Here is a 115,343-nt window from a genome sequence, read left to right on the forward strand (position 1 = left end):
GATTTCGCGCCGATCCAGCCATTTGAGATCATTTTCTTTAAAATAGGCGATTCTTCAAATACTGCCTGTTCTTCACCCGTTGTCTGGTCATATACATTTGTTGCAACATGTGCGAAAGTATCTAGACCAACAACATCCAATGTGCGGAATGTCGCAGATTTCGGACGACCGATTAGTGGTCCTGTTACCGAATCAACTTCACCTACTGTATAGTTACGTGCAATCATTTCGTTCATTGTCACGATTAAACCGTATGTTCCGATTCGATTTGCGATAAAGTTCGGTGTGTCTTTCGCGATCACAACACCTTTACCTAACACATCCTCACCGAATGTTTGCATAAAGCTTACAACTTCCGGTTTTGTCGTATTAGCCGGAATGATTTCCAGTAACTTTAAATAGCGTGGCGGGTTGAAGAAATGTGTCCCAAGGAAATGCGCCTGGAAATCTTCTGAACGACCTTCCGCCATTGCGTTAATGCTAACCCCTGATGTATTTGATGAAATGATTGTGCCTGGTTTACGTACCGCATCAATCTTTTCAAATAAACCTTTTTTAATATCTAATCTTTCTACAATTACTTCAATAATCCAGTCCACATCTTTCAGCTTTTCTAAATCATCGTCAAAGTTACCTGGTGTAATTAATGCTAGATTTTTTTTCGATGAAAGTGGTGCTGGTTTTTGCTTTAGTAATTTTTGCATTGCCGAAACTGCAAAACGATTTTTTACAGGTTTTGAATCAAGTGCTAACCCCTTAGCTTCTTCTTCCTTTGTTAATTCGCCCGGAGCGATGTCCAATAACAATGTAGGAATCCCGATATTCGCCAAATGTGCTGCAATCCCTGAACCCATTACCCCTGAACCTAAAACCGCTACTTTTTCAATTTTGTAAGACACGAGCACTTCCCCCTTCTCCCTTGAATGAACAGTCATTCATTTTGAAATCAAAAAAAAACTTCAAACAGCTTTTCTGTTCTTAGTGTAGATTATTTTGACAATTTACGCAATAATTTTCTCGCAATTTTAAATAAATTTATTATTCTTATATTTTTATTGCCAGAAGGTACATAGATTAAGCTAAATTACTTTTCGTAAGCTGCTCTAATCGTGTACAATGGGCATAAGGAGCGTGATTAATATGCAAGAAATTACAACAATTGAACAATTCACAGAACTAACAAGCACTGAAAAACCAGTAATCGTAAAATTCTTCGCTGGCTGGTGCCCGGACTGCACACGTATGGATATGTTTATCGATCCAATTATTGAAGAGTACAATCAATATGACTGGTACTCCATTAACCGTGATAACTTCCCGGATTTAGCGGAAAAATATCAAGTAATGGGTATTCCATCATTACTAATCTTCAAAAATGGTGAGAAATTAGCACACTTACATAGTGCTAATGCAAAATCACCTGCACAAGTGGAAGAATTTTTAAACGCACAAGCATAATATGTAGTTACGACTAAATCCAAAAGTTTACCGCTTTTGGATTTATTTTGTTTATTTTTCTAAGTTAAAGCGCTAGTCATAATGGGGTTTTTTAATTACAATGGATTACGTGAAATTTTATTGTAAGAAAGGAAAATTTATGACTTCAGATCAACGAAAAAAGCTCGCTTTACTTATGCTTAACATGTTTATTGCTGTTGGGAGTTTCGGGATTATCATTCCAATTATCCCTGCCTATTTAAAAGAAATTGGGCAAGGTGGAACAGCTGCTGGATTAATCATTGCGATTTTTGCATTCGCACAATTTTTAGTATCACCTATCGGAGGGAAATGGACGGATAAGTATGGTCGTCGCCCGCTCATTAATATCGGACTGCTTACGCTGGCTATTTCGATGTTTCTTTTCTACTTTGCTGATTCCATATGGCTGCTTTACTTATCACGTGCTATCGGCGGAATCGGCTGTGCATTCCTGATTCCTGCGATTTTCGCATATGTAGCAGATATTACAACAATGGAACAGCGTGCAAAAGGAAATAGTTTTATTTCAGCCTCGATGTCACTTGGTATTGTAATCGGACCAGGTATCGGAGGTTTTTTAGCGGATTTCGGACTTAAAACACCGCTTCTTGTTTCGGCGGTAGTCGGGCTTCTTGCGTTTATCGTTTCATACTTTACATTGGCGGAGAGCCAGGAAGAGAAAGTAGAAATTCCACAAGACGCAAATTCATCAATGGTGAAAGATATTATTTTATCTGTTAAAAAGCCATTCTTTATTCCATTGATAATTACACTGATCATGAGTTTCGGTTTAATGGCTTATGAAACTGTTCTTGGACTTTATGTAGATGATAAATTTGGTGCAACACCACAGGAAATTGCCTTTATGGTAACATCAACAGGATTAGTCGGTGTTATTATGCAATTGTTTGTAGTTGACCGTCTCGTAAAAGCCATCGGAGAAGTAAATGTATTAAAATTATTTTTAGTCGTTACCGCTTCCGGCTTCTTCCTGTCGATTATCGCAGGAAGCTATACGATGTTCTTTGCGATTTCGTTATTAATATTCCTTGCAACTTCCATTTTGCGTCCTGTACTAACAACATTAATTTCAAAAATGGCCGGGAATGAACAAGGATTTGCAATGGGCATGAACAATGCCTATATGAGCATCGGCAATATTATGGGCCCTCTTCTTGCAGGCGCATTATATGACATCGATATCCTATACCCGTTTATCGCAGGTTTAATCATATTAATTTTTACAATCATGCTTACTTTTATGTGGAAAGGTATTAAGATTCAAAAAGCTGCATTAAAAGGAGGCCATTAATCGTGAAAATGATTGTATTCCGGGCCACTGGTGGCGTGGGACAGCATTTTGTTGAAATGGCTGTTAAGGCTGGTCATACAGTTACCGCTTTGTACGTATACCTGAAAAATTAAAAACCGATTATAAAGAAGCAGTCGATACAGTTCCAAAAGGTTCAAGCTCGATTCCAAGAGCAAGCGTGGCTCATTTTATGGTAAAAGCATTGGATGATGCCCAATATGAAAACAAATCAGTTGGCTTATGCAGCTAAACTTAACAGACGAAAACTATCCCAAAAGCTTGAGGTAGTTTTCGTTTTTTATTTGGCATTGTTATGACTTACTATTCCGTATAATCATCTAAATTAACAGGAACGGTATATTCGATTCCTTTTTCATCTTTCAAAATGCGCGGTGCAGTTCGGGTTAATGTCCAGCTAAAGCCATTATCACCCGTGATGAAATATTGATTGTCTTTAGTTTCTATTTGAATATTTGTGTATGTTTCCTCGATCAACTCCCCAGAAAGCGATTTACCTCGATAATGGATCGTATTATCATTAAAAATATAAATTAGCTGGTCATTATAGCGATGGGCAATTGACATATCATTAAAATGTTCTGGCCTCGCTTCAAGTAAGCCAATTTTACGCTGATCTGTATAAATCCTCTTCTCAGTAAATGAATAGTATGTCGATAATTGTTTCAAGTCATCGCTATATTCGACAAGTAGGTATGGTCCTATATCTTCTGTATGATAAAATTCCGAGGGATGTACAAGGTTAGCCTGTTCAAAAATATTTGCATACATCAGTTGCCCTTCTTCAATTGTTATTACTTTCGGCTCTTCTCCACCAAATATTAAAATCGGTTCTTCATGGAAATCTGTCGCATACGTTGTCACACCTTGATATCTAATCTGACCTGTGACAATTTGATAATCCCCAGCTTTATTTCTGTAAATATACGTTGTGTCATTTGCCTCAGTATCTAAAATGAAAAACTGATCACTAGTACCCGTAATTACCACTGTCGGTTGATCACTTGCAACATTTAAGTCGAGACGTTTTCCTTCCGGTGTTTCAAATACTCGCCAATTCCCCTCATCCGTTGGGATTTGATACAATATATGGTCATTCACCGGTTGAATTTCTGCTCCATTTATATCCAACTCTAAATTCTCTAAAACCGGAGCATATGGTGCTTCTTTATATTCCAGCAAGAACTCTTTTGGCAGTTCTATATTTTCAGTGTAAAGCACCATCGATTGCGTAATGTCCAATTTAATCATTTCGGATTCCTTATTAATGACGAGCTTATCTAAATATTCGATATCATTCGCTTGTAGCTTTAAAAAAAGGGTAATTGATTTTTCAGTATCAATTGTTTTAATCACTTCAACAGGTTTATTGAATTCAATTATAGAATAACGTGCATAAGCCTGTTCACTGTCAACCGAGGATAACTTTGCTAATGCTTTTTTATCTTCCTGAATAATCGCTTCGTAAAAATCAGCAACTAACTGTTGATGATTCTCCTCCAAGTATGAAGATTCTATTTCAACAGCCTGTAAAGTTTGATTCGGAGTAAAATACAACACGACACCAACCGCAAGCATTAACAGAACAACTATGGCCGGCTGCAAAAATGGCAGCGGTTTTTTACGTTGCTTTTTTTGCATTACTTTTTGTACAAATGCCTCCTCCATAAGCGGTTGTCTGCCGATTGTTTCATCAATTGCTTGCTTCACTTGAGAATTTGTCATGCCATTCACCACCTTTTAATTGTTCTCTTAACTTTTCACGTCCACGCCTAAGCCTGGTTTTCACGGTATTATCAGAAATCGATAGCAAGTGTGCAATATCATCGATTTTCAGTTCTTTATAATAATAGAGAATTATAATTTCACGGTATTTAACCGGTAGCTCAAGTACCATATTTCCCAGTAATTGATTTTCGCTTCGTTCAAGCACACGCTGTTCTGCAGATTTGGTGCCTTTAAAAATTTTCTGAATTTTATTTGTTAAAATGGTATTTTTGTAGCTCCAGCTGCGTAAATAATCATAACTACGATTGATCGTCATTCGATATAAATACGTTCGGTAACTCGCATCGCCACGAAATTGCCCTCGCTGCTCATAAGCTTTTAACAGCACGTCCTGTACAATATCTTCTGCCATTTCTTTGTTTTTCACATATGTATAGGAAAGTCGAAGCAATTCTTCGCCATGTGTTCTTATAAACACTTCAAGCTCCATTTTCTTCCCCCCTTTGTTTTCATTGCTAACCGTTAGACGGAGCTGTTTTATTTTTAGTTTCAACTTTTAATGATTAAATTTTATAAATTTGGGTATTAAACTACTTTATAACACTTTGGAGGTTTTGAGTATGCGAGTATTATTAAATGTAAATGGCAGGTCACAATATAGTTCGGACATTCGGCCTGAATATCAAAACTCGGCATGCGGCCCTACGACTGCACATGTTATTTTGAATTACTTATGCGAAGATGAAACAATCCGCACAAAAGATGTAAATGAACTTTATCAATTTTTAGGCGGCACAAAAATCGGACTTTTTAAATGGCGGATGATCAGAAACTTGCGTCGATTACTCGGAGAAGACTGGTGTATCGAGGAATGTACATTAACTCAGGCGATTGAGCAATTACGCTTAGGAAATCCGGTTGCGATGAAGTTTGATGTGTATTTTACCGGGCAGTTTCTGAAAAGTTATACCCCTCTCTATAAATACCACTGGGTACCACTGATTGGTTATGAAATAATAGACGATGAACTATACTTAACGATTCACGATAATGGCGGCCGCAATCGTGACAGTCAAATCCGAACTTTTAAATATGATGACAACCGAAAAATATTAAGCTTTGTTAAAATTGAAAAGGAACAGCATTAGCTTTTGGCTATTGTTTTTGAGCAATCAAAAAGAAGAGGCGGTAGTCAGATACCTGCCTCTTCCTTAACTTATTTATAAATCGAGCGTGCGTGTTTTGCGATTAAGCGATAGCCATGCTGTTCAATATGATCAAACAGCTCCGGTGCATATGGAGATAAAGCTAATTGATCCAGTTCCACGTCAATCGGTACATCACAATGGATTGTTGCCAGTTGATGCGATAAGCGTAACATCGCTTCGTTTTCACTAATTTTAATACGCTGACCCGGTTTTAATGTTGGCAACGCTTCTAAAACGCCATCGATGGAACCATGATTTTGAATTAGCTGTAACGCTGTTTTCGGTCCAATTCCTTTTACCCCCGGGTACCCGTCGCTCGTGTCTCCCATAAACGCTTTAACTTCCGCGAATTGTTTTGGCGCAATGCCATATTCCTCTACAAATCGGCTTTCCGTATACATATCGTATTCTGTATAGCCTTTTTTCGTTAAGGCAATTGTTGTGGAAGGGTTTAGTAATTGCAGTAAATCTTTATCACCGCTAATGACAGTAATTTGTGCTTCGTCTTTCCACTTCTCGACCATTGAGCCGATCAAGTCATCCGCTTCTAGACCTTGTGTACCAAAATTCTGCCACCCGATCATTTCCGATACTCTTTTCGCCATATCAAATTGCGGCAGCATCTCTTCCGGTGGTGCAGGTCGATTCGCTTTATAGCCATCGTACAGGTCATTACGGAATGTCACTGCGCCCATATCCCAGCATACCGCCAAATGTGTCGGCCGCATCAGATTCTGTGCTGTCAATACATGACGGGCAAAGCCTTGAACACCATTTGATGGTGTCCCGTCATCTAAACGTATAAATTGATTCATTGCAGCAGACGCAAAAAATGAACGAAATAATAGCGCCATACCATCAACTATTAATAAATGTGGTTTTGTCATAATAAATCTCCTCTTTCTACTAAACACTTATTATAACAAAAGCACCGGTAGAATGTAGCTGTAAATACTTACCCATTCGGTTTCAAGTAGTCGATAATACGATTCACGTCTTTGCTGAAAATACGATCTTCCGTCACTGCAGGTGCTATGTTGCGAATGTCTTTCCACTTCTCATAAAGTTTTGGCGACATGTTCTCTACACCCCGGTATTCTACTGCCTGTGCTGCACAAAATGCCTCGATTGCCAGTACATTTCTTACATTTTCAATAATCATGCGCGCATGGCGAGATCCCGTAGTACCCATCGATACATGGTCTTCTTGATTTGCAGAAGATGGAATGGAGTCAACCGATGCAGGATGTGCCAATGTTTTATTTTCCGATACTAAACTTGCTGCGCTATACTGCAAAATCATCGCGCCTGATTCAAGTCCTGGATTCGCACTTAAAAATGCTGGCAATCCCTCATTTAACTGCGGATTTACTAATCGTTCAATCCGGCGCTCTGATACATTGGCCAACTCCGCCATGCCGATTTTCAGAAAGTCCATCGCAAATGCAATCGGCTGCCCATGGAAGTTTCCTCCTGAAATGACTAAACCGCCATCATCAAAAATAAGCGGATTATCTGTTGCTGCATTTATTTCGATTTCGAGCTTTTCTTTAACGTAATTCAATACTTGCCAGCTCGCCCCGTGGATTTGCGGGATGCAGCGAAGCGAATACGGATCCTGCACACGCTTTTCCCCTTGATGAGTAATAAGTTTGCTGTCCTTTAACCAATCACGCATACGCTCTGCCACAGCCATTTGTTCTTGCATGCCGCGCGCTTCATGAACAGCTGGATGGAAAGCATCGATTATCCCGTATAAACTTTCCATCGTCATTGAAGCAATCCATTCACTTGCATAAGCCAGTTTCTCGGCTTCCAAATAATTGACTACGCCTTGTGCAGTCATTGCCTGGGTTCCATTGATTAACGCAAGACCTTCTTTTGCCTGCAGTTCAATTTTCGGCAGTCCCAGCTGTTCAAATATTTCATGTGACGGATGTTTACCACCATTTACAAATACTTCCCCGTCCCCAATGACCGCTAAAACTAAATGAGAAAGTGGTGCTAAATCTCCGGATGCTCCGAGTGAACCTTGCTGTGGAATTACAGGAATTATGTCTTCATTAATCATCCATAACAGCCGCTCCAGCACTTCCAAGCGGATACCTGATAACCCTTTTAATAATGCATTTAATCTAAGCACCATCATCGCTTTTGCAACGTGTTCCGAAAAAGGCTCCCCAAAACCGCATGCATGCGAACGAATTAAATTAACTTGCAGCTTGCTTACTTCATGCTCTGCAATTTTCACATCGCTGAACTTTCCAAACCCTGTATTAATCCCGTATACGGTTTTATCCTGCTGAACAATCCTTTCCACTGCGTCACGGCTTTTAACAACACGTACTTTAGCTTCTTCCGCTATCTCTATTTTTTCCCCATTATATAAAATACGCCCCAATTGTTCGATCGATAAATTTTGACCGTTTAACTGAATCATTTACAGCACCCCTTTTAACTATTCTTATCTCTCAAATTTATTATTGTTTAAATAGCAGTTAATTGCTACTAAAATTTCACGATTAAAATCATACTTGAGTTGAAAAAGCTTATTTTAAAGGCTTTGTACGTTTTATTTCTAAAAAGTTGTTCACCTGCTAATACATTAATCTTCTAGCGATTTAGTATTTTATTATAGTAAAGTGCTAAAGCGAAAAAGGACAAAAAAATAGAGATCCCGTAATAGGATCTCTATTTTGTACGCTTCATATCTCGGATTGCTTGAATCGATAATCGTACGAGCAAGATCGCACATAAAAACAAACCTAAATAAGCAGCCGTATTTAAATAAATTGCATAAGCATTATGAATAAATTGAGAGATTGCTAGTAATGCAACCGATATAATTCCAAATGTAATTCCAACCATCAGCAAAACTAACCTTGAAAACAGCTGTGTTACAAACATGGAATTCGCTTTATCCGAAAAAATATCATGATGCAAAATGATTTTACCGCTCTCCACTTTTCTGAATAACTGATCTAGACGTCGCGGTATTTTCCGTAGATTCGGCAACATCAGTGCCAGTTCTTCTTCGATTAAGTCTTTCGTCTCTACCGGATGTTTGAACGGTTTCAGGAAGCTTGATTTCAAATAATCATTGGAGAAGTCTTTTACTTCACTGAAAATCCTGAATCTTGGGCAAATAATAGACAATGTACCGTCTAATGTTACAATGGCACGTAATGCCACGTTGACGGACGGATAGAAATGAAGTCCAAATTCACGCACAACAGAGAAAATGGAGTACATTAGCTCATCAGTCGGAATCGTAGACACATAGTTGATTTTCAGCAGAATCTGGCTAATTGCCTGCTCCATTTCGTGCCGATTGATCTGCTCGGCATTTTCTACAAGCTGGGCAATCCCATCAACAACAAGCGCTGCATCGTTTTGATGAATTCCGACAAGGAAGTACTTTAACCCTTCCTGCTGCAATTCAGCTAAACGGCCGACAGCTCCATAATCGAGAATCGCGACACGTCCGGTTGTTTCCTCAATATAAATATTCCCCGGATGCGGGTCAGCATGGAAAATCCCAGAAACAAGCGTTTGTTCCAAAAACGAATACAATAATGTTTTTGCAAACTGATGACGGTCAATGCCTAAATCTGTAAATAGTTCATTCGCTACTGTAACGGACTTCCCTTTTATATATTCCATTACCACAACATTGGAATTACTGCATTCTCGGTATACTTTCGGTACTTTTACATCAATACTGCCACGTTCTACAATTTTGGCAACCTGCTCCATATTACGAGCCTCGATATTAAAATCAATCTCTTCCTTCAATGCCATACTGAAGCCTTTCGCCAAATCGTAAAAACCTAAGTTTTCAGCCCATTGCGATTTACTCGTAATCCATCTAGCAAACTCCATTAAAATCGATAGATCATCCTGCATTATATTTTTCACGTCAGGTCGTAAAAACTTCACAACGACAGGTTCGTCTGTTTCCTTTAACACCGCTTTATGTACTTGACCGATTGAAGCGGAAGCTAATGGTGTTTTACTTATATAGGAAAAGATTTGATCCGCACCCGCATTAAAGTTTTCAGCAATTATTTGGTCAACTTGCTGTTCGGAAAGGGGCTTTACATGTTGCTGAAGCTTTTCAAGTTCATCAATAAAAATCGGGGACAAGAGCTCTTTACGTGTTGATAGTACTTGTCCAAATTTAATAAATACCCCGCCGCACTGCTCAAGTGTATCCCTTAATGCTTTTGCGAGTTCACGTTCATCATCGCGGGCACGGGCATATTTCATCGTTCGTGTGACTCCGTTTGTTACAGCAATTCCCACTACTTCACGTAAACGTTTTTGACGCTTCCAATACGTAATAAGTGTTTTAAAATAAGAACGCCTGCCGACAGGTGTGCCGTTTTCATTCAATTCTATCGAATCAAACAGCTCAAAAAACAGATAAAGCAGCATCGAAATGAGAAGCATACAACCAAGCCAGATAATAGTTGTAATGTTGACGACATTTGAAACAATTCCTTGGTCATAATAGTCTGATCCACGCAAATATGTATACCAGAAAACAAAGGTCGTTAAGGAAACACTAATTAGCACGGATAATAATCTTTTCATCAGACTTATTTGTGATCCGATTAAACGGCCGCTAATAAAGAATATTAGCGCGGATGCAATGAGCAGTTGAATTATCGCTGAAATGAAATCCATTCAAATCGCCCCTTTAGGTCAAAGTTAAATGTGTATGCACTTCTACATTCCCTTTTAACGCTTTACTAATCATACAAGTTTCCTCTGCCTTATATGCATAGCGCTCCGCTATACGACGGGCACGTTCATCTTCTTTATTCTGCAGGTCAATGTCGACATAATGGTGGATCGCTTTGTATGTAAAAACACCGTTTGTAACATCAACAAGGCCTTCTGACTTCAAATTCAGCTTTGCGTCAATTTGACTTCGCTCAAGCATTGCCGCTAGTGTAATTAAATAACAGGTAGCCGCGGCACCGAGAAGCATTTCATCCGGATTTGTCCCAATACCAGGTCCATCCATTTCAGGCGGAATCGAAATTTGTGTGTGCAATCGTTCGGTTTTCAAATCTCCAACCGCATTTCGCCCCCCTGGCCAGTCAATCTTTAACGTAAATGTATGTATCGTCATAAATATCACTCTTTTCAATTTTCTTTAACTATAACATTTTGGTCTAAGATTTTCAGAATATGAAAACAGCCGACTAACAGAAAGTTTCTGTTAATCGGCTGATGTTTACCATATGTTTTGTTTATATTTTTTATAGTAGTTGACCTGACGAATAAACATGTAGATTTTGCGTTTCAAGTGCTTGTCCTGTTTGTAGAACAACGGATTTACAAGTTTCTTTTCCTTGATCAGACGTCGAATATCCTTTTTCACCGTTTCATCGTAAACGAATTTTTTCAATACAATTTTCGGAACGACTGAAAACAGGACATCTCCTTTTAAATACGAGCAAGGTTTTGGAATATCGTAAATCAGATCTTCCACAAAGTTGCGCGCCAAATTATGACCCATAGCGTTAATATAATAACTTGAACGACCTTGACGGATATTTACTTCGAATACTTTAAACTTCCCGTCACGCTCATCGTATTTCAAATCAAAGTTACCGTAGCCGCGATAGCCGACCGCTTCTAAAAAGCCGCGCATTTTCGTCATCACTTCTTCGTTGTAGCGAGTTATAAGCGCTGTGTAATTGCCGATCGCCGTTTTCGTATGTTCCTGAAGGACAACTTGTGCAAACGATACAAGCTGTGTTTCTCCTTTTGAATTGACATAGACAACCGAATCCCACATTGCTGTATCATCACCGGGAATATAATCCTGAATAATGAGCTCTTCCTGATAGCCGCTATTTTTAATCATATCGATTACTTTTTGAACTTCTTCTTTGCTTTCCACTTTGAAAACTTTCGCCTGGCCTTCAAATGGATGACGGCTATATTCGATCCCGTTACTCGGTTTAATAATAACCGGATACATCATCTCAGTTTCAAATGCACCATCTGTTTTGCAATCATAAAATACAGTCGTTGGAATATCGATTCCGTATTGTTCGCACAGCTTATAGAAATTGGATTTAATCTGCAAGTCATTCATTAAATTCTCATCGATATAGTTGAACACGAAATAATCTCTTAGGATCGCGCGGTTTTCAATAATTAAACGGACGTATAAATCGTTTGTGCCGATTAAAATCAGCTTTTCCGCTTCATTTTCATATTTCTTCGCTACGCTAATTAATATTTTGGCGAACTGATCCGGTTCACCAAGTTTTTTGTCATACTCAATCGCACGTGGAATATTGCTTAAGTTCGTAAAAGGCAAAACACCTTTTCCTACTAGAATCGGACGGATTTTATATTCTTCATGGAAAGAAATCGCCATGTTATATGCATTAATATCAGTACCGACAATAATCGGTAAAAATGGTTGTCGAGTCATTACTATACTTCCTCTCAATCTGTTCAACGGTCTTTATATTTGATTTATCACTTATTTATCATACAATACTCTATCGATTTATGCTGTATTTTGTAAACGGTTTTTATTATTTCCCGAATATTTTAATGAAACTTCTCCTCGTTTAAAACGTACGTATTAAGTAAGAGGTGATCGGGATGAATGCTCAATTACAATTATTTTTTACAAACATTGATAAAATCGTTTTATATTTTGGGGCAGATGCAAAATATTTTTATATTGACCTCGCATTGAAGCTGACTGTCCGCAATATTGTATTCAACTATGAAGATTATGAAAAAGTTCGTCAGCAAATCAAAAACAATACAAAATGGTATAACTTTGCTCGGGTTAATACTCAAATTATTAATACATACTTTGTTCATTATGCAAAGGAACCTGAAAAAATCGGTGAGACTTTAAATCTCCACAAATTGCTGACAAAGCAGTTTACCCGCCATGATGACAGCTATATTGCAGCTGCCTATTTAAAATCGGAAGACCATATCGAACGAATCAATCTGTTAATTAAGGATTTAATGAACAAACAAAGCGTAAAATATGCGCCATTAAAACTTTCCACTAGTGCGATGCTTGCCGGACGGGCGGAAGACACAAAAGTACTGGCAAATAGTGTGGAACAGTATTATCAGGCACTTGTGTCAATCGGCTATGCAAGAACAAAAGACACGACAAATACAGCTGTCATTTTAACAATCGGAACAGGGAACTTTCATAACGAAACCTTTGCCCGGTTAAAAGAGCTGACAACGTTTATTAAAAAGACAGAAAAAAAGCTGAAGCCGCATCATTACAATACGATTGCCCTGCTCTCGCTCGCCAAATTTGAAGTTCACCAGTTCCCGGCACTCCATGATATGCATGAAGAAATTTGCCGCTTTTTAAAGTTAGATCGTAAGCAGTTTAACTCGCTGCTTGTCGCCACTCAAATTTACACATCGACTGAAGCAATCGGTGACTTACCCTCATATGATGTAGATTTCTCCACAATTATTTTCTCTGCTGCAGAGCATTCAAATACAGGACATTTTGATAGCGACATTACTGCAGGCGGTGCTGATTGAATCATAAAAAAACTGTGCTGAACCGGAATCGATTCCGTTCAGCACAGTTTTTAGTTTTGATTACGTTCTTTTGCATATTCAGCTGCTGCTGTAAATACGATATCTGTCGAAGAATTCAATGCTGTTTCACAAGAATCCTGAATTACACCGATGATGAAACCAATTGCCACGACTTGCATCGCAATATCATCTGAAATTCCGAATAAACTACACGCTAACGGAATCAGTAACAGTGAGCCGCCTGCAACCCCAGATGCACCTGCAGCTGATACTGCAGCCAACACCATTAAAATTACCGCAGTAAGGAAATCAACTTCAACTCCCACTGTATGAGCAGTAGCCATCGTCAGCACAGAAATTGTAATTGCTGCCCCTCCCATATTAATATTGGCACCAAGTGGAATTGAAACAGCATATGTATCCTTATCCAACTTCAATTTTTCCGCCAACGCCATATTTACCGGGATGTTCGCCGCAGAACTACGTGTGAAGAATGCTGTAATTCCACTTTCTTTGATCGATGTAAAGATAAGCGGATACGGATTTCTGCGTGCTACTGCAAATACAATAAGCGGATTGACAACAAGTGCCACAAAAAACATTGTTCCTACTAGAATCAGGATTAATCGTAAATACTCACCTAACGCAGAAATACCTGTTGTGGAAACCGTCTCGAATACAATCCCTAAAATACCGAATGGCGCTAAGCTAATGATCCATTGCACTACTTTTGTAATGGCATCCGACAAGTTGGCAATAACGCTTTTAGTCGTATTATTAGCAGCCTTTAGAGCAACCCCCAAAACGACTGCCCAAGCTAAAATACCAAGATAATTTGCATTCATAATTGCACTTACCGGGTTTGTCACAATATTGAATAATAATGTTTCAAACACTTCAAAAATTCCACTTGGCGGCGTCAAATCCTCCGCACCGGTTTTTAATGTTAAAGTTGTCGGGAAAATATAGCTGACCATAACAGCTACAAATCCTGCCGCTAATGTCGCAACACCATATAAAGCAAGAATCATCTTCATATTTGTTGCTTTGCCGCCAACATGTGAAGCAATCGCATTAATAACAAGTACAAACACTAAAACAGGTGCAACTGCTTTTAAAGCTGAAACGAATAGAGCCCCTAGAATGGTAATACCACTTACTGTGTCAGGAACCGTTAGTGCTAAAATAACGCCAATAATTATACCAACAATAATACGGTTTACTAAGTTGATGCTGTTCCATTTTTCGAACAATCTTTTCATAATTTCCCCCGCTATTCTAAGATGTTACATTGCTTCTGGATGTTTGAGACGAGTAAGTGAATGAAATTTTATACACTACAATCTTTCTCCTGCTGAAGCTTCATTTTTATATAACACTTCTAGATTTAATTATTTACTATAGAATAATCATACAATGTGCGACTAAACAATACAACTGTATTTTTCCACAGTACAATTTTACCAAGCCGCTTTATTCTACTGCCGAATTTTTTCGGATTATTTTATAAAATATCGAAGCTAATACTTGCTGGAATAACATCCCGAAAACGACCGGCATTGCTACTTTTGACGGGAAATATGTAGTAGCGATAACGACCCCTACCGCAATATTCCGCATTCCCCCATTAAAGACAAATGTCGCCTGATCGGCCTCTGATTTCCAAAACAGTCGGCCAAGCACAAGGGATAGTATATAGCCGGAAACTGCTAAAAATAAGACAACCGCAATTACTTTTGCAAGCTCCCAGTCTATCGTTTTTACATAGGGTGCAATTGCACTACTATTAATCATAATAATTGCGAACAAACAGAGCTTCGAGATTAAAGACATTGGTTTTCCATATTGTTCGAACAACTTTCCTTTTGTCCATTCATTGACAAGGATACCTAATATCGAAGGTAAGACAATCATCCAAATAAGATCAAAAATAAGGGCTGGTGTATTTAGGGATATAGACTCCCCGACAACTAAATGCAAGATTAACGGCATGAGAATCGGAGCAAGCAATGTATCAATCAAAATGATGGCGAGTGACAAAGGCAGGTTGCCTTTACTGATTGTCACCCAAATGACGCTCGTAACCCCTGTTGGCACGGCAACGGAAATGAGAAAACCTATTGTTAATAGGCGGTCATCGAATATGAGCTCTGCCAGAAAGAACGCCCATAAAGGCATGAGAATATGTAGAAAAGCAATCATAAATAAAATCGTTTTAGGATGTTGTTTAAACACTTTTATATCGCGAAATTTCAGATTCAAACTGCTGATGAAAGTCATTACCGCAAATAATAACGGCACTAGAAAAAGAAAATGGGTACCGATTTTTTCGAGCAGAACACCGATGACTAAACTGAGCGGTGTTAATACTGGCATCCACCTTTGAATAAATTGGTTTAGCGATTGAACCATGTACTGCGCCTCTTTTCATGAATTAGTATTCCTTACCGAATTGTAACATAAGCACAATGCTTCCGGACGGGATGGAAATCAGCCTTCTATCAAGTAATGGAACCATTTAAATAGATTAGTCAGCCAACATTATGTTATTTTTATGATATGTATTTAAGGAGGTTTTACAGTGTCATTATCTAAAAAAGGCTATCTTGTCTTATTTATCGGGATGCTTTTATTAATCAGTTCCATCTTCTTCACAACTAATTGGAGCATTACATCATGGTTGATATTATTTATCGTCAGTCTTCTATTCTGTACAGTCGGAATCATTATGTTAATTGTACATTTAGTTAAACAAATAAAGTTGGAAAAGCAAAATAAGTAAAACAAATGAAAAAATGAGCAACCTTATTATTGGTTGCTCGTTGTTATTTTTCTTCTTTTACTGACAGGATGTTAACGGCTTCTTCATATTGAATGCGTACTGTTTTTCTGGCGCGTACTGACGACCTTGCTTTTACTTGAACTTGCTTTTTTTCGCCATTATGCTCAATTTCCACTAAAAAGCATTTTGCCCCACATTGCATATTCTTCAGCTCCTTATTACTTCAATTATAACGACAATTATCCTTATAATCTATTTACTCAACTTTCGGTACTACTGCAAAAAAAGCCGCAAATAATGGACAATCTGACCATCATTTACGACCTTTTTTTATGTTGAGGGAATAATTTCTCCATCATCTTCATCTTCAATTTCTCCCACAATTTCAGAAAGGATATCTTCCATCGTAACAAGGCCGATTGTGATACCTTTTTCGTCGGTTACAATCGCCATATGATTGCGGGTTTGCTGCATTTTTAAAAACACATCTTTTATCGCTACTGTTTCTTTATAGCGAGGAATCTCACGAATGTGCGTAGTAAAAGAATTCGTACGTCCTGCAGCAATATCAGTCAGCATTTCCTTAGAGTTAATGAAACCAGTAAAGGCTGCTGTATTTTTAGTACGATCAATGACCGGATAACGCGTAAATTCGTATTCATCAATTACAGCAAGAATTTGCTGTAATGTATATGTTTTTTCGATTGTGATAATTTCACTGCGCGGAATCATTACTTCCCTCAATTTTCGCGTATCAAAAGCGAAAATATTTTCTAAATAGGCAAGCTCCGTCTGGTTGATTTCCCCTCCCTCATAACTTTGTGTCACAATCATTTTAAGCTCTTCTTCCGAGTAAACTGTATCGTGGCCAGCCGGTTTGACACCAAAGATTTTGAGCAGCCCGCGAGCAGAACCATTTAATACGGAAATAATCGGTCCTGTAATTTTACCGAACCAATAAAGTGGCGGTGCCAATAATAGTGTCATTTTTTCAGCATACTGGATGGCTAATGTTTTTGGCATCAACTCGCCAAGTACTACGTGTAAAAAAGTAACAACCGATAGGGCAATCACATAAGAAAGGGCTGTTGCAACCGCGGCTGGAATGCTGAAATAGTCAAAAACAGGCTCAAGCATTTTTTCTACGGTCGGTTCACCTAGTGCACCAAGAATTAACGCTGTAATCGTAATCCCAAGCTGACAGGCCGATAAATAATAATCCAAATCCTGTGTTACCTTTTTTGCAGTGACGGCTTTTTTATTGCCCTCTGCGATAAGCTGATCGATTCTTGACATACGCACTTTTAAAATCGAGAATTCTGCCCCAACGAAAAAGGCTGTTAACAAAATAAATACCGCAACTAAAATTAAATTTATAATTATAATACTGTCCAATTAATTCCCCCGGAATATGAGGGATTCACCTCCAAGACATAAAGTATTGATCATTTACTGCTGAAGTTTATATTGCCTTAATACAACTTCTTTAATTTGATAATTATCCATATCTGAAATGACCCATATATGGTCGTCGAATTTTATTTCATCACCGATTTGAAGCTCTTCTCCGTTTTTGATTGAGTCGATATTCGTATGCTGAATCCATCCGCCAATTGTATCAATCTCTTCACTGTCCTCAAACTCAAATCCGAAACGATCTTCCAGTTCATCAAGCAGTACACGGCCATTAATCGTATACTCGTTTTCTCCTGATTTACGGATATCATCTACTTCATCCTCGTCAAATTCGTCCCGAATTTCTCCAACCAGCTCTTCCAAAACGTCTTCCATCGTTAATACACCAGCAGTACCGCCATATTCATCGATAATAACCGTCATATGCACTTTCGCCTTTTGCATTTTTAAGAGTGCATCCTGGATACTCGTCACTCCTAAAACAAAAGGTACTTTTGTTAAAAACTGCTCGAGCTGTACCGTGCGATTTGAAACGATATGGCTAAGAAGCTTGTTAGCGTTGACAACACCAATTATGCGGTCTTTATCATTATTTTCAACAATCGGATAACGTGTATAGTTATGTTCATCTAAAATTTGGATAATCTCTTCGGCGCTCATATCTTTGTCGATTGTAACTAAGTCTGTTCGCGGCACCATAATATCTTTTGCAGCACGTTCATCAAAAGCGAATACATTTTCTAAATATTTCAGTTCTTGCTGGTCTATCTGGCCACCCTGGAAACTTTGAGCCATAATTATTTTCAGTTCCTCTTCCGAATAGGCCTGTTCTTCACTTGCTGATTTAACACCGATTGCGCGTAATAGTAAACGAGATGTTCCATTTAATGCCTGGATAAACGGATACATAATTTTACCGAACCAATAAAGCGGTCCTGCAAGCATTAATGTTACTTTCTCGGAAAACTGAATCGCTAACGTTTTTGGCGCCATTTCGCCGATTACTACGTGCAAATAACTTACAATGGCAAGTGCTATTACATAAGAAGCAGCCGAAGCTACTACATCTGAAACATTTAACCAGTCAAATACAGGATACATCAGTTCTTTTACATACGGCTTTGTAAACGCTCCCAAACCGATTGCTGTAATTGTAATTCCAAGCTGACAGGCAGATAAATAATAATCAAGGTCCCCTGCTACTTTTTTTGCAATGACTGCTTTTTTATTACCTTCTGAAATCAATTGATCAATACGGGATTTACGGATTTTTACGACAGCAAATTCTGCTGCTACGAAAAATGCGGTTAAACCTAAAAAGATAATTAATAAAATGATGTTTAATATGGTGTTTACGTCCAATTACTTCCCTCGGTGTGAGGGATTCACCTCCAAAAATAAAATTTATGATTAATTGGCCTTTCTCTTATGTACCCAACTATCCTATTGAACATGCTAACAATAATGGAGAAGTTACTAATTCCTTTAAGAGAATTCTCCCTTCAAAACCATCACGTTATAGTTTAAGAAGATTATATAGTTTTTATTTTCAAATCACAATTAATTGTGCCCAAAAAATAAAAAATTACAAAAAAAAGTTTTCAACTTTGAATAATCAAAGCTGAAAACTTTTAATAAATTTATTCCACGTCGACTGAAGATTTTATAATTTCGCCATTATATAATTGAACTTTTTCATACTCATCCTTCTCTACTTGGAGAACGAATGTATGAGGCATACCTTCGTCTTCACATTTTTGTCCGACATTGTCGATCAACTGAACTGCTAGGTAATTCCCGTGTTTGTAAACATTATCGACTGAAGTACCACAGCTGCCAGAGTAAGTGACAATAAATACTGCCATATATTTATCCATATCAATTGTGAAATTGTCTACATCAAACCGGCCTTGCAGTGATTCAAACTGTCCTTGTGTATTAGCATAGGCAATATGCGGAACGAGCGACTCATAAATCGGTGCAATTTTTTCATCATACTTAACAATTTCGAATGGTACTGCCTGTTTCTCGGTAAATGTAACTTTTGTACTTTCTCCATTACTACAACCTGCCAACACCAATAAAATAATGGCCAATAAAAATTTTTTCATTATATAATCCCTTCTCTTTTACATCTTCTTAGTGATTTTAGTTCACTTATAAACATTTTTCAATTCATCTATCTTTTAAACCGTTTTTCCTGACTCCATGCAGAATAAAACATCTATACACGTTGGGCGAAAAAAGGATCTGACTGGTATTTTAGCCGTTAATAGGCGAATTCCTATTGGCGTTTATCCGCATTTACATACATTACAAAGAATACTTAAGAAAGAAGGTATGCTTGTTGTATCAGAATCCGTTTGAACGCTTTGATGAGAGCCCTGAAGGACAACCATTTCAACAACAGTTTTTCCCGGGACCACCAGGATCAGGTCCGGGAGGTTTCCCTGGAGGTTTCCCTGGTAGCCCAGGTGGTTTCCCGGGACCTGGACCGGGATTCCCGGGAGGTGGCCCTGGAGGTTTCCCAGGCGGTGGTCCTGGCGGCTTCCCTGGAAGTCCCGGAGGTGGACCGGGCGGTGGTCCTGGCGGCAATACCCCAATGCCAGCGGGACCGCCCCCTTCCTTTACTCCCCAAATGACACAACTAACCGCTAGCCAGTCACAACAAGGTTCCAGTGGAATAAGACGCTGTATATATCGTAATACGTTTATATGGCAACGAAATGGCAACAGTTTTTGGTTCTTCCCGACGTTTGTTACAAGCAATATGATTTTAGGTTTTAGATGGGGTCGATTCGGCTGGGTATTTAGTTCAGTAAACCGTAACTCTATCCTGACTTTCCAATGTTTCTAGGCTCAATATAAAAGCTCTTATGCGGTAGTATTCAATACTACGCCATAAGAGCTTTTTCTTTTTGGTGCTTTTTTGCATTCTGACAGTTATTTTAGCGAAGTGCTCAAATGGCATATTTTACAACTTCAGTTCCTGCGGTTCACCATTGTTCATCAATTTAATCGATACCGGGTCAAATTGAAGCGTAATCATGTCACCGTCTTCTGATGTAAAGATGTCTTTAAAGAAGTTCGTAATTTTCAGCTTTAAAGTGTCATCTTTCACTTCGCTTAGTTTTGCTGTAATTTCTAAATACGGAGCATCTAGATCTTCCTTTGTATAGCCCAGTAAAATATGAGTGTAAGGATTTTCATTTAAATCATACACTTTTTGTGAGTCTTCAGTAGTTGTTGCATACAGCGTGAAGTCTTCATTTGTAAATGTCATGTAACGAACATAAGGGTGACGTCCGTTTAATGTAGCCATTGTCCCGATTTTATGGTCTTTAATAATTGAAAGTACTTTTTCTTTTAATGTTTCCATTACACTGCCTCCCTTAGTATAGTTGAATCTCTTCCTGGTTTTTTCCGTTTTTATTCATAATTCTCATTCGTGTTGGCGTAACTTGAATTAGCACAAAGTTTCCTTCCGCATGCTCCGGATATTTTTCAAGTAGCTGCTGCTTCACAACATCATTTAATGTTGTCGCTGCATTGCCTTCGATTTCTAAAAACGTTTCAAGTATTCCATCGCTTTCATACCCTAATAAAATGTGGGTACCGCCATATTCCGTAATTTCACGTACGACATCCGAATCTTCCAGTGCTACCGTATACAATTTTGACTGTACGTAGTTAAATGTCATATAACGCGAATTCGGCAAACCGTTATTATTTGTGGCCATAACGCCAATACTATTTTCATTTAAAATTTGCAATGCAATTTCTTTATTACTGTTAGCCATATTTTCACTCCTCCGGTAAATTAAGTTCCATCATTCGTGAGATGAGAAGCACGTCCAACTGTATGTAATTCCAAATCAATGGGAAAAACCGCTGTTGTGCTGATGCTTTTATAATTCCCTTAATAAATTTAAATAAAACAATTTTCTCATATTTTTAACTTGGTTTATGCCCCTCTTACCTTTCCCCATTCCGGAATTTCCTGAGTAAAACTTTGCCTTTTTCAATTCAGTAAACTGTAAAAATTTAAAAGTTATAGGGATATTTGTTTGAATATTAAAAAATTTGTAGATAAAATGAAATTGGAATAGATATCCTTTTATTCTGCATGAAAAAGAAAAACTATATGTAAGGAGGACATTGAATGAAAAGATTTACTTGGCTTTCTCTTATTCTCACAACTCTTTTATTAGTTTTGGCTGCGTGCGGCGACTCCGAAGAGACGACAAATGATTCAACTCAAGGCGATAGCGGCACGACAGAAGGTACTACAGACGAAAATGCTTCCGGCAAGCTCGTAATTTACACGGGGCGTGACGAAAACATGGTACAGGGTGTTATCGAAAAGTTTAATGAGCGTTACCCGAATATCGAAGTGGAATATATGACAATGGGTGCACAGCAGATTTTAGAGCGTGTGCGTGGTGAAAAAGCCAACCCACAAGGCGATTTTTGGTGGGGCGGTACACAGTCAGCGATGATGGTTGCTGCAAATGAAGATTTACTTTTACAGTGGGATCCTTCATTTATCGATTCCATTGACCCTCTTCATAAAGATGAACAAAATCGCTGGGTCGGTGAAATGCTGTTACCTGAAGTCATTATGATTAACAGTGAAGTAATGTCACCAGAAGAAGGACCACAGGATTGGGACGATTTACTTGATCCGAAATGGAAAGATGAAATTTTAATTCGCGGTGTTCTTGCTTCAGGAACGATGCGTACAATTTATTCTTCTATGATTTTCCGCCAAGGTGCTGATGATCCTTCAAAAGGCTATGATTGGTTGATGAAACTTGATGCTAATACAAAAGAATATACACAAGATCCTAACGCATTGTATTTAAAACTGGCACGCCAGGAAGGTTCAATTTCGTTATGGAACTTGCAGGATATTTTACTGAAAAAACATACAACGGATTACACGTTTGACTTTATTTATCCGGAAAGTGGCGCACCGATTTTAGTTGATGCAGTCGGTATTGTAAACAATGCTAAAAACGAAGAGAACGCTAAATTATTTATGGAATTCCTGTTCGACCAAGAGACAATGGTTGAGCTTTCGAAAGAGTATTATCAAATTCCAACACGTACGGATATTGCGGCGGATGCAATGCCGGATTGGTATAAAGAGTTGGATTTAAAACCATTGGATATTGATTGGCAAGTAATGGCCGATAAAGAAGCGGAATGGATGGAACATTGGGATACAAATATTAAAGGAAAAGGCAAATAGTAGTTATATGACTGACCTCTGAATTAAGAGGTCTTTCTTTTCCTAATTTGTCGGTGTGAAGGGAGTTGGATTGGATGAAAGCTGTTCATATTAACGACGTTTCAAAAAAATTCGGTGATGTCGTAAGCGTCAAAGATTTAGAGCTGGATATAAAATCAGGTGAATTTTTTACATTTTTAGGTCCGAGTGGCTGTGGCAAAACAACAACATTACGGATGATTGCCGGATTTTACTATCCCTCTCAAGGAAAGATTTACTTTGATAATCAGGATGTCACAACATTGCAGCCTAATAAACGTAATATCGGAATGGTGTTTCAAAACTATGCACTCTTCCCGCATATGACAGTCAACGAAAATATCGCATTTGGTCTGGAAATCCGGAAATATGATAAAAAAACGATTAAAGAAAAGGTTGACCGGATACGCGGGCTCGTTCATTTAGGACCATATGGGTCACGCAAGATTAATGAATTATCAGGTGGACAGCAGCAGCGCGTTGCCTTGGCCCGAGCGCTTGTCATTGAACCTGATATCTTGCTGCTGGATGAGCCATTATCCAATTTGGATGCAAAGTTGCGTGAGGAAACACGAATTGAGATTAAACGGATTCAGTCAGAGCTGGGGGTGACAACAATTTACGTTACCCATGACCAGACTGAAGCAATGGCAATGTCGGATCGTATTATGGTAATGGAGCATGGTGTCGTCAAACAAATCGGTACACCACAGGAAATTTATCACCGTCCAAACAACCGCTTTGTCGCTACTTTTATCGGCGAGACAAACTTGCTTACGATGAAAGTAAAATCGATTGAAGACAATATTATTACTGTTACGAATGACAAAGGACTCGAACTGCAAGGCCTGACAGAAAACTTGGCAGCGGGGCTTCAAGTATCAGTTGGGGACGAAATTTATGTATCTGTCCGTCCTGAAGCATTTGAAAGCGGTCCTGGTGAAAACTCTGTTACAGGTATCGTTGAACTGATCGAATTTACCGGACTCAGCGTAAATTACTTTATTAAATGGAATGATACAACATTAAAAGCAATGATTATTAGTCGGGGTACTGCAATACTGCAAGCTGGCGATATGATTGAATTACATATCCCGAAACAAAATATTTATTTCCTAGGAGAATAAGAGAGGAGGCACACAATGAGCAAAAAATCCGTTGACACATACGAAGCGAGTTGGTGGTCTCGTCTTACACAATCACGCTATTTTGTCTATATTCTTATCTCCCCGCTGTTTTTAATATTGTTTGCCTATGTTATTTATCCATTTTACTCAACGTTTATTCAGAGTTTTGCCGGTGATAATCAGCTAGCAAACTATCAGAAGTTTTTCAGTTTAGAAAGTACAGCCAATTTAGAGGCACTTTGGAACAGCTTTTATATATCGATTATTAGTGTCATCTGTTGTGCTGTTGTCGGGGTTATGATGGCCTTTTTACTGGAACGCTATGATTTTCCTGGTCGCCGTCTACTCTCTATTTTAGTACTTGTCCCAATGGCGTTACCCCCATTAGTCGGGGTTTTGTCCTTTACCTTTTTATATGGTGAAAGTGGCATATTTCCGCGCTTATTTCAGCAGATGTTTCAATTGGAAGATGTTCCATTTGCATTAAAAGGGATTTGGGGTGTCATTGTTGTTCATACATTTACGATGTATACGTACTTCTATTTGACTGCTTCTGCAGCTATTAAAGGGCTTGACCCTTCTTTGGAGGAAGCCGCAACCAGTCTCGGGGCAAGCCGGATACGGGTTTGGCGGAAAATTATTTTGCCGATGCTTACCCCATCTTTAATCGCATCTTCCCTTCTCGTTTTCATGGTGTCGATGGCATCCTATACCGCGCCACTCATGTTCGGGGTTGAACGTACAATGACAATGCAAATTTATCTATCACGGACAAACGGCAATTTGGATATGGCGGCAACACAGTCAACCATTTTATCGTTCGTATCCATCACCTTTTTACTTATTATGCGCTGGTATCAAAACCGACGTAACTATCAGAATTTAAGTAAAGGTGTAAGTGTTCACCGTTCGGAAGTGAGCTCGAAGCCTTTGAAGTATTTAGCGGTTGCACTGTCCTTCATTGGAACGTTAATTTTGATCCTGCCGATTTTAGTGCTGATCTTAATTTCATTTTCAAAAGACGGTGCCTGGACAATTCAGATTTTGCCGACCGAATATACGCTCGACCATTACAAAGCGCTATTTACGGATGAGCGGACATGGCGGCCAATTTGGAACTCGCTGCAGATGGGCTTCATCGCAACAGTCGGCAATATTATATTCGGTGTTGCTGCTGCTTATGCGATGGTTAGACTGAGCTTCAAAGGGAAAACTGCACTTGATATTTTAATTACGATCCCGTGGGCATTGCCGGGTACGGTTGTTGCTGTTAACTTAATCGCGGCGTTCTCTACGGAAAGCGTATTTACATTCAATCAAGTATTGATCGGTTCATTCTGGATTTTACCGCTTGCGTATTTTATCCGGCATTTGCCGCTAGTCTTCAGGTCAACTTCCGCTTCCCTCATGCAGCTGGACCAGTCTGTGGAAGAGGCTTCCCGCAGTTTAGGGGCAACATGGTGGTATACATTCAGAAGAATTGTCATCCCGCTTACTTTATCAGGGGTTCTTGCCGGTACATTGCTCGCATTTGTCCAAAGTATCGGGGAGTTCGTTGCATCGATTTTGATTTATAATACGTCGACGATTCCATTGTCGGTTGCAATTTTCCAAAAGCTGTACGCCTTCAAGTTCGGTACAGCGTGCGCATATGGTGTGCTGCAGATTATTTTAATTCTGATTGTCCTGATCATTTCAGAGCGCTTATCAAAAGGTTCTGCTGGAAGCGCTATATAACGTAAAAAAAGTAAAAGCAGAAAAACTGCTTTTACTTTTTTTATTAGCTATAACTCTTTTACCATCCACACTTGATCATAATAGTTTCCGTCAACCTTTAGTGCACGCTCTTCCTTTGCAAATTGCTTAAACCCTAGTGATTCGTAAAGAGAGATTGCTTGTTCATTTGTTGACTCGACAGTTAAATGCAGCTGTTCAAGACCATCGTTTTCTCTTAATAGGCGCAACAGTTCTTCAATCATATCCCGTGCTACACCTTTTCCTCTTGATTCAGGCATAACATAGAGTCCGACAAGAACGCCTTTATGATTTAGTTTTGCGCCCGCTTCTCTTATAAATGTCGCAATTCCGATCAGCTCGTTCTCTTCAAATGCCCCAAGCGTAAATTTATCCGCTTGCGGGCGAAGACGTTGTTCAATTTCCGGGACTGTATAATTGTTTTCATGTTCAAAAGACGAGCTAAATAATGTTGGAGAATTTAAAAGCCCGTGTAATCTAACTTGTTTATATTGTTCTGCATCTTTATAACCTAATATTCGAATGTTCATCTTTTCACCTCATAACATTGCGTTCTATAATCTATACCCGGTTTCTTAATCTTTTACACTATTTCTCTATTATCACTAACTCTATTTCGCTACGTAATTGCGCTGGCGTATCTGCATAAACCCCAATATACTTTGCCTTTTTTTCAAATCCGCCTACTATTTGAATTGTCTGCAATTCTTTCAACTCAAGAATAAAATCGGGCTGTTCCTCTGTATTGCCTAACACTTTAAAATGATAAATCTTTTCATCTTGTAGGGACGTATGCAGTTGCGAAATATTTTTCAGCTCAATTTTTGTTTGTTTCAATAAGCCGTTGGAAAGATATAAATTTCCGTTTTCGATCCGGACTGGATTTAGTACAAGTGCGCGGGAATCTGCCAGCAAGAATAAGAGTCCATAAAGTGATAAAACTGTATGGCCCCAAGCTAAAATCGGCATACGGTCATGGAAAAACCAATGAAATGCGACTGCTTCAAATAAAGCTGCATGGAAAATCATCACTAAAACACCTACGTACATTGTATTTTTGTGAACGGTATATCCGCCTGGCTGTTTTTTCTTCCAACTGCAAAACGCATAATAAAAAACGAGTATCTCCTGGCAAAGTACTCTCATTAATACGTTATCTTTCACTTTCTCTGCTACAATTCGAGGAAATGCAAATATAAGTTGCTCCTGCTCTAATTTGACCGTCCGCATGATGCTCGGTAAATATTTTATGAAAACAAATAAAATGATCAATTCTACAAAAACCAATCCCGCTTCTACAGCGATTGCAGAAAAAGTTATATAACGGAAAGGTTCCATCAATCCATTAGGGATGACTAATCGAGCAAATAAAATACCCGCAGCAACAAAGACAACAAAATTTTTGACAGTCCATTTCCGCTTTTGCAGCAAGAGAAGCGCCGGTGCCACAATTGCACAGTCAATTAGCGAACCGATTACCATTCCTTGTACTTGCTCATCTGAAAGTGCGGAAACAAACGACAACTGATAAACAACCATATTACTAAGTAAAATGACACAAGCAATCAAGAGCCATTTATAATCAATTACTCTTTGGAAAACCATAGCACTCCCCTTCCTTTAATGCATTGCATATATTCCCATAATACTTCCATTATAATTGATTATTCCCCTTCCAACATCAATAAAAAAACGCAGAATTTCATGTAAACTTCTGCGTTGTACTTATTCTAATTTATTCGTTCATCATACTAGCCATTCACTAGCATGTCCTTCATCAGTTCACGGTTACGTTTTTCGAATACTTCATTATGCGAAGAAACTTTTGCATACTGATCTGCTGTTGGTTCAAGGCTAATTTTGATGGCATTGATCGCATTAACAGCATCCTGGAATGTACCGGTAATTAAATATACTTTATTGTCATATTTGGAAATATCGCCAACAGCGTAAATACCGTCAACCGATGTCAGCCCTTTACCGTCCGTCAAATAATAATAATCATAGTCTTTATCTTTTTCCGGAGAAAGTGCCGTATCAAAAGTAAATGAAGAATCCCGGTCATAGCCGTGGTTTACAAGGACATCATCCACTACGATTTTCGATGTTTCCTTTGTTACGACATTTTCCAAAATAACTTCTTCTATTTTTGTCTTCGTTTCATTCGCTACAAGTGTTTTAATCTGTGTATTTGTAATGATAGGAACGCCATTATCCTGTAAATGACGGATTTGTGCTTCGTGCGCAGATAGCTTTTCGCCTCTGTAAATGACGGTAATCTGCTTGGCAATACCGATCAGGTCCTTTGCCCAGTCAATCGCCGAGTTGCCTCCGCCTGAAATCAGCAGTGACTTGTCCTTAAAGCTTTGAATGCCTCGAATTGTATAATGCAAGTTCGATACTTCATACTTTTCCGCGCCTTCAATATGCAATTTAATCGGGCTAATAATGCCCCCGCCTACTGCAACAATCACTTTTTTCGAATAGTGTTTTTCGCCTGAACTTGTCTCAATCACAAATATATCTTCTTTTTTTGTGATGAAATCGACTTTCGTATTTAGACATACGGTTGGCTTAAATGTCAGTCCCTGTTTAATGAGATTTTCAATGACTTGCTGTGCTGGTGTTGGAGGCATACCGCCGATATCCCAAATGATCTTTTCAGGATAAACGTGAAGCTTCCCGCCGAGCGTCGGCTGAAATTCAATAATTTTCGTTTTTAAATCTCTCAACCCTGCATAGAACGCACTGTATAATCCGCTAGGACCACCGCCAATTATCGTTACATCATAAATATCGTTCATTCGAAACACTCCATTCTTTTCATTTGTCGGACAATAACACTTTTCGCGAAATCGCCTCCGGATTCCATTGACTAAGTTGCAGCTAAACGAGCATTCCGGATTTCGAATGGTGTCTTCCGATTGGTACAACAGAAGGCGAATCCGAAACAGGATCTTGTGTGACAACACAGTTTAAATTAAATATATCTTTGATCAATTCACTCGTAATTACGTTTGCTGGTGTACCCTCTGAAACAAGTCGACCTTTATGTAAAGCAAAAATATAGTCGGCATAGCGGGCGGATAAATTAATATCATGGAGTACCATTACAATTGTCGTTCCGTATTTACTATTTAAATCCGTCAATAAGTCCAAAATCTCAACTTGGTACGTAATATCCAAGTATGTAGTCGGTTCGTCCAAAAACAAAATGTCGGTTTGCTGTGCAAGTGCCATTGCAATCCATACACGTTGTCTTTGCCCTCCTGAAAGCTCATCGATATGACTGTCGGCAAGTTCGGTAATGTTCATCATTTCCATCGCTTCCGCAACTGCATCATAATCCTCAGTTGACCAGCCCTTTAAAAAGCTCTGATGCGGAAACCGGCCCCGGCCAACTAAGTCAGCAACCGTGATGCCTTCAGGTACGATCGGTGATTGCGGAAGAAGTCCTAAAACACGTGCAAGTTGCTTCGGCGGGATTTTGTTAATTGATTTATCATCCAACAATACTTGGCCGGAGATTGGCTTGATTAATCGTGCCATCGTTTTTAAAAGTGTCGATTTCCCACAGCCATTCGAACCGATAATAATGCTGATTTTATTGCTTGGAATCGCTAGACTAACACCTTGTAAAATCGCTTTGTTGTCATAGCCTGCAACAAGATTTTCCGTTTGGAATGTATGTGTCGATTTCATCATAAATCTCCTTTCCGATTAATACGGATTAATAAATAAATTAAGTATGGTGCACCGATTATCCCTGTAATGACCCCTACCGGATAGCGTGTCTCAAAAGCAAACTGTCCGATAAGATCTGCCGCCAGTACTAAAATAACACCGATTAAACCTGCAGGAATAAGACCTGAAAATCCGACACCTACTAATTTCTTTGCAATCGGACCTGCCAAAAATGATATAAAGGCAATCGGACCCGTTGCAGCAGTCGCCAATGCAATCATGAGCACCGACGTAATAATAAGAATGACTCTCGTTTGATTTGTATTGACGCCTAGAGACGTCGCCGCCTGTTCACCAAGCTCCAGCATTTCCAGACGCTTCGCAAAATACATTAAAATCGGTGTGCAAATACACACGATAAGAATTAGTGGATATAAGTTCGTTAATTTTGCACCATTTAAACTTCCGCTCAGCCATCTCATTGCAGCCGGTATATCATGTGTATCCCCGATAAGCATTAAATAGTTGATAAAGGCAGTCAGCATCGCCTGAATGCCGATACCGATTAAAATAAGTCGACCAATCGAAAAGGAAGTGCCTTTTGCCAGCAGATAAATAAAGATAGCTGTTGCAAGGCCTCCGATTACCGCTGCGATGGATACGGCCGTATTGCTTGCATTTAATACAATGATACAAAATACAGCTGCAGCACTTGAACCTGTTGTAATTCCGATTACATTTGGATTTGCCAGCGGGTTGCGCAGCATGGTCTGGAAAATATAACCCCCGACTCCAAATGCAAAGCCCGCAAACAAACCGGCTACCATTCTCGGGAAACGAATTGTATTTACCGCAAAGGTTGCTCCCTTCACTTGTTCACCTAGTAAAACCTTTATGACATCCTGTACCGGATAAATCGTGTTGCCGAGCATAAGCATCAAACCGCAAAGTACTAGCGAAATGATTGCCATCAAGGAAGTCATCAATATAAACCGGCGTTTTCTTTTTAATCTTGACGTCTTAATCGTCTTCATCGTTTCATTCATCATATTGCACGCATTTTCGCTTTCATCGTAATTAAAATTAGAATCGGCGCACCTATAAAGGCCGTCACAATTCCAACTTCGAGCTCACTTGGACTGCCAAGAAGCCTTCCGATTACATCGGAAAAGGTTAAAATAATTGCCCCCGACAATGCTGACATCGGAATAATATAACGTAGATCAGGGCCCACTACGAGACGTACGATATGTGTAGCTAATAAACCAATAAAGCCGATTGGACCTGCCAATGCCGTTGCAGCACCACATAATAATACGCCACCTAATGCCGCTACAATTCTTACAGTACCTGTGCGTACACCCAGCCCTGTCGCAACATCGTCACCTAATGCCATCGCATTTAATGCCGGAGCTGTAATTAAGGCAATAAATAGTCCTACTACTATAAATGGAATAAATAACGTGATTGTATCCCAGCTGCCGGAACCGACACTTCCGACTTGCCAAAATCTGAACTGATCCATTACATTCGTTCTTGGTATCATGACTGCAACGACCAGTGATGATAAAATTGCACTCGTAGCTGCACCTGCCAACACGAGTTTTAATGGTGTTGCGCCACCTTTCCCCATTGAACCAATTCCAAATACAAAAATAGCGGTAATAAAAGCTCCCGCTATCGCAAGCCAAATATACTGATTTGCTGAACTGATATTCAAGAAGGCAATGCCGCAAACGACAAAAAGGGATGCCCCTGTGTTTACACCTAAAATACTTGGATCTGCAATAGGGTTACGTGTTACCGATTGCATAAGCGCACCGGAAACTCCTAATGCTGCACCACATAGTAAGCAGAAAATAGTTCTTACCACACGCTGCCTTACGACGTTCGCTTCATGAGACTGAGCTTCTGAATGGAATAGCCCATTCAGAAGATCTGTCCAGCTAATCATCCGCGAACCAAATACAAGTGATGCTAGTATACATAGTCCGAGTAAAATAATTAAAAGCAATAATACTTTTATAAAATTACGCGGCACCATAATTTGCTTCTTATCTAAAACGGATGTACTTTTCATATTACTTTAACTTTTTTGCAACTTCCGAAATTAAAGTTACATACTCGTCGATTGTATATTGAATTGACAGTGGGTTCGGATTTCCTGCAGCAGCAAGTGGTGTGTTGTCAGGAATAATTAAAACCGTACCATTTTTGATTGCAGGAACTTTACCTAAAATCGGATCTGCCTGAAGTGCTTTTAATGTGTTGTCATCGCCATATGCAATCAGAATTTCAGCATCATTTAAAGCATCTGCATTTTCTGCACTTAACTCAATATAGAAGCTGCTTTCATCCTGAACTTGCGCTTTAATGCTTTCCGGATATTCCATGCCTAGCTCTTCCAGTAATTCACCGCGTGGATCAGCTGGTGTATAAATATAGAACTTCGATAAATCTGTAGCGTTAAACATACCGAATGCCGCTTTTTTACCTTTGATTTCCGGGAATTCGTTTGCTTTATCTTGAATTAACTTTTCTGTATCAGCGATTAATTGTTTACCTTCTTCTTCCATACCCATACCTTTAGCATTGTATAGGATTTGGTCACGCCATGTAATAACCCATGGAGTTTCCGGATATGCAACGACCGGTGCAATCTCGCTTAATGTATCGTACTCTTCTTGTGTAAGACCTGAATATGCTGCTAAAATAACATCCGGATTTGAATCTGAAATCGCTTCAAAATCTATACCATCTGTATCTTGGTAAATATTCGGATTTTCTTCACCAAGCTCTTTTAATTTTTCTGCTGTCCATGGAAGCATTCCGCTTTCATCTTGTACACCGTAGTTTGCTGCTGAGAAACCTACTGGTACTACTCCTAGAGCAAGTGCCACATCATGGTTTGCCCATGCAACTGATGCTACACGTTCCGGCTTTTCTTCAATTACTGTTTCACCTAATGCATGTTTAATTACGATTGGATATTGCGTTGCCGAATCTTCTGAATTCGAAGAACCTGTTGTTTCATTTGAATTCTTCTCATCTGTACTTGTTTCTTTATCTGAGCAACCCGCAACAACTAGTAAGCCCATTGCTACGAAAAGCATTGCCATTAAAGAATAGAACTTTTTCGTTTTCATCTCATTAACGCCCCTTAAAATTAATTGATAACAATTATCATTATCGCTAATTAGAATAATAATGCTATTTGATAACGATTGTCAATGGGATTATTACTTAATGCGTACTATTTTTTTATATAGTAAGAATTTTATAAGAATATAAATAAAAAAGCGGCTTCTCCATTGAGAAACACGCTGTATTTAATATGGACTATACTTATTTTCCTATTCATGTTCCGCTCGCGATTAACCACCCAACCCTTACTTCCCCTTATTCTCGCCTTCAATAAATATTTTTTCTTTTTTATTCTTTATTTCTCTTTAAATTGACGTTAACGTAAATGTTATACTTTCGCCAATGGGGGTGTCTCATGTGAAATCCATTAAAACAATCGCTAAAGAATATGCACTCACACCGAGAACATTGCGCTACTATGAAGAACTCGGGATTTTGAAACCGACACGACCTCATAATGGAATGCGCCATTATTCCAAACGGGAGGAGGCAAAGATCAAGCTAATTATCCGCGGAAAAAAGTATGGCTTTTCTATGGAAGAAATTAAGGAAATGATTTTGCTTTTTGACCTTGATCGTACAGGTATTAAACAGCTGGAGCGGACAATCGAATACGGTCAGCAAAAATTAAAGGAAATTGACCAGAAGATTCAAGAGTTGTATGAAATCCGTCATGAAATCGAAAAGACGGAAGCTATTTTTCAGGAAAAACTAATTCTATTATTGGAGGACCAATCATGAATATTTCTAATCTGTTAGCTCGTCATGCAAGAAAGTATCCGAATCAAGTTGCTGTCATTAGTCTCGGTCAGGAAACGACATATCAACAATTGGATGATCAAGTAAATAAAATTGCCGGCTCCTTGCGTGCAAGCGGAATCGTTAAAGACGATAAGGTCGGGATTTTTATGCCAAACGTGCAGGAGTTCGTCGCGCTTTACTTTGCCATTCAGCGTATTGGTGCTGTCGTTGTACCGATTAATGCCAAGTTTGTCACACGTGAAATTGAGTATGTGCTCAATCATAGCGATGCGAAGGCGATTTTTGTCCATGAGCTGATTTTCGAACAGGCCGCTACGATTATGTTCAATGGTCTAAAAGTAAAAACAGGTCCTGCTGTCCATGACTGGCTAAGCTTCAATCAATTCCAGGAAGCTGCCCCTAATGAAGTTGTATGCTGTGACTTAGTGGAGGATGATAATTCAACTTTACTTTATACATCCGGTACAACCGGCAATCCTAAAGGAGTTTTACTGACAAACCGCAATGTACTTGCTGTATCGCATATGATTGCAATTGAAATGGAAGTAAAACCTGAAAGCCGAATGCTGATTATGATGCCGTTAACTCATTCTGCTCCATTGAATTTATTTTTAGTTACCGCCATTTTAGTCGGGGCAACAGCTGTACTCACACCGACGTTTACGCCTGACTTGTTAATAGATACGGTAGAAAAATACAAAACGACGCACTTCTTCGGCGCACCTGTTGCCTACCTTCTAACGGCCGGTTCACCGCGTATCGCAAGTGCGGATCTATCTTCAATGAAATGGTGGGTGTACGGAGGCGCACCACTGTCTGAAAAAGAAGTCGTATATATTCAACAGCAGTTTAATACGGACAACTTAGTATGTGTGTACGGTCTAACGGAAGCAGGTCCGAGCGGTTCGATTTTACATGCTGCCGACCACCCTCACAAAGCAGGTAGTATCGGTAAGCGAGCACCATTTGGAACAGAGCTGCGTGTTATTAACGCATTAAATGAAGATGTAGCTCCAGGAGAAATTGGCGAAATCGTTTTATACGGTGAAGGTAATATGAAAGAATACTATAAAAATCCGGAAGAAACGAAAAACATTTTTGTTGATGGCTGGGTACGTTCAGGTGATTTAGCCCGTATTGATGAAGACGGCTATATTTACATTGTTGACCGTAAGAAAGATGTGATTATTTCCGGCGGCGTTAATATTTATCCGAAAGAAATTGAAGATCAGCTACTTCTGCATGACGCTATTTTTGAAGTAGCGGTGTTCGGCGTACCGCATCCTGAATGGGGTGAAACAGTAAAAGCGGTTTACTGTGCGAAAGTCCCTGTTTCCGAGCAGGAAATTCGCGAGCACTTAGAAGGTAAAATTGCCGCATTCAAAATCCCGAAAATTTTTGAACAAACTGAAGCACTTCCGCGCAATGCTTCCGGGAAAATATTAAAACAGCAGCTAAGAGGTGAAGCAAATGCAAGTGTTAGCCAATAAACGTGAAAAGAGCCAGAACTTTTATAAATTTGATCAAACATTGCATCAGCTATTACAGCAAAAGCTTTCGCCATTTTTTTACCGTTATGCAGATGAACGGCTTACTGCATTCGGTGCGCTTTGTGCCGGACCAATTGATGCCCGTGCCAAAGTGACGGACCGGGAAGGTGAACCGAGATTACGCCGCTATAATGCATACGGTGATGAAGTAAGTGAAGTCATTGTGAATGAGGGCTACAAACAAACGGTTGCCGAGACTTATGCAACAGGGATTGTCGGCTATGTGCATAAAGACATTCCTGAATTAGGTCACAAAGGCAATTATGTATACAGCTTTGCGCAAGGCTATTTATTGTCGCAAACTGAACCCGGCTTTTACTGTCCTGTTACATTGACGATGGCCACTGCGTATTTATTCGAGCACTATGCATCTGAAGAGCTGAAACAGAAGTTTATGCCGCATATTTGTGCAACAGGCGATACGGAATTATTTGAGGGGGCTACGTTTTTAACGGAGCGTCAAGGGGGCTCAGATGTCGGTGCGAACGTCGTGGAAGCGCGATTTGAACAAGGTGAATGGCGTTTATACGGTGAAAAGTACTTTGCATCGAATGCCGGGATGTGCGGCGTTGCGATGGTGCTTGCTCGCCAGACGAACAATTCCAAACAGGGCTCACGCGGCTTAACGTTGTTTGCTGTTCCATGGCGTGACGACGATGGAGAGCTAAACCACATTACGATCCGCCGTTTGAAAGATAAGCTTGGCGTAAAAGCAGTACCATCTGGAGAAGTCGAGTTTAATGGTGCAAAAGCATATGTTGTGGGCGATCCGTCCAAAGGAATCTACTATATGCTCGAGGCGCTCAACCTATCCCGTATTTGCAATGCCGCAGCATCTGTCGGCATTATGAAACGCGCACTGGATGAAGCGGTCCACTATACAAACGGGCGTATCGCTTTTGGCCAGACTGTTGCCGAGTTCCCTATGGTGAAGCATACGTTAGGCGCACTGCACGCAAAATGGCATGCATCACTTGTCGCGTTGTTTGATTTAGTGTCGCGCTATGATGAAGTTGTCAGCGGGAATGCTTCAGAGGAAGAACAGCAGCTTGTCCGCCTATTGATTGCGTTAGTGAAAAAGGAAACCGCAGAATGGGCAATTGAGTTCACGCATGAAGCGATCGAACTTCATGGCGGTAACGGCTATATTGAGGATTTCGTGCTCCCTCGCCTGCTTCGCGATGCTCAAGTATTGACTGTTTGGGAAGGAACAGCGAACATTTTGGCACATGAACTTATTCGCCTCGTGCAAAAGAATGCGCATATTACGCTTCTTCATGAATTACAGCAAACGAACCATCCGTATTTGCAGCAGCTTGCCTCTGTCGTGGAGCAGCGTTTTGCAGTGTTTGTCACACTGGATCCGGCAATGCAAACACTTGAGGCAAAACCGCTTATGCAGGAGCTTGCCCGTTTATACGAAGCGGTTGTCTCGGTGAAGCATGGTGAAACTGCCGGTGAACGTGAACAGATGTTGGCGGAAATTTATATCGAAGAACAGTTTGATCAGAAGCCTTTTGGTGAAGTGCCGTTAACGGTGAAAGGGTTTGAGATATTGAATAGTTGATTGTTTAAGTGTGGAGCCCGGGTTAGTTACCGGGCGTTTTTTTGTTGGGGGTCTGCCGAGGCGGCCGCGTTGAATTATGATACAGCAGCGGACACTGGCCGGATTTTCTAATATAACCGCAGAAGTTCTAATATAATTTTATTTGTTCTAATATATTGCCGATTTTCTAATATAAGTGCGGTTTGTTCTAATAAGTGTCCCGGATGTTCGAATAAAGTATGTACTTCTTCTAATATCCTGCTTCGATTTTCTAATAACCCGCTCAAATATTCTAATAAAATCCAGACACGGCTTCTTTTCACCCATTTTACCGTCAATAAAGATTCTCCTACTCCTCAAATTTACGGATCTTCTAATATCAAACCCAGTTCTTCTAATATCACTTGAATTTCTTCTAATAAATCACTCTATTGTTCTAATAAAATCCACACACGTTTTCTTTCAGCCATTTTCACCCGGAATATAAGCTCTCCACCGCCTCAAATTCACGATTCTTCTAATATCGGCTACAATTGTTCTAATAACCCCCACCTCTAAAGCCCGCAAAACAAAATAACGGATGCAAACGATTCTAAACCGCCCACATCCGTTACATTATTAAACCTTACTTCGCTTCTTCAATCGCTTCCATCAATGCCGAGAATAGTTTTGCATCGTCCGCATCTTCGTCTGTTACTTCATTTAAAATTTCAAAATCATCTGCGTCGATGACAAACAAGCTCATGCCTTCTTTTAAAAATTCATCGGCTTCTACTTCGCCTTCATAATATTGATACGTTGCTAAAACGATGTTTGAACCTTCTTCTTCATCAAAGAAGTAAAAAAGCTTTTCCGTGTTGCCGTATACTTCTTCCAACACTTCTTCCAATGCTTCCGTACCTTTACTCCATTTCACTTCATTATTTACTGTCGCTGCCACTAGCGATTCTAATAGTTCGTCTACTGTATTTGTCATCATAATCCTCCAACTCCGCTCTTTATGGCGGTTAGTATTCCCACTGTAACATAAATCTAACGATAAAACGTTAAGGAGTATTATTTGCTCACGATTTGTTCATTCACCTCATAATGCGCAGCGAATAATTTTTCAATCGTCAATTGCAGTAGATCGACTAATGTTACAAATGCAAAGTCCGCGTCGAGCCGCTCTGTCCACTTATGCGGATCTCTACCAACCGGACCGATGTTCAGTACCGGAACATTCAGCTTTTTCATATCCCCGATCGGCAGCGAGTAACCTTTATCCCAAACCGGCATATTGTTTATAAGCGATGCAATTGAACTGTTTTCATAGTTCAACCCTACATAGCTTAAATCCGATATCCCGGCAAAGTAGTTTTGAATAGTAAACTCCATATTAAATGTTTTATGCGTGTATTGCTTCAACTCATTTACAAGATTGCTGATGAGTCCATTTTTCCCTGAACTGATTGCAGGATAAAATGGCGGCGCAAAGAAGATAACAATCATCGGTGCCAGTTCATTACATAACGCAGCTAGTTGATCAACGAGGTCAATCGTTCGTTCCCGATCGTCTTTTTCGCTGTCACGATTTGATAGGAGTTCTTCAACTTTCTCTTCACCGTATTTCTCCCTCGCATATTCATAAATTTCCTCATACGTCATGACCTTCACTTTTAATTGCTGCGGTGTAAATTCCGTATGCTTTGAATATTTCGTAGCTTTGTTCATATAAGACTGTTCGATTTCATTTGCCGCTTTGATCGCTTTTTGCTGGAGCAATGAAACAACGTCTGTCATGCTTCTTTCAAATAACAATAAATTAAACAGTGTCACAGCCCGGTGTGAAATTTGTGTAGAATACTCCGTTTTCAAGTCGCGATAAATTAAATTCGTTGGTGGCGGCGTCATTTCTTCGCCCACCTTTTCACAGAAATCCGTATTTAATTCCATTTCAGCTGTAAGCACGGATGCCATATAATTCGCATTCAATCCACCAAAAGGTTCCCCAACATGCGTTTCCTTTCCGTAGCATAAAAAGCCCGGCAATGCTTTTCCGATAGATCCGGTATAGAAGTAATTATTTTTATCCCCCGGAAAATTGCTGAACATCGGCTCTGAATTTAAAATTGTAGTATATTTAAGATTATGCTCTTCCGAAAGTTGCACTAGTTTTGGAACCGCTGCCCGCATTCCTTCAGAGTTTACTTCTTCATCCGGTACAGTCAATAACAAGATGTTGCCGTCATAATCTCCGAATGTCGCTCGTTCAACAATGGACATATGCAAGGCAAGCCCGCACTTCATATCCATAGTTCCTCTTCCGAATAGCCAGTTTCCGCTTTCCATATCAACCCGCACTGCTTCAGGCAAATCGTCTTTTATCGAGTAAAATTGTTCCGTTAGCTTCTCAGGATCAAAAGCAAACTGTTTCCATTTTCCGTAGTCCTGCACATCCACTACATCAAAGTGACTAATTAATACGACTGTTTTTTTAGTATCCGGAGATTTTTTGACCAATGCGCTAATGAAACTGCGCCCATCATTCAAATATGTTCGATTTAAATGGCCAGGTTTTTCTTTGAAATACGTCAGCTCCGACAGTTTTTTCATTACAATATCAGGGAATTCCTTTTCTGCCTTTGAACCTGATACACTTTGCACTTGTACAAGTTCAAATAATAATTGCCTCAACTGCTCTTTGCTCTTCCATTTAAACACAACATACCCTCTCCTTTGTCTAATTCTAGCTGTCTCTCTATGTCGCCTATTTTCCTCAGTGTAAATAAATGCGAATATTCAGTCAATCATTTGTTTAAGACTATAATATTCTTCGAGAGTTGAAGCGATCCGAAGATAAAAAAATCCCGCTACCATTAAAGATAGCAGGATTTGTTATGTGCATTTAAGCTTATTTCTTTTCTTTACCCATTGTATGGAATAATTGAATTGAAGATAATACATTAATTAATAACGGTTTGCCGGAATATCTTAAAAATTTTCCGCACATGCCTCGATTAAGCGTCTTTCTATTATATACTCCAAAAATCTGTTGGTAGCCAAATTTATTGAGTTTTAAGTCTTTTAAAGTTACTTTTCTAATTCATAAACATCAGTTATGTGAATATAATATTTTTGTTTCATATTATGATTAATAAGTTTTCCTTCATATAATAATGTACCTTGTTCAATATCAAAAATCTTGAGTACAAAATCGTTATTCACTTCTGTCATGACGTAAAACTTTCCTTTTAGTGAAGTCGTGCTATTAAGTTCAGGAATTAACACTTTTTCAGAATACGGTACAGTAATCGGTTCAAGCCATCTCTGCTGTCCGATATTATATCTGTAAATGACTATTTCCTCTTTTGTTTGCCCTTTTTCTGCAGTAAAGCTCATATCTTTCAATACTTGCTTTCTTTTATATTTTTTAGAGACATTTTTTACTTCAATCACGCTGCTCCGCCTCCTCATACTGTTTCTGTACGAGCTCCATTATTTCGGGAAATGGCGCATTGATTGATTTTATCGAACTGATAAATACTTGCACCGCTTCACTAATTAATTCTTCACGTACACTTTTTAATACCGCTTCATCTTTCGTAATGCAACTTGGCATATTTCCTTCTGTATAAATCAATTTCTGCTCCTCCATTTCCTTATAGGCACGCTGCACTGTATTCGGGTTGATTTTGAGCTGATTGGCCAACTCCCGTCTAGATGGGATGACATGCCCTGGCGCAAACGAACCTTTTGCAATTTGTTCCTTAAAATGACGGATAACCTGCACATATACAGGATCCCGGTTATTGAATTTCACATCCACCTTGTTCAGCTCCTTTCGTGTATTATCCACTTAATACACTATCCGCAAAAAAATTCGTCGAACCGTACTCTGTACTAACTACTTAATACAGTATGCACAAAAAAATGTATTAAGCACTTCATACACCTAATAAGTGTATTATGTGGTTAATACATCCTTTTGTCAATATTTTTTTACAGGTAATCATTAACAGATGTTTTCGGATAATCCGATTTAATCCATTCATGGTCATTCGAAAGTTTTTCATCGCTTATAAGGAAATATTGATAATGGACTCGATCTCCCTGATCCGGAACCGGGTCATTCCATGTAATATCGAGGTGATACCACTGTCCATCCACTTTCACCAAATTCCAGGCATGTGGTCCGCCTGCATTACCGACAACATATTTCGCCTCGATACCGAGCGCTTCAAACATTAATAACGCGGCCAGTGCATATCCTTCACAGACACCTTCCCCATTCATTAAAACAGAATACGGTGTATGCGGATTCGCTTTACTGTCCACATTGTACGCTGTATGCACGACTAAATAATCGTTCACAAATTTCACTTTCTCCGATGTCGTTGCGTTCTCCGGAATTGTACTTATAATTTGGTCGATTTTCCCTAGCACAATGGCATTTTCTTCTGCTGTTAAATCATAGTTTACCGTTGCATGCCATTCGACTTTATTGCCATAGTATTTGGCGCGTGTTGAAAACTCGCCCATAACCGCCCATAAATACGGTTCATTTATTTCCAGCCATGCAAATACTTCATCAATAGTCGTTTCAAAATCAGAGACATCCCCCTCATAGTAAACCGTAAACTGATGTTCAAACTGCGACATATGGTGGGCGATTGCCTGACCTAACTGCTCCACATTTGTCACTGCCTGCGGTAAATCTTTTACATCGTAAACCGGAACAACCTTCTTATTCGCCAAATCCTGAAATTTAAAGCTTTGCAGTTTATTTTCACCTTGCATAAAGCTTGTCACGATCTGATCGATTTTATCTTCCAAGTTAACATTCAGTTTTAGTTGAATGTTTTCGTCAACTGTCGGCAATGTCAATGAAGAGGCTTTTACTTCATCCTTCAAAATTCCTCCTGAAAGAATTGTCGCAATAAGAAAAAGACACGTAAATAACCCTTTTGAATACGTTAATGCGCTTGCATACAGTTTTGTAAAAGGATTTCTCGTCATACGATTTAATTCTGTATTTGCTTTCAGTTCGAACTTATCTCTGTCTCTGGAGGCAAATAATCGATTTGGTTTAGATGTCACGTTATTATAAACACTTTTATATACGTCATAAAGCTGTTGCTTATTGCCTTTTGCCAATTTAATTTGTTTAAAATTCTGCCTGATTCCTTTTCTTATACGGCTCCGAATATATAATTGAGCGGTAAAGGAACGAAACAGCTTTATAAAAATTACTAGGACGATTAGAAAAATGATTGAAAAAATAATTAAATTACTCATATTACCCCCTACTAATTTTACTTATTTCTATATTACTTAATTATAGTTTCAAATGATAAATAATATGCATGACATTCTCATAAATAGTCCTTGTGCTATTTTTCTTACCTCTTATTTATAGATTAGCTTTATAGTAAATGAATTTTCCGAAAACGATTTACTTCCACAGTATAAAAGTGTAAAATTACACTAATAGGGTATCATTACTTTTATTGAAAGAGGTGATTGTGTGGAAAGAGATCCAGAGATGCTGGAGCGGATTGCGGCTTTGGAACAGGAAGTACGCTCATTAAAAACAGAAGTACAGCATTTAAAGAAGCATGTAAAAATTGAGCAGATTGTACCCATAAAAAATGAACCGGTAAAACCTTTTGTACGGAAAAATCTCCCTTTACCAAGTACGGTTGCGGTTCCTAAGGAAGACCCTATTCCGGAAAAGGAAAAGCGGTCACTCGAAGAATTGTTTACTCGCGCATTACCGCGAATCTTTACGGTCATTTTAGTGCTCGGTGTCCTTTGGGGCTTGAAACTTGTTAGTGATTATGGTTTCTTATCTGATAGCGTCAAAATTATTGCCGGCTTTGTATTATCGATCGGTCTTGGCGCATGTGCCTATTATATGGAGAAAAAGGAAAAAGGGTCGCGGGTTGTCGCGTTATCGCTTTACGGTGGTGCCTTCATTGTCGGGATATTAACAACTGCTGCGGGGGCCATTTTATATGACGTGCTTAGTTTATATGTAGCACTGATTTTTGCACTAATTTACATTGTATACGGAGTTTTCATCAGCTATGTTAAAGGAAATGAAGCATTGACAGCACTCGTTGTCTTTACGTCATTATTACTGCCGTATTTACTGGAATACATGCAGTTTAGCGGAATCATTATCGGCATTTTCGTCGTGTTGCTGTTCGCCGTTGTGCAAGTCGTTATTTTAAAGCATACACAGCGTAGAGCACTTTATATCGGGACCGCTTTTTCAGTTTTAGCACTGGCGGTGGTTTCAATATTCCATGATGAACGACTCGTCTTTTTTGCATTTGCGATCATTGCGGTTTTCAGTCTGTTTCTCTTAAGTTTCTTAAGGTTATATTCTAGTAATAGTAAATTGCATGCTAGTTTACTATTCACCTTTACTGTCATCATCTTGTCATTAATAAACGGTATTCTTTCTCAAGAAGAGACTCCGTTACTCATCGCTCTTGTTTTGTTCTTTGCGATATTAGCTAGTGCTTTATATATCGTATTCAAGCGTACGGACCGACTGATGATCGATATGTTCGGGACATTATCGGCGATTGTACTGCTGAATATTATTACCCAGCTCAATATTTCAAGTGAATTGTCATTGCTTCTGATGATTGTTGTGGCATTTGGCGGACTGGTCGTTGCGGTGAAGCATGCGATTTTATTCATGAAATGGGTTAAGGGCATTACATTTTCTGTACTCGCCTTTTTCGTTCTAATGTTTTATGAAGTGGAGCCATTCTTCTCGTTGAGGCATTTGAACATTGTTCTTGTTATTGCAATGCTTGCCGTTCTTTATAAGGTTCTGCTTCAGTATAAGGCTGCACCGGTTGAAGAGAAAAAGAGGCTTTTCAAATTGGAAGATATTTATCCGTGCCTATTATATTTAATTGCCTTGCTTTATGTTTGGAAACTGGATTGGGCGTATATGCCGCAGCATTATACAACGTTTTTAGCATATGGTGTAATTGCGTTTGCCTTTGCCGCTGTTTTAGTCGTCAAACGCGAAATCGTCGGCAAATTTTTACCTTGGCTTGCTTTTGGCGTTTACGTGTTTGCGGGACTTGTTTTACTTTCGACTGTGTGGGTTGACGATCAGGCAGTTCTTGTCGCCCTTATCGTCCGCATTTTATACTTTGCTATACTGTGGGCAATTGTTGCAGATGCTTGGGAACAAGGTTGGATTTATAAAAATTACACAACGTTTTTCAGCCAAAATACAGAGAAACTCACGATCTCCAGTATGATAATTTCAATTATATGGATTTTCAGTATAACGAATTTCATGAATTTCCATGATCTTCTCAATTGGAGCTCAGCGGTTATTCTAAATACTGTATTCATTTTCATCTTCGCCTGCTTATCGCTGTTCCTTGCAGCGAAACGAAGCTACTCAAATTTGAAAATGGTCGGTATAGGCTTACTGTTCTTCGGGATTATTAAGATGATTTTCTTTGATTTATCCGAGCTCGATATTCTGATTCGTTCGATTTCGTTCATTATTATCGGTGCGATCGGGCTGGTCATTTCAAACAAGCTGCTTGGAAAAGGAAAAGACGAATAATTGTTATATAAAAATAGTCTGAGCGATTTTACTCAGGCTATTTTTTATTACAATTCGTCGAAATAGAAATAGTATTATGTTATATTTAGTGTATTATTACACGAGGTGATTCGATGGATCGAGATTTTATCATACAAATAACATCGGAAAGTTTGAAACTTATCCGCACTGAAAATAATTATACGCAAGATAAAATGGCTGAAATTTTGGGCATTTCGAAAAAGACACTCGTACAAATCGAGAAAGAGCGCACTTATGCAAACTGGACAACGACGATTGCGATTTGTGCCCTATTCCGCCATAGTGAAACATTGCAAAACCGTATTGGCGGTGATCCGATGGAAGTCATTGAACTTACTGCGCATAATGTCATCATTACCCCGCGCGAAAAAACGATGGGCGGGTATGTATGGTGGAAAAACATCGACGAACATAAAAAACACCGTCTTCAGCAAAATCTTTTAAGCAAGCATTACCGCATTTTAGACGACGAAAACTATCGAATCATTAGTACGTTTGAAGAAGAGGTCGTAATGGAAAAGTGGCAAGCGATAAAATCTATTATTTAACTAAAATATTCTGTGACCTCCTGCTGATTGGATTTTCCCCTGTCAGCAGGATTTTTTGATGCCGGGAAGTGATTTATTTCGGTTGAAAATTTCTTATAGTTAATACTCGTAAATAAACTTCCCCTCCCTGAAAATAAACCTCGAATTTCGGGTATGATTTATTAAACAACTTTTTTAAGGATGTGTGTACGATGTGGAAGGAAATTTATGCGGATTTACATATACATATTGGACGTACTTATAAAGGACGGGCAGTCAAAATAACAGGAAGCAAAAACCTGACGCTGACAAATATTTTGGAAACCGCTACATCGAGAAAAGGATTAGATTTAATCGGCATTATCGATTGTCATTCACCAGAAGTAATCGAAGAAGTAGAACAGCTGCTTCATGAACAAAAAGCAACAGAATTAGATGAAGGCGGAATTCGTTATAAAAAGACGACGCTCATTTTAGGAACTGAAATTGAGATTTACGATGCAAATTGTCATGGACCGATCCATGTCCTTTGCTATATACCAACACTTACGAAGATGAAGCAGTTTTCCAATTGGCTACAGCTTCATCAGAAGAACATCCATTTGAGCACACAGCGGACACGATGTGATGGCCGTACACTGCAGGAAAAAGTTCGTGAACTTGACGGTCTGTTTATTCCGGCACATGTATTTACCCCGTTTAAAAGTCTTTTTGGTAAAGGCGTTAAAAGCAGCTTAACGGAAGTTTTCGATCCATCACTCATTGATGGAATTGAACTTGGTTTAAGTTCGGACACAATGATGGTCAAAGGGATCAGTGAGTTGGCCCAATATAGTTTTGTAACTAATTCGGATGCGCATTCTTTAGGAAAGCTTGCCCGTGAATATCAGAAAATCCGGCTAAAGGATGCTAATTTTGAGGAGCTGAGAAAAGCGCTCCATCAAATTGAAGGAAGACAAATCATAGCCAATTACGGACTCAATCCCCTTCTTGGCAAATATCACGAAACGGTATGTGCCAACTGCGGCGAACAATTAATAGAAGAAGGTCATAGCCGTTGTCCTCATTGCGGAAAGGAACAACTGATCAAAGGCGTTGCAAAAAGAATTGTAGAATTAACGGATAACCCGCTACTGGAAATCAGCAGGCCTCCATACATTCATCAAGTTCCGCTCGATTTTATTCCAGGTATTGGTTCTAAAACAATCGAAAAGATGCTGGATGCTTTTGGTACCGAGATGAATATATTGCATGAGGCTTCATTGGATGAACTGAAAAACGTCATTCCCGAAAAACTCGCAGTGATAATCGACCTATCGAGAAAAGGAGAAATTGCCATAACGGGAGGCGGTGGCGGAATTTACGGGAAAATTGATACGAATTAAATCATTTATACCGATTAAACATCGTAATTCTTTCCACTTTTTAAATCATCATATTCGTACACTTTACTAAGTTATAGTATACTTAGTTGATAGAAATTTTATATAAAGGCAGGGTAGGAGCATAATGAAGAAAAAACGTAAATTGGGCATTGGCTTCAAAATTACGAGTGGATATATTATTCTCATAGTATGTTTAATCGTTGCGGCGCTTGTCTTGAATAATCAAATAACAAGTTTACAAAAAGAACGAAACGACATTATTAAATATGATTCTCAAATGCGTATGATGTCAAACAATCTGGAACGACAAATTCTTAATATGGAATCCTCCTTACATCGTTATCTAATTACAGACGATGAAAAGCATTTAGATAAGTTTAATGAAGAAATGGCAACATGGAAAGCTTCCTATGATGAATTAAGCACCATTGTTTATGACTTTTCAAGCGGTCAGGAACAGCTGGAAGTAGTACATAGCGGTATCGATGATTGGATTAACAATATTGGACAGCCTCTAATGAAAGCGATACTTGCTAACGATAATGAAGAAATACTTGCAACGTTCAACGGTGTTGAAAGCAGCTTAGCCATTAGTGAGCTGCAACAAAAATTCACTGCTTTCCGTACTTTTGAAACAGAAGCGATTCAAGAAAAAGTTTCGGAGCTTAATAATCAAAATACAGCATTAACGTATAGTCTTTTTGCGATCTTAACATTAATTGCGACTGTGACAATCGTTATTTTCACAATTATTTCACGTAATATTGCCGGTTCGATCAACGAAGTTACTGAAGCGATTCAGGATATGAATGCTTCAGACGGTAAAGTACGTAAACGTATTACTGCCAAAACGAACGATGAAGTAAAAGATCTCGTACTGGCAACGAATTCACTTCTTACAACATTGGAAAACCGTCAATGGTACCAAACGAACTTGGCCGAAGTTGTAACAGCCTACCAAGGTGTCGATACACTTGATGAATTAGGTGAAGTATTGCTGAAATCATTAACGACTCGTACACATTCGGTGTATGGTGCATTTTACATTCAGGATATTCGCAACCATAACAAATTCAATAAAATTTCTGCTTTTGCGGAAACAGGCGATGATGTTGGTCGTGACAGCTTTGAAGTTGGACAAGGCTTCATCGGTCAAAGTGTAAAAGAGAAACGTGTGTTAAGTTATGACAACAAAGATAATAGCTTCCACTACTTAGAAACATCACTTGGAAATATTCCGATCTCGAACGGTATTATCGTTCCTGTACTTTTCGGTAGAGAAGTCGTAGCTGTTTTTGAATTAGCTTCACTTAAGCCTTATAGCGAACAGCATCGCGAGCTTATTAAAGAGGTTGTTGTACATCTAGGTGTAACGATCAACAGTATTATTGGTCGTATGGAAGTTATTCGTCTATTAAATGAATCACAGGCAATGACAGAAGAATTGCAAGTTCAGTCAGAAGAGCTTCAAACACAATCTGAAGAACTGAAAATGCAAACTGAAGAACTGACAACAATTAATGAACGTTTAGAAGAGCGTACACGTGATGCGGAACAAAAAACACATGAACTGGAAAAAGTACAGGTAGAGTTAAGACAAAGTGCTGAACAGCTGCGTCAAAGCTCGAACTACAAATCAGAGTTCCTTGCGAATATGTCTCACGAATTGCGTACACCGCTTAACAGTATTTTAATCTTGTCTGAAATGCTTGCCGAAAACCATGAACAACATCTATCTGAAGATGAGCTGGAATATGCAAAAGTTATCCATGATTCGGGTGAAGATTTACTGAACCTGATTAATGACATTCTGGATTTATCGAAAGTAGAAGCCGGAAAAATGGATTTATGGTTCAGAGAAATGGATGTATATGAAATTCCACAGCATATTCAAAATCTATTCCTGCCGGTAGCAAATCAAAAAGGCTTGGAATTATCTGTTGATGTTGCAAATGATCTTGCGGAAATATTCCATACGGATGTGAAGCGATTCCATCAAATCCTAAATAACCTGCTTTCCAACGCATTGAAGTTTACGGAGGAAGGTTCGGTAACAGTGAAGGTGGATAAAGCACATATAACACCTGCCATGAGACAGCTAAGCGATACATGGATTACAGTTAGTGTGACAGATACCGGTATTGGTATTCCGAAAAATAAACAAAATATTGTATTTGAATCGTTCCAGCAAGCTGACGGTGCCACTGTTCGTAAATATGGCGGTACAGGCTTAGGTTTATCGATTTGCCGTGAAGTTACTAAACTTCTTGGTGGTTGGATTACTTTAACAAGTACTGAAGGCCAAGGTAGTACGTTTACAGTGTACTTGCCAAGCTTACCAGACGGAAATGCAGTTCAATCGAGCATCTCTGAACAGGAAGCAGTTTATACAGATGCCACTCCAGCACTTCCAATGGGTGTATCTAAATCGATATTTGATGAGAAGCATATTTTGATTGTTGATGATGATTACCGTAATATTTATGCGCTTCGTCAGGCATTGGAGCATAAAGGTGTTCACATTATAGAAGCGACTAACGGTGTAGAATGCTTGAATATTTTACAGACGGCAACACGCGTTGATGCTGTTCTGATGGATATTATGATGCCTGAAATGGACGGATATGAAACGATGGAGCGTATCCGCAAAGATTTACAATTACATGAGCTGCCGATTATTGCATTAACAGCAAAAGCGATGAAGCAAGACCAAGACAGAGCATTTGAAGCAGGGGCTTCCGATTATATTAGTAAGCCTTTAAACTTGGAACAACTATTCTCCGTACTAACGGTATGGCTCACAAGTGGGGAAAGTTTACGAAATGTATAGAAAGAAGTTAGAAGTACGATTATTATTGGAAGCAGTTTACACATTATCGGGATATGATTTTCGAAAGTATAATCAACAATCTATATTGCGACGCATTGAACATCGCATGAGACTCAATAATTTTTCATCAATATCACAATTAACCGAATCGATTATATATGATAAAGAGTTGTTAAAAGTATTGCTGAACGATTTTTCAATTAATGTAACTGAAATGTTTCGGGACCCCTCATTCTTTAGGGCGTTCCGGGAAGAGATCATTCCACAGTTGAAACAGCTTGATAAAATACGGATATGGCATGCAGGCTGTGCAACAGGCGAAGAAGTTTATTCAATGGCCATCCTGCTGCAGGAAGAAGGTCTGTTGGATCGTACGATGATGTATGCGACAGATATGAACGAAGATGTGCTGAAAAAAGCAGAGCAAGGTGCCTTCCCTCTTCATAAAATGCAAGCCTATACGAAAAACTATATTTTAGCCGGCGGTACAGAAAGCTTTTCCCAATACTATAAAACGGATGACAGCTTCGCCACGTTTCAACCTTATTTAAGCGAAAACATCATGTTTGCCCAGCATAATCTGGCAACGGATAAATCGTTCCAGGAATTTGATATTATCATTTGCCGCAATGTGCTCATTTATTTTACACCTGAGCTGCAGCATGAAGTGCATCACCTCTTTTATGATAGCTTAGCAAGAAACGGATATCTTGGCTTAGGAGATAAAGAAACATTGCAGTTTACTCCACTCGTATCCAAATACCGCACCGTTAATGGAACGGAGCGTATCTATCAAAAGAGATTTTAACAACTATATTTGAATATGTAAGAAATGAAAAATGGTACATCTATTATGGATGTGCCATTTTTTATTTTGGATAAACAGCAAAAAACTCAATTTTTCTACGAGAGAAAAATTGAGTTCTTATATTTAAATTCAGCTTATTAACTGTTGGCACGTAATAATAATACACACATATCATCCGGTTGATTATGCTGCTGTTCATTCTTCAATAAGTAGTCAATTGGTGAAGTTTCCGTCGACCAGTGGTTACTCGCAATTTTACATAACTCTTTATCAGATTCCAGCTCACATGGACCCATTGCTTCCAAAACACCGTCTGTAAAGAGGACAATTTGGATCGACGAATTATATGGAATAATCGCCTTTTCAATTTTAATATCTTCAACAAAACCTACCGCATAGCTCGTCGGCGTAATCGGTACAGTCTTTTCACCATCAACCAAAGCATAGCCTTTTGGATGACCTGCATTGACGTATTCCACTGTCTTTTTCTTCGTATCAATAATAAAATACACACCTGTGAAATAATACAATATATTTTCTTTTTCATTTTGCAGTAAATTCATATAACGATTCAACTCTGCAATAACTCGTTCAGGGTCGGTCAGCTTTTTAATAGCCTCACGCAAAACAGATGAAATATACATACAAACAAGCGATGCCGACACACCATGCCCCATCATATCCAATAACATGACAGCATAGCGATCTTCATCAAGCTTGTCCCAATAATATAAATCTCCTGCTAAATTTGATGATGGTAAATAAGAAGCGGTAATCGAAATATTCGGTTCATGAACTGGTGGGCTTAAAAGACTTTGTTGGACACGGGCTGCCAGATCCAACTCTCTTTGAATAATCTTTTCCTGATTTGTATGCCAGTCCAGTTCTTTTTTCAACCTTTTCCCAACACGTATACGGGCTAATAATTCTATTCGATTAATAGGTTTCGTTATGTAATCAATGCCGCCAACATCTAAAGCTTCCGACAACTTCACCTTATCTTCCAGTGCCGTGACGAAAATTACCTGGATATCTTTCCATTGAGGATTTTGTTTTAAAATACGACAAGCTTCAATTCCATCCATCTCTGGCATCATAACATCCAATAAAATAACATTAATATCATAGCACTTAGGAGCATTGGATGCATCTAGGTAGTCAAACATTTCTTTTGCAGATTGTACGGAAACAAACTTCTCATAACCATCACTTTTCAATATTTTTTCAATAACAAAGAGGTTAACTTGGTTATCGTCTACAACAAGAATGGTCATTACATCAACTTCTCTCTATTTTTTTAGATAAAGCATAATTCATTGCCCGTTCCACATAATTATACAGAAAACAACAGGTAAAAGAAATGCGGAGGCTTTCTTGTCGCATTTTCAGTCTATAAGTCTTATTAGCTATGTACTATGTATAATATAAGTAACTGATAGACTTGTTACGAAAGCTCCTACCTGTCTCTTTTTCTAAAATAAAAGTAATACGTTTTAACGAAAAATTTGCTATGGATTATCCTCATATATGTTTCCCACAAATAAAGGACGGGTAAACATATAAGTTATGTTTTTTTTTGAGAAATTTTGTATAGAATATTCTTTATTGGGGAAAGCGCTATTAGTCAGGGTAAATAATACGTTAAATCATACTTCTCTATATAATCTTATCTATTGCAATTGTAAGAGTGTACATATTATGATGAGCATAATTATTTAAAGAAAAGGATTCGATTTGATGAAAGAAATTTTGCTAATTCTATTATTACAACTACTTTACGTTCCTTTATTTACACTGCGTACAATTTTTTTAGTAAAAAATATTACAACGCTCGCTTCAATGATCGGAATCGTTGAAATGCTCATCTATGTGTTTGGTCTGTCTCTTGTTTTCAGCGGCGACCAAGGTTTTCTTGCAATGGTCGTTTATGCGGTCGGTTTTGGTCTAGGGATCATTATCGGAACGCGCATTGAGCAAAAACTGGCGATTGGCTATATTTATGTAACGATCAATACGCAAAAACGCAATGAAGAGCTGATCCAAGTTATGAGAAATGAAGGGTTTGCGGTAACGACATACGTTGGAGAAGGCCGTGACAGCCAGCGTTATAAATATGAAATTTTAACGAAACGGAATCGTGAAAAAGAATTATTTATGCTTGTTCAGCATCATGAGCCATCTGCGTTTATCATTTCATATGAACCGAAATCGTTTAAAGGCGGTTTCTTAGTAAAACGAATGAAGCAGCATAAGAAACATAAATAAAAAAGTCCAATGAAGAAAGTGGCAGTATTGCGCTCCCCCCTTCATTGGACTTTTTATATTAGTTCACTTTTTGAGCTGTTACTTTTTCCAGTTCCTGTCCTAAAAACTTCGCAAGCTGCAGCATTGCATACTTCTCTTCTTTTGACTCTGCGTCCGGGTTGTAGTTCGTATTTGTGTTAACATCATACGTAAATACTTCGCCTTTTGCATTGCGGATAAATTCAATGCCCGCTACATCAATTCCACTGTCTTTCAGGAAATTTGCATAGTTTTCAAGCAGCTTTGTTTCGTTGTTTTCGACGATTTCAAATTTTGCACGCTGTTCTTTCGGCTCTTCCCCTACCGGACAGAACAAATCGCCAATTTGGCATACGTCTGCAGGACATAGCTCAAATCCTTCTGATGTATCGACTTGAACTGAGTAGAAATACTCGCCGCCGATAAATTCAACACGTGTGATGTACGATTCAGGTGATTCGATATATTCCTGGATTAGCACAATTCCATCAACAGGCTCTTCGTAGTCCGGTTTAGCCAAATGCTCTTCAAGTGCAGCGATTGAATAGAACAGCTGAACACCCAATCCTTTTCCTGCACGATTATGCTTCGTAATAAACGGTACGATATTCAATGCTTTTGCTGCTTCAACAATTTGCTGTTTTCCAACAGCAGCAATTGTTTTCGGTGTTTTAATTCCGTGCTTTTCCAGTGCCGTATACTGTTTTACTTTACTTAACTCCAAGCGTAATGCATTACTGCCGTTCAATACTTTTCTTCCGTGGAATTCAAGCCAGTCCAGTACTGCTCCTGTCAGTTCAGGTGCGTAACGGTGATCACGCGTATGTGATGAGGCACTCATTCGGTTGTAGAATACGCCTTCTGGTGGGGCTTCAGTTAAGTTGACGATTCCCTCGTCTAAATGCCAAGTTTCATATGGTAAGTTTAATTCTTCTAAACGATTTACTAAGTGACGTGTCCAATCATCATTTTCATGGATTACGTAGATTTTTGCCATCTGTCATTCCTCCGATGTGTTACAAAGCTTTTACACAGAATTTTTCAACTTTAAAGATTATACTTCCATCATACATTAATTCATATGAAATTAGTATGATTTGCTACTTGGTAATTAATAAAATTTCTTTGGAAAATAATAAAAGAACTCCATAGCGTTAACTAAGGAGTTCTTTTAACGTGAATACTCTGCTACTTTGTTGCGTCCTGCCTGTTTGGCTCCGATATAAAGGGCACGGTCGGCGTTGCGTAAAAGTCCTTTCGTTTCATCCGTGTCATCCGGTACATTCGAAACGCCGATGCTCACTGTAATAAATACCAGCTCTTTCTGACCCTCTTCGGCTAAATCGGATTCAATTAAAAATGGTGTTACTTCTACACATTGACGAATTTCTTCACCTAATTGGACTGCTTCTTCCTTCGTCATATGCGGTAGGAGCATGACAAACTCTTCTCCCCCATACCTTGCCAAAACCGCTTCTTCCGGAACAAAGTTTTCCAGCAGCTTCGCAAAATTTTGAAGGATGAGATTCCCTGCATGATGGCCATACGTGTCATTAATTCGTTTGAAATAATCGATATCCATCATTAACAATGAAAACTGCAAATGCGGGTTCGCTTTAATCCGCTCCTGTTCCATCACTAGCCTTTTATCTAAATAATGATAATTATATAAACCTGTTAATGCACATGTCTCACTTTTCTCAACTGCCGCGCTGAAATATTTCGCTTTTTCCAGAGACACCGCAAAATACGTCGACAGTAAGTGAACGATATCCATCTGGTACTTTTCGAAAGCGTTCTTTTTACGTGCCGTTAAAATCAGCGTTCCTTCCGTCTTTTGATTACGGTGTATAGGAACTATCATGACACTATTCATATCGAAAGGAATAAAATCCGGAGCATCTTTTTCCCATTCTTTCGCACTAGAGAACACTTTTTTGTCTTCTGTCTGGAAGCAAATATGAATAAAGGAATCTCGTATTGAATCTGAATCAGCCTGAATTTCGATATCTTTTCCGTCTACTCTTGCACGCAAAATCACATATTTTCCTTGAATATGGTCCACAAGATACATGGCATCATGTGCAAAGAGCTGGCCCACCCGATTCATAAACAGTTCAATAATTTGCTGTGCGCTTAATCGGTCTGCAAGCTCATGACCAAACTCGCTTGCTTTACTGAGCGAATGGTTGACCCGTTCCGAAATATTGTACATTTTTGCAATAAACGTTATCGCAAAAAACGGAATGCCGAGCAGGAAAATCGCCGGTGCTCCTATTTCATTTATCAGAATAACTAATGTGACTGCAAACGGGATCGTAATAGTCGCACTGCCATAATCCCATAATATATGTTCACTGAAATACTTTTCGTTTTCTCCTGTAAAACGGTCACGCACATACAAAATCGTATGATTGATAAACAAATGCAATCCGACAAATACTGTTCCGTAAAGCAGTAAATGCGTTAAATTCGAATTCCCTACTTCAAACCCTGCTAAATGCACAATGCCAGCAGCGAAAAACGATGTATAGGCAAACATCCACGAAGTAAAAATAATGCGGTAAAACGCATCTTTATGATTTCTCATCTGGTAAATAATCGGCAAAATACTTAACTGGACGATCAGCATTTCTGCCCCGACACCATACAGCAAGAAGGCCGCCAATGTCACCCATTGCGAAAGAATAATCGTCGTATTCCCGATTTGGAATGGTATCGCTGTTGTGATAAGCGCGAAAATAGATAAATAGACGAAAATTTCCCAGTCAATCGGCTGACTTGGAAACAGAAAATATAATCCGTACATAAGGGGTAGCCCAGTAGCTAACCAAAGCAATAATACATTCTGTTTCGTTCTTCGATTAAATTCCATACCGGGCCCCCTTTTCCACTTTAACTGAAATGTCTGACAACTATTAGTATAACATGTCTACTAAGGATTGTAGCATGTTTTAGTTCCTAATTTTTTATTTCTATTATCCTAATAATTAGAGAAATAATAGGTTTTTTGCTATATCGTACTGTAAAATAATAACATAATATTACAATTATTCAATAATATTATTTGAAATAAGACAAAAAATGTAAATCTTTTATTTAGACTGTTGAATTACTTTTTCTAGATTGTTCCATACATAAATCTCTTCATCTAATGTCTTACCTCCTATATTTAATTGAACGGTTTTAACGTACTTAGCACCATAATATTGATAAAACTGTCTTGTTTTATTCGCTGCTAATACATCCACATAGATTTTTTGATAACCCTGCTCTAAAAAGTCAATCATAATTTGATTCAGTAGTTTTTTCCCGACACTTTTGCCTTGCCATTCTTCAAGTAAATAAATCGATGTTAAATCGCTTGCTCCTGCCTCTTCATTTGTATTACGTGTGCCCCCTGTGACAAAACCAATAATTTCTCCCTCATTTTCTGCAACAAAGATCGTACTTGTTTTATCTGAAATATTATTATCCCAAAGTTTTGTGCGTTCTTCATAGCTTAGCCCATCCAGAAAGCTCTGGGGAATAATGCCTTTATATGTAGTTCGCCAACTCTCAACATGGACTTTGGCAATCCCCGATGCATCACTTATATTTGCTTTGCGAATAATCATCCTGTCTCTCCCCTTCTGAATTACCGTATTTCGAATTGCTCAACGTCACCTGTTTGCATATCTTTCAACTCATATCGTCCGCTCTGAATTTCATTTTCTCCTAAAATAATTACTTTCCGGATATTTTCACGATTTGCTTTTTCCATTGCTTTTCGCAGTTTCTTTCCGCTTAATTCGACTTCTACACGATTTCCTTGCTGACGTAATTGCCATGCTAAACGCATTGCTTCTTTTTCCGTATTTAATGGAATAATAAAAATATCCACAAACGCCACGTTGGCATGAATTTCTCTTTGCTCCATCGCTGTATAGATAACATCCAAACCAAATGAAATGCCGACAGTTGAAATTTTTTCTTCTGAACCGATCAAGCCTCCAATGGCATTATCATACCGACCGCCGCCTCCAATACTTGATTTAATGGCACCATCTTTTAGAAACAGCTCATAAATCGTTCCTGTATAGATTTCCAGACCACGGGCTAAAAATGGATTAAACACACAACTTTCCCCGACATTTAAAACTTGTAAATAATCTAGCAGCTCGCCTAATTCTTCATAGCCTTGCTTAATTAATTCATTCTTCATTCGGTACTGTTCAAAATATGCGAGTGTCGGATTAGCATTCAAAAATTGTTTGATCAATTCAATTGTGGAAGGTAAAAGGTTCTGTTCTTCCAGTTCTTTCAGTAAAGTGACTTGATCGATTTTCTCCATCTTGTCGATTATGAGAATGACGCTATTTATTTTTGATTGAGGGACTTCAAAAAATTGCAGTAACCCTGCCAAAAGCTTGCGGTTATTGAATTGGATCACCATTTCAATATTCAACTTGTTAAATGCATCGATTGTCATCATCATTAGTTCTGCTTCTGCGGATTGGGATTCTATGCCGACAACATCCACATCGCATTGAGTAAACTCTCTAAACCTTCCTGCTTTAATCGGCCCATCTCGGAAGACTTTCCCGATTTCGTAACGCTTAAATGGCAATGATAATTGTGGGTTCATCGCAATCACCTTTGCAAAAGGTATCGTTAAGTCATAACGTAGTGCTAAATCACGTTCCCCTCGATCTGTTAATGTGTACATTTCCTTTAAAATTTCCGCCCCACCTGCATATTTGGAAGCCATTAACTTTGTATAGTTTAATATCGGTGTCTCCAATGGCTTGCATCCATACAATATAAACGTATCTTCTAAAGTGCGCCGTATGTTGCGTCTTATCACTTCCTGATTTGGCAAGTAATCCTGTGTTCCTCTTACGTTTTGATAGTCCATTTTTTTCATATAAATCGAATCCTCCTAATTTTGAGAAATAAAAAAATCGTATAATGATAAAGCTCCAAAACGGCTTTATTATACGATTCAATGCGAAAAAGTCTTCCTATTCATTATTAAAAATTTAATAAAGATAGCAAGACTACTTAATATGAAGATGTAATTGTGTAAACTGCTGAGAATATATGATGCCTTTCATAATGTTCTCCCCCTTTTTTAATTACTACACTATACCGGATGCTTCCATAATGTGTCAACTTTAGTTTCAGAATTTTCTATTTATATTTGTCGGACGTTCTAATATATTTTGATAAGTTCTAATATAATTTTATTTCTTCCAATAAAGTTCTAAAATATTCGACTAATGTTCTAATAAGGGGGTGCGTTGTTCTAATATGACCGTCTGATTAGCTAATATCACTCGCACTTCTTCTAATATCCTGCAGATTTATTCTAATAAAATCCATCTCTTAGATGACTTCCCAATAATTGTTAATTATCTGCATAATTTTTTTATTTTATTTATTAAATGACATGTATACGTTAAAATTGAAAATGTTGGAGGTCGAACTTCTACATAATGTATTTAGTGTAAAGGACTGATGGAATGAAAAGAAGATGGTTGTTTTTAATGAGTCTTCTCGTTGTAGTCGTGCTCTCTGCCTGCTCACAGAAGTCGGAGGAAGAGACAAAGGAACGGGTGAAAATTGGTGTCATGCTGTCTGATGCAGGACTTGGTGATCAGTCGTTTTCAGATCTTGCTTTTGAAGGTCTTGAGAAAGCACGCGATGAACTTGATATTACGTTTGATTACCGTGAACTTGAATTTACCGGTACATATAAACAAGGATTGGAAGAACTCGTTGCTGAAGGACAGGATTTGATTATTGGGATCGGGTTTACAGTCCAGGAGGATATGGAAGCAGTGGCTGCTGCTAATCCGGACGAGCAATTTATATTAATCGACGCAGTGTCTGACCTGCCGAATGTTCATAATATAACTTTTAAAGAAGATGAAGGTTCCTATCTGCTCGGGGCACTCGCTGCGATGAAAACAGATAGTGATACAATCGGATTTATCGGTGGTGTTAAAAATGAAGTAATCGAGCGTTTTGAAACCGGGTTTGAAGCAGGTGCCAAACAAGTAAACCCTGACATAGAAGTGTTATCCGAATATGCGGGTGATTTCGGCGATGATCAGCTAGGTGCTTCGATTGCACGCGATATGATTGAGCAAGGTGCGGATTATATTTATCCCGCTGCCGGCTTTACAGGGGTCGGCTCTATTTTGGCGGCACAGGAAGCCGGTGTACATGCATTCGGTGTGGACAGCGATCAGTTTTTCCTTGCTGAGGATACGATTGTTTCTTCGATGCTAAAACAAGTTGATACTGCTGTTTATGAGGCAATTAAAGAAATTGCAGAAACAGGGACACTTTCGGAAAAAGATAAAGTGCTTGGCATTAAAGAAAATGGTGTAAGTCTTGCACCAATCCGTGTTGTGAATTTAACTGCGCAGGAACAAAAGCAAATTGAACAGTTACAGCAGGAGCTTGCGGACGGTCAAGTGACGATTAAGTAGAAGAAAGGATCGTACAACAGTGAAATTGAAACAGAAAATATTAATGTTGGCATTGGTACCGCTGCTACTGGCTGTCTGTATTATCGGCTATAATATTAGCCAGCTTATGAGCCTGAATGCCTCAACGGAAGAAGTCGTGGAATCCTTAGTTGCCGTTGAGGAATTAAACAGCTCGGTTCAAAGCCTGCAAAAATCATTGAGCGTCTATTCAATCAATGTATCCGAGAACAACAAATATAATATTGAAACGGATTTAGCGCGAACTGAAGAAGTTTATAACGATCTGAAAGGCAGTTTTTCAACAGAACGCCAACGTCAGATTAGTGGACAGTTTGAAGAAAAGTTCGCAAAAATTGCCGAATCGACTGCCGCTTCCCTACAGGAAACAAATGTCGCGGAAATTAAGCGTCAATCCCAGCGTACGCGAGGAATCGTCAATGATGTAATCGAGCTGAAACGCGATGTGAGTGCAAACTATACGGCGATGCAGCAAGAGCTTGGCAATAAAATAAATGCGATTACATGGATTTCCATTATTTCTGCTATCGTGCTTATTATCGTAAGTGTCGTGTCGGCACTGTATTTCACAAACAGAATTGTTGGCCGCATCGGTCGATTAACGACAGGCGCCAAAGAAATTGCTGCTGGGAATTTAAATGTGCAGTTTGAAGATCAGGAGGCTGATGATGAAGTTGGTGAACTGCAAACTTCATTCCGCCAAATGACAGGTAACTTAAAGGAAATCATTACGCATGTATCGGACAGTTCAGATCAGGTTGCAGCATCTGCCGAGGAGCTGATGGCCAGTGCCGATGAAACAATGCTTGGTACAGAACTGATTTCCACTTCCATTCAAAATGTATCGGACGCAGCGGACAAGCAAAAGGAAATGTCGAGTTCCTCTGCTGCCTTTGCGCAAAAAGTACTGGAAGAAGCTGAAGAAATTGCGAATCAGGCAAATCAGGCGACAGCACTTTCTATTTCAACAAATGAAAAAATTGAAAAGGGTTCGGTGTATGTAGAAAACACCGTGTCTCAAATGAACCTCATTCAGTCGACAGTAGAAGAAACAGCGGATTCGTTAACACTTCTTGCTAGCCGTACGACTGAGATCGTCAATATATTAAAGCTTGTACAGGATATATCCGATCAGACAAACCTGCTTGCACTGAATGCTGCAATCGAAGCAGCACGTGCGGGTGAAGCTGGTAAAGGCTTTGCCGTTGTCGCGGATGAAGTGAAGAAATTATCCGAACAGACGAAGCAGTCCGTATCCGATATTTCGCGCATTGCCGCTGAAATTGAAAACGATACGACGACAACCGTTTCATCGATTCAGCAAGTGAAGGACCGCGTCAAAGCCGGGATTACAATTTCGCATGATACGAAGGCAACGTTTGATGAAATTCTTGCTATTATTGGGCAAGTACAAAATCAGGTAAACGAGATTACCGCTGTATCTGACAGCATCCATTCGAAAATGGAATCGGTGTCCGAACAATCACTTGAGATGGCGACGATTTCCGAAACTACGGCAGACAATACCGTGTCGGTCGCATCTGCTTCTGAAGAGCAGCTTGCTTCGATGTCAGAAGTAAATACCGCAGCTGGTTCCCTTGCCCACCTTGCCGAAGAGCTGCAAGGTATTGTGGCGAAGTTTAGAACATGACTATATTCCGAAATCCTATTATAGGGTTTCGGTTTTTTTATTGGCTTTGGATGGGTTGGTTTTATTAGAAGAATTGATGCCGATATTGGAAGTCCGCGGTGGGTTATTAGAACATCTGTTAAGTTTATTAGAAGTTATCTTTAAACGGGCTTCAAGTGTGGCAAAGTTTCTTTATTTTGCTGTATGCGGAATGCGGCTTCATGTTTTATTAGAAGAGTTGCGCCTGATATTAGAAGATCGCGGTTCGTTATTAGAACATTCACCGCCTTTATTAGCACATCCCGGATACTTATTAGTACAACCGGCGCTTATATTAGAACATCGGACTTTTATTAGAAAACTTTTCGATATATTAGAACATCCCCACAATTTATTAGAAAATCCTACCTCAGCAATTCGATTCCATACACAGAAATGTTATATGACAAAATATCCTGCTTAAAACATAATAAATTTTACTTAACTCCAATACTTCACTTCTAGTCTAAATAACTACCTACCTCCCTCATAAATTAGCCTTAAGTACTTTAAATTTAAACCGAAGTTATAGATATATTTTAACTATGACATTCGGAGGAAAATAAAATTATGAATATTGGAAAGAAACTACTCGGGAGCTTTGGTATCGTTATTGCGATTCTTATTTTTCTCTCAGCATTTTCTGTCATTAAGATGACTGAAATTGATGAGGATTATTCGTTCGTAATTCAAGATCGAGTTTATAAAGTAACGGAACTCTCAGCAATTCAAAATGCTACATCATTACAAGGGCTGTATATCCGCTCTTATGTTTTACGTCAGGACCCGGCTGATTTAGAAAGCCTTACTACTCAAAGAGAGACGATTGAAAATACAATCAGCGACATTGAAGGATTATTCAGAACAGCTGAAATGCAGGAACAAATCAAGACTCTAAAAGAAAACCAAGCACTATACAATGACTATGTAACCCAAGTTATTGACTATATGGATAACGATGAACTTGATAAAGCCAATAATATGCTATTTGAGTTCGCTGTACCTGCTAACCGCACAATTCAGCAAACAATCAACAGCATTGTTGATTTTCAAAAGGAGCAAATGCATACGACAAGCGATGAAACAACAGCAAGTGCAAGTATTAGTAAAACGCTGATGATTACGGTTTCCGTAATAGGGATTTTACTTGCTGCATGCTTAGGTTTTTTAATTACAATCAGCATTACCCGTCCGTTACACAGATTAATAAATGCAGCAAATGTTATTGCGAATGGCGATTTACGTGAGGAAGACATTCAGGTTAAATCCAAAGATGAGATTAAAGAACTTGCGACTGCCTTTAATGCAATGAAAGCCAGTCTTTCGAACTTAATCAGCAATGTATCGCTAAATGTTTCAAGTACAACGGCAGCTTCTGAACAGCTGGCGAGCAGTACCGATGAAGTGTCGGCCGCTTCCGCTGATATTGCAAAGCGTGTGGAAACTGTTGCTGAAGGCGGTAGTAACGCTGCGGCAATCGGAAATGACTGCGCTATCGCAATGGACGAGACAGCTCAAGGTGTGAGCCGAATTGCTGAAGCCGCGCAAGTATTGAACTCACATGCGATGGATATGCAAACAATTGCTGGAGAAGGCGAGCATACATTACAGACAGCTGAACAGCAAATGTCGGTTATTCAGCATTCTTCATATGAAACAAAAGAAAAAATTAAGCAGCTGAGCAGACAATCTGCCGAAATCGAAAACATAACAAAAGTGATTACGGATATTACAGATCAGACAAACCTGCTTGCTCTTAATGCGGCGATTGAAGCAGCCCGTGCAGGTGAACATGGTAAAGGATTTGCCGTTGTTGCTGATGAAGTGCGCAAACTTGCTGAGCAATCGAAAAACTCGGCATCACAAATTGCCGGCCTAACTTCGACGATTCAACAAGATACGAGAGAAGTTGAAGAAAGCGTTAATACAACAGTTCACAATGTTGATCAAGGTGTAATTTACTTACAAAATGCGCAAGTTTCATTTAATCATATTGTCGGTTCGATCACAGAGATGACTGCTCAAATTCAGGAAGTGTCTGCATCGTCCGAACAAATTTCCGCAAGTACTGAGGAAGTTGCGGCATCTATTGCTGAGATGGCCCATGCTGCTAACGGGGCTGCCGGTGAGATTGGCATAGTCCTATCAGCGGTTGAAGAACAGACAGCTACTATGCAGGAAATTAACGCTGTCGCCCAATCATTGAGCGAAGGCGCTGTCGGAGTTCAAGAACAAATTAATGAGTTTAAAGTGTAGAAAATATAAAAAACGCAAAAGCTGTAAATTCAGCTTTTGCGTTTATTTATATTGGACTCTACTAAACTCTAATCCAACGAATTAATCTGCTTGTACCATTTTCACTAGCACACTTGCCAATGCTTTCTTTTCGCTTTCATCTGCTACTTTCCATAATTCCTGTAGCACTTTTTCTTCACTGTTTCGAGGTTCTTCGTTTTTAGCTAAATGATCCGCTACAAACTTGGCGCCTTTTGCCAACATGTCATCGCTCAAACCTAGTCGTTCACCTTTAGCAAGCTGGTCGTTCAAATAGCTTTTGAACGTTGAAAAGCTTTCTAAAATCTGATCTTTTTTTTCTGGAGATAATTCATCAAGTTTTTTGTTAATGTTATTCATTTCACTCATTTTGTAATTCCTCCTAGATTGTGTTTTGGCGTTCCCCTAACAATTACCCGCCTCATTTGTAATTAAACTTTATTTCAAAAAAATCTTCTAAATAAAAATTATTATGCATAATATAACTATGATTGCTAAAAAACGGGTACCGCTTCTCCTGTGAGTGAGCAGTACCCGTTTTTACTATCTATTTTTTTCAGTTTTTTCAATATGCTCCATAATTCGTTTATGACGACGAACATCCCGCTTCGTAATTGGAATAACTTCATGTCGGATCATTTTGAAGAAGGAGACGATGAGTAAGAGCATGACGACTGTAAATGGAAGGGCTGATATGAGTGAAGCTGTTTGCAACGCTTCGAGCCCGCCTGAAAACAATAGTACACTTGCAATCGCAGCAATTAAAACACCCCAGATGACTTTTAATCGATTGTGAGGATTCATTGTTCCTTTATCAGTCATACTTGCCATAATAAATGTCGCTGTATCCCCTGATGTAATAAGAAATATGACAATTAAAACAATCCCTAATATCGAGGCGATCGTTGTTAACGGAAGCTGCTCCAACATAAGGAATAATGCGACAGTCAAATCAGTATCAACTGCTTCGGCGATTGTTGTGCCTTTGTTCAAATCAAAGTAAAGTGCCGAACCGCCAAATACCGCAATCCAGAAACAAGAAATAACCGGCGGAATGATTAAAACGCCGACGATAAATTCACGAATTGTACGCCCTCTCGATACGCGCGCTACGAAAGACCCGACAAAAGGTGACCAGGCAATTGCCCACGCCCAGTAGAAAATTGTCCAATCCTTCACCCACGTTCCTCCTGCATATGGCTGCAAACGTAAGCTATATTGTACAAAATTCGTAATATAATCACTGATCGCTAAAACGAAACTTTCCATTATGAAAACTGTAGGGCCTGTAACAAAAACAAATACTAGTAAAATCAAGGCCAAGTACATGTTTACATTACTTAATATACGAATCCCCTTTTGCAGGCCGCTAATAGAAGATGCCATATATCCAATGAAAACTACAACTATAATGGCTAGCTGTACCCAAATAGACATCGGTGTGTTAAAGACGGCATTTAAGCCACCGTTCGTTTGCAAAACACCTAAGCCGATTGATGTGGCAACACCCATTACAGTAGCAATAACAGCCAAAATATCTACCGTATTTTTAATGCCGCGATTTGTTCCTGTGACAGGCTCTAACGCCGTAGATATTAATAAATCCCTTTTTTTGTTGAACTGCATATAGGCCATAACTAAACCTATGATCGCAAATACTGACCATTGGCTAATTCCCCAGTGGAAAAAAGCATAACCCATTGCGAGACGGGCAGCATCCGTCGTTTGTGCCTGGACATCGTTAAACGGTGTTTTAAAGTAATGACTCATTGGCTCTGCAACACCCCAGAACACTAGCCCAATACCAAGACCCCCCGCAAATAATAGCGCAATCCAAGTATGGAACTTAAATTCCGGTTGTGCATCTTTTCCGCCCAATCGGATTTTCCCGTATTTTGAAATAGCCAGCACTAAAAGAAATACGATAATGATAAAAACAGAGAGCAAGTAGAACCAGCCAAAATAATCGGTTGTTAAACCAAATAAATATGTAGCAACATTACTGAAGGCATCTGGTGCCACACTACCAAAAATAACACAAAGTAAAATAAATACTGCTGATACTGTAAAAACAGTATTCGAAAAATATTTCCCTTTCATATGTTCACCTCTTTAAATACATTGAAGAGAAAATACCCATATTATGCTATTTTTAAACATCCTTACTATGAATGTTACTATCTTTCTATAATTATTTTGGCAATGCTCATTGGATTTACCACTAATTTTTATTATTTCCCAAAATACCATGCAGACGCATTCGAATATAAAATCTTATCGCTAGCATGTTTATCGAAAAGTTGCTGGATGAGCGTAATATCGGCCACTTCAAACGGTCTTTTTGCCCGGGTTGACGGCAAGTCTGTTCCGAACATCAAAGCATCCGGATTAATGCTGTAAATTTCCTGCAGGGCTTTTTGTATATCCAATTCGACACGGCCAAAACCGGTCGCTTTCACACGAACCCCTTTATCGACCAGCTTCAGTAAATGCGGCAGCCCTTCTTCGGATAACCCTAAATGATCAATCGAGATTGCCGGTAATTTCTCGATCGTTGCAGCAATTTCATGAAGTTCTTTTGCATCAATATACAGCTCGCTATGCCAGCCGACTAAATCGTGAACACGTCTTGCAAAATAATCGAGCTTCGATAAATCTTCCGAGCCCCCGCGTTTAATGTTAAAGCGCAATGCTCTGACGCCATTTTTGTGCAGTGCTTCAATTTCTTCGTCGGACACTGTATACGGCAATTGGGTTACGCCACAAAATGCCGGGCCTAGCTGCTTCAGTGAATGCAGTAAATACGTCTGATCAAATCCTTGAAATGAGCCCGAAACAATTGCCCCGCCTTTAATTGCTAGATCTTTAGTTTGTTCGCTATATGCGGCAACGTCATAGCTTGGCGGCATATACCCCTGACTTTCGATAATCGGAAACTGATAATCGATAATATGAAAATGTGCATCAAAAATTCTCATTTTCGCTTCCCCCTTTGTTTTTACTATATATTTTTTGTTAAAATATGTCTCTTAAAGAAGCGGGGGTTTTTATTAGAACAGTTGGTGCGGATATTAGAAAGAATCGGCTACTTATTAGAAGTTTCGAGTCGTTTATTTGAACTTCTGTTGTGGTTATTAGAACTTCAGGTTTTATTAGAACATGTGGGAGGTTTTAGGAACAGAATTTACTCTCCCTTTAATACTGTTTTAAAGTGTACGGTTTATATTAGAACATTTAACGCGGATATTAGAAAGAAGCGGCTGCTTATTAGAAGATCCGAGTCGTTTATTTGAACTTCTGCCGTGGTTATTAGAACAGTTGGCCAGTATATTAGAACTTCCGGATTTTATTAGAAGATTTTTCATGATATTAGAACTTTTTCAGTTTTATTAGAAAATCTCCTCTATAAAAAAGACTGTAAGGAATTTCCCCTACAGTCTCTTTCAGCTTAATTGTACACAAGTTCTTTTGGAACGCTTTGTTCTGCCGGGGTACGCTCCCCTAATACTGATCGTTCTACTAGCTCGGCGATATCGTAAGTGCCGACAGTATCTTCCACTTCTTTTGCTTTCGTACCGTCTGTCAGCATCGTTAAACAGTATGGACAGCCGGATGAAATGGCTGAAGCATTCGTTTCCAGGGCCTGTTCTGTGCGCGTAACATTGATGCGGGAGCCTTCTTTTTCTTCCATCCACATTAACCCGCCGCCTGCACCGCAGCACATGCTGTTTTCGCGGTTTCTTTCCATCTCCACCAATTTAACTCCCGGTATGGATTTCAGAATTTCCCTCGGTGCATCATATACATCGTTGTATCGCCCTAAATAACAGGAATCGTGGAAAACAATCGTTTCCTTTACTTCATGTTCCATAGTTAAGCGGGATGAACTGATCAGGTCGTACAGCATTTCCGTATGATGCAGTACTTCCCCTTGCCAGCCAAAATCCTGGTATTCGTTTTTGAAAATGTTATAGGCATGCGGATCAATCGTAACAATTTTTTTCACATTATATTTTTCAAACGTTTCAATGTTTGCTGTCGCAAGCTCCTGGAATAAAAATTCATTACCTAACCGGCGCGGGGTATCTCCTGAATTTTTTTCCAGGTTCCCTAATATCGCAAACTTTATGCCGGCCTCATTTAACAAACGTGCAAACGAAAGTGCTATCTTCTGTGAACGATTATCAAATGACCCCATCGATCCTACCCAAAATAAATACTCAAATTCTTCCTCACGTTTTTTCAATTCTTTTACTGTAGGAATGTTAATCGATGGATCCAAATCACGCCAATTTTCTTTTTCTTTGCGGTTTAGTCCCCAAGGATTTCCTTGTCGTTCTATATTGTTCATCGCCCGCTGCGCATCAGAATGCACGCGACCTTCCGTCATTGTTAAGTAACGGCGTAAATCAATAATTTTATCGACATGTTCGTTCATTACCGGGCATTGATCTTCACAGTTACGGCAAGTAGTACATGCCCAAATTTCTTCTTCCGTAATGACATCGCCGATTAAACTTGGCATTTCTACCTGGATATTCGAAGCCCCTTGCATTGCAAGCTGATTGCCATGCGAATTACTGAATGCAAAAGCCGGTACCCATGGTTTTATTGATGTAGCAACTGCCCCTTTTTCTGTTAAATGGTCTCGCATTTTTACGATTAGATTCATCGGAGAAAGGGTTTTGCCCGTATTTGATGCTGGACACATATTCGTACAGCGCCCGCATTCTGCACAAGCATACAGATCAATTAGCTGTGCCTGAGTAAATTCTTCAATTTTTCCGACCCCGAATGATTCTGCCTCTTCATCTTCAAAATCAATCTTCTTCGGTTTTCCTTTAGGACCAACTTTCTTGAAAAAGACATTGATGGCCGCAAAAATTTCATGTGCCTGTTTAGACTGTGGCACAAACACCATAAAGGCAAATACCGATAAAATGTGAACCCACCAGAAGCTATAAAACAGTACCGTACTCACCGTTTCACTTAACGAGCTAAAAGCAATGGCCAATATGCTGGAAAATGGCGCATAAGCAAAATCAGGTTCTTTGCCAATCATGACCGCTTCAAAAGCAAGCATGAGGAAAATGGAAAGCGTCAGTGCGCTTAAGCCAATATAAACAAACAATGCTTTTCCGTCACGTTTCCATTGCAGCCTCGCCAGCTTTTCAAAGTATCTTCTATAAAAACCATAAAGCACTGCAGCTAGCATGAAAAATACTGTCCACTCCTGCAAAAAGCTGAAGTACTTATGAAAATTTCCAAATGGAAGTTCATATCCTTCAATAAAGCCTTTAAGGATAATCTCGATTAGACCAACTTGAATAATGATAAATCCGTAAAATAGGATAAAGTGCATGATGCCGCTTTTCTTATCTTTAAATAGTTTCTTTTGCCCCACTACATTAACTAATACTGTATTCAAACGCTCTTTTAACTGTAAATCGAATTCCTCTTTTTTCCCTAATTTAATATAAGAATAGCGACTGTATAAAAGGTGTCCTAATAAATACAGTGCATAACCGGCAACGAGCAAGAACAAAATTAAATTTATTGTTGTAAGCATGTATCCACCCCGCATTAATTTAGTTAAAGGTATGTTCACTCGTGTTTGGAAAAATTGTGAGAAGCGAAATGAATAATTGAGTAGGTTAAACTAAATTGTTCTTTTTACCGTTGTCTTTCGTTTCATTCATATCAACTTCTGTATAATCGAAGCGGAGCGCCCTATTATGCAGCCCCGCCTTGATTGAGTAAAAATTATTTATAATTGGATCTGGTGGGAAACCGTTTTAATATCGATATAGTCCTCGATTCCTTGTCTGCCGCCTTCTCTGCCGGAACCGCTTTCTTTAATGCCTCCGAACGGTGCCTGGGCTGTAAATGGTGCCGCATCATTAATGCCGACCATTCCGTATTCCAGTTTTTCTGCTACACGGTGCACACGGGAGCCATCATTTGTATAGAAGTAAGCCACTAGTCCGTATTCAATATCATTCGCTTTTTGGATCACTTCATCTTCGTCGCTGAATTTAATAAGCGGTGCAACAGGTCCGAATGTTTCCTCATAAGTGATGACCATTTCTTCAGTTACATTACCAAGTACGGTCGGTGCATAGAAACTTCCTTTCGAAAGTGTTCCCTCATTGTAGTTATTGCCGCCGCACAGCACTAATGCGCCTTTAGCAACTGCATCCTGTACTTGGCTATCTACTTTTTCAACTGCCGCGTCGTTTACTAAAGGACCGATATTCGTTGATTCATCAATGCCGTCACCGACAACAAGTGCTTCTGAACGCTCCGTAAATTTACGGGCAAACTCATCATAGATCGTTTCATGGACATAAATGCGGTTCGAACAAACACATTGCTGTCCTGCAGATGAGAATTTACTTTTAATAGCTCCTTCAACCGCGAGATCAAGATCGGCATCTTCAAACACAATAAAAGGTGCATGTCCGCCAAGCTCCATCGAAACTCTCTTTAACGTATCAGCCGCCTGCTTTACAAGGATTTTGCCGACATCCGTTGAGCCGGTAAACGTGATCTTTCTTACCGTTTTGCTTTCCATAATCGGATTTACAATATCGTTAGTTCCGCCGATCAGTAAATTGACGACACCTTTCGGAAAACCAATCTCATCCATTAATCTGATAAGTTCCAGTGAAGATAATGGTGCTTCCCTTGAAGGTCTAAGTACGACTGTGCAACCTACTGCCAATGCCGGCCCCAGTTTCCGTGCAACCATCGATAGTGGGAAGTTCCACGGAGTAATTGCCGCAACTACGCCTAATGGTTGTTTAATGACAGAAATTCGTTTGTTCGGTACAGGACTCGGGATAATTTCTCCATATACACGACGCGCTTCTTCAGCAAACCATTTGAAGTAAGATACCGCGCTATCCACTTCGTAGCGTGCATTGACAATCGGTTTACCCATTTCCTTCGTAATGATTTGGGCAAAGTGTTCTTTTCGTTCAACAAGTTGGTCCGCCAGTTTATGCAAGTAATTGGCGCGCGTGTCTGCCGTTAGCTTCGACCATTGTTTGAACGCTTCGCTAGCTGCATCGATCGCTTCTTTTGTTTCTTCGCTTCCAACTTGAAAAACTTCTCCTACCTTTTGACCATCTACAGGATTAAGCACTTCCAAAATAGAATCCGTTTGAATCCATTCACCGTTAACATACATACCTTTTCCACCTTTCCATTCGTAGCAGATTATTAAATTACTTTGTTTTCAATGAGCTCTCTGATTTTTTCATCACTGTATCCGAGACTGCGCAATACTTCTTCCGAATGCTCTCCCAATAATGGAGGGGCATATCTGACTTGTGGCTTCGTTTCCGAAAATTTCACCGGAAATGCAGGTACTTTTAAGTTCGGCACATTCGGATGCTCAATATCGATCATCATTTCACGTGCAATGACTTGCGGGTGCTTTAATACTTGATCAATTGTTTGAATTGGACCACACGGCACCCCTGCACGATCGAGTTTTCCTGTAATTTCTTCACTGGACATTTGAAGGAAACGTTCCTGAATCAATGTTTCCAGTTCATCACGGTATTTCACACGATCAGCATTCAGCTTGAATTTCTCCTCGTTTTCCATATCTATCCATCCCAATGCTGTGCACATTTTATTCCATAGACCATCATTTGCAACCGCGATGACGACATCATTATCGCCTGTCTTGAATGCCCGATACGGTACGAGTGAACCATGTGCAGTGCCCATTCGTTTCGGGTACGTACCTTCCGCCATGTAGCCGACTGCCATATGATTTAATAGCGCCACTTGGCTATCGAGTAAACTGATATCCAAGTACTGACCGATCCCTGTATTTTTTGATGCATGCAGCGCACTGACAATACCAAATGCCGCAAACATGCCTGTCGTTAAATCCGCAATGGACATCCCTGCTTTAGCCGGTCTGTCCTCCTCACCTGTAATACTCATCAGACCCGCGAATGCCTGCAACAGAACATCGTAGCCGGCGCGGTCTTTTTCTGGCCCTGTACGTCCGAATCCCGAAATGGAACAAAATACAAGCTTCGGGTTAATTTCTTTTAAAGTTTCATAACCTAAGCCGAGTTTTTCCATCGTCCCAGTCCGGAAATTTTCAACTAGAACGTCTGCGTCCTTTACGAGCTCTTTAATGATCTCAATGCCTTCCGGAGATTTTAAATTGACCGTTATCCCTCTTTTATTGCGATTAGCCGCTAAGTAGTAGCAGCTTTCATCATTCCACTTTGGTGGTATAAATCTTCTTGATTCGTCGCCAGAAGACGGTTCTTCCACTTTGATGACATCCGCTCCCATATCGGCCAGCATCATCGTGGCATAAGGTCCTGCCAGTGTCCGGGACAAATCCAGTACTTTAAATCCTTCCAATGGTAGTCTCACGTGATCTCTCCTGTTCTTTGCTGCATAATCAATTATCTTACAGCTAACTTACTGCCTTTAAATGCTCTGCGCAGTTCGCCGCTAATAATATTTTTCTGGATTTCCGATGTACCTTCATAAATTTTCGTAATTCGTGCATCGCGGTAATAGCGTTCGATCGGATAATCTCTTACATAACCCATTCCACCGTGAATTTGTACAGCAAGATCCGCTACTTTGTTGTAAACTTCCGAAGCGAACAGTTTGACCATTGCCGACTCTTTTACATTTCGAACTCCTTGGTCTGTCTGCCATGCGACTTTATATGTTAATGCACGTAATGCTTCTGTTTGCATACTCATTTCAGCTAGCATATGCTGAACTGCCTGGAACTCGATGATCGGCTGACCGAATTGTTCACGCTCATGGGCATAGCTGATTGAATGTTCCAATAATTTCTCGCATGATCCTAAGTTACGGGCAGCTAATCCTGCACGGCCGTTTGCTAAAATTTTCAGTGCATTGACATAGCCCATGCCTTCTTCACCTAGCACGTTTTCCGCCGGCACTTCCAAGTTATCGAAGAACAGCTCGGCCGAATGGGAACCACGCAAGCCCATTTTGTTTTCTACTGCACCGAGGACAAACCCTGGCATATCCTTTTCCACGATGAATGATGTAATACCCTTTGCACCTTTTTCACGGTCCGTTACCGCCATTACGGTAAAAACATGTCCATCGACTGCATTCGTAATATAATGTTTTGAACCATTTAAAATATATTTATCGCCTTTTCTGACAGCTGTCGTTTTCATGCTTAATGCATTCGATCCGGCTGTCGGTTCTGTTAAAGCAAATGCTCCAATCCATTCACCAGTCGCCATTTTAGGAAGATACTTCTGCTTTTGCTGCTCGTTTCCGAGTTCGATAATTCCTACACTGCCGATGCCGTTATGGGCCCCGATTAACGTTGTATAGCCGTTATGCGTTTTTCCGATTTCTTCAAAAATGGCACACTTTCCGACCATATCGAGTTCAAGTCCGCCATACTGCTCCGGAATGCTTAAACCGAACAGCCCCATATCCTTTGACATTTCAACAATATGTTCCGGAATCTGGTCGTTTTCTTCAATTTCCATTGCAACCGGCTCTACTTCTTCATATATAAATTTACGAACCCCTTCGCGTAATAGCTCGATATCTTCACTTAATTTAAAATCCATCCTAATCTCTCCTCTAACGTTTAATTTTTTGCATCTATTATTAAATCCGTAAATTTGTACTTACCTTTTTTTGAGAATAAACGGTACATCAAGCACAATTTATGTATAATAATAAAAAGAATTGTACTTTTCATTCATCCCAAAAGAGGTGTAGTAAATGATTAAACAACTTACGAATACTATTTCCAAAATAACATTACCGTGTATATACAATTCGGAAGTGAACTGTTATTTAATCGAACAGGAACACTCCTACCTGCTTATCGATACAGGGGAAAATAATGAAGAAACCCTGCTTTTCTGGAAACAATTAATCAATCAATTAGAAAAGCCCATATCCCATATTCTGCTCTCCCACACACATACCGACCATATCGGTTGCTGCCACTATTTACAGCAATTAACCGATGTAAAAATCATTGCATCACAACATAGTAAAGAAAAACTAGTAGCTTTAAAAAATAGCCCGAAAAATACTGGTTTAATAGATGCTGCTGCCCAATATGGCTATGTTTATCCGTACTCACCTAAACATTTGATTGATGAGCAACAGGCTCATGATTTTGAAATCGATGAAACATTTGAAGACGGCGATACTATCCGCATCGGTTCTTCCATCTTCCAAGCGATCGCAACCCCTGGACATTCGAACGATCTGTACTGTTTTTACGATAAAGCTTCGTCTGTACTTTTCGCGAGCGACCATTTAATCGGGGATTTCAATCCTGTCCTAATTATTGAAAAAGATCATTTCAATCCTTTAAAAAGTTATTTTCATTCTTTGGATAAAATTAAAGATTTCTCATGTAATCTTGTTTTATCGGGACACGGCGACAATATTGAAAACTTTAACGCCTTGATCGAGACAAACCGCAATAAGCATTTAAAAAGGCTGCAGCAATTATCGGCCCTTTTATCCGAGAAACCGAAAACTTTCCCATCCATTATTCAGGACATTTACAATAAGGACATTGCAAAAGCTAAAACACAAGTGATGCAAACATTAAGTTATTTAAACTATTTACTGGAACAAAATGAGCTGAAGATCATTAGCAATCAAGACAGCATTGAAATAACAACAGCAGATCATGTAAAATCCTCATCGTAAACAGCCATTCTTTTAAATAAACTCCCTATCTATTGTTAGTTGATAGATAGGGAGTTTTTATTAAAAAGTAAGGTGTATGATAATCCGTGTTCACTTAACTAGGGGATTGATTAAGTGAATCCGCTTACCACTTCACGTCACTTTTTAATAAGTACGTCACACTTTGATTTCACACGTTTTGCCGAGTCATTTTGCTTTTCATTTTATATTTTCAAGGGGAATCCAATATAAATCTTTTGCCTGTCATTCGGGGAAAATGAATAGGCAAATTTAAAGCCAATTATTTTTTGCTAAGCGCCGATTCTTTTACTTCCTCTTCAAGAATCGGTAATGTGTCCAGCAATGTATGAAAACCAATAGCTGACGTTAATTGAAATACTTCAAGCAGTTCACCTTGTGTTGCACCGTACTTGATGGCATTTTTCAAGTGCACTTCAATGCCTTTTTCAAACAGATGGGTTGTCGATGAATCAATCGCAATGTAAATGAATTCGATTAATTTCGGTTGCAAAATCCCTCTTCTCGTTGGGATTGTTAGAAACTCGTAATACGCATCGAAATATTCAGTATCCATACGGATCAGATCATCCCTGAAATCATTCCAGTAACCCATTGTGGCGATAAATTTATCTTTAAGCGCCTGCTGTTCTTTTGTATAACCAGACTTTTCTTCTTCTGATTTCGTATAGTGTTTCATCATTAACGGTATGCCTACAGCACATGTATGAACACCTAAAATGCTGACAACTTTCAATACTTCGGTAATTTCTTCTTTAGAGGCACCTAATAGCAGCGCTTTGCGAATATGGTGTTGGGCTGCTGCCATATTCAAATGGGTCGGTGATGCACTGAGCGCGATATTAATCAGTTCTCTTGTGACATCATCCAGATGGCCGTTCCTCCATGGTGCTTCGGTAAAGCTTTTGTAAATGTTCAGAAATTCTGGATCTTCAGCCAAATAGTGAGCGATTTTTTCATTCCAGTATGAGTAATTTGGGTTCATCAGCTCACTCCTTTTATTTGCCAAATGATTCGGGAACTGCACCAAGATTTCGTTTGTAATAGAGCATTGCTTCTTTATCCGTTTTATGAATATCTACTACTTGACCGATTAAAATATAATGATCGCCAGCATCGACGACATTGTACTTTTTACACTCTAAATTAGCGAAAGCATCTTTAATGACCGGCACTTTATTTTCGGATAATTCCCAGGAACACTTACTGAAGCGATCCGGCTCCTTTTTGCTGGCAAATGCCCAACAAGCATCTCCCTGGTCAGCCGCTAAAATATTTACCGTGAAATAGTCGGAGTGTTCGAATGCTGCATAACTTGTTGATTTTTTATCGATACACCATAAAATCAGTAATGGATCGATTGAAACCGATACAAAGGAATTGGCAGTTAACCCGACCGGTTGATTATTGGCATCTACCGTCGTGACAACAGTTACACCAGAAGGATAGCTGCCCATCACCTCTTTAAAAAGTTGTTCTGTATTTGTCTGTACCTCATTCATATTTATTCCTCCTCTTCTTCATTTCATTAATTTGCTTATATACATCGCATACTTTTCCAGGATACCGTTCATTTCCTGTTGAACTTGGTCCGTCAGTTCGTTTTTCTCATTGAAGTCCGAAGATGTCGCAAAAATATATTCCGGTAATACAAACATTTTTAAGTAATTGGCAACCGGCTTCACCGAACTTTCAATAGCAAGATAATGCAGTGAGTTTCCGCCTGTAGCTGCAAATAACACACATTTATCGGCAAAATGTTCAACCGGCACGAGCTCAAACAGATTTTTTAGAACGCCCGGCATCGAGCCATGCAAGATCGTCGTTCCAATAATATACGCATCTGCCTCCGCGATTTTTCCGATTACTTTTTGCGTATCCTCATTGTATTGATCGATTGGTTTACCTGCGCAAAATTCTAGCTGAACATCTCTTAAATCGAGAAATTCCATTTCGGCATTCTGTATTTTATGCTGCAAATCTTCAGAGAGCTTTTTTGTTAATAAGCTCGTTTTTGAACCGACTAAAGTGCCGCTAATGCTTAAGATTTTCATCTGATTCACCTCTTTTATGGAGCACCTGTTACATAAATCGTCTGGCCTGTAATGTAGCTCGCTTCATCGGAACTTAAAAACAATATTGTGTAGGCGATATCTTCCGGTTTACCGGTACGTCGAATCGGGTTTTGACTGATCATCGCCTGCTTCATTTTTTGGAAATCTTCAATTCCCCGATTTTTCGCAAGACTTTCGGATACGGCACTCATCTCAGTGTCGATAAATCCGGGTGCTACGCCGTTTACATTAATATTGTTTGGCCCTAATTCAATTGCCAATGTGCGTATCATTCCTTGTATGCCTGCTTTTGCTGCTGCATAGTTCACTCGTCCTTTAGCTCCCAGTGCAGCCTGAGAAGAAATGAGGACAACTTTACCGCTGTTTTGTTCCACCATATAAGGAGCTACAGCCTGTGTAATGAGGAAAGCCCCTTTTAAATTAATGTCAATGACAGCATCCCATTCTTCTTCTTTCAAATTCGGCAGCAGATTGTCTTGTAAAATACCGACACAGTTAATTAAAATATCGATTTTCTTAAAATGGGCGATCGCTTTTGATACGGCTTCGTTTACGAGCGTTTTGTTAGTAATGTCAACTTTGAATGTCAGCACTTCCACATCCGCATTGCGCAACTGCCCGGCTGTTTCTTCAAGCTTCGTTTCATTCCAGTCGAGCAGTACAAGCTGTGCCCCTTCCTGTGCCAACAAAGAGGCCGTTTTGGCACCGATTCCATTCGCCCCGCCCGTTATCAGGACTACCTTTTGCTGAAAGCGCATAAAATTCTCCTTTGCAAAGAAAGTGAGGAAATTTGAAAATGCTTAAACTTCCTGCTCATTAAACCACTGGATGGCTCCTTTTAAGCCAAGTTCCGAAATCTTTTGCTGAACAAGCTTGATGCCGTCTGCTGTATGGATAATTGCATCTTGCTCAGGACCGAACATGACCCCTGTACGGAACCCTTGTAGATCCATAATGCGGTTGTGCGCCTGCTTTTTCAGTTTCAAAATATCGAGCGGTGTTTTCGCGATGCCTTTAGCGATTTTTAATGTTTCCTCTTCCAGTTCACCTGAGTTCACACATTTCGCCGCAATTCCGTACTGCTCCGCTTCACGGCCTGAAATACGGCTGCCTGCTGTTAAGTCGAGCATTTTAGCGCGCTGATGACCGATATGCCAGCCCCAGTAAATTCCTACGAAACCTCCGCCAAGCGGAAGTGACGGGAACCCGAATTGTGTATCTTCATCGGTAATAACAATATCGCAGCTTGCAAGAAGCTGTGTACCTCCAGCAAGGGCATAACCATGTACTTGGGCAATGATCGGCTTCGGATATTCCCAAATACGCAGCCATCTGCGTGTATATTGCTCCAGATTATTTTTGTCTTCAATGACAGATGGCGATTTGTATTTTTCCACGTCATAACCAACACTAAATGCACGGCCGCTTCCTTTAATAATGAGTACGCTTACACTGTCGTCATGTTCCAGATCATCAAGCGCATAATCCAAATCTCTGAATAAATCTGCGTTCAATGCATTTAATTTCTCTGGACGATTTAAAATGACGTAGGCAATTCTCCCTTTCTTTTCTACTAATACAGCCTTTTCTTTTACGATTTCGTTTGACATGTATAAGCCTCCCTTTTCCTATGTTTTTTAGCTGAAATTCAAGTCACCTTTTAACAGACTTTTCGCTACTGTACGACGGTGGATTTCCGAAGTCCCGTCAGGAATTCTAAGTGTTCTTGCTAAACGGAAGCCTTCTTCAAGCTCCAGTTCATTGGAAATACCAACGCCACCGTGAATTTGGATCGCTTTGTCATAAACACGGCCCATCATTTCCGTACAATATGCTTTCACCATTGAAATTTCTTTCGCCGGAGTTTTTTCCGAATTTTCAATCTTCCATGCACAGTGTAATGCCATATTGCGAGCTGCGTAAATATCCATTGCACAATCTGCCAACATTACTTGAATCATTTGGTGTTCGCCAATTTTTTTACCGAATGTTTGACGAATGTTTGCGTATTCTACTGCTTTCTTTAATGCCCATTGTGCTGAACCGATACATTTACCGCTCATACCTAATCGGCCGTTATTAATACCGTGAATTGCTTTTGTGAATCCATTGTCTACTTCGCCGATCACATGTTCATGAGGAACGCGTAGATTATCGAAACTTAAAATCGTTGCATCGCCGCCAAGTGAACCCATTGTCGGAATAACTGAATCGACATTGAATCCTTCCCAGCCTGTTTCAACGAAGAAACAAGAGATACCGCCTTTTCGCTGTGCGACAAGTTCAGGATTTGTCACTGCAAATAACATACAGTAATCGGAGTGCGCAGCATGTGAAATCCATTGTTTCGCACCATTGATCACCCATGTGTCGCCGTCTTTTACAGCACGTGTTTTAATTCCCCAAACGTCCGACCCGGCATCTGGTTCTGTTAAACCAAAGCAAAGTGTTTTTTCACCGCTCGCAATACCCGGCAAATATTTTTCCTTCAGCGCAGGCTGCAGTCCTGTCAATACAGGCGTCAATCCGTTTGTGAAAGGTGAAGGGATAATGACATGCTCGATTAATTTTCGGTTTGGATACAATTTGTTCAGTGCTTCCGCTACAAGTAAAGATGTAACCGGTCCTAATTGTTCACCGCCAAGCTCTTTATCGCCGAACATTGTATAAAACCCGGCTCTTGCCGATTCCATTCGTACAGTTTTTCGCAGTTCCTCCACCTTCGGGGAACGGCGGCCATCTTCTAAGTAATAGTTTCGCGAGTTATATAAAACATCACGATTTGCTTCCTCTAAAGGGATAACTACTTTCTCCACAAATTGCTTTAATGCACCGATAATTTCTTGTGTGTCTTCCGGTATACGAAAATCCATAACTGTTCTCTCCTCTATTAACGTAATTTATTAGTTTACTAGTTTTTAAGCGTAATTAAGCCGTCCGCAATTTTAACTCCGTGACCTTCATCGAAAACCATAACGGGATTTAAATCCGCTTCCAGAATATCATCTTCAACTGTTGCAATTACTTTACTGAAGTCGGAAATCAACTTGCTTAATGCATCGATATCACGTGCTTTTTTCCCGCGGTATGCTTGCAGTACCTGACTTGCACTGAGCTCTTCAATCATTTCTTTCGCCTGTTCAATGGAAACAGGTGCCTTTCGCATTGAAATGTCTTTTAATACTTCGATATAAATACCGCCAAGACCGACAATGACCATCTGACCGAAAATCGGATCACGCTTTGAGCCGACAAACATTTCGGTAAAGTCGCCTTTAATCATTTCCTGGATCAATATCCCTTCGAAAGTTGCGTTTGGCGTTTCTTCGATAATGGCTTTTAATTTATTAAATTCTTCGATTACCTGTTCTTCTGATGTAATGTTCAGACTGACAAGCCCTTTGTCCGTTTTGTGCAATATTTGCGGGGACATCCCTTTTAGCACAAGCGGGTATTGGAAATCCTTTATTATTTCGATCGCTTCCTGCTCGGTTTTGACAAGCTGTTCTTTCGTAATCGGCAAATCAAACTGCTGTAGGAACTTTTTGCTCGTATATTCTGTTAAATCACCGCTAAGCCCTGTTAAATCGGCATTCATATTCGGGACTACTTCTTCAAAATTTCCACTGTTAAATTCACCAAAATCCTTCATTGCCCTTAACGCAATGACAGCTCTCGTCGGATCCTGAATTACCGGTACTTCTGCTTCCCTGAATGCCAGGCTCGATTGCGGACTATTGATTGTGACCGTTATTTGAGGGATATGCGGGAATTTATCCTTCATCCTTCTCAATGTTTCAATTCGTTCTTTAATCGAATCATGCTTTAATCCTGCAAACCCTAAGAAAATAATGGCCGTATCATAGGAGCCGCTCGATAGTACAGCATCAATAAAATCCTCAAGCAATGTCGGGATATACGAAATTTGGGCTGTCGTATCAATCGGATTTTGCGTGCCTGCAATCGGCAATATCACCTTTAATTTTTCTTTAACATCATCCGGTGTTTCAGGCAATGTAAAGCCGCGTTCTGCCAGCTGATCTGCCAGCATAATTCCTACACCTCCGGAAATCGTAAACACTGCTGCCCGGTTTCCTTTTGGTGGTGGCAGTTGGGAAGCGACATATGTAACATCCAAAAATTCATCGATTGTCGTTGCACGGTAAACACCGCTTTGACTGAATACTGTATCGAAAACAGCATCCGAACCAACGATTGAACCGGTATGCGACATGGCCGCTTTCATTCCAACTTCCGTCGTGCCAACCTTCAGTGCGATAACAGGCTTATTATTTTCTTTTGCAAGCTTGAACGCATTGATCAGTTTATTTCCGTCTTTTACGCCTTCAATATAGCAGGCAATGACATTTGTGTTTGGATCTGTCGCCAAATATTCAATACAATCGGCTACATCCACATCTGCCTCATTTCCTGTTGCGATAAAATAGCTGAATCCGATATTTTGCTGTCTTGCCAGTGTAAAAACGTGGGAACCGAATGCACCGCTTTGACTGACAAACCCGATTTTACTGTCCAGCGGTTTTTCATCTTCAATAATTGTTGAAAATGTGCCGTAAAATCCTAATTGAACGTTGAACAATCCGAGACAGTTTGGACCGAGTACTCGGATGCCGTATTGCTTGGCGATTTGTACAATTTTTTGCTGTTCCAGTTCACCTTCATGACCGATTTCTCCAAAGCCTGCACTGAAAATGACAACGGATTTTACCCCTTGCTTTGCACACTTTTCCAGGTTTTCAATAACGGCAGAACTCGGTAATGCGATGATGGCAACATCCACTGAGTTTTCTACACTTAAAATGTCGTGATAGCATGTTAAACCATTAATCTCGTCATACTTCGGGTTGATTGGATAAACGTCGCCTTTATATCCGTAGTTTTGTAGATAGCTTAAAGGTCTGCCTCCAATTTTTTTCAAATCAGGAGATGCCCCGATAATCGCAATACTTTTTGGATTAAATAATGCATCTAAATTATTTAACGTCAACACTTCATTTGTCACGATGGCTAACACACCTTTCATCTGCATCATATATTTATTGGTTACACTTTCTATAAAGCAAAACGCGTGCCAAACATCATTTTTTCTGCAAAAACCTGTTTTTTCTTTTGTTTTTTTCGTTCTCCCCCTTTATAGACCGCTTATAAATAAAGAACTTATGCATCCTCATTTCATTGTGTTTCATAATTGAAACGAATTAGTTTCAACAAAAAAACTCTCCAGTGTCATTCCACTAGAGAGTCTTCTATATTATTTCAAATTGAATTCATTCATTTTTCTCCACAGCGTACTTCTACTAATTCCGAGTATATCGGCTGCTTCTTTTTTATTCCCGTTTGTCTGTTCGAGAATTTCTTTGATTTTCAGCACTTCAATTTCTTTCATTGTTTGCTGAAACGTTTCATTAATCGATTGTGTTTCATATAGTAAGTATTCATTTTCTTTTATTGATTCTTCTAAGTATTCGATGATGAGATTTTCTTCAATTTCATTGTCCGAACCAATATATGCAAACAGCCTTTCAATTGTATTTTCGAATTCCCTTACGTTTCCTTCCCAACTATGGCTTTCCAATATAGAAACTAATGAATCGAAATATTTATCAATTATAGGGCTTAGTCCCTTATAGTTTTTATTCGTGTAATTACGTAACAGTAATCCGATATCCTCTTTGCGCTTGTTTAAATCCGGTAAAAATAAATTAAGAACCGCAATCCGGTAATATAAATCCATTCTAAATTCTTTGGATCTTACACCTTCGATTAAGTTAACATTCGTTGCGGAAATAATACGTACATCGACAGGTACAGATGTTGAAGCTCCGACACGGCGTACATTTTTTTCCTGCAATACGCGCAACAGTTTAGCTTGCATACTTAAAGGCAGTTCACCGATTTCATCTAAAAACAATGTTCCATTATGGGCGATTTCGAACAGACCGGGTTTCCCGCCTTTAATCGCTCCTGTGAATGCTCCCTCGCTATAGCCAAAAAACTCGCTTTCCAATAAATTTTCCGGAATGGCTGCGCAGTTTACTGCAATAAATGGCTGGTTATATCGATTGCTGGCATTATGAATACTTTGCGCAAATAATTCTTTTCCGGTTCCTGATTCCCCTAAAATAAGTACATTCGCATCTGCTCTGGCAAATTTCTGAGCCTTCATTTTGGCTTTGATCGTTTGGTTACTCTGGCCAATAATATCGTCGAATGTATAGATTGCGCCTTCGTATTTTTTATTAAGCTTTCTTCTTACTTTATTTTCTTTTTGCTGCAGCGCTTCAATATCGGATAAGATTATAATATTTCCGTCAACTGTTTTATCGACGTGAATTATATGCTTATCCATCATAAGCGATTTGTTTTTATATTTTAAAATACTGTCCTTTGCTTCTTTCGGGGATAAAATCTCTTCCAGCAGTTCACCTTTATCTAAAATTTCTGAAATATAATTCGACTCGTAGTTCTTGTCCTGTTCCAATTCCAGAATTTTAATTGCCGCCTGATTGATATTAATGATGCGGTTCATTTGATTCAAGCTGATGATCCCGTCATGGAAATTTTCCATTACAATGCTTTGGCGCTTCTGATTACTTCTCTCCAGCACTTTTGCTCTTAAAATATCAAAAGCAATCCCGACCGCCAATTGGATCGTTTCCTGGTCATACCATAAGATTCCCTTCATGCCATGCTTCTTTGCCAAATTAACAATTAGCCCTGAACCAATAATGACGTTTTGTGTATCTTTACTTAATTCTTTTACGACTTCTTCCGCATTTTCAGCCGAAGTGTAAACATGCTGCTCGATATTTAATCCGAGTATTTCTTTTAACTTCACTTCATTATAATTTTTATCTTCGTTTATAAATTCTTTATAATAATTGACGACACATACTTTTTTCGAATACTTCGAAGCTTCCATTAATGCTTTTATAAAGTCTTGTGTCTGAACACGTAACGGAACGATATAGCCGCGTACATTCAATTTTTTTAAACGTTCCGCCAGCACTACTCCGCAAATTAAAATATCGTCATTATTAATATAATTCGGGTGATTTAAAATATGTAATGAGCTCACTTCTTGTACAACCAAATTTTGTACACTGTCCCGGCGTTTTTGAATTTCATCTTTTACATAATCAACTAACGGATAAGAACCTGAAACCAATAATTTTAACAATAGTTTTCTCCCCCGTTTCACTAGGTGTTATAACATTTCTTTCGGATCCCCTCTCTATAGTATAACAAGAAATTTCTATCTTTCATTTATAATTATCGGGACATATTGCAATTAATCTATCATTATACTAGAAATAAAAAATGCCTAAACGCTGTAAAATCAACGTTTAGGCTGTTCTAATTAAATCTATTTTACTAATTTTATTACATAAAAGTGAATAACTAAATAGCTTTGAACCATCTTTTTACATTGTCCACCATAATTGTCTCGAGCTGTTTATCTGTCACCCCATGCTCTTTTAACATCGGAATCACTGTTTCGAGTAAATAGGTCATGGACCAGTCTGGATGAACAGGCTTTTTCAAATCATTCGGTTTGTACATATCCGTTGTACAGCAATAATCCTGTGACAGGAAAATGCGATTTTCATACCCTTTATCCAACAGCTGGAGTACTGTTTCATTCCTCTTTTGTGTTGAAAGCACTCTTGAAATACCATAGCGGTCCATCCCGATAAACACGCCATAATCTAGTACTCTTTGAATATAGTCAATATTATCCGTATCGCCACAATGTCCGATGAGTACTTTTGATAAATCGACGCCTTCTTGTTCAAAGATCTCAATTTGTCTCAATCCCGTTTCCGTTGCCGGGTGCGAATGCGTCATAATTGGCTTTCCTGTTTGCAGATGTGCTCTAGCTACTGCTCGGATAACCTTTTCTACACCAGGCGTAATTCCTTGTACATCGGTTGCGCATTTCAGGAAACCCGCTTTAATCGGTGTATTTTGGATGCCTACTTCAATATCTCTGATAAATTGCTCTGCCAGAAAATCAACATCATTCACGGCAAACCGGGTAGGCAAAGTATCAAATGTATAAACTCCAGTTGCAGCAATAATTTGAACACCTGTTTCTTTTGAGATTTTCTCCATTAGTTTTACATCACGGTCAAGCCCCATAACAGTCGGATCGAAAATTGTTTTCACGCCGTAAGCTTTCGCTCCAAGCACTTGCTTTTTCGCTAATTCAAATTCCTCCTGCTCATCATACAGGTGTGGAAATTGTACAGCCACCGCTTCTGACCTTGTCCGCATATGCTCATGTACTAAAGTGTAGCCCAGGTCATCAATATGAAGCTCTCCCAAAACCGAATTGACCTTCAAATCATTCCCCCCTATCCTTTAACTAAATCAGGTAAAAATGTAGCAATTTCCGGGAATGCATAAAGGACGAAAATTAACGTAACAATCGGAATTACGAAAATAAAAGCTCCTTTAAATATGCTTCCTAAATCCAGTTCCTTCACAACACCTCTCAGTACGAAACAGTTCATGCCGACAGGTGGTGAAATCAATGCTACTTCTACTAGTAATACAATAATAACCCCAAACCAGATTAAGTTGAAATCATAGGCAATTAATGTCGGAAGAAGTATTGGAATCGTTACTACAATCATCGCTAATGTGTCCATAATAGCTCCTAGAATCAGATACATTAAAATCATGAGCAGGAAGAATACAAAAGGCGATAGATTAGCAGAGAACAGGAAGTCTGCCAATAAGTTCGGAACCCGTGTAATCGTCAATACATAGTTCAGCAGGAATGCACCGATAACAATTGCGAAAATGAAACCAGTCGTTTTTAATGTACCGAAAATTGCATCCGAGAATTTTGCAAGTGTCAGTTTTTTACGGAGTAAAGCGATAATAAAGGATCCGAAAGCCCCAATACCTGCTGCTTCCGTTGCTGTAAAGAATCCAGCGTAAATTCCGCCCATTACTACGATGAATAATAATATAATCCATATATTCACTTTTAAAGCGAGTAGTTTTTCTCTAAGTGGAACAGGTTCGTCTAACTTGTCCCCACCCATTTCCGGTCGAATTTTTGTCATAAGTAGAATTGTCAATCCGAAAAATAACGTGAGTAAAATACCTGGAATGATTCCGGCAATTAATAGTTTCCCGATGGACTGCTCTGTAATCACACCATAAATAATGAACATCGTACTTGGCGGAATAAGAATCCCGAGCGTACCACCAGCAACGATGGACCCACCCGACAATACTTTTGAATAATTGGCTTTTTCCATCTCTTTTGCTGCAGCTAGTCCAATCGTACTCGTTGTCGCTAAACTAGATCCAGAAGAAGAAGCGAAAACAGCTGATGCAGCAATTGTTGCTAAACCTAATCCGCCTCGTATACGTCCGAAAAACTTGCGGAATGTCGCAAATAATTCATCGGTAAATCCTGCTTGGAATAAAAATTGTCCCATTAATACAAATAGCGGGATAGTACTTAATGTATAGTTGTAACTGCGGTCCCATGCAATACTTTCAATAGCTGTGAACAATACCTTTTCATTTTTTAAATACATAATGGCAAAAAAGGCGGGCATAGCCATCGACAATACAATTGGAACACGCAAAAACATTAATATAAATACTGAAATGATAACCAATACACCGACAGTTTCCGGACTCATCGAATACCCCCTTCTATTCCTCCCATTTTTCGTAACCTTTCATCCTCAACAGTACTGTAATCTTTTGAAGAGCCATTAAAGCCCAGGCGATAAAACCGATAATCAGCAATATTTTCAACGGATAAAATTTATATCCAAGCAATACTGATGAGTGCTGCGCATCAAATTTTGTGTAGAACGCATACGCAACCGTAAGACTAAAGATTACTGTAAGAATAAGAGAGAAGATATTTAATATTTTCTGTATTGTAGAAGGAAAATGGTCTACTATAATTCCAACTTCCACATGCCCATTTTTATACTCTGTGTAGGCCAGTGCACCGGCAATTAAAATAACCATCCCTAACTGTACAATTTCGATATCCCCAATGATCGGTTTATGAAGTGCACGCGCAACTGCAGCTACTCCAACGAAAAGCATCATCAACGTCAGCGATATGTAAGCAATGTAAGCAACAGCCATGGAAAAGCCTTTCGCAAATTTATCAAAAAATGCCATGATTACCCCTCCTTTTTAGTAAGAAGGGTAAAAGCAAATTCAAAGCTTTTACCCCTATTAGGATTACTTAGGAACGTCTACCCCTGCAGTCTCCAGCAATTCCGTATAGTAATCGACCATTGCTTGACCATCATATCCACGTTTTGTCGCTTCAGCTGCCCAATCTTCCATTTGTTTTTTGATCGGAGCTTTCCATTCAGCAAACTCCTGTTCAGTAGGCTCGTAAACACCGCCGCCATTTTTAGCAACTAATTCTTCGTACTTCGCGATATTTTTCACAGCTGTATTAATATACATTTCTGTGCAAAGCTCATTGAATTTTGGTCCAAGGTCATTAATCATTAATTCCTGTAAATCTTCAGGAAGAGAATTTAAAAAGTCTGTATTAATATAGAACGGCATTACACTTACAGCTACGTCCGCTTTCGTCATCCATTTCGTAACTTCATCGAATTTGTAACCGATTGCACCAACACCCGTGTAAACAGCATAATCCGTAATTCCACGTTCCAATGCTTCGTAAAGATCCGCATTCGACATTGAAACCGGCACTGCGCCTAATGTTTTCAGTAATTCAATACGTCCTGCAACACTATCCGAAACTTTCTTGTTTTTTAAATCGGCTACAGATTTAAGAGGCTCTTCACCGAAAATCTGGTAGGCATCTGTTGATGTAACACCTAAATACGTTACATCATCCGAAATATCCATACCGTACTTTTCAATAAATGGTCCCATTACTTCAGGAACTAAATCCGGAGATTGCAGTAAGAACGGAATATCTCCAATTGTTGTCGGGAATACATCCGTATCCGCGTGTAACCCCGGAATAATGAATCCTGCATCATATACACCTGCTTCAATATCCGCATAACCAGAACTTAGAGAGCCTAGTGCTGCACCAGAATAAACATTCGCTTTTAAACGCCCATCCGTTTTTTCTTCTATATATTCCGCCCAAGGTTCTGCTACTTGCTTAATGAAATCGCTTGATGCCGAAGCCGAGAAGTTTGTATCGAATTCATATACATCTGAATCAGATCCAGCGTCTGCACTGCTGCAGCCTACTAATAAAATTGATAACATTGCCCCCGAAAGATACATTCCTAACTTACGTGTTTTCATCCCTTTTCCCCCTTGTTATTAAATATTTACGAATTCAATTGTTCCACCTTTGCTCCGTTAAAATGAGGCATTACTTTTTCCGCGAATAGATTCATAGATTTCAGCACTTGTTCTTGAGGCTGACCGCCAATATTCATCCATAAAATAATATTGTTTAGTCCAGTTTCTTTTCTGAAACGCTCAATATCTTCAACTACTTTTTCAGGTGAACCGACTAACGTATTTTCTGATTGCAGGAAACGATCATAATCAACGTTACGTTCACGGTCAATAACACCGAACGTCGGACGGTTATCACGTTCGCTCATATACCACTCAAGTCCAGCACGGTACTCTTTTTGTGCCTGTTCTGTCGTTTCAGCAACATAACAGAATAATAGCTTTCCAGAACGCGAGATAGCGCTTTCAACATATTCTTCAGAAAGCCCCGAATTCAGTGCCGATTCACGGTACAGCTTAATTTTATGTTTTGTATCTTCATTCGTGATACCGCCAAGCATGAAAGAATGCCCTTGTTCAGCTGCATTGATCATCGATGCATCATTTCCCGATACCATTACAAAAATAGGCGGACCATCTTTTTGAATCGGACGCGGATATACCGGAATGTTGTTAATATTGTAGAACTGACCAGAGTAAGTTACGCGCTCAGACTGGATTGCCGCTTTTAAAATATCCAAAGATTCCAAATATTTAGCATGTCTTTCATCAAAGTCGATATTGTATGCATCAAACTCCAGCTTATCGTAGCCCTTACCTACACCTAAATAAAGTCGGCCATTACTGATAACATCTACTAAGTTCATATCTTCAGCTACTTGTAATGGATGGTGCAGCGGTAAACGTGTTACCCCTGTAGCAAGCTTAATGTTTTTAGTGATTGCAGCTGCCGCTGATAAATAAACAGCCGTATTACTTACAACACCATAAGCACGTGCATTATGTTCAGCAATCCAAGCCGCTTCATAGCCTAATTCATCTGCCATTTTAATTTGTTCCAACCCGTCATTCAGCTCTTCAGCGTCAGTTTTCGTCGGTGGAATTGAGTTCAGGAAAAATAAACCAAACTTCATTTCTTTACTTGTGTTAGTCATTTAAGTTCACTCCTAAGTTTTTTATTTGGTAGTTTTATAAAACGCCCTTGTCACATCGAGCTTATTTTTAATAAAGCAATTTTTGTACCAAACTAGCAAATATTATTCTTTTTATAATATTTTTTGTATTTTCTTCATTAAATAATGAAAAAGTCATACAAAACGATCAGAACATCCTCTTTAATATTTTTTGGAGGCAAATTAAAAAGAAATGGATGTTTCAAACTTAAAACATCCATTTCGCTTTTGAAACGTAATTATTATTTGAATTTCTTCCTTATTATACTGCTTTCAACGACTGCTTTAATTCCTCAATTAATAGAGGAATCACTTCGAATAAATCACCGACAATACCATAGTCTGCAATCGAGAATATATTCGCTTCCGGATCTTTATTGATTGCAACAATAATTTTCGAATTGGACATACCCGCCACATGTTGAATGGCTCCGGAAATTCCGCATGCAATATATAAATCCGGTGTAACCACTTTCCCTGTTTGGCCGATTTGCAGTGCATAATCGCAGTACCCTGCATCACATGCACCGCGTGAAGCTCCGACTGTTCCGTCTAATAATTCCGCCAGTTCACGCAGCATTTCAAATGTATCTGCACTTTTTATCCCGCGACCGCCTGAAACAATGACTTTCGCTTCGGATAAATCAACACCTGAAGAAACTTTGCGGACAACTTCTTTTACTACTGTCTTCAAGTCTACCAATTCAACTTCCTTCACTGTAATGTCACCTTGGCGAGAAGAATCAGTCTGTAATACTTCAATATTGTTCGGACGTACTGTCACAAGAACTGTTTCTGTTTTCCCATGTGTTTTTTCAAATGCTTTCCCGGCATAAATCGGTCTTGTAAATACGGCATCCTGCTTTTGCCCTTCAATACTTACTACGTCAGATAACAAAGCCGCATTTAATCGTCCGGCGATACGTGGAGCGACGTCTTTTCCAATCGATGTATGACCAAATACGATACCTGTTGGCTGTTCTTCATTAATAACTTGCATCAATGCTTGTGTGAAATTTTCGGCAGTCGGTGTATGTAGCTGCTCATTGCTTACTAAAATAGCGCGATCTGCTCCGGCATGAATCATCGCCTGTCCATGCTTGCTGTCAGCTGTACCAAGTACAACCGCCACAACTTCACTTTCATCATCCCACTGCTTTGCCAGACTGATCGTTTCAAAAGATACGTTACGCAATCCATTATCTCTTAATTCTGCAACCGCTATAAATTTACTCATATTATTTCATCCTCCTTAAATAACTTTTACGTCCGTACGTAAAATCTGAATTAGTTCCTGTACTTGCTTCGCAGGCTCGCCTTGTAAAATAACGCCCGATGATTTCGGTTTCGGTAAATAAATCTCTTTCGTTTCCGTTAATCCTTCGAGATCTTCTAAATCAAGGTCATCCAATTCCAATGTTTCAAGCGATTTTTTCTTCGCCTTCATAATTCCCGGCAGTGAAGGATAACGCGGTTCGTTTAATCCTTGCTGACAAGTTACTAATATCGGTAAAGGGATTTCAATGATTTCACTGTTTCCTTCCACATCACGTGTAATTTTTGCTTTACCGCCTTCAATAGCCAGCTCGGTAATAGTCGTTACAGCATTGATGCCTAATAACTCGGCAACTAGTGGGCCAACTTGTCCTGAACCGCCGTCAATTGCCATATTTCCTGCTAAAATCAGATCCGGCTCTTTGTCTTTTAAGTATTCGGCTAAAATACCTGAAGTCGTAGATGCGTCACCATTTCCAACATCTTCATCTTCAATAAGCACTGCTTCATCTGCACCCATTGCCAATGCTGTACGCAACTGTTTTTCCGCGTCTTCTCCGCCTACCGAAACAACGACAACTTTCCCGCCATGTGCATCGCGTTGTAGAATCGCTTCTTCAACCGCATATTCGTCGTAAGGATTTATAATAAATTCGGCCTCATTGTCTTTGATTTTCCCATTCTCGATCACGATTTTTTCTTCCGTATGAAACGTTGTTTTTAATAGAACATAAATATTCATCTTTGTTATCCTCCTATACTTGTAAATTCTCAACAATTGTAGAGATACCTAAACCGCCTGCAATACATAATGTAACAAGTCCGTACCGTTCTCCTCGGCGCTCCATCTCATGAAGCAGTTTTGTCATTAAAATTGCACCTGTTGCTCCAATCGGGTGACCAAATGCAATGGCTCCACCATTTACGTTAATTCGGTCAACTGGGATGTCCCACTCTTTAATAACGGCCAGTGATTGCGCGGCGAAAGCTTCATTTAACTCGATTAACCCGATGTCCTGTAAAGTAAGCCCGGCTTGTTTCAATGCTTTTTGTGTCGCCGGCACTGGACCAATACCCATAATTTCCGGTGATACACCGGCTGCTGCCTGGGCAATAATACGAGCTTTCGGTTTAAAACCGTGTTTTTGGGCTGCTTCTTCCGATGCGATTAATAAGGCAGAAGCACCATCATTTCTTCCGCTACTATTACCGGCAGTTACAGTCCCGTCTTTTTTAAATACCGCTTTAAGTTTTGCCAAATCTTCTACACTCGATAAACGCGGGTGTTCATCCGTATCAAAAGTGATGGTCGATTTTCTTTGTTTAATTTCATATGGCACGATTTCGGATTTGAAAATGCCTTTATTTATTGCATCATGTGCCAGTTGCTGGCTGCGGTATGCGAATTCATCTTGCTCCTTACGTGAAATACTGTACTTAACGGCTAAGTTTTCAGCAGTTTCTCCCATCGTAAAAGAACCGTATTGATCTATCGGCTGTGAACGTGGCTGACTTTCTGTGTTCGGATCCAAAATCTGACCGTTGCCTGCTCCATAACCGTAGCGGCCGTTGCGGATATAATATGGTGCCGTGCTCATGCTTTCTACACCACCCGCGATAATAAAGTCCGCCAAACCTCCGCCGATTTGCAGTGCGGCATTATTGATTGCCTGTAAACCGGATCCGCATTGGCGGTGCACAGTGTACCCCGGTATTTCTATTGGCAGTTGTGCTCTTAGTGAAGCTACACGTGCTAAATTCGGTGTATCGGTACTTTGTTTTCCCTGTCCTAAAATGATTTCATCGATTAGCTGTGCATCAATATTTGTGCGGCGTGTAATTTCATTTAGTACAGTTCCGCCCAAATAATCGGCCTCTACATCTTTCAGGCTCCCGCCCAGCTTTCCGATCGCTGTTCTGACCGAATCGATAATGACAATGTTTGACATAGCAAATTCCCCTTTAATCGTATTTATAAAAACCTTCTCCAGATTTACGTCCAAGCTTTCCTGCCTTCACATACTTTGTGAGCAGTGGACATGGTCTGTATTTTTCACCAAGTGTTTCATACAAATATTGCATATTGCGCAACCTTGAATCCAAGCCGACCAGATCCGCTAATTCCAATGGACCCATCGGATGGTTTAATCCTAATTTCAAAGCTTTGTCGATATCTTCAGCAGATGCAACCCCTTCCATGAGCATGTTCATCGCTTCATTGCCGATCAGACAATTCATGCGGCTTGTTACAAACCCCGGGAATTCATTCACTTCAACGACTTCCTTATTCATTTGAAGTGCTGCCTGTTTCACTTTTTCATATGTTTCATCAGATGTATCCAAACCACGAACGACTTCCACCAGCTTCATGCGCGGTACTGGATTGAAGAAATGCATCGCAATCGTTTGATTCGCCCGTTTCGTCTGGGCACCGATTTCAGTCGGACTCATCGTCGAAGTATTCGTCGCCAAAATTGTATGCGGCGGACAAAGCTGATCGAGTTTCTGGAATACTTCGATTTTCAAAGCCATATCTTCAAGGACTGCTTCGATGACTAAATCTGCTTCCCGTCCTGCCTCTTCTAAACTCGTTGTATAGTGAATGTTGGCGATCAGTTGGCGATCCTCTTCTTTTGCATAGCCTCTATCAATCGATTTATTCAAGTCTTTCTCAATTTGCTGCTTTGCATTTTGAAGACTTTGTTCTGAAATATCATGCAATGTTACGTTAAAATTTGCTAATGCAGCAGAATAGGCGATACCTCTTCCCATTACACCTGCTCCAATTACAGAAATCGTTTTCATTTTCAAACCTCGTTTCTTGTTTCAATTCTTCATTTTGTTTCATAAATGGAATATTCAGTTTACTTTTGAAACACTTTACTTTCCTACGAAATGGGATTCTCTTTTTTCCAGGAAAGCTGTTGTACCTTCCAACTTATCTTCGCTTTCAAACACAATTGCCTGTGTAAGCTTTTCCAGTTTTAATGCGGCTTCCAAATTCAGATCGAAGCCTTGATGAACGACAGCTTTAACCAGTTTCAATGCAAGCGGCCCTTTTGAAACAATCGACTTTGTATAGTCCATCGTTTCTTCCAACAGTAATTCTGAAGGAACTACCTTTGACACTAAGCCAATATGTTCCGCTCTGTCAGCATTGATGATGGCTCCTGTCAAAATCATATCCAAAGCTCTGCCTTTCCCGATAATTCTTGATAAGCGTTGTGTGCCGCCCCCGCCTGGTATAATCCCCAAGTTCAATTCCGGTAGGCCAAACTTTGCTGTATTTGAAGCGATTCGAATATCGCACGCAAGCGCCAATTCACATCCACCGCCTAATGCGTAGCCATTCACAGCAGCGATGACGATTTTTCCGCTTTCTTCAATTGTTTTGCATAATCCTTGCAGGCCCGGTTCTAATGCATCCGCAAAGCGTCTTTGTTGAAGTTGGCCGATATCTGCACCGGAAGCAAATGCTTTTTCTCCGCTCCCTGTCAAAATAACAACGATGACTTGTTCATCTTTTTCAAACTTTTTCAATGCCTGTTCAATTTCTTCATACGTATATGAGTCCAATGCATTTCGTACTTCAGGTCGATTGATTGTGATAAACCCTATATGCTGCTCTTTAGCGACAATAATATTTTGAAAATCCATATGAACCTCCTATTTCATCATTCATAATCTACTAAGCAATTATTATGCCAACCTATAAAATTCCGGCTGCTACTTTTCCCCTTTTACGTGATTCATATAGTAAAAGCTTAGCTGCTCCGTTAATCCTTTAGGTCCGAACTCCAATTTACACTCCTGTGGAATATATACAGTGACCCAGTACAGGAAACGTAAAATGGTCATTCTTCTTCTGATGATGTTCACAACTTGATGTTCGGCAAACCATTTATCCAACGTGTTGTACACCCCTCTGTTTACACTGAATTTCTCCTCGCAGAACCGGACAAAATCCAAGTCCGGCAAATGAATGACCGTTGTTTCAATATCGCGGTTGAACTCTTGCAGGTAATGGGCTTGATAATGTGTTTCCTGATTTTTATTCAGCAGCTGTTCCTTTGCAGTATCGCAATCTTCGGCTAGCTGTTTTTTTAGGTCTTCCACATTTCTGAACTTCTTTTCTCTTCTGATGAAGCTACAAATTTCCACTTTCAAAAGCTCGCCGTAAATCTCTTTATCAAATTCAAATATATGAACTTCAAATACCTTTTCTTTAAGATCTTCTTCAAATGTCGGTTTTACCCCGATATTCATCACTCCGCCATACCGCTCGTCGCCATGCTGAATTTCAACACTGTACACCCCATTAAGCGTGGGGAAATTGATGCCGGACTGAATATTTAAATTTGCAGTAGGGAAACCGATCTTCCTGCCGATTTTATTTCCTGCTACAACAATTCCTTCAAAACATGACTCTATATTCTCGTAAACTTTTTGAATGACCATAGTGCCCCTCCATTCCTTTTTACTTATTATTTCCAAAGCAATTTCCGTGCCATATGGACGATTTATAAAAGAAATTTTACGAAATTTATAGAAAATTCCGTCTTCTTCGACTAAACTCTTACTTTGAGGGGGGAAAACAATGAACTTTGATATGAACTTTAATGTGAACCTTACACAGACGCTTACTCAAAAACTTTCTATGGAGCAAGTCCAGCATTTAGCAATCTTACAGCTCTCGTCAGTAGAATTAGAATCTTACATACGTGAGAAAGCCAATGAAAACCCGCTACTTACACTAACCGAAGCAAATTTGCAGTCGATGGATAACTTAATTGACTTATCATCCATTCAAACCGATTATCGGTCCGGCAACTATGCCAACAGTGAATTTTTGCAAAGCCTGATTGTTGAAAAACATTCGGATGTGGATTTTCTAATTGAACAGATTCCGTTGAACATGAACCTTTCACCAACAGATCTGAAAATATTAAAATATTTAATTCATCATCTTGATCACAATTATTTTTTGGATGTGGATTTGAATGAAGTTGCCGACAAATTCGATGTTGATGTGTTTCATGCTGAAGACATATTGAGACTTCTCCAGACTTTTGAACCGATTGGGGTAGGGGCAAGAGATTTAAAGGAATTTTTGCTGCTGCAAGTACAGAGCGATCCAGATGCACCGTGTTTGGCAGCTGACTTTATTTGCAACCATTTAGAAAAGGTCGCCAATCTATCGATCAAATTTTTAAGCAGCTGTTACAAAATTTCAGTTAAAGAAACACAGAATATTATTTTTTATATTAAAAGCCTGAGACCCGTTCCTTCTGTGCAAAATCCTGCAAGCGAAGAATATATCATCCCTGATATATCCGTGGAGAAAATAAAGAATGAGTGGATTATTAATACGCAAAGCCAATTAAAATCATCTTTGACCATCAACGAGGAATATGTGGAATTACTAAAACAGAATGATGAAAACGAAAATTATTTTCAAGATTGTTTAAAGGATGTCATGCTTTTAATGTACGGAATAGAACAGCGAGACCGCACTTTATATAAACTGACAAGAACATTGCTCACTATTCAATCCGACTTTTTTGAAAAAGGTATGGAAAGTTTGGAACCTATTAATTTAAAAGACATTGCAGTATTGCTCGATCTGCATGAATCCACAATTAGCCGGGCTATCAAAAATAAATATTTAAAAACACCACATGGCATTTATTCGTTCAAATCTCTGTTTCCGAAAGGGATTGCGAATAAGTCCGGCAAAAAGGATTCGGTTATGCTGATTAAACAAAAAATAGCGGACTATGTAGACAATGAGGATAAGGTTGCACCGCTGACTGATCAGCAAATTACCGAGAAACTGTTACAGGAAGATATAAAGATTTCACGCAGAACGGTCGCTAAATATAGAGAGGCATTAAATATTCTCAACTCGGATAAACGAATTTATTTGTACCGGCAGTAATGCTTTACTATAAAAGATTTGGCACTATATTTATGTTTTACCTTATATTGCCTGAAAAATTCTAGTATGCTACTATCCTAAAAAGGATAAATTTGGGGAAATTTATTCTTTTTGTGGGGGAAATGAATCGATACAAAGGGAGTGACGACATTGGGTAAATTGGATGGAAAAGTGGCGATTATAACAGGTGCTGCTCGTGGACAAGGCGCTGCTCATGCAAAAGCGTTTATCGAAGAAGGTGCAAAAGTAGCGATCACTGATATTTTAACGGAAGAAGGCGCACAACTGGCCAAACAACTTGGAGCGGAAAATTGCAAGTTTTATAAACATGATGTGACGAACTTAAAAGAGTGGGAATCGATTGTTTCAGATGTTGAAAACACATTTGGTCCTGTCAATATATTAATCAATAATGCCGGAATCGGTTTAAAGAAATCGATTGTCGATATGACCGAAGAAGAATACCGGAAAATTATCGATGTCAATCAAGTAAGTGTCTTTCTAGGAATGAAATCAGTAATTCCATCGATGCTGAAAATGAACAGCGGATCGATTGTAAATATTTCATCTATCGCAGGGCTTTTAGGAAGTAAAGATGGCTCTGTTGCATATGATGCATCTAAATTTGCTGTTACCGGAATGACGAAATCTATTGGTCTTGAGATGGCACATACGGGAATCCGGGTTAACTCGGTCCATCCCGGTATTATTATGACGCCAATGGTTATGACAAAAGACGAAAATCCTACTGTTACGGATTCAATCGGCAAACTGTTGAACCATGTCCCTATGCAACGCGGGGCTACACCTGAAGAAGTCACGAAGCTCGTGCTGTTTTTAGCAAGCGATGACTCCAGCTATTCAACAGCATCGGAGTTTGTAATTGATGGCGGTTTGACAGCCAACCGATACGGATGAACGGATAATTAAAAAACCGGACCATTTTATGGCGCTATAATGAGCGTCAAAATGGTCCGGTTTTGTTTTTGGGTAAGGTAGGACTTTATCATTTATATCCAAGCATGATTTTTTCGAAGGTAACTCACTGTTTCTTTATTGAAAACCCGTTTTTCATTCCGGTAATTAGTGCGTTGTTTGGATTTTTCGTATAAATATCGTTCTTCGATTGTTTCAGGATAAACTTGCGGTATTTTAGTAGGTTTACCGGCTGAATCAAGCGCTATAAATGTAAAATAGGAAATCGCCGCGATCTTGCTTTCCCCTGTCCGCATATTTTCGGCATGCACTTTGATGAACACTTCCATCGAGCTCGTCCCTGTCCAAACGACAAACGATTCGAATGTAACGGATTCTTCCGGACGGATCGGTGTTAAAAACTCTACAGTATCAACCGATGCTGTGACACATTCTCGCCTGCTATGTTTTGCCGCAGATATTGAAGCAACTTGGTCCATGTCGCTCAACAGTCTGCCGCCAAATAGTGTATTATGATTATTAAAATCATTCGGGAATACCCGACTTGAACGAATTACTCTTGAAGCATTACAAGGTTTTGACTCTTCCATTTTTTATCATCTCCAACGAATACTATTCTAAATTTTCTAAAAATTCTTTTGTTGACCATAATAAATCATTTCATTTGAAGAATCAATGTTAATTTAAATTATTTTATACGGCTTATTATGTTCGGTAGGTGATTAATTGATTCGATCGGGAGGGTGGGATTTTATTAGAAGTTTTGGGGTGGATATTAGAAAAAGGCGGTTGCTTATTAGATGATTTGAGTGTTTTATTTGCGCATTTGACGGGGTTATTAGAACATTTGGGAGATGTCGGGAACAGATTTCACTTTTCAATTATTATTGCGTATCTTTTAAAGTGTGCCGTTTTTATTAGAACATTTCGTGCGGATATTAGAAAATGGCGGTGGCTTATTAGAAGATTCGGGTGATTTATTTGAACATCTGAAGGGGTTATTAGCACATTTGGCAATTATATTAGAACTTCCGGATTTTATTAGAAGATTTTCCGGGATATTAGAACTTTTTAAGTTTTATTAGAACATCTCGGGAAAAAAAAAGACTGTAAGGAAATTAACCCTACAGTCCTATTTCATATACATATCGACCAATTCATAGCATCGCTCTTTTGTTAACTGGGCTTGAGTGCTTACATACTGTAGTGTTTCCATCGATCCTCCTTTATATTGCAAGGCGTCCTCTGTTGCCTTTTCGTCGCGGTATTCCAACCAGTCACGCTGCTCTACTCTTAGTTTGCTCATGTCATTAGGAGGCAACGTTTTCTTTAGATCTGCGTAGATTTCATTTAATAGCATATCCCATTCCGAGAATATTTCTCCCTCTGCTGCTGTCATTTCTACTTGGATCCCTTGTTCGAAAATTTCATCATACTCTTTAACACTTTTTTCTATATCCGCTAATTTAGCGAGGTACTTTTCCTTCAAGCTGACAGATGAATCTTCGGGTTCTCCAGGAGGGGGATTGCCTTCTTCGTCCCCGTTCGCGGAATTTTGTTCAAAGCTTTCTCTGATACTTTTATTAATTTCCGTTTCGGCTTCTACAATCATGGTTTCCAGCTCTTTTTTCAAACTGTTGTCCAATGCCGGATTTTCCAACAGCGGATGTGCTTTTTCCAAAACTCGGTCCCAATCGGCCTGATCATTTGCTTCCTTTACTTCTTTAAATTCCTGAAGTTGTGCAGATAAAACTTTTGTCTCTTCATCGGCTATACTATTTTCCTGGATTAATGTTAATGCTTCTTCGTATTCCTCATTTTCCAACGCTACGATGACTTTGTCTTTTATTTGCTCCTCACTTTCAGTACCGCAGCCGGCTAGCAATAAGCAAGCAGTAAACATTCCTACTAATTTCTTCATGTTGTTTTCCTTCTCTCTATTACAGGCTACTATTTAAGGGCAATTCAATATAAACTTCCGTACCTTTTCCGTATGCGCTAGTCACTTCAATTGTCCCGCCGTGCTTTAAAATGATCGTGCGGGAAATCGCTAATCCAAGTCGGGCACCAACAGATTTCACATCTGCTTTATAAAAGGAATTCATAATTTGCTGTAATTGTTCTTCCTTTATTCCAATTCCTTCATCCCGAATCATACAAATTGCCTTCCCATTCGATTCGTACTGCTGGATAACGATTTCGCTGTTATGAGGCGAAAACTTAATCGCATTGTCGAGTGTATTCAATAATACTTGCCGGATTTTATCTTCATCAGCGTAAATAGAAACTGGCGTAGCGCTAAGTTTCATGCGGATATTCTTTTCATTCGCTTTACTTTGCAACTGTAATGTCACTTCTTCAATCAGTGTCGCATATGCAAACTTTGTCGGGTGCAGCTCAATGCGGTTTGACTCATATCTTGAGAAATTCAGGAGATCCTCCACCAATTTTATGAGGCGATCAGATTCACTATTGATCATCCGTAAACCAAAGCTGATTTCTTTTTCCGTTAATCCTTCCGGTGACTCCAACATTTCTGCCCACCCTTTTATTCCTGTCAGCGGTGTCCGAAGCTCATGAGAAATCGAGGAGATGAAATCATTTTTTAACTGGTCCGTTTTGACAATCTCATCCGCCATATAATTCAGTGTTTTTGACATTTCGCCTAATTCGTCCGGATAATCTTCTTTGATTCTATTTTCGAAGTGACCTTTCGCCATTGTCTCTGTATATTGAATGATTTCATTAAATGGCTTCACAATCGACTGGGCAAGCTGAAGGGCTACAAGAAAGACAATTGCCGCAACTCCGAGACAAAGTAAGAATCCGTATCCCAACAGGCTTTGAATGAGAAGATTAGTCTCTGTTAAAGACGTAGTATAACGAAGGACACCTATCACTTTCCCGTCAAGCAGCAGCGGGATATACGTTGCCAAAACTTTCTCTTCCGTCTGTTCAAGCTCCTCTTTTTCATAATAAGGACTGTAGGAAGAAAAGAGATGCGGATCCACTGTATAGCTGATGTCTTCATAAAATCCTGTAGAAGACTGGATCATATCACCTTCGCTATTTAGCAGCTGCAGTTCCGCGCCGTCAAACTCGTAACTTTTTACAACAAAGTCACTAAAATCTTTTATTCTGTTGGAAGTAAGCTCGATTTCATTGGCCCATCTAGGATGGATCGCTTCCACATGTTGTTGAAACGTATTGGCAATTCCTTGGTAATAATACTTTGTCATTGCGCCCCAAAATACCGTCATTACAAGGGTTAACGTCAAAATGATGATAATCATGAAATAAAGTATGACTTTACGTTTCATTTGTTAACCTTCCAAAGGTAACCGCGTCCCCATTCAGTACATAAATACATTGGGGAGGAAGGATCTTTTTCGATTTTCTGACGAATCCGTCTAATATTGACGTCCACTACTTTTAATTCGCCTACATAATTTTCGCCCCATACTGCATCCAATAACTCATCCCTTGTAAACAATTCGTTTGGATGCTCCATTAGAAAATGCAACAGGGAGAACTCAGTTGGTGTGAGCTTCACTACTTCGTCAGAACTGTAAAATTTGTTGTTCCTTAAATCCATTTTGAAGTCTCCGGAAATCAGCAGATCCGTCATTTTGGATGCTGCCTCGTCAGCAACATTTATTCTCCGCATAAGCGAAAAAATTCTCACTTCCAATTCCTGCAGACTAAACGGTTTACATAAATAATCATCGGCCCCTATTACAAGGCCCTCTATTTTATCCTTCTCTTGTGTTTTGGCCGTAATCATGATGATGCCTACTTTTTGATTCACTTTCCTGATCTCCTGGCATACTGTAAATCCATCGATTCCCGGCAACATTAAGTCGAGCAAAACAAAATCGAAATTTCTATTTCGAAATAATTCCAATGCCTGTTCGCCTGATTCGGATTCCACAACATTATAGCCTTTCTTTCTCAAACTTAATGAGACAAAACTGCGAATGGATAGTTCATCTTCAACAACTAGGATGTTTGTCATATTTGCCCTCGCTTAAAACTCGTATTGTTCCAAATGAAATGCTTCAACAGGAAAATCCGGGTGTTCTTCTATCGTAGTATAATAAATCATATCTTTCGTTTCTTCTAATATTGTATGGGCATAATCGGGTGTTTCTTTATTCGCCCATTTCACTTCAAACAGCAGATCATTGTTTGCAAGTGATAAAATTTGGATGCCGTTTTCTATCGACTTAATGGTCACTTTTCCGTGCCATTTTTCCGGTATATCTATATAAAAAGTATGTTCAAGGTTGGTAGCCCGTTCTGTTACTTTTTTAGAAGTACCGTTGATTGAATAGGTGACATAGCGCACGAGATATGGGGTTTCAGTTGAATCTTCCTCTACCCACCCTTCCGGCAAATACGTTTCACCGACTTCCATTATGTCGTCTTCATTAAGATCCGTACTATATAAAGGCAGCGATTTAAACCCGAGATTGCCTTGTTCAGCACCTACTTTTATGAGTTTAGTACCGTCATAAGCAATAATTTCAGTTAGCATGGAGTTCACGCCAATTGCGCTATCAATAAATAATGCGTGATTGCCGTCATTTAGTTTTCCGCTCTTCATCTGCTGATGAAATGCATAGCTATTTAAAGAAACTGCAGATAGGGATACTAAATCTCCCAATTCATAGTGAAATAATTCGGCGTTATACGAAGCTCTTCTTTCGCCGTCCACAAGAAGAAGTTCCAATCTTTCATCAGTATTATAATCTGAAATATCAAGCCCTTCATAACTGCGTTCGACCGTCTTTTTCAAGCTTCTGTCCTGCCACACATATATCATCAGCTGTTTTTTCGTTTCAAATTCACTTTCTCCTAAACCGACTACTACTTCCATTACACCGTCTTTATCTAAGTCATGAAGGCCAAAATAATCGATTGCCTGCCCTTCTGGTTCAACCTTCGCCGTTTCCTGCCATTCATTATCTTCTTCTTGTAAAAGCATGACATGGACTTGCGATTTCTGCTGTGGATTTCTGTATAAGACAATGGCCTCTTGCTGTCCGTCACCATCCAGATCCTCGATAAAAATGGACTGATTTTTGTCGCTTTGCACAGGTGTGACGAGTTCACTGGAGGATGGCAACAATATCTTTAACTGGTGTTCCAGTTTGCTTTTCAGTTCGTCTTGCTGCTCTGGTGAAGCAATTAAATCATTTGGAGATTTTACAAGATCGCATCCCGCAAGCAATGCAATCATTAAAATTGTTATCCATCCAATGCCTTTTCTCATGTGCATAAGCACCCCTTACTTTCTCAAAACACTATAAATTGGAATAAGTTTATTATATAGCCAACTCCTATAGAAAGAGTTACAAAAAGGTTACAGTTCACTTTGCCTATGACACACTTCCCTAATTTTTAGGTAACTATCCGCCTGTAATTTACAGATCCCTCTTTAAGTCCATGATAATAAATATAAAAAAAGTCGAAAGAACCAGAGCGCTTGGTCTAATTGAATCAAATTGTTCATCAATTGTTGACGAGTAATCGTTTAAGGAGTAGCATAGCCGTTACAGTATATTGATAATGATTATCAATATCATTATTGATGTGTTGATAATTGAAGATTTATTATAGGAGGTTTCAGCCCATGTTAGATGGTTTTACACCGTGGCCTGCTGAGCGAGCTGAGTTTTATCGGGAGTCTGGTTGCTGGGTAGGTTTAACTTTTGGCCAGATGCTTGAAGATCGTGCTCGACAATTTGCTGACAATGTGGCGGTTATGGATGATAAACGATCACTTACATATGCACAGCTTAATGAGCGTGTGGACCAGTTGGCAGCCGGTCTTTTACTGCTTGGGATTCAGAAAGAGGATCGGGTCGTTGTACAGCTTCCGAATGTGGCCGGGTATGTAGAAATTGTATTTGCACTATTTAAGATTGGTGCGCTGCCTGTCTTTTCACTTCCCTCTCACCGTTCCAATGAGATTCGATACTTCTGCGAATTTGCACAAGCGAAGGCTTATATCGTAATGGATCATTTTGGTGGATTTGACTACCGAGGTCTTGCGCGAGAAGTTCAGCAAGCAGTTCATTCGCTGGAGCATGTCATCGTTCTTGGCGAGGCGCAGGAGTTTGTATCATTTGATTCATTATTCAGCACACAATCTATCGATTTTCCTGAAGTTAGAGGGAGCGAAGTAGCCTTCCTGCAGCTATCTGGCGGGAGTACAGGACTTTCCAAGCTGATTCCGAGAACGCATGACGAGTATATGTACACGATTAAGTTAAGTGTTGAACAATGCCAGGTAACCGAAGAGACGGTATTTTTGGTTGTGCTACCGGTTTCTCATAATTATCCGATGAGTTCCCCGGGGATATTAGGGGTCCTTTATGCTGGAGGTAAAATCGTTTTAAGTCCTTCGCCTAGTCCGGATGTCGCTTTCCCGCTTATTGAAAAGCACCGTGTGACAATGGTACCGCTTGTTCCATCCCTTGCCCTGCATTGGCTGGATGTGAAGCCGAATCATACGGATGATTTATCGAGCCTGGAGGTCATGCTTGTCGGCGGCTCGAAATTCAGTGCTGAAGCAGCGAAACGTGTGCGTCCGGTATTTGATTGTCAACTGCAGCAAGTATTCGGGATGGCGGAAGGTTTGGTCAATTACACTCGACTGGATGATCCTGATGAAATTGTCATTCATACGCAAGGTCGCCCGATGTCCCCATATGACGAGGTGAAAATCGTGGATGATGAAGACCAGGAATTGCCGGTTGGCGAAACAGGTCATTTGTTGACACGCGGACCTTATACGATCCAAGGATACTATAACGCGCCTGAACATAATGAAAAGGCATTCACAAAAGATGGCTTTTACCGGACAGGTGATATTGTTCGATGCACGGAAGATGGTTATTTGATCGTAGAAGGCCGGGCAAAAGATCAAATTAACCGCGGCGGGGAAAAAATTGCGGCGGAAGAAGTGGAAAATATGCTGCTTGCCCACCCAGCAGTCCATGATGCGGCAATTGTCGGGATGCCCGATTACTATATGGGTGAAAAAAGCTGTGCCTTCATTATTCTAAGGAATACGGATGTAACGAAACGCCAGCTGAAATCATTCTTGCGTGAGCGCGGACTGGCTACTTATAAAATTCCGGATGAAATTTTATTTGTAGAGAAATTCCCATTGACCCATCTAGGCAAAGTTTCGAAAAAGGATTTACGCCTTTTACTAGAACAGCAATTACAACTTTAAAATACAGAATATTAAGAAAAGAAGGTTGATAATATGACAACTCAAACTGATTTTACACTGGAACAGCTGCGCGAACTTGTTGCTCAATATGTGACAGAACCGATTGATACGATTTCGGATGAAGATTATTTACTGGATGTCGGAATCGATTCCATCACGATGATGACGATCGTTGAAGAACTCCGCCAAAAAGGCTTTGCGCTTACATTCATACAGCTTGCCGATGAGCCAACAATCTACGGGTGGCATCGTCTGATCAAACAATCGATGGCAGATTACGGAGGTTGAGTCGAATGGCTGAATTACGTTTCCCTTTAACCGAAGCTGCTGCAGGGATTTGGTATGCCCACCATTTAACGGAAAGCCCTTTATACAATACAGCCGAGTACTTACATATTCAGGCTCCGGTGGACTCCCCCCTGCTTTTACAGGCTGTCAATGCCACAATTGAAAGCGCGGTTGGACTATATATCCAATGTTCGGAGGAAGAAGGCTCACTTTTACAGACGATTCCTTCTTCGGTTCAATTTCATTCTGAACAGGTTAGTTGTTCAATGGCTGAAGCATTTCAACATATACAGGAAGATGTCGGAACATTGCTTGATTTAACAAAGGTTAACTTTGTACGCGCTATTTTATTTTCGGTGTCTGCCGAGGAACATCTCCTTTATTTGCGCATTCACCATCTTGTCAGTGATGCGTATAGTTTCCGGTTACTGTTCCAGCAAATTTCCGAGCGCTATTCGGCTTTGCTTCATCATAAATCATACACAAAGCAGTTTGGTGACTATGTTCAGATGGTAGAGCAGGAAGTGAAGTACAGAACTTCCGATAAGGCAGCGGCAGACGCTGCCTACTGGTTATCCAAAATGCAAGGAACCGAAGTCATTTCGCTCAGTAAAAAGAAGAGTGGCCGTATGGGACAAATTATTTTACATCCCTCTTCCCTTTCTGCCACTACATGGGCGAAATTAGAAACATACAGTAAGCAGCTGCACGTCAACATACAGGAAGTTGTTACCGCAGCAGTTATTGCCTACACAAAACGGATATCACAGGCAAAGGATGTGATTGTCGGCATTCCGTTGATGAACCGTTTTGGTCATAAGTCACTGTCCGTACCAAGTACACGGGTAAATGTTTTGCCTTTGCGTGCAACGTTTACGACTGAAGAAACTTTTGAACAGCTATGTATAAATGTGAAAAGCTTCATGACGGAGATGAAGCAGCATCAGTTGTACCGTCAAGAACAGCTGCGCCGTGATTTGCGGCTGACTACCGATGATCAGCTGTATGGTCCGGAAATTAATTTCATGCCTTTTTATGAAAACTATCTGTTCGGAAATGTCGAGGTAGAGCACAAGAAAGTTGTGACAGGGCCTGTTGAAGATATTTCTTTCAATTTCTATAGCACGCCAAATGGAATGCAGTTTGATCTTGTAGCCAACTCGGATCTTTATGAACAGGCAGAAGTGGAACGTCATGCCGCACGTTTCCTACAGTTGCTTGAGTTATTGGTAGATCAAGCTGACACACCACTGTTCAACTTCCCAATACTATTGCAAGAAGAAGCGGCAATGTTTGAGGCAAAACAAGGTGCTGTAAGTGAGCTGAAAAATGCTACTGTATATAAATTATTCAAAAAACAGATGGAAAATATGCCTGGTGCAACCGCTGTTCAGATGAATGATACATCTATTTCCTATGCCGAACTGGATCTGCTTGTCGGTCGGATTGCGCATCAGCTGAAAGCGCATGACATTGGGCTCGAAGACTTTGTCGGAATTTGCATGGACCGTTCGATTGAAATGGTCGCAACGATGCTTGCCTGCTTTAAGGTTGGTGCTGCCTATATTCCGATGGATCCTGCTTATCCGGCAGAACGGCTACTTTATATGATTGAGGATGCTCGTCCTAAAATTGTGCTCGTAAATGGTGAGGTTTCATTTATTGCAGAAGGAACACCGATTGTGCCGTTACACCCTTCGAAGCAAATTTACGAACCGATTGCTAATTGTATTGGACAAACAGCTTATATGATTTATACGTCTGGATCTACGGGAAATCCAAAAGGTGTCGTCGTTGAAATGCCAAGCCTGGTTAACTTTTTACAAGCGATGCAGCATCAATTTACATTATCTGAAAAGGACAATTTACTGGCGATTACAACGATTTCTTTTGATATTTCGGCATTGGAGCTTTATTTACCGCTGCTGTACGGGGCATCGATTCATCTGGCGACAAAAGAACAGGTACAGGATCCAGTTGTGATGCAGTCGCTGATCGAGCAGCAAAACATTTCCATCATGCAGGCAACACCGACTGTTTGGCAGATGATGGTACAGTACGCAAAAGATGCGCTGAAAGGACTTACTGTACTTGTCGGTGGTGAAGCACTTTCAAAAAGCCTTGCGCAGGCACTACTGGAAGCAGGAGCAACCGTTCACAATATGTATGGACCTACCGAAACAACAATCTGGTCAACTTGCACGGAAATTCGCCCGCAAGATACTCCTTCATTAGGGAATGCAATCGACCGGACAGATATTTATGTGCTCGATACCATGCTGCAGCCCGGTCCGATTGGTGTCGTTGGGGAATTGTATATTGCTGGTGACGGACTGGCGCGCTGTTATCATAATCGTCCAACCTTAACGGCAGAACGTTTTGTTGCACATCCATTTGCATCCGGAAAACGCATGTACCGGACTGGCGATCTAGTTGTGTGGCAGGAGGATGGCAGCCTTCATTATGTTAGCCGGGCCGACCACCAAGTCAAAATTCGCGGCTTCCGTATTGAATTAGGTGAAATCGAAAATGCGCTTGAAGAAATCACTTCAATTGAACAAGCCGTTGTGATAATCCGTGAAGATCAGCCCGGTCATAAACAAATCGTTGCCTATGTAGTGGGGAATGAAACAGAGGAACAATGCAGACTGCAGCTAGGAGAACGTTTGCCGGATTATATGGTACCTGCTCATTTTGTTTTCATGGAGACCTTCCCATTAACAAATAACGGAAAAGTCGACCGGAAAGAGCTGCCGCAGCCTCATGTTTCGATTATTGCAAAAGTGAAACCGACAACGCATACCGAAGAAACGATTTGTACATTCTTTGAAAATATTTTGAATCTCAAATCAGTGGGAATTGATGAAAACTTCTTCCAGCTAGGAGGGCATTCCCTGCTAGCAACCGAGCTGCTATTGGCAATACGGAAAACATTTGCTATCGATTTATCGATCTCCGTCATTTTCAATCAGCCTACTGTAAAAGAGCTGGCACAAGCAGTGGATAAAGCAAAGAAAAAGACGCTCGCTGGGATCGACAGACAGCAAGTTGAAATAATTCCTTTATCGCATGCACAGCGCAGTTTATGGTTTATCCAGCAGCTGGAGGAATCAAGTGCTTCTTATAATATTCCGCTTGTATATACATTTGATCAGCCGATTGATCTATTAAAACTGATTAAAGCCATTGGTAAAGTTGTAGAAAAACACGCCATTTTACGTACGGTTTATCCTGCAGTGGATGGGGTGCCCTATCAGAAAATCATTGAGGATACGCCGAAAGTGCTGATTGAGGAAGTAAGCCCAGAAGAGGTGCCGGCGCAAATTAATGCGTGCACTCGCTATGCGTTTGATTTAAAACAGGAACCCGGCTTCCGTGTAACGCTCATCAATTTGAACACATTGGTCGTTGTTTTCCACCATATTAGTGCGGATGGCTGGTCACTTGCAACATTCACTGAAGATCTGCAGCTTGCCTATGAAGGCCATGAGCTAGAGCCGTTAACGATTCAATACCATGACTTTGCGGTTTGGCAGCAAACGCACGGTGTTTATACAGACGACAACATTAATTATTGGAAGGAAAAACTGAAGCATATTCCGGATGAAATTGAGCTTGTCCGTGATGGAAAGCGTCAATTGCACGTAAAACCGACTAGCGAAACTTTGACGTTTACAATCGATTCCGCGCTTCACGGACAATTGCAGCAGCTTGCAAAAGATGAACAGGCAACTCTTTACATTGTGCTACAAAGCGGATTCTTGGCCCTCATGACAAAGCTCGGTGCAGGGGAAGATCTGATTCTCGGTAGTCCAATGGCGGGCCGGGATCAGGAGGAACTGCTGGCAAATGTCGGTATGTTCATCAATACGGTGGCGATACGGACGGATACTTCGGGGGACCCTCGTTTCACAAAATTAATGGAACGCGTAAAACAAACCTCGATTGAGGCAATGGAGCACCAATATGTTCCTTTTGACCATATTGTCGAAACATTAAAACCGACTCGTGTTCCTTCACAGCATCCGATTTTCCAGATTATGTTCGCCTTACAGAACACGCCTCAGCCATCACTTGTAATGGAAGGCCAAAATGCCGACATTCAGCTGCATACGGTTGGGCAGCCGAAATTCGATTTGAATATCGAGATGCGGGAGGTATATCTAGCCGAGCAGCCTAATGGGATCGAAGTACAGGTGGAATTCCGAACAGATTTATATGAAGCAAAAACAGTTACCGCTCTTATGGAACGCTATGTAATCGTCCTGCAGCAGGCGTTGCATAATCCGGCCATTTCAGAATTGAATGTGCTGTTGGAACAGGAACAGGAAAAAATTCTGCTTGACTGGAATCCGAAAGACCATGTAAGTAAGCAAAAAACGATTGCCGAACAATTCGAGGCGATTGTGGAAATGCATGCCGAACGAATTGCTGTCAGTGACGAAAACGAAGAGCTTACTTATACCGAATTGAACCGTAAAGCGAACCAGTTAGCACATCTTTTACTCGAAAAAGGCGTTACATCCGAAACATTTGTCGCACTGTTAATGCCGCGTTCAACCGATATGATTGTCAGCATTTTAGCCGTTTTAAAAGCCGGCGCTGCCTATGTGCCGATTGATCCGGTTTATCCGCAAGACCGAATTGACTATATTTTAAACGATTCAAACCCGAGCTGTTTAATCACTACAGAAGACCTGAAGCCGTGTGCAGAAGCGACACCTGTGATAGAAGTGCTTGTAATGGAGGAGGTTTCACTTACTTCATTCCCTGTTGAAAATATAAATCATAATAATCATCCAATGAATCCGGCCTATGTTATCTATACTTCCGGTTCAACTGGCCGACCAAAAGGTGTGGTTATTCCGAACCAGAACGTTATCCGCTTACTTGATGCAACAGATGAATGGTTTCATTTTAACGAAGAAGATCGCTGGTCGCTGTTCCATTCCTATGCCTTTGACTTTTCCGTATGGGAAATATGGGGTGCCCTGTTATATGGCGGTGAGCTCGTAATCATACCGTACAATGTCAGCCGCTCACCTACCGACTTTTTGGCATTGCTTGCAGACAAGAAAATTACGGTGCTGAACCAGACACCATCTGCCTTCTATCAGCTCATGACCGTTGATAAAGAGCATCCCGAACTGTCCGGACAACTGGCACTACGCTGCATTGTATTTGGCGGGGAGGCACTTAACCTGACGCGTTTACAGGAATGGTATGACCGACACCCGGAAGATGCACCTACCCTTGTGAATATGTACGGCATTACCGAAACAACTGTCCATGTCAGCTACTTAAGTGTAAATGAAGAACTGAGCCAGTCACAGGCGAATAGTCTGATCGGCACGGCGATTCCTGATTTAAATATTTATGTCCTTGATGGGCAGTTAAAACCGGTCCCTCCCGGTGTTGTCGGCGAAATGTATGTTTCTGGCGAAGGCTTGGCACAAGGCTATTTAAACCGCGCTACCTTAACGGCAGAACGTTTTATCGCCAACCCGTATGGACCTCCGGGAAGCCGGATGTACCGTACAGGTGATCTGGCTCGCTGGATGAAAAATGGCGAACTGGACTATATCGGACGCATTGACCACCAAGTGAAAATACGCGGTTTCCGCATTGAGCTTGGCGAGATTGAACAAGTGCTTCTGAATCATCTGCAAATCGCACAGGCAGCTGTCATTGCGAGAGAAGATCGAAAAGAAGATGTCCGTTTGGCTGCCTACTATGTTCCGGAGCAAGGCACGGACGTAACCGAGCAAATGTTGAAAGATTTCGTCTCCCGTTCACTGCCGGTCTATATGGTTCCTTCAAGCTGCACTCGCCTGGAGCAAATGCCGCTTACAGCAAACGGAAAACTGGATACGAAGCAGCTCCCTGCACCTGTTATTACATTGCAGGAACTGGTATTGCCGAAAACACCGCAGGAAACATTGCTTTGTGAACTATTCTGCGAAGTACTGAATCTGCCACAGGTCGGCACAGAGGACAGCTTTTTCGAACTTGGCGGCCACTCGTTACTAGCCGTACAGCTGATCGGACGCATTCGCGAGGCATTCGGGAAAGAGCTGGCAATCGGGCATTTGTTTGAAGCACCTACTATATCCGGACTCGCTCATATTCTGCAAAAAGGAAAAGAATCACAGGCATTGAACACCGTACTGCCGTTACGCAGCGGGGAGCAACCGATTTTTGCTGTCCATCCTGCAGGGGGGTTAAGTTGGTGCTATGCAGGACTGTTAAAAAATCTGCCGCCGGAGTTTGCCCTATACGGCATTCAAGCAAAAGGGATTGCCGAAGATTGTGAACTACCGGGTTCTTTAACTGAAATGGCGCTCGGCTATATTGAAGCCATCAAAGAAATTCAGCCAAAAGGACCTTATCGTCTACTCGGATGGTCACTTGGCGGAAATGTCGTACAGGAAATGGCTGTCCAACTGGAACGCCAAGGAGAAGAACTGTCGCTTCTATGCATTATGGATGCCTACCCGTTCACATTCACCCCGCCAGTGGAGCTGACGGAAGAACAGGAGGCACTTGTGGCACTTCTTGCCCTAGCCGGGTATGAACCTGACATAGAAGATGAAGTGACACAGGAATATGTAATGGATGCTCTAAAAGCAGAGGGCAGCGCGATTGCAACATTAGATGAATCGACGTTTCTGCGCTTAAAAGAAGTTTATAAAAACTCGATTCAGTTACTCAAAAATCATCAGCAAGAAACGTATAATGGCGATGCTTTATTTTATAAATCTACACTTGTGCCAGATTGGATCCCGGACGTTGATGTTACTTCGTGGAATCCGTATATCAAAGGAGAGCTTACACAGATTGATATTGCCTGTCGCCATAAAGATATGTGTCAATCCATTCCATTGAATGAAGTCGGTCAAACATTAGTCAAGTACTTAGTAAAGGAGAAAAAAATGTATGTCTAACCCTTTTGAACAAGAAGATCGTGAATATTACGTTTTGCGAAATTCGGAAGAACAGCACTCTGTATGGCCAGCAGTCATTCCTGTCCCTGCCGGATGGGAGGTCGTATATGGCCCTGCGTTAAAACCATTATGCCAACTCTATATAGAAGAAAATTGGCTGGATATGAGACCTAAAAGTCTGCGTAGTGTTTTGGGATGAAAGCACAGCGAGCAGTCATCATCGCCCTCTATGTTGTGGCGATGTTCATGGTTTCAATCGACGGAACGATTGTCAATGTGCTACTTCCTACAATTGCCGTTGAATTCGGTGTAACGCCGGGGGCAACGAACGGCATTAATATCGGCTACCTTGTCAGCATCGCTGTTGCATTGCCTGCTGCCGGCTATTTAAGCAATCGGTACGGCGTAAAAAGAATGTATGTACTCTCTGTCAGTCTATTTACACTCGCCTCTCTTCTTTGCGGATGGGCGGGAAGCTTGCAGGCCCTTATTTTAGCGCGCGTGCTGCAGGGACTGGCAGGAGGAATCATTACACCCGTCAGCATGACACTGCTGTTTCGGACATTTTCTCCACCGGAAAGACAAAATCTGTCGCGTTCATTAGTATTGCCAATCGCCTTTGCACCGGCGATTGGCCCCTTAGTGGGCGGACTGTTTTCGGAGTATTTATCCTGGAACTGGGCGTTCTTCATTAATATTCCTTTTGGTATCATCATCGTCCTGATCGGACTTTTTGCCTTAACGGAATTTGAGATTTTTAAAGCACCGTTCGATACGAAAGGCTATATGCTCATTGCACTCGGGTTGCCGCTGTTAATGCTCACTCTGAGCCTTATTGCATCAGACGGTGTTTCCATTACGGTCGTCTTTTGTGCGATTGTCGGTGTATTTTTATTAAGCCGGTTTTATGTATATGAACGAAAAATAAAAGAGCCGCTGCTGGATGTGCGTCTGTATGAACAACCGCTTTTCCTTTCATCGAGTCTCGTCGCGATGTGTTCCATGGGCGCATTGATGGGGATGCTGTATCTGTTCCCGCTCATGTATCAGTACGCGTACTCAGCTTCTGCTCTGGAAAGCTCACTCATTACGTTTACCGAGGCACTTGGACTGATGGTCGCATCCAAATTACTGCCTCGAACATCCCAGCATTTCGGCATGCTGTATACAGTACGTCTCGGTCTGATTGGTACAGTAATGATTTTCTGCTGTATCGCCATCCTTGGTCCTTCAGCAAATCCTTGGCTGTTACGCGGATTGATGTTTGCAGTCGGGATATGTTTAGGACATAGTGTAATCGGTTCGCAACTTTCGGCCTTTCATCATGTAGCAAAAAGTCAGATGAGCAAGGCGACAACGCTATACAATATGCTTAACCGCGTTGGAGCAGCAGTAGGAATTGCACTTGTAGCGACGACATTAACCGTGTCTGGTCGCTACTTTTCAGAGATCCTTTCTTATCAGTACGCCCTCGTTGCTACGGTCGTTCTGCTTCTGGCAGGACTCGGCTGTTCTTTATTTGCGAAAGAACAGGAAACTATTCTAAAGGGAGAAAAAGCATGACAACCATTGCCTATTGCAAGATCAACGAGATGCCTACTGATTGGCAACGTTATCTTCCCTTTTTGGAAAACGACGTGGTGCAGCGTATTGGACGCATGCGGAAAACGGAAGATCAGTTGCGGACGGTTTGTGCCCATTTACTGACGAAGATGATGTTGGTGACAACTTACGAAATGGAATTGTCTGAAATTCGCTTTACCAAAGATTCAAACGGTAAATACCAACTAGGACAAGACCTTCACTTCAATCTCTCCCATTCCGGAAGTTATGTGGCATGTGCCATTAGTGATTTTCCGGTTGGAATTGATGTGGAACAGCAGGTAACAAGGGACTTCTCCCTCTTTCAAACATTGTGGAGCGAAGAGGAGAATCACTTCTATAAGCTTCTTGAACAGGAAGCTTTCTATGCCCTCTGGACTGCTAAGGAAAGTTACGGGAAATATAAAGGGTTTGGTTTACACGATTCTTTAATGGAGGCAACGATTCGGCAAGATGGATCGATTCATCACCCCGCCTCACGTGTAAAAGCCCGTACCATACCTTTTTTCCCTGCACCTGGTTACAGTGCAGCTGTCTGTTTGGAGGATTCCTTGGAAAACGTGACGCACGTTCAGTGGGCACAAATTGAAACGTTTTTCAGGGAAAAGGTTGGAGAAATTGATTTTAACAAGCCTGTAACCAAGTAAAAGGTTACAGGCTTAATCCATTCATCTTATACTCGCTGAACATTATTAATTACTACTTTGCTTTTAGGCAAGCTTGGAATACTTACTTTGCTGTAGCTTAAATCCTGTTCCGGAACATCGTATGTCATTTGGTTAACTAGGAAATCCAGACTCACTTTCATCATCTCAATCGTCACCCATTCCCCCGCACAGCGATGGCCTAAATAGTAATCGCCGCCCCCTTGCGGAATAAAGCTGAACGGACTGCCATCCCAGTTTTCAAAACGGCTCGGTTGAAACACTTCGGGATTCCCCCAAATATTCGTATCATGATTCGTTCCGTATAAATCCAATAAAGTTAATGTACCCTTTTCAAACGTATAATCCTTCCATGTAAAATCTGCTTTTACTTCCGCGGCGGCAAAAGGGAAGAATGGATAAAAACGGCGCACCTCCTGCACAAACATCTGTGTATTTTTTTCGTTGCCGGACTGAAGCTTCTTCCGCTCTTCCGGATAATGGTGGGCAGCCAATGCTGAAAAAGTAATATAGACCGCAATCGCTACAATCGGCCTTAATATATTGATTACTTCTACAGAAGCGACCTCCTGATCAAGAAGATTCCCTTCCAAATCACGATGCCATGAAAAAGTATACAGTGCTGTACCTTCTTCCGGATTCAGTTTCCCCTCGCGCACTTGGTCGATGAGGTTCCCCATCCACTTTTCCACCCGGTTTCGTGCATGTCTGCCAGCCCAGTGCGATGGTCCGATTGCCGTTGCCGATTCAAACATCGCTCTAAAATCGTCGGCGAGCTTTTTCATGTCCTTGTCTTCCACCGGTACCCCCGCCCACTCACAGGCAGTACGGCACATAATTTCCAGCGCTTCCTCGTAAAGAACAACGTCGTCCATCTCCTGCCATTTAGTTAAAGCCGTGTCCCACTGTTTCGCGGCAATTTCATTCAGTTTTTTAAGTCGGTCCTGGGACATTATGGACATAAACATCTTTTTCCGGTGCTTATGGGCATCTCCATCCAGTGTCTGAACACCCTTTTTGCCGAATAATGTTTCGGCAACACGGTTTGGTGCAACGCCTGCCCTTTTAAACTTACTGTTATCGTAAAAAAGATCAGCCGCTTCCTTTCCGCCCATACAGACCGCCTTTTTTCCAAGCAATCGTGTTTCGAACAGATCGGAATGAAAGCTTTGTCTTCTATTTAAAATATACAAATAACCTTCTCTCAGAAGATTCAGGCTGTGGTCAATTCCTTCTTCCTTTGGCACCGAGTTTGTCATCTACTTCATCTCCTTTTTTCTAAAAACATTGTCGGTAACCAATTCCCTGTTTATTCTTCAAAAAAACTTGCTTCCATTTGAACGGAAAAAACAGGCGGCGAAAATTTTCACCACCTGTTTATTCTTATACGAACTCTGCTTCTGCAGACGCCTCACGCTTGAGCTGATCCATAATTTTTGCTGTAGAATAAACTGCCCCACAGCGGCCTGCCACATAGTTGATCGCCATTTCGTGCTCAGCTTGTGTAAAATCAGCTACTGCATCGGCAATGAAAAACGGCTTAATGTCCGACATGAAAGCCTCTCCAGCAGTCATGAGGCAACCGATATGGGCGTAAACCCCGCAAATGATTAACTGATCTCGGCCTTGTTCGTTCATCATTTCCAGTAAATTAGATTTTTTAAATGCACTGTAGCGCCATTTTTTCAATACGATATCGGCCTTGCCTGGCGCCAATTCATCGATTACTTTTGTAATATTCGGATCGTCTTTTAGTCCTGTTCCCCAAAAATCAGTCAGTAATGCGCGATCCTCTGGTTTTTGATTTCCCGATTGTGCCGTATAGACAACTGGAATGCCAAGTTCATCGCATTGTTTTCTGATTGCTTTTATGTTGGCGATCATTTCACGAACTAATGATGAATCCTTCTCATAGTAATCGATAAAGTATTGCTGCATATCGTGAATGAGCAGGACAGACTTGTTGGGATCGACTTCCCAACCTACTTTATTTTTTGGAAGATTGCTTTCTTTTGGCATTTTATATGATGAGATCGCTGGAATAGCCATCTAAATCACTCCTTTTTCTTTGTTGGTGAACCCTGTTGTATTTCATATAAATAGTCGTTAAATATTCTTCAGCTGCTCTGTATCGATACCCATTGCGCAAAGCATTGTCTGGAATTTCGCACCCGTCTCAGCCAATTCTTCTTCAGGCTTCGATTCGCTCACAACGCCTGCTCCCGCAAATAATCGTAATGAATCGCCATTTGCCTCTGCACAGCGAATCGTCACAACCCATTCCCCATCGCCTTCAGCATCACACCAACCGACTGTCCCTGTAAAGAAGCCTCGGTCAAACGGTTCAATTTCTGTGATTGCCTGTCTTGCCTTTTCCGTTGGTGCGCCACAAACAGCTGGTGTAGGCTGCAGGGCAATAGCTAAATCCAACGATGAGGTATCCGCTTTCAGGAGCTCTCCTTTAATGACTGTCGAAAGATGCATCATCGTTTCCGTATACACGACTGACGGTTTTTCCGGGACTTCGATCGTTTTTAGTAATGGACGCAATCCCTTGACGACTGCTTCCACTACGACCGCATGCTCATGTAAATCCTTTGGTGACGAAAGCAGTTCCTCTTCACGTCTTTGGTTCTCTACCGGATCTTCACTTCTAGGTCTTGAGCCGGCCAATGGATTCGCGATGGCGTACATCCCTTGTCTTGAAACAAGCAGCTCCGGACTAGCCCCGATGAGCGAAGCCTTTTGATTTCCGTATTCAATCGGTGCTGCAAACGTATATCCATGTTTGTTTTGATACGCAAGATTTCGTAACAGCTGCGGAAGGTCGATCGGCTCATTGAGACCTACTTCCAGTGAACGTGCCAGTACAATTTTATCAAGTTCGCCGTTTTTTATTCTTTTAATGCCTTGTATGACACCTTGCTTATAGTGCTCTGGTGATGGATTGGATACGAGCCGATTCACAGTAACAGATGCTGAAG

The 115,343-nt window shown here is 40.0% G+C and carries 99 protein-coding genes and 1 pseudogene (2 of these 100 cut by a window edge); 32 read left to right on the forward strand and 68 right to left on the reverse strand.

Annotated features, from left to right (window positions below; all coding sequences use genetic code 11):
• Nucleotides 1–899, reverse strand: the start of a protein-coding gene (locus B5473_RS06940; RefSeq protein ID WP_079524203.1) for a 3-hydroxyacyl-CoA dehydrogenase/enoyl-CoA hydratase family protein. It extends 1,486 nt beyond the left edge of the window; the window shows 899 of its 2,385 coding nt (coding positions 1–899); its start codon is at nt 897–899; the stop codon falls past the left edge of the window.
• A gap of 241 nt (nt 900–1,140) precedes the next feature.
• On the opposite strand from B5473_RS06940, the gene B5473_RS06945 reads away from it, so the two are divergent.
• From B5473_RS06945 to B5473_RS20865, 3 genes are all read left to right on the forward strand, one after another.
• Nucleotides 1,141–1,458 carry a thioredoxin family protein gene (locus B5473_RS06945; protein ID WP_079524204.1) on the forward strand — a complete coding sequence of 106 codons (318 nt, stop codon included), beginning with the start codon at nt 1,141–1,143 and terminating at the stop codon, nt 1,456–1,458.
• Nucleotides 1,459–1,597: 139 nt separating this feature from the next.
• Complete coding sequence (locus tag B5473_RS06950; RefSeq protein WP_079524514.1) at nt 1,598–2,791, forward strand: MFS transporter; 1,194 nt, start codon at nt 1,598–1,600, stop codon at nt 2,789–2,791.
• A 2-nt stretch (nt 2,792–2,793) separates the two neighbouring features.
• Nucleotides 2,794–2,904, forward strand: a complete 111-nt coding sequence (locus B5473_RS20865; RefSeq protein ID WP_254865265.1) for an SDR family oxidoreductase — start codon at nt 2,794–2,796, stop codon at nt 2,902–2,904.
• Nucleotides 2,905–3,112: 208 nt separating this feature from the next.
• Here B5473_RS20865 and B5473_RS06960 read toward each other — a convergent pair whose 3' ends face one another.
• Nucleotides 3,113–4,534, reverse strand: a complete 1,422-nt coding sequence (locus B5473_RS06960) for a hypothetical protein (protein ID WP_079524205.1) — start codon at nt 4,532–4,534, stop codon at nt 3,113–3,115.
• Nucleotides 4,503–5,027: a sigma-70 family RNA polymerase sigma factor gene (locus B5473_RS06965; RefSeq protein WP_079524206.1), complete on the reverse strand. Its 525-nt coding sequence runs from the start codon at nt 5,025–5,027 to the stop codon at nt 4,503–4,505. The genes B5473_RS06960 and B5473_RS06965 overlap by 32 nt, the downstream gene beginning before the upstream one ends.
• A gap of 130 nt (nt 5,028–5,157) precedes the next feature.
• Here B5473_RS06965 and B5473_RS06970 point away from each other — a divergent pair, with 130 nt between their 5' ends.
• Entirely contained in the window at nt 5,158–5,685 is a 528-nt protein-coding gene (locus tag B5473_RS06970) for a C39 family peptidase (protein ID WP_079524207.1), read from the forward strand.
• 68 nt (nt 5,686–5,753) lie between these two features.
• Here the strand turns inward: B5473_RS06970 and B5473_RS06975 are convergent, their stop codons facing one another.
• The 5 genes from B5473_RS06975 to B5473_RS06995 all read right to left on the reverse strand — a co-directional run bounded on the left by B5473_RS06975 (nt 5,754) and on the right by B5473_RS06995 (nt 12,205).
• Entirely contained in the window at nt 5,754–6,632 is an 879-nt protein-coding gene (locus B5473_RS06975; protein WP_079524208.1) for a 5'-3' exonuclease, read from the reverse strand.
• Between the two features lie 68 nt (nt 6,633–6,700).
• A complete protein-coding gene (hutH, locus tag B5473_RS06980) occupies nt 6,701–8,185 on the reverse strand; it encodes a histidine ammonia-lyase (protein ID WP_079524209.1) in 1,485 nt (494 codons plus the stop codon).
• Between the two features lie 251 nt (nt 8,186–8,436).
• Nucleotides 8,437–10,434 carry an ABC1 kinase family protein gene (locus B5473_RS06985; protein WP_079524210.1) on the reverse strand — a complete coding sequence of 666 codons (1,998 nt, stop codon included), beginning with the start codon at nt 10,432–10,434 and terminating at the stop codon, nt 8,437–8,439.
• Between the two features lie 13 nt (nt 10,435–10,447).
• Nucleotides 10,448–10,885, reverse strand: a complete 438-nt coding sequence (locus B5473_RS06990) for an SACOL1771 family peroxiredoxin (RefSeq protein ID WP_079524211.1) — start codon at nt 10,883–10,885, stop codon at nt 10,448–10,450.
• Nucleotides 10,886–10,990: 105 nt separating this feature from the next.
• A complete protein-coding gene (locus B5473_RS06995; protein ID WP_079524212.1) occupies nt 10,991–12,205 on the reverse strand; it encodes a carboxylate--amine ligase in 1,215 nt (404 codons plus the stop codon).
• 176 nt (nt 12,206–12,381) lie between these two features.
• On the opposite strand from B5473_RS06995, the gene B5473_RS07000 reads away from it, so the two are divergent.
• Nucleotides 12,382–13,308: a DUF4003 family protein gene (locus tag B5473_RS07000; RefSeq protein WP_079524213.1), complete on the forward strand. Its 927-nt coding sequence runs from the start codon at nt 12,382–12,384 to the stop codon at nt 13,306–13,308.
• A gap of 50 nt (nt 13,309–13,358) precedes the next feature.
• Here B5473_RS07000 and sstT read toward each other — a convergent pair whose 3' ends face one another.
• A complete protein-coding gene (gene sstT / locus B5473_RS07005) occupies nt 13,359–14,570 on the reverse strand; it encodes a serine/threonine transporter SstT (RefSeq protein ID WP_079524214.1) in 1,212 nt (403 codons plus the stop codon).
• Between the two features lie 211 nt (nt 14,571–14,781).
• Complete coding sequence (locus B5473_RS07010; protein ID WP_079524215.1) at nt 14,782–15,720, reverse strand: bile acid:sodium symporter family protein; 939 nt, start codon at nt 15,718–15,720, stop codon at nt 14,782–14,784.
• Nucleotides 15,721–15,889: 169 nt separating this feature from the next.
• On the opposite strand from B5473_RS07010, the gene B5473_RS07015 reads away from it, so the two are divergent.
• A complete protein-coding gene (locus tag B5473_RS07015) occupies nt 15,890–16,090 on the forward strand; it encodes a hypothetical protein (protein WP_079524216.1) in 201 nt (66 codons plus the stop codon).
• A gap of 43 nt (nt 16,091–16,133) precedes the next feature.
• Here B5473_RS07015 and B5473_RS21050 read toward each other — a convergent pair whose 3' ends face one another.
• The 4 genes from B5473_RS21050 to B5473_RS07030 all read right to left on the reverse strand — a co-directional run bounded on the left by B5473_RS21050 (nt 16,134) and on the right by B5473_RS07030 (nt 19,617).
• A complete protein-coding gene (locus B5473_RS21050) occupies nt 16,134–16,265 on the reverse strand; it encodes a hypothetical protein (protein ID WP_303047308.1) in 132 nt (43 codons plus the stop codon).
• A gap of 155 nt (nt 16,266–16,420) precedes the next feature.
• Nucleotides 16,421–17,485, reverse strand: a complete 1,065-nt coding sequence (locus tag B5473_RS07020; protein ID WP_079524217.1) for a hemolysin family protein — start codon at nt 17,483–17,485, stop codon at nt 16,421–16,423.
• 54 nt (nt 17,486–17,539) lie between these two features.
• The gene (locus tag B5473_RS07025; RefSeq protein WP_079524218.1) at nt 17,540–18,868 is read right to left on the reverse strand and encodes a hemolysin family protein; all 1,329 of its coding nucleotides are present in this window, start codon (nt 18,866–18,868) and stop codon (nt 17,540–17,542) included.
• Nucleotides 18,869–19,146: 278 nt separating this feature from the next.
• Nucleotides 19,147–19,617, reverse strand: coding sequence for a Fe-S oxidoreductase (locus tag B5473_RS07030; protein ID WP_254865266.1), 471 nt, complete (start codon nt 19,615–19,617; stop codon nt 19,147–19,149).
• A gap of 236 nt (nt 19,618–19,853) precedes the next feature.
• Between B5473_RS07030 and B5473_RS20435 the strand changes: the two genes are divergently transcribed.
• The gene (locus B5473_RS20435; protein ID WP_139377707.1) at nt 19,854–20,363 is read left to right on the forward strand and encodes a hypothetical protein; all 510 of its coding nucleotides are present in this window, start codon (nt 19,854–19,856) and stop codon (nt 20,361–20,363) included.
• A gap of 117 nt (nt 20,364–20,480) precedes the next feature.
• Here B5473_RS20435 and B5473_RS07040 read toward each other — a convergent pair whose 3' ends face one another.
• Both B5473_RS07040 and B5473_RS07045 read right to left on the reverse strand, forming a co-directional pair.
• Nucleotides 20,481–20,885, reverse strand: coding sequence for a pyridoxamine 5'-phosphate oxidase family protein (locus tag B5473_RS07040; RefSeq protein ID WP_079524221.1), 405 nt, complete (start codon nt 20,883–20,885; stop codon nt 20,481–20,483).
• A 13-nt stretch (nt 20,886–20,898) separates the two neighbouring features.
• Nucleotides 20,899–21,306, reverse strand: coding sequence for a pyridoxamine 5'-phosphate oxidase family protein (locus tag B5473_RS07045; protein WP_079524222.1), 408 nt, complete (start codon nt 21,304–21,306; stop codon nt 20,899–20,901).
• A 362-nt stretch (nt 21,307–21,668) separates the two neighbouring features.
• Here B5473_RS07045 and B5473_RS07050 point away from each other — a divergent pair, with 362 nt between their 5' ends.
• The 3 genes from B5473_RS07050 (at nt 21,669) to B5473_RS07060 (ending at nt 25,642) form a co-directional block, all read left to right on the forward strand.
• On the forward strand, nt 21,669–22,760 hold the full coding sequence (locus B5473_RS07050; RefSeq protein ID WP_079524223.1) for an extracellular solute-binding protein: 1,092 nt from the start codon (nt 21,669–21,671) through the stop codon (nt 22,758–22,760).
• A 74-nt stretch (nt 22,761–22,834) separates the two neighbouring features.
• Complete coding sequence (locus B5473_RS07055; protein WP_079524224.1) at nt 22,835–23,905, forward strand: ABC transporter ATP-binding protein; 1,071 nt, start codon at nt 22,835–22,837, stop codon at nt 23,903–23,905.
• A gap of 15 nt (nt 23,906–23,920) precedes the next feature.
• A complete protein-coding gene (locus B5473_RS07060; RefSeq protein ID WP_079524225.1) occupies nt 23,921–25,642 on the forward strand; it encodes an ABC transporter permease in 1,722 nt (573 codons plus the stop codon).
• A gap of 47 nt (nt 25,643–25,689) precedes the next feature.
• On the opposite strand, the gene B5473_RS07065 is transcribed toward B5473_RS07060, so the two are convergent.
• The 7 genes from B5473_RS07065 to B5473_RS07095 form a co-directional block, all read right to left on the reverse strand.
• Complete coding sequence (locus tag B5473_RS07065) at nt 25,690–26,190, reverse strand: GNAT family N-acetyltransferase (protein WP_079524226.1); 501 nt, start codon at nt 26,188–26,190, stop codon at nt 25,690–25,692.
• 58 nt (nt 26,191–26,248) lie between these two features.
• Nucleotides 26,249–27,265 carry a hypothetical protein gene (locus tag B5473_RS07070; RefSeq protein WP_079524227.1) on the reverse strand — a complete coding sequence of 339 codons (1,017 nt, stop codon included), beginning with the start codon at nt 27,263–27,265 and terminating at the stop codon, nt 26,249–26,251.
• 146 nt (nt 27,266–27,411) lie between these two features.
• Nucleotides 27,412–28,464 carry an NAD(P)/FAD-dependent oxidoreductase gene (locus tag B5473_RS07075; RefSeq protein WP_079524228.1) on the reverse strand — a complete coding sequence of 351 codons (1,053 nt, stop codon included), beginning with the start codon at nt 28,462–28,464 and terminating at the stop codon, nt 27,412–27,414.
• Between the two features lie 82 nt (nt 28,465–28,546).
• Nucleotides 28,547–29,362, reverse strand: a complete 816-nt coding sequence (locus B5473_RS07080; protein WP_079524229.1) for an ABC transporter ATP-binding protein — start codon at nt 29,360–29,362, stop codon at nt 28,547–28,549.
• Nucleotides 29,362–30,393 (reverse strand): FecCD family ABC transporter permease, encoded by a 1,032-nt coding sequence (locus B5473_RS07085; protein WP_079524230.1) that lies wholly within the window; start codon nt 30,391–30,393, stop codon nt 29,362–29,364. Before B5473_RS07085 ends, B5473_RS07080 begins: the two co-directional genes overlap by 1 nt.
• On the reverse strand, nt 30,390–31,424 hold the full coding sequence (locus tag B5473_RS07090) for a FecCD family ABC transporter permease (protein WP_176142047.1): 1,035 nt from the start codon (nt 31,422–31,424) through the stop codon (nt 30,390–30,392). Before B5473_RS07090 ends, B5473_RS07085 begins: the two co-directional genes overlap by 4 nt.
• Before the next feature lies 1 nt (nt 31,425).
• The gene (locus tag B5473_RS07095; protein WP_079524231.1) at nt 31,426–32,490 is read right to left on the reverse strand and encodes an iron-siderophore ABC transporter substrate-binding protein; all 1,065 of its coding nucleotides are present in this window, start codon (nt 32,488–32,490) and stop codon (nt 31,426–31,428) included.
• 355 nt (nt 32,491–32,845) lie between these two features.
• Here B5473_RS07095 and B5473_RS07100 point away from each other — a divergent pair, with 355 nt between their 5' ends.
• The 3 genes from B5473_RS07100 to B5473_RS07110 are packed head-to-tail and all read left to right on the forward strand — an operon-like array spanning nt 32,846 to nt 36,367.
• On the forward strand, nt 32,846–33,229 hold the full coding sequence (locus B5473_RS07100) for a MerR family transcriptional regulator (protein WP_079524232.1): 384 nt from the start codon (nt 32,846–32,848) through the stop codon (nt 33,227–33,229).
• The gene (locus tag B5473_RS07105; RefSeq protein ID WP_079524233.1) at nt 33,226–34,740 is read left to right on the forward strand and encodes a class I adenylate-forming enzyme family protein; all 1,515 of its coding nucleotides are present in this window, start codon (nt 33,226–33,228) and stop codon (nt 34,738–34,740) included. The genes B5473_RS07100 and B5473_RS07105 overlap by 4 nt, the downstream gene beginning before the upstream one ends.
• Entirely contained in the window at nt 34,721–36,367 is a 1,647-nt protein-coding gene (locus B5473_RS07110) for an acyl-CoA dehydrogenase family protein (RefSeq protein WP_079524234.1), read from the forward strand. Before B5473_RS07105 ends, B5473_RS07110 begins: the two co-directional genes overlap by 20 nt.
• Nucleotides 36,368–36,474: 107 nt before the next feature.
• On the opposite strand, the gene B5473_RS07115 is transcribed toward B5473_RS07110, so the two are convergent.
• From B5473_RS07115 to B5473_RS07140, 6 genes are all read right to left on the reverse strand, one after another.
• The gene (locus B5473_RS07115) at nt 36,475–36,684 is read right to left on the reverse strand and encodes a phosphomannomutase (protein ID WP_254865267.1); all 210 of its coding nucleotides are present in this window, start codon (nt 36,682–36,684) and stop codon (nt 36,475–36,477) included.
• A gap of 287 nt (nt 36,685–36,971) precedes the next feature.
• On the reverse strand, nt 36,972–37,322 hold the full coding sequence (locus B5473_RS07120) for a hypothetical protein (RefSeq protein WP_079524235.1): 351 nt from the start codon (nt 37,320–37,322) through the stop codon (nt 36,972–36,974).
• An 80-nt stretch (nt 37,323–37,402) separates the two neighbouring features.
• The gene (locus B5473_RS07125) at nt 37,403–39,049 is read right to left on the reverse strand and encodes a M20/M25/M40 family metallo-hydrolase (protein ID WP_079524236.1); all 1,647 of its coding nucleotides are present in this window, start codon (nt 39,047–39,049) and stop codon (nt 37,403–37,405) included.
• A gap of 369 nt (nt 39,050–39,418) precedes the next feature.
• Entirely contained in the window at nt 39,419–39,784 is a 366-nt protein-coding gene (locus B5473_RS07130) for a hypothetical protein (protein WP_079524237.1), read from the reverse strand.
• Complete coding sequence (locus B5473_RS07135) at nt 39,777–40,154, reverse strand: GntR family transcriptional regulator (protein ID WP_079524238.1); 378 nt, start codon at nt 40,152–40,154, stop codon at nt 39,777–39,779. Before B5473_RS07135 ends, B5473_RS07130 begins: the two co-directional genes overlap by 8 nt.
• 173 nt (nt 40,155–40,327) lie before the next feature.
• On the reverse strand, nt 40,328–41,482 hold the full coding sequence (locus tag B5473_RS07140; RefSeq protein WP_254865268.1) for a transglutaminase domain-containing protein: 1,155 nt from the start codon (nt 41,480–41,482) through the stop codon (nt 40,328–40,330).
• Nucleotides 41,483–41,852: 370 nt separating this feature from the next.
• On the opposite strand from B5473_RS07140, the gene B5473_RS07145 reads away from it, so the two are divergent.
• From B5473_RS07145 to B5473_RS07165, 5 genes are all read left to right on the forward strand, one after another.
• Nucleotides 41,853–43,934 carry a DUF2339 domain-containing protein gene (locus B5473_RS07145; protein ID WP_079524240.1) on the forward strand — a complete coding sequence of 694 codons (2,082 nt, stop codon included), beginning with the start codon at nt 41,853–41,855 and terminating at the stop codon, nt 43,932–43,934.
• Between the two features lie 113 nt (nt 43,935–44,047).
• The gene (locus B5473_RS07150; protein WP_079524241.1) at nt 44,048–44,503 is read left to right on the forward strand and encodes a helix-turn-helix transcriptional regulator; all 456 of its coding nucleotides are present in this window, start codon (nt 44,048–44,050) and stop codon (nt 44,501–44,503) included.
• Nucleotides 44,504–44,694: 191 nt separating this feature from the next.
• Nucleotides 44,695–45,867, forward strand: a complete 1,173-nt coding sequence (locus tag B5473_RS07155; RefSeq protein WP_079524242.1) for an endonuclease Q family protein — start codon at nt 44,695–44,697, stop codon at nt 45,865–45,867.
• Nucleotides 45,868–45,991: 124 nt separating this feature from the next.
• The gene (locus B5473_RS07160; RefSeq protein ID WP_079524243.1) at nt 45,992–48,697 is read left to right on the forward strand and encodes an ATP-binding protein; all 2,706 of its coding nucleotides are present in this window, start codon (nt 45,992–45,994) and stop codon (nt 48,695–48,697) included.
• Entirely contained in the window at nt 48,690–49,505 is an 816-nt protein-coding gene (locus B5473_RS07165; protein WP_079524244.1) for a CheR family methyltransferase, read from the forward strand. Before B5473_RS07160 ends, B5473_RS07165 begins: the two co-directional genes overlap by 8 nt.
• A gap of 137 nt (nt 49,506–49,642) precedes the next feature.
• Here the strand turns inward: B5473_RS07165 and B5473_RS07170 are convergent, their stop codons facing one another.
• On the reverse strand, nt 49,643–50,779 hold the full coding sequence (locus B5473_RS07170; RefSeq protein ID WP_079524245.1) for a SpoIIE family protein phosphatase: 1,137 nt from the start codon (nt 50,777–50,779) through the stop codon (nt 49,643–49,645).
• A 463-nt stretch (nt 50,780–51,242) separates the two neighbouring features.
• Here B5473_RS07170 and B5473_RS07175 point away from each other — a divergent pair, with 463 nt between their 5' ends.
• Entirely contained in the window at nt 51,243–51,770 is a 528-nt protein-coding gene (locus B5473_RS07175; protein ID WP_079524246.1) for a DUF2179 domain-containing protein, read from the forward strand.
• A 58-nt stretch (nt 51,771–51,828) separates the two neighbouring features.
• Here the strand turns inward: B5473_RS07175 and B5473_RS07180 are convergent, their stop codons facing one another.
• The 4 genes from B5473_RS07180 to B5473_RS07195 form a co-directional block, all read right to left on the reverse strand.
• Nucleotides 51,829–52,785, reverse strand: coding sequence for an ATP-grasp domain-containing protein (locus B5473_RS07180; RefSeq protein WP_079524247.1), 957 nt, complete (start codon nt 52,783–52,785; stop codon nt 51,829–51,831).
• Between the two features lie 174 nt (nt 52,786–52,959).
• Nucleotides 52,960–54,663, reverse strand: a complete 1,704-nt coding sequence (locus B5473_RS07185) for a sensor domain-containing diguanylate cyclase (protein ID WP_079524248.1) — start codon at nt 54,661–54,663, stop codon at nt 52,960–52,962.
• A gap of 220 nt (nt 54,664–54,883) precedes the next feature.
• Entirely contained in the window at nt 54,884–55,405 is a 522-nt protein-coding gene (locus B5473_RS07190; RefSeq protein ID WP_079524249.1) for a GNAT family N-acetyltransferase, read from the reverse strand.
• Nucleotides 55,406–55,425: 20 nt separating this feature from the next.
• Nucleotides 55,426–56,694: a histidine--tRNA ligase gene (locus B5473_RS07195; protein WP_079524250.1), complete on the reverse strand. Its 1,269-nt coding sequence runs from the start codon at nt 56,692–56,694 to the stop codon at nt 55,426–55,428.
• A 598-nt stretch (nt 56,695–57,292) separates the two neighbouring features.
• On the opposite strand from B5473_RS07195, the gene B5473_RS07200 reads away from it, so the two are divergent.
• The 4 genes from B5473_RS07200 to B5473_RS07215 all read left to right on the forward strand — a co-directional run bounded on the left by B5473_RS07200 (nt 57,293) and on the right by B5473_RS07215 (nt 62,210).
• Nucleotides 57,293–58,267: a BMP family lipoprotein gene (locus B5473_RS07200; RefSeq protein WP_079524251.1), complete on the forward strand. Its 975-nt coding sequence runs from the start codon at nt 57,293–57,295 to the stop codon at nt 58,265–58,267.
• A 19-nt stretch (nt 58,268–58,286) separates the two neighbouring features.
• A complete protein-coding gene (locus B5473_RS07205; RefSeq protein WP_079524252.1) occupies nt 58,287–59,936 on the forward strand; it encodes a methyl-accepting chemotaxis protein in 1,650 nt (549 codons plus the stop codon).
• A gap of 85 nt (nt 59,937–60,021) precedes the next feature.
• Nucleotides 60,022–60,378, forward strand: a complete 357-nt coding sequence (locus B5473_RS07210) for a hypothetical protein (RefSeq protein ID WP_176142048.1) — start codon at nt 60,022–60,024, stop codon at nt 60,376–60,378.
• Between the two features lie 146 nt (nt 60,379–60,524).
• The gene (locus tag B5473_RS07215; protein WP_079524254.1) at nt 60,525–62,210 is read left to right on the forward strand and encodes a methyl-accepting chemotaxis protein; all 1,686 of its coding nucleotides are present in this window, start codon (nt 60,525–60,527) and stop codon (nt 62,208–62,210) included.
• Between the two features lie 81 nt (nt 62,211–62,291).
• Here the strand turns inward: B5473_RS07215 and B5473_RS07220 are convergent, their stop codons facing one another.
• From B5473_RS07220 to B5473_RS07250, 7 genes are all read right to left on the reverse strand, one after another.
• Nucleotides 62,292–62,597: a DUF3243 domain-containing protein gene (locus B5473_RS07220; RefSeq protein ID WP_079524255.1), complete on the reverse strand. Its 306-nt coding sequence runs from the start codon at nt 62,595–62,597 to the stop codon at nt 62,292–62,294.
• Nucleotides 62,598–62,771: 174 nt separating this feature from the next.
• Complete coding sequence (locus tag B5473_RS07225) at nt 62,772–64,328, reverse strand: BCCT family transporter (protein WP_079524256.1); 1,557 nt, start codon at nt 64,326–64,328, stop codon at nt 62,772–62,774.
• 131 nt (nt 64,329–64,459) lie between these two features.
• Nucleotides 64,460–65,206 carry an amidohydrolase family protein gene (locus B5473_RS07230; RefSeq protein WP_079524257.1) on the reverse strand — a complete coding sequence of 249 codons (747 nt, stop codon included), beginning with the start codon at nt 65,204–65,206 and terminating at the stop codon, nt 64,460–64,462.
• Nucleotides 65,207–65,676: 470 nt separating this feature from the next.
• Nucleotides 65,677–67,797, reverse strand: a complete 2,121-nt coding sequence (locus tag B5473_RS07235; protein ID WP_079524258.1) for a (Fe-S)-binding protein — start codon at nt 67,795–67,797, stop codon at nt 65,677–65,679.
• A 198-nt stretch (nt 67,798–67,995) separates the two neighbouring features.
• On the reverse strand, nt 67,996–69,420 hold the full coding sequence (locus tag B5473_RS07240) for an NAD-dependent succinate-semialdehyde dehydrogenase (RefSeq protein WP_079524259.1): 1,425 nt from the start codon (nt 69,418–69,420) through the stop codon (nt 67,996–67,998).
• Nucleotides 69,421–69,452: 32 nt separating this feature from the next.
• On the reverse strand, nt 69,453–70,637 hold the full coding sequence (locus B5473_RS07245) for a CaiB/BaiF CoA transferase family protein (RefSeq protein WP_079524260.1): 1,185 nt from the start codon (nt 70,635–70,637) through the stop codon (nt 69,453–69,455).
• A 32-nt stretch (nt 70,638–70,669) separates the two neighbouring features.
• Nucleotides 70,670–71,839 (reverse strand): acyl-CoA dehydrogenase family protein, encoded by a 1,170-nt coding sequence (locus B5473_RS07250; protein ID WP_079524261.1) that lies wholly within the window; start codon nt 71,837–71,839, stop codon nt 70,670–70,672.
• A gap of 157 nt (nt 71,840–71,996) precedes the next feature.
• Here B5473_RS07250 and B5473_RS07255 point away from each other — a divergent pair, with 157 nt between their 5' ends.
• On the forward strand, nt 71,997–72,947 hold the full coding sequence (locus tag B5473_RS07255; protein ID WP_079524262.1) for an MBL fold metallo-hydrolase: 951 nt from the start codon (nt 71,997–71,999) through the stop codon (nt 72,945–72,947).
• A 280-nt stretch (nt 72,948–73,227) separates the two neighbouring features.
• Here B5473_RS07255 and B5473_RS07260 read toward each other — a convergent pair whose 3' ends face one another.
• The 19 genes from B5473_RS07260 to B5473_RS07350 form a co-directional block, all read right to left on the reverse strand.
• Nucleotides 73,228–73,950 (reverse strand): carboxymuconolactone decarboxylase family protein, encoded by a 723-nt coding sequence (locus B5473_RS07260; protein WP_079524263.1) that lies wholly within the window; start codon nt 73,948–73,950, stop codon nt 73,228–73,230.
• 13 nt (nt 73,951–73,963) lie between these two features.
• Nucleotides 73,964–74,467 carry a flavin reductase family protein gene (locus B5473_RS07265; protein WP_079524264.1) on the reverse strand — a complete coding sequence of 168 codons (504 nt, stop codon included), beginning with the start codon at nt 74,465–74,467 and terminating at the stop codon, nt 73,964–73,966.
• An 18-nt stretch (nt 74,468–74,485) separates the two neighbouring features.
• The gene (locus tag B5473_RS07270; RefSeq protein ID WP_079524265.1) at nt 74,486–75,019 is read right to left on the reverse strand and encodes an NADPH-dependent FMN reductase; all 534 of its coding nucleotides are present in this window, start codon (nt 75,017–75,019) and stop codon (nt 74,486–74,488) included.
• Nucleotides 75,020–75,033: 14 nt separating this feature from the next.
• A complete protein-coding gene (locus B5473_RS07275) occupies nt 75,034–75,798 on the reverse strand; it encodes an SDR family NAD(P)-dependent oxidoreductase (protein WP_079524266.1) in 765 nt (254 codons plus the stop codon).
• Between the two features lie 42 nt (nt 75,799–75,840).
• Nucleotides 75,841–76,650 (reverse strand): enoyl-CoA hydratase-related protein, encoded by an 810-nt coding sequence (locus tag B5473_RS07280; RefSeq protein WP_008406096.1) that lies wholly within the window; start codon nt 76,648–76,650, stop codon nt 75,841–75,843.
• A gap of 27 nt (nt 76,651–76,677) precedes the next feature.
• On the reverse strand, nt 76,678–77,913 hold the full coding sequence (locus tag B5473_RS07285; protein WP_008406097.1) for an acyl-CoA dehydrogenase family protein: 1,236 nt from the start codon (nt 77,911–77,913) through the stop codon (nt 76,678–76,680).
• 38 nt (nt 77,914–77,951) lie between these two features.
• Entirely contained in the window at nt 77,952–80,093 is a 2,142-nt protein-coding gene (locus B5473_RS07290) for an acetate--CoA ligase family protein (RefSeq protein ID WP_079524267.1), read from the reverse strand.
• Nucleotides 80,094–80,312: 219 nt separating this feature from the next.
• A complete protein-coding gene (locus B5473_RS07295) occupies nt 80,313–82,241 on the reverse strand; it encodes a sigma 54-interacting transcriptional regulator (protein WP_176142049.1) in 1,929 nt (642 codons plus the stop codon).
• 221 nt (nt 82,242–82,462) lie between these two features.
• Entirely contained in the window at nt 82,463–83,407 is a 945-nt protein-coding gene (locus B5473_RS07300; protein WP_079524269.1) for a phosphotriesterase family protein, read from the reverse strand.
• 11 nt (nt 83,408–83,418) lie between these two features.
• Nucleotides 83,419–84,729, reverse strand: coding sequence for a TRAP transporter large permease (locus B5473_RS07305; RefSeq protein ID WP_079524270.1), 1,311 nt, complete (start codon nt 84,727–84,729; stop codon nt 83,419–83,421).
• 13 nt (nt 84,730–84,742) lie between these two features.
• Nucleotides 84,743–85,228 carry a TRAP transporter small permease gene (locus B5473_RS07310; protein WP_079524271.1) on the reverse strand — a complete coding sequence of 162 codons (486 nt, stop codon included), beginning with the start codon at nt 85,226–85,228 and terminating at the stop codon, nt 84,743–84,745.
• A gap of 63 nt (nt 85,229–85,291) precedes the next feature.
• Nucleotides 85,292–86,353 carry a TRAP transporter substrate-binding protein DctP gene (gene dctP / locus B5473_RS07315; protein ID WP_079524272.1) on the reverse strand — a complete coding sequence of 354 codons (1,062 nt, stop codon included), beginning with the start codon at nt 86,351–86,353 and terminating at the stop codon, nt 85,292–85,294.
• Nucleotides 86,354–86,379: 26 nt separating this feature from the next.
• Nucleotides 86,380–87,447 carry an LLM class flavin-dependent oxidoreductase gene (locus B5473_RS07320; RefSeq protein WP_079524273.1) on the reverse strand — a complete coding sequence of 356 codons (1,068 nt, stop codon included), beginning with the start codon at nt 87,445–87,447 and terminating at the stop codon, nt 86,380–86,382.
• 280 nt (nt 87,448–87,727) lie between these two features.
• Entirely contained in the window at nt 87,728–88,702 is a 975-nt protein-coding gene (locus B5473_RS07325; protein WP_079524274.1) for an electron transfer flavoprotein subunit alpha/FixB family protein, read from the reverse strand.
• 15 nt (nt 88,703–88,717) lie between these two features.
• Complete coding sequence (locus B5473_RS07330) at nt 88,718–89,482, reverse strand: electron transfer flavoprotein subunit beta/FixA family protein (protein WP_079524275.1); 765 nt, start codon at nt 89,480–89,482, stop codon at nt 88,718–88,720.
• A gap of 13 nt (nt 89,483–89,495) precedes the next feature.
• Nucleotides 89,496–90,689, reverse strand: a complete 1,194-nt coding sequence (locus B5473_RS07335; RefSeq protein WP_139377708.1) for a thiolase family protein — start codon at nt 90,687–90,689, stop codon at nt 89,496–89,498.
• Between the two features lie 13 nt (nt 90,690–90,702).
• Complete coding sequence (locus B5473_RS07340; RefSeq protein ID WP_079524277.1) at nt 90,703–91,545, reverse strand: 3-hydroxyacyl-CoA dehydrogenase family protein; 843 nt, start codon at nt 91,543–91,545, stop codon at nt 90,703–90,705.
• Between the two features lie 75 nt (nt 91,546–91,620).
• A complete protein-coding gene (locus B5473_RS07345) occupies nt 91,621–92,397 on the reverse strand; it encodes an enoyl-CoA hydratase/isomerase family protein (protein WP_079524278.1) in 777 nt (258 codons plus the stop codon).
• 69 nt (nt 92,398–92,466) lie between these two features.
• A complete protein-coding gene (locus tag B5473_RS07350) occupies nt 92,467–93,198 on the reverse strand; it encodes a riboflavin kinase (protein ID WP_079524279.1) in 732 nt (243 codons plus the stop codon).
• Nucleotides 93,199–93,337: 139 nt separating this feature from the next.
• On the opposite strand from B5473_RS07350, the gene rpoN reads away from it, so the two are divergent.
• Complete coding sequence (rpoN, locus tag B5473_RS07355) at nt 93,338–94,678, forward strand: RNA polymerase factor sigma-54 (protein WP_079524280.1); 1,341 nt, start codon at nt 93,338–93,340, stop codon at nt 94,676–94,678.
• 150 nt (nt 94,679–94,828) lie between these two features.
• Nucleotides 94,829–95,596, forward strand: coding sequence for an SDR family NAD(P)-dependent oxidoreductase (locus tag B5473_RS07360; RefSeq protein WP_079524281.1), 768 nt, complete (start codon nt 94,829–94,831; stop codon nt 95,594–95,596).
• A 92-nt stretch (nt 95,597–95,688) separates the two neighbouring features.
• Here the strand turns inward: B5473_RS07360 and B5473_RS07365 are convergent, their stop codons facing one another.
• The 5 genes from B5473_RS07365 to B5473_RS07385 form a co-directional block, all read right to left on the reverse strand.
• Entirely contained in the window at nt 95,689–96,204 is a 516-nt protein-coding gene (locus tag B5473_RS07365) for an acyl-CoA thioesterase (RefSeq protein WP_079524282.1), read from the reverse strand.
• 542 nt (nt 96,205–96,746) lie between these two features.
• Complete coding sequence (locus B5473_RS07370; RefSeq protein WP_079524283.1) at nt 96,747–97,535, reverse strand: lysozyme inhibitor LprI family protein; 789 nt, start codon at nt 97,533–97,535, stop codon at nt 96,747–96,749.
• 19 nt (nt 97,536–97,554) lie between these two features.
• Nucleotides 97,555–98,934 (reverse strand): sensor histidine kinase, encoded by a 1,380-nt coding sequence (locus tag B5473_RS07375; protein ID WP_079524284.1) that lies wholly within the window; start codon nt 98,932–98,934, stop codon nt 97,555–97,557.
• Entirely contained in the window at nt 98,931–99,629 is a 699-nt protein-coding gene (locus tag B5473_RS07380; protein ID WP_079524285.1) for a response regulator transcription factor, read from the reverse strand. Before B5473_RS07380 ends, B5473_RS07375 begins: the two co-directional genes overlap by 4 nt.
• Before the next feature lie 12 nt (nt 99,630–99,641).
• On the reverse strand, nt 99,642–100,889 hold the full coding sequence (locus tag B5473_RS07385) for an FG-GAP repeat domain-containing protein (RefSeq protein ID WP_254865269.1): 1,248 nt from the start codon (nt 100,887–100,889) through the stop codon (nt 99,642–99,644).
• A 360-nt stretch (nt 100,890–101,249) separates the two neighbouring features.
• On the opposite strand from B5473_RS07385, the gene B5473_RS07390 reads away from it, so the two are divergent.
• From B5473_RS07390 to B5473_RS07415, 6 genes are read left to right on the forward strand one after another with little or no spacing between them, the layout of a single operon-like run.
• A complete protein-coding gene (locus tag B5473_RS07390; protein WP_079524287.1) occupies nt 101,250–102,860 on the forward strand; it encodes a (2,3-dihydroxybenzoyl)adenylate synthase in 1,611 nt (536 codons plus the stop codon).
• A 33-nt stretch (nt 102,861–102,893) separates the two neighbouring features.
• Complete coding sequence (locus B5473_RS07395) at nt 102,894–103,148, forward strand: phosphopantetheine-binding protein (RefSeq protein WP_079524288.1); 255 nt, start codon at nt 102,894–102,896, stop codon at nt 103,146–103,148.
• A gap of 5 nt (nt 103,149–103,153) precedes the next feature.
• Entirely contained in the window at nt 103,154–110,092 is a 6,939-nt protein-coding gene (locus B5473_RS07400; protein WP_079524289.1) for an amino acid adenylation domain-containing protein, read from the forward strand.
• Nucleotides 110,085–110,291, forward strand: coding sequence for an MbtH family protein (locus B5473_RS07405; protein ID WP_079524290.1), 207 nt, complete (start codon nt 110,085–110,087; stop codon nt 110,289–110,291). The genes B5473_RS07400 and B5473_RS07405 overlap by 8 nt, the downstream gene beginning before the upstream one ends.
• A complete protein-coding gene (locus tag B5473_RS07410) occupies nt 110,288–111,655 on the forward strand; it encodes a DHA2 family efflux MFS transporter permease subunit (RefSeq protein ID WP_079524291.1) in 1,368 nt (455 codons plus the stop codon). The genes B5473_RS07405 and B5473_RS07410 overlap by 4 nt, the downstream gene beginning before the upstream one ends.
• Nucleotides 111,652–112,341 carry a 4'-phosphopantetheinyl transferase family protein gene (locus tag B5473_RS07415; RefSeq protein WP_079524292.1) on the forward strand — a complete coding sequence of 230 codons (690 nt, stop codon included), beginning with the start codon at nt 111,652–111,654 and terminating at the stop codon, nt 112,339–112,341. The genes B5473_RS07410 and B5473_RS07415 overlap by 4 nt, the downstream gene beginning before the upstream one ends.
• 26 nt (nt 112,342–112,367) lie before the next feature.
• On the opposite strand, the gene B5473_RS07420 is transcribed toward B5473_RS07415, so the two are convergent.
• From B5473_RS07420 to dhbC, 3 genes and pseudogenes are all read right to left on the reverse strand, one after another.
• Complete coding sequence (locus B5473_RS07420; protein ID WP_079524293.1) at nt 112,368–113,618, reverse strand: cytochrome P450; 1,251 nt, start codon at nt 113,616–113,618, stop codon at nt 112,368–112,370.
• 157 nt (nt 113,619–113,775) lie between these two features.
• Nucleotides 113,776–114,408: pseudogene (locus tag B5473_RS07425) on the reverse strand (isochorismatase family protein); the annotation flags it as partial.
• 57 nt (nt 114,409–114,465) lie between these two features.
• A protein-coding gene (gene dhbC / locus B5473_RS07430; protein WP_079524295.1) for an isochorismate synthase DhbC crosses the window boundary here: on the reverse strand, nt 114,466–115,343 show its 3' portion. Its footprint extends 325 nt past the window's final position; 878 of the gene's 1,203 nt are visible here — the last part of the coding sequence; its start codon lies off the right edge, out of view; the stop codon is at nt 114,466–114,468.

Origin of the sequence: Solibacillus isronensis, assembly GCF_900168685.1 — a bacterium.
Taxonomy (GTDB): Bacteria; Bacillota; Bacilli; order Bacillales_A; family Planococcaceae; genus Solibacillus; species Solibacillus isronensis_A.

Excerpts from the sequence above, each read along its gene's own strand:
- B5473_RS07380 (WP_079524285.1), bottom strand. The coding sequence starts at position 99,629 with ATGACAAACATCCTAGTTGTTGAAGATGAACTATCCATTCGCAGTTTT.
- B5473_RS06990 (WP_079524211.1), bottom strand. The coding sequence starts at position 10,885 with ATGACGATACATACATTTACGTTAAAGATTGACTGGCCAGGGGGGCGA.
- B5473_RS07065 (WP_079524226.1), bottom strand. The coding sequence starts at position 26,190 with ATGAACATTCGAATATTAGGTTATAAAGATGCAGAACAATATAAACAA.
- B5473_RS07415 (WP_079524292.1), top strand. The coding sequence starts at position 111,652 with ATGACAACCATTGCCTATTGCAAGATCAACGAGATGCCTACTGATTGG.
- B5473_RS07165 (WP_079524244.1), top strand. The coding sequence starts at position 48,690 with ATGTATAGAAAGAAGTTAGAAGTACGATTATTATTGGAAGCAGTTTAC.
- B5473_RS07400 (WP_079524289.1), top strand. The coding sequence starts at position 103,154 with ATGGCTGAATTACGTTTCCCTTTAACCGAAGCTGCTGCAGGGATTTGG.
- B5473_RS07370 (WP_079524283.1), bottom strand. The coding sequence starts at position 97,535 with ATGAAGAAATTAGTAGGAATGTTTACTGCTTGCTTATTGCTAGCCGGC.
- B5473_RS07175 (WP_079524246.1), top strand. The coding sequence starts at position 51,243 with ATGAAAGAAATTTTGCTAATTCTATTATTACAACTACTTTACGTTCCT.
- B5473_RS07030 (WP_254865266.1), bottom strand. The coding sequence starts at position 19,617 with ATGAAAAAATTTTTATTGGCCATTATTTTATTGGTGTTGGCAGGTTGT.
- B5473_RS07395 (WP_079524288.1), top strand. The coding sequence starts at position 102,894 with ATGACAACTCAAACTGATTTTACACTGGAACAGCTGCGCGAACTTGTT.
- dctP (WP_079524272.1), bottom strand. The coding sequence starts at position 86,353 with ATGAAAACACGTAAGTTAGGAATGTATCTTTCGGGGGCAATGTTATCA.
- B5473_RS07350 (WP_079524279.1), bottom strand. The coding sequence starts at position 93,198 with ATGGTCATTCAAAAAGTTTACGAGAATATAGAGTCATGTTTTGAAGGA.
- B5473_RS07335 (WP_139377708.1), bottom strand. The coding sequence starts at position 90,689 with ATGTCAAACATTGTCATTATCGATTCGGTCAGAACAGCGATCGGAAAG.
- B5473_RS07290 (WP_079524267.1), bottom strand. The coding sequence starts at position 80,093 with ATGATGCAGATGAAAGGTGTGTTAGCCATCGTGACAAATGAAGTGTTG.
- B5473_RS07240 (WP_079524259.1), bottom strand. The coding sequence starts at position 69,420 with ATGTATGTTAACGGTGAATGGATTCAAACGGATTCTATTTTGGAAGTG.
- B5473_RS07375 (WP_079524284.1), bottom strand. The coding sequence starts at position 98,934 with ATGAAACGTAAAGTCATACTTTATTTCATGATTATCATCATTTTGACG.
- B5473_RS07040 (WP_079524221.1), bottom strand. The coding sequence starts at position 20,885 with ATGGAAACATTAAAAGAAAAAGTACTTTCAATTATTAAAGACCATAAA.
- sstT (WP_079524214.1), bottom strand. The coding sequence starts at position 14,570 with ATGAAAAGATTGTTCGAAAAATGGAACAGCATCAACTTAGTAAACCGT.
- B5473_RS07250 (WP_079524261.1), bottom strand. The coding sequence starts at position 71,839 with ATGGATTTTAAATTAAGTGAAGATATCGAGCTATTACGCGAAGGGGTT.
- B5473_RS07390 (WP_079524287.1), top strand. The coding sequence starts at position 101,250 with ATGTTAGATGGTTTTACACCGTGGCCTGCTGAGCGAGCTGAGTTTTAT.
- B5473_RS07155 (WP_079524242.1), top strand. The coding sequence starts at position 44,695 with ATGTGGAAGGAAATTTATGCGGATTTACATATACATATTGGACGTACT.
- B5473_RS06985 (WP_079524210.1), bottom strand. The coding sequence starts at position 10,434 with ATGGATTTCATTTCAGCGATAATTCAACTGCTCATTGCATCCGCGCTA.
- B5473_RS07225 (WP_079524256.1), bottom strand. The coding sequence starts at position 64,328 with ATGAAAGGGAAATATTTTTCGAATACTGTTTTTACAGTATCAGCAGTA.
- B5473_RS07050 (WP_079524223.1), top strand. The coding sequence starts at position 21,669 with ATGAAAAGATTTACTTGGCTTTCTCTTATTCTCACAACTCTTTTATTA.
- B5473_RS07320 (WP_079524273.1), bottom strand. The coding sequence starts at position 87,447 with ATGACTAACACAAGTAAAGAAATGAAGTTTGGTTTATTTTTCCTGAAC.
- B5473_RS07170 (WP_079524245.1), bottom strand. The coding sequence starts at position 50,779 with ATGACCATTCTTGTTGTAGACGATAACCAAGTTAACCTCTTTGTTATT.
- B5473_RS07230 (WP_079524257.1), bottom strand. The coding sequence starts at position 65,206 with ATGAGAATTTTTGATGCACATTTTCATATTATCGATTATCAGTTTCCG.
- B5473_RS07195 (WP_079524250.1), bottom strand. The coding sequence starts at position 56,694 with ATGAAAAAAATGGACTATCAAAACGTAAGAGGAACACAGGATTACTTG.
- B5473_RS07200 (WP_079524251.1), top strand. The coding sequence starts at position 57,293 with ATGAAAAGAAGATGGTTGTTTTTAATGAGTCTTCTCGTTGTAGTCGTG.
- B5473_RS07340 (WP_079524277.1), bottom strand. The coding sequence starts at position 91,545 with ATGAAAACGATTTCTGTAATTGGAGCAGGTGTAATGGGAAGAGGTATC.
- hutH (WP_079524209.1), bottom strand. The coding sequence starts at position 8,185 with ATGATTCAGTTAAACGGTCAAAATTTATCGATCGAACAATTGGGGCGT.
- B5473_RS06965 (WP_079524206.1), bottom strand. The coding sequence starts at position 5,027 with ATGGAGCTTGAAGTGTTTATAAGAACACATGGCGAAGAATTGCTTCGA.
- B5473_RS07330 (WP_079524275.1), bottom strand. The coding sequence starts at position 89,482 with ATGAATATTTATGTTCTATTAAAAACAACGTTTCATACGGAAGAAAAA.
- B5473_RS07120 (WP_079524235.1), bottom strand. The coding sequence starts at position 37,322 with ATGACAAATACAGTAGACGAACTATTAGAATCGCTAGTGGCAGCGACA.
- B5473_RS07190 (WP_079524249.1), bottom strand. The coding sequence starts at position 55,405 with ATGATTATTCGCAAAGCAAATATAAGTGATGCATCGGGGATTGCCAAA.
- B5473_RS07000 (WP_079524213.1), top strand. The coding sequence starts at position 12,382 with ATGAATGCTCAATTACAATTATTTTTTACAAACATTGATAAAATCGTT.
- B5473_RS07260 (WP_079524263.1), bottom strand. The coding sequence starts at position 73,950 with ATGAACCCAAATTACTCATACTGGAATGAAAAAATCGCTCACTATTTG.
- B5473_RS07070 (WP_079524227.1), bottom strand. The coding sequence starts at position 27,265 with ATGGTTTTCCAAAGAGTAATTGATTATAAATGGCTCTTGATTGCTTGT.
- B5473_RS07090 (WP_176142047.1), bottom strand. The coding sequence starts at position 31,424 with ATGAAAAGTACATCCGTTTTAGATAAGAAGCAAATTATGGTGCCGCGT.
- B5473_RS07410 (WP_079524291.1), top strand. The coding sequence starts at position 110,288 with ATGAAAGCACAGCGAGCAGTCATCATCGCCCTCTATGTTGTGGCGATG.
- B5473_RS07215 (WP_079524254.1), top strand. The coding sequence starts at position 60,525 with ATGAATATTGGAAAGAAACTACTCGGGAGCTTTGGTATCGTTATTGCG.
- B5473_RS07255 (WP_079524262.1), top strand. The coding sequence starts at position 71,997 with ATGATTAAACAACTTACGAATACTATTTCCAAAATAACATTACCGTGT.
- B5473_RS07080 (WP_079524229.1), bottom strand. The coding sequence starts at position 29,362 with ATGAAATCGACACATACATTCCAAACGGAAAATCTTGTTGCAGGCTAT.
- B5473_RS07310 (WP_079524271.1), bottom strand. The coding sequence starts at position 85,228 with ATGGCATTTTTTGATAAATTTGCGAAAGGCTTTTCCATGGCTGTTGCT.
- B5473_RS07385 (WP_254865269.1), bottom strand. The coding sequence starts at position 100,889 with ATGAGAAAAGGCATTGGATGGATAACAATTTTAATGATTGCATTGCTT.
- B5473_RS07010 (WP_079524215.1), bottom strand. The coding sequence starts at position 15,720 with ATGGTTCAATCGCTAAACCAATTTATTCAAAGGTGGATGCCAGTATTA.
- B5473_RS07095 (WP_079524231.1), bottom strand. The coding sequence starts at position 32,490 with ATGAAAACGAAAAAGTTCTATTCTTTAATGGCAATGCTTTTCGTAGCA.
- B5473_RS07150 (WP_079524241.1), top strand. The coding sequence starts at position 44,048 with ATGGATCGAGATTTTATCATACAAATAACATCGGAAAGTTTGAAACTT.
- B5473_RS07075 (WP_079524228.1), bottom strand. The coding sequence starts at position 28,464 with ATGAACGATATTTATGATGTAACGATAATTGGCGGTGGTCCTAGCGGA.
- B5473_RS07280 (WP_008406096.1), bottom strand. The coding sequence starts at position 76,650 with ATGTCAAACGAAATCGTAAAAGAAAAGGCTGTATTAGTAGAAAAGAAA.
- B5473_RS07345 (WP_079524278.1), bottom strand. The coding sequence starts at position 92,397 with ATGGATTTTCAAAATATTATTGTCGCTAAAGAGCAGCATATAGGGTTT.
- B5473_RS07110 (WP_079524234.1), top strand. The coding sequence starts at position 34,721 with ATGCAAGTGTTAGCCAATAAACGTGAAAAGAGCCAGAACTTTTATAAA.
- B5473_RS07085 (WP_079524230.1), bottom strand. The coding sequence starts at position 30,393 with ATGATGAATGAAACGATGAAGACGATTAAGACGTCAAGATTAAAAAGA.
- B5473_RS07265 (WP_079524264.1), bottom strand. The coding sequence starts at position 74,467 with ATGAATGAGGTACAGACAAATACAGAACAACTTTTTAAAGAGGTGATG.
- B5473_RS07365 (WP_079524282.1), bottom strand. The coding sequence starts at position 96,204 with ATGGAAGAGTCAAAACCTTGTAATGCTTCAAGAGTAATTCGTTCAAGT.
- B5473_RS06970 (WP_079524207.1), top strand. The coding sequence starts at position 5,158 with ATGCGAGTATTATTAAATGTAAATGGCAGGTCACAATATAGTTCGGAC.
- B5473_RS07045 (WP_079524222.1), bottom strand. The coding sequence starts at position 21,306 with ATGGCTAACAGTAATAAAGAAATTGCATTGCAAATTTTAAATGAAAAT.
- B5473_RS07405 (WP_079524290.1), top strand. The coding sequence starts at position 110,085 with ATGTCTAACCCTTTTGAACAAGAAGATCGTGAATATTACGTTTTGCGA.
- B5473_RS07270 (WP_079524265.1), bottom strand. The coding sequence starts at position 75,019 with ATGAAAATCTTAAGCATTAGCGGCACTTTAGTCGGTTCAAAAACGAGC.
- B5473_RS07105 (WP_079524233.1), top strand. The coding sequence starts at position 33,226 with ATGAATATTTCTAATCTGTTAGCTCGTCATGCAAGAAAGTATCCGAAT.
- B5473_RS06960 (WP_079524205.1), bottom strand. The coding sequence starts at position 4,534 with ATGACAAATTCTCAAGTGAAGCAAGCAATTGATGAAACAATCGGCAGA.
- B5473_RS06995 (WP_079524212.1), bottom strand. The coding sequence starts at position 12,205 with ATGACTCGACAACCATTTTTACCGATTATTGTCGGTACTGATATTAAT.
- B5473_RS07275 (WP_079524266.1), bottom strand. The coding sequence starts at position 75,798 with ATGCGCTTTCAGCAAAAGGTAGTCCTGATAACGGGCGGGGCGAATGGA.
- B5473_RS07180 (WP_079524247.1), bottom strand. The coding sequence starts at position 52,785 with ATGGCAAAAATCTACGTAATCCATGAAAATGATGATTGGACACGTCAC.
- B5473_RS06945 (WP_079524204.1), top strand. The coding sequence starts at position 1,141 with ATGCAAGAAATTACAACAATTGAACAATTCACAGAACTAACAAGCACT.
- B5473_RS07055 (WP_079524224.1), top strand. The coding sequence starts at position 22,835 with ATGAAAGCTGTTCATATTAACGACGTTTCAAAAAAATTCGGTGATGTC.
- B5473_RS07305 (WP_079524270.1), bottom strand. The coding sequence starts at position 84,729 with ATGAGTCCGGAAACTGTCGGTGTATTGGTTATCATTTCAGTATTTATA.
- B5473_RS07185 (WP_079524248.1), bottom strand. The coding sequence starts at position 54,663 with ATGGAATTTAATCGAAGAACGAAACAGAATGTATTATTGCTTTGGTTA.
- B5473_RS07420 (WP_079524293.1), bottom strand. The coding sequence starts at position 113,618 with ATGACAAACTCGGTGCCAAAGGAAGAAGGAATTGACCACAGCCTGAAT.
- B5473_RS07285 (WP_008406097.1), bottom strand. The coding sequence starts at position 77,913 with ATGGATTTTCGTATACCGGAAGACACACAAGAAATTATCGGTGCATTA.
- B5473_RS06950 (WP_079524514.1), top strand. The coding sequence starts at position 1,598 with ATGACTTCAGATCAACGAAAAAAGCTCGCTTTACTTATGCTTAACATG.
- B5473_RS07160 (WP_079524243.1), top strand. The coding sequence starts at position 45,992 with ATGAAGAAAAAACGTAAATTGGGCATTGGCTTCAAAATTACGAGTGGA.
- B5473_RS07220 (WP_079524255.1), bottom strand. The coding sequence starts at position 62,597 with ATGAGTGAAATGAATAACATTAACAAAAAACTTGATGAATTATCTCCA.
- B5473_RS07060 (WP_079524225.1), top strand. The coding sequence starts at position 23,921 with ATGAGCAAAAAATCCGTTGACACATACGAAGCGAGTTGGTGGTCTCGT.
- B5473_RS06975 (WP_079524208.1), bottom strand. The coding sequence starts at position 6,632 with ATGACAAAACCACATTTATTAATAGTTGATGGTATGGCGCTATTATTT.
- B5473_RS07235 (WP_079524258.1), bottom strand. The coding sequence starts at position 67,797 with ATGCTTACAACAATAAATTTAATTTTGTTCTTGCTCGTTGCCGGTTAT.
- B5473_RS07325 (WP_079524274.1), bottom strand. The coding sequence starts at position 88,702 with ATGAGTAAATTTATAGCGGTTGCAGAATTAAGAGATAATGGATTGCGT.
- rpoN (WP_079524280.1), top strand. The coding sequence starts at position 93,338 with ATGAACTTTGATATGAACTTTAATGTGAACCTTACACAGACGCTTACT.